We start from the raw sequence: 112,195 nt of genomic DNA on the forward strand, positions 1-112,195 counted from the left end.
ACGCGCGATGCGGTCGAGGTCGTCCTCCATCTTGGCGGTGAAGTCGTAGTCGACGAGCCGGCCGAAATGCTTCTCCAGGAGGTTGACCACGGCGAAGGACAGGAAGGACGGCACCAGGGCCGTGCCCTTCTTGAAGACGTAGCCGCGGTCGAGGATCGTGCCGATGATCGACGCGTACGTCGACGGGCGGCCGATCTCGCGCTCTTCCAGCTCCTTGACCAGCGAGGCCTCGGTGTAGCGGGCCGGGGGCTTGGTGGCGTGCCCGTCGGCCGTGATCTCCTCGGCGCTCAGCGCGTCGCCCTCGGCGACCTGCGGCAGACGGCGCTCGCGGTCGTCGAGCTCGGCGTTCGGGTCGTCGGCGCCCTCGACGTAGGCCTTCAGGAAGCCGTGGAAGGTGATCGTCTTGCCGGACGCGCTGAACTCGACGTCCCGGCCGTCGGCGGCGGCTCCACCGATCTTCACGGTCACGCTGTTACCGGTCGCGTCCTTCATCTGGGAGGCGACCGTCCGCTTCCAGATCAGCTCGTAGAGCTTGAACTGGTCGCCGGTCAGTCCCGTCTCGGCCGGGGTGCGGAAACGATCACCCGAGGGCCGGATCGCCTCGTGCGCCTCCTGGGCGTTCTTGACCTTGCCGGCGTACGTGCGGGGTGTGCTCGGCAGGTACTCGGCGCCGTACAGCTGCGTGACCTGGGCGCGGGCGGCGGCGACCGCCGTGTCGCTCAGGGTCGTGGAGTCCGTACGCATGTACGTGATGTAGCCGTTCTCGTACAGCTTCTGGGCGACCTGCATGGTCGCCTTCGCGCCGAAGCCGAGCTTGCGGCTGGCCTCCTGCTGCAGCGTCGTCGTACGGAACGGCGCGTACGGCGAGCGGCGGTACGGCTTGGACTCGACGGACCGCACGGAGAAGCGGGTGTTCTCCAGGGCGGCGGCCAGGGCGCGGGCGTTCGCCTCGTCCAGCTGGAGGATGTTCGCGCTCTTGAGCTGTCCCAGGGAGTCGAAGTCGCGGCCCTGCGCGATCCGCCTGCCGTCGACGGTCTGCAGACGGGCGACCAGCGTCGACGGGTCCGACGGGTCCCCCGCGCGGCCGGTCGCGAAGGTGCCCGTCAGGTCCCAGTACTCGGCGGAACGGAACGCGATGCGCTCGCGCTCCCGTTCCACGACGAGCCGGGTGGCGACCGACTGGACACGGCCCGCCGAAAGGCGCGGCATGACCTTCTTCCACAGGACCGGCGAGACCTCGTAGCCGTAGAGGCGGTCGAGGATGCGGCGGGTCTCCTGGGCGTCGACCATGCGCTGGTTCAGGTCGCGCGGGTTGGCGACGGCCTGGCGGATCGCGTCCTTGGTGATCTCGTGGAAGACCATCCGCTTGACCGGGACCTTGGGCTTCAGGACCTCCATGAGGTGCCACGCGATGGCCTCGCCCTCGCGGTCCTCATCGGTGGCGAGGAAGAGCTCGTCGGAGTCCTTCAGCAGGTCCTTGAGCTTCTTGACCTGGGCCTTCTTGTCGGCGTTGACGACATAGATCGGCTCGAAGTCGTGGTCGACGTCCACGCCGAGGCGACGGACCTCGCCGGTGTACTTCTCCGGCACCTCCGCGGCGCCGTTGGGGAGGTCGCGGATGTGCCCGACGCTCGCTTCGACTACGTAGCCGGGGCCCAGGTAGCCCTTGATCGTCTTCGCCTTGGCAGGCGACTCGACGATGACGAGTCGGCGGCCGCCCTGTGCGGTCTCGCTGGTCGGGGACAACTTCGCTCTTCTCTCCGGTCGACGCTGGGGCCTCCCCAGGCCTTGGTCCCGGGGCGCGTGCTGTGTGGCTCGCTGGTGGTGACGCTGCGGAGTGTGACGGTACATCCCGCCCCCGTGTCAAACGGGAAAAGCCCACAACGGCCACTCGAACGGTAACCCGACTACCGCCCTTCCTGCCGCCCGGAGTCACCAGTCGCCGGTCCGTTCCTGTCCGGAGCGTGACGCTCCCCTTACGCGGACGACATGGTGCGCGCCGCCTTCAGAGGCGGGTCAGACAGTACGTGGCGAGGGCCAGCGCGATCACCGAGGCGAGGCCCGCGAGGGTCACCGATGCGACCTGGTTCACACCGAGGGCGACCGGCTCGCCGCGCCGGACCCGGGTGGCGGTCCACACCAGCAGTGCGGCTCCGAACAGGGCGAACACCACTCCCGCGAAGATCGCCGGCCCGCTCTCCATGACCCCGTGCGCCCCTTTTCTGCCGTCGGCGAGTGCCCAGCGCGGGGAGAGTGACAGGTCGGTGCGTCGGGCGGGCGAACCCTGGGTGAACACCGGGTCGACCATTCCCCGCGCGCTCTTTCGAGCGCCTCGGGGTGATCGATCGGCGGTCCTTATTTTTCCGGTCTTTTTCCTGTCGTGGCTGCGTCGCGGGGGCGCGCGGACCGGGTCCGCGCGCTTCTTGGCCGGTTTCCGATGGCTGCGTGCCAGGACAGGCGGGCAGCGGGGCCGACCTCCGTCGGACCGCACCGATCGACCGGTCCCGGCCGGCCCGCACCGGCCGACCGGTCGCTCCGAGGGCGCGACCGGTGGCATCCGGACGGCATGGCGGCCGCTCCGGCCTCAGCTCCGGTGCCCGACCCGGGTCCTCAGCCCGCCGGCTCCAGGAACCCCTGTTCCACGAGCAGCCGGATCTGTGCCGGTGTGCGGTCGCGCAGCACCACCGGGTCCTCGCCCATCAGCTGCGCGATCGCGTCGAGGATGCGGCCCGCGCTGAGGGTGCCGTCGCAGACGCCCGCGAAGCCGGCGCCGACCGTGTCCACCTTGGTGGCCCGGCGCATCCCTCGGTGCTGGCGCAGCACCACGTGCTCCGGGTCCTCGGCGCCGGGCAGCCCGACCTGCTCCTGGACCACTTCCGCGGCGAGCTTGAAGTGCGCGGCGAGCAGGGCCGCGTCGTCGTGCTCCCGCAGGTAGTCCAGGCGTGCGAAGTGGGCGCGGATCGTGTCGCCGAGCGGCTGTTCGACCGAGTGCGGCCACTCCTCCACGGTGACCGAGGGCTCGGCGGCCCCGGACCTGCGCAGCGTGATCCAGCCGAAGCCCACCCCCTTGACCTTCCGCGCCTCGAACTCCTCCAGCCAGGCGTCGTACCGCGCCTGGTACTCGGCCGGGTCGGTCCGGTGGTCACCGGCGTCCCTCAGCCACAGCTCGGCGTACTGCGTGACGTCCTGCACCTCACGCTGCACGATCCAGGCATCGCACCCGCGCGGCACCCACGACCTGAGCCTGTCCTGCCAGTCCTCCCCCTCGACGTGCTGCCAGTTGGCGAGGAACTGCGCGAACCCGCCCTCGCTGAGCCGTTCCCCCGCGCCCTGAACGAGCGAGCGGCACAGATCGTCCCCGCCCATCCCGCCGTCCCGGTACGTCAGCCGGGCAGCCGGCGAGATCACGAAGGGCGGGTTGGAGACGATCAGGTCGTACCTCTCCCCCTCCTTGACGGGCTCGAACAGCGAGCCCTGGCGCAGATCGGCGGCCGGGACGCCGGACAGGGCGAGGGTCAGCGCGGTGAAGTGCAGGGCGCGCGGGTTGAGGTCGGTCGCCGTCACGCGCGTGGCGTGCCGGGTGGCGTGCAGCGCCTGGATCCCGGAGCCGGTTCCGAGGTCGAGCGCGGCGGCGACGGGTGTGCGCACGGTGATGCCCGCGAGGGTCGTGGACGCGCCGCCCACGCCCAGGACGACCCCTTCCTCGCGGTTGCCGATGCCGCCCGCGCCGCCGACCGCGCACCCGAGGTCGGACACGATGAACCAGTCCTCGCCGCCCGGTCCGCCGTACGGCCGTACGTCCACGGTCGCGGCGAGGTCGCTTCCGGCGGCGCCGCCCGGGCGCACCAGCCAGCCGCTCGCCAGGCACTCCTCGACGGGCAGGACGTCCGCCACGCGCGCGTGCGGCACGGGCTGCTGGAGCAGGAACAGCCGTACGAGCGTTTCCAGCGGCGTGTCGCCACGGGTCGCGCGGAGCGCGGGCACGGTCTCGCTGCGGGCCAGCGCCGCGTAAGCGGGCGCGCCGAGCAGTTCGAGCAGCCCGTCGGCGGTGAAGGAGGCGCCGAGCAGGGCGTCGCGCAACCGGGCGGCGACGTCGGGGCGGTCGGCGGACGGCAGGGAGGGCAGGGTGGCGTTACTCACGCCCCCCATTGTGACCCGCGGGCCGGGATCAGCCGGCGGTCGTCGACGACGACGTCGATGCGGACACCTTCTTGCAGCTCGCCTGCTTGGCGATGGCGTCCTTGACGTCGCCCTGCTCCAGGTTCTTCAGGGCGGTGGTGCCGCTCTGGCTCTGCTTCTGCAGGTCCGTCATCTGGGTGGCGATGTCGTGCAGTCCGGTGGCGAACTTCGCCTGGTTCTTCGTGTCGAGCGCGTCGACCTTCTTCTTCAGGCCGGCGTAGGCCGCGGAGAGGTCGTTGAGGTTCTTCACCGCGTCCTGCTGCCGCTTGGCGCCGCCGTCGACGCCGGGAGGTGCCCCGGCGTTGCTGATGGCCGCGGCGAGCGACTTGTAACCGTCGGACATGTCCTGGAAGGCCTGGGAGTCGGTCTTCTGGATGGCCGCCGGCGGGTTGGAGGTGTCCGAGGCGGTCTTGGTGATGGCGGCGTTGGCGGACTTGATCTTGGCGTCCTGCGCCGGCACCGCGTCGCAGACCTGCTTGGCCCAGGCGTCCAGCTTGGGGTTGCCCTTGTCGCCGCCGCTACTGCAGCCGACCAGCGCCACTGCCAGTACCGCACCGCCGGACAGCGCGGCCGTGAGCTTCTTGTTCACCGGATTGGTCCCTTCCATGGCTCTCGGCCCCCGGAATCTACACGCCGGACGGCGGACGCCCCAGACATAACATCCGCTAAGACCGTAATGACACTGTTTACACCATGCGAGAGAAGGGTCACGGTGAGGTGGCCCACACAGACGAAGCGGGCGGGCGGCACGTCAACGCGTGCCACCCGCCCGCCGCTTGAGCAGGGCTTCGTCAGGACGCTCTACGAAACCACCGCGGGATCGGCCGGCTTGGACACCCGGTCCGCGTCCTGCTCCTCGTCCCCCACGGCGATGCCGCGCCGCTTGGAGACGTACACCGCGCCGACGATCACGACGAGGGAGAGCACCGCGACCACGATCCGCACCGCGATGTTCTTGTCGTCGCCGTAGGAGAACCGGATGACCGCGGGCGCGATCAGCAGCGACACCAGGTTCATGACCTTCAGCAGGGGGTTGATCGCCGGACCGGCGGTGTCCTTGAAGGGGTCGCCGACCGTGTCGCCGATCACCGTCGCCGCGTGGGCCTCGCTGCCCTTGCCGCCGTGGTGGCCGTCCTCCACGAGCTTCTTGGCGTTGTCCCAGGCACCGCCGGAGTTGGCGAGGAACACCGCCATCAGCGTGCCCGCGCCGATCGCGCCCGCGAGGTACGAGCCGAGCGCGCCGACGCCGAGCGTGAACCCGATGAAGATCGGCGCCATGACCGCGAGCAGACCGGGCGTGGCCAGCTCGCGCAGGGCGTCCTTGGTGCAGATGTCGACGACCTTGCCGTACTCCGGCTTCTCGCTGAAGTCCATGATCCCGGGGTGCTCGCGGAACTGCCGACGCACCTCGAAGACCACCGAACCCGCCGACCGGGACACGGCGTTGATCGCCAGCCCAGAGAAGAGGAAGACGACCGCCGCGCCGGCGATCAGACCGACGAGGTTGTTGGGCTGCGAGATGTCCATGATCAGGCTCATCGGTGCGCCCGGTCCCGACAGCTTCTCGCCCACGTCACGCGCACCGGTGGTGATGGCGTCGCGGTACGACCCGAACAGCGCCGACGCGGCCAGGACCGCGGTGGCGATGGCGATGCCCTTGGTGATGGCCTTGGTGGTGTTGCCGACGGCGTCCAGGTTGGTGAGCACCTGCGCGCCGGCGCCCTCGACGTCGCCGGACATCTCGGCGATGCCCTGCGCGTTGTCGGAGACCGGCCCGAAGGTGTCCATGGCGACGATCACGCCGACGGTGGTGAGCAGTCCGGTGCCGGCCAGGGCCACCGCGAACAGCGCCAGCATGATCGACGTACCGCCGAGCAGGAACGCCCCGTACACGCCGAGGCCGATCAGCAGAGCGGTGTAGACGGCCGATTCGAGGCCGACCGAGATACCGGAGAGGACGACGGTGGCCGGACCCGTGAGGGAGGTCTTGCCGATGTCCCGAACCGGACGGCGGCTGGTCTCGGTGAAGTAGCCGGTGAGCTGCTGGATCACGGCGGCGAGCAGGATGCCGATGGCCACCGCGACCAGGGCGAGGATGCGGGGGTCCCCGCTCTTGCCCCTGATCGCCGCGTCGGTGACGCCGTCGAGGTCCGCGTACTTCGCGGGCAGGTAGACGAAGACAGCCGCCGCCACCAGGGCGAGGGAGATCACCGCGGAGATGAAGAAGCCGCGGTTGATCGCGGACATGCCGCTGCGGTCGGCGCGGCGCGGAGCGACCGCGAAGATGCCGATCATCGCGGTGATCACGCCGATCGCGGGCACCAGCAGCGGGAAGGCGAGACCCGAGTCGCCGAAGGCCGCCTTGCCGAGGATCAGCGCGGCGACCAGGGTCACGGCGTACGACTCGAAGAGGTCGGCCGCCATGCCCGCGCAGTCGCCGACGTTGTCGCCCACGTTGTCGGCGATGGTCGCGGCATTGCGCGGATCGTCCTCCGGAATGCCCTGCTCGACCTTGCCGACCAGGTCGGCGCCGACGTCGGCGGCCTTGGTGAAGATGCCGCCGCCGACACGCATGAACATGGCGATGAGGGCGGCCCCGAGGCCGAAGCCCTCGAGCACCTTCGGCGCGTCGGCCGCGTACACCAGCACCACACAGGAGGCGCCCAGCAGGCCGAGCCCCACCGTGAACATGCCGACGACGCCGCCCGTGCGAAAAGCGATCTTCATGGCTTTGTGCGAGACGGTGGTGAGATCCTTTTCCGGCTCACCTTCCGCCGGGGTCGCTTCCCGGGCCGCCGCGGCCACTCGGACATTGCTGCGCACGGCGAGCCACATGCCGATATAGCCGGTGGCCGCCGAGAACGCGGCACCGATCAGGAAGAACACCGACCGTCCGGCACGCTGATTCCAGTCGTCCGCGGGCAGCAGCATGAGAAGGAAGAACACGAGGACGGCGAATACGCCGAGCGTGCGCAGTTGCCGGCCCAGATAGGCCTTGGCGCCTTCCTGGACCGCCTCCGCGATCCGCTTCATGCTGTCGGTGCCCTCGCCCGCCGCCAGAACCTGGCGTACCAGGACGCCTGCGACCACGAGCGCGGCCACCGCCACGGCCGCGATGACCGCCACGATGATCCGGTTGTCGTCGGTCAGGACCGCGGCTGCGAAGGTTGTGGGGTGGTCCAGCTGATGAGGGGTAGAAAGCCCCGCCATTCGTCCTCCTTGACGCTTGGGCTGAGCTCAAGATGTGGACGGATTCTAGGTACCGGAACCTGATCTAAACAGAGCGCGGTAAACGGAATTGGCCCACCTGTGCTCTACAGCAAATGATCGCCGGGCAGAGACAGAACCCGAAAGCGGTAATGCCCTGAACGCATTGACGCTTGATCCATTATCACGTAATTGATCGTGAACGAATTCACGAAAACCAGTCTATGCCCGGTCACCGGCCCCCCGACATGCAGAAGGGCCCCACTGGGTGGGGCCCTTCTGGTGAAGCGTTCGGGTGAAGCGTTCCGGGTGAAGCGGGTGGTTCAGGCGATCGCGGCGGCCGGCGGCGTGGTCGGCCAGGTCATACGGATCAGCCCGCCGCGCTCGCCCGTGCTGACCTCCACGTCGTCGACGAGGCCGCTGATGACCGCGAGGCCCATCTCGTCCTCCTCGGCCTCCACGTCCGCGTCAGGGGCGGCGCCGTCGGCCGGACCGCCCGCGTGCGCCTGCGGTACCTCGTCGCCGACCTCGATGGAGAACTGTTTCTCCTCTTCGATCAGCGCCACCTTCACCGGCGCCGTGATGCCGACGCTCTGGTGCAGTCCGACGGCACGGGAGCAGGCCTCGCCGACGGCGAGCCGGACCTCGTCGAGTACGGCCTCGTCCACTCCGGCCCTGCGCGCCACCGCTGCCGCCACCAGTCGGGCGGTTCTGACGTGCTCGGGCAGCGCGCTGAAACGGAGTTCGACGGTGGCCATGCATCCCCCTCGGAACTACGGGCTGCGGTCGGGGGCCGGGACGCCGAGAGCCCTGGCCCCCTGATGAACTTCTTCCGCCCGGGCGTTTCGCACCCGGGAGACGGGCCGACCGGACGACCGGATCGCCGGCCGACGACCTGGCGCCCCGACTGCCCGGCCCGGCCGATGGCCGCCTTCGCCCGTCCTCCGGACCGCCTAGCGGGTCCGCAGTGCGTCGACGGCCCCGGGGCCGGCCGATGACCGAAGTCGGTCGGGCGCCCCGAGTCAGTCGGTGGCCGCCACCGCTTCCTCGACCGAGGTGTGAATCGGGAACACCTTGGTGAGACCGGTGATGCGGAAGATCTTCAGAATGCGCTCCTGGTTGCAGACCAGGCGCAGCGAGCCCTCATGGGCACGCACCCGCTTCAGGCCGCCGACCAGCACGCCGAGACCGGTGGAGTCGAGGAAGTCCACGCCCTCCATGTCGACGACGAGGTGGAAATTCCCGTCGTTCACCAGCTCGACCAGCTGCTCGCGCAGCTTGGGCGCGGTATATACGTCGATTTCGCCACCGACCTCGACGACCGTACGATCGCCGACGGTACGGGTCGACAGGGACAGGTCCACGGATCCTCCAGCACCTTGCTATCGAGCGTTCGTCCCTCGGGACACCTTCGGCTTGCGGCCCCCGGGACGTATCGCCAGCCGCGATGGCATTCAATCACTTACCGGCAGGCGTGCACGACGCCTTGGCTCCATTGTCCGTCACGCCGGTGACACACTCGGTGCCGATGGCCAAGAATCACCGAACCGATCGACCTCCGACGGAGCCCGCGCCCCGGTTCTCCCCGGGCACGGTCCTGGACCGGCTCGCCTCGGGGCCGAGCCGGGCCTCGCGCATCACTCATACGGAGCACTTGCCCCCACGTGCGGGTCGCCATGCCGTTTGGCCTGATCGAATTCGCCCGGAAGTGATCGCGGCCGTGCAGGCGTGCGGGATCGAGCACCCCTGGGCCCACCAGGCGCTCGCCGCCGAGCACGCCCTGGACGGCGACTCGGTGGTCGTCGCCACGGGCACGGCGTCCGGCAAGTCCCTGGCGTACCTCGTCCCGGTCCTGTCCACGCTGCTGGAGGGGTCGCTGGCGGCCAACGGGCGCGGCGCCACCGCCCTGTATCTGGCCCCCACCAAGGCTCTCGCGGCCGACCAGTGCCGTGCGGTGAAGGAACTCGCACAACCACTGGGAACAGCGGTTCGACCGGCCGTGTACGACGGCGACACCCCGTTCGAGGAACGCGAGTGGATCCGCCAGTACGCCAACTACGTCCTGACCAACCCGGACATGCTGCACCGCGGCATCCTGCCCTCCCACCCCCGCTGGGCGTCCTTCCTGAAGGCGCTCAGATACGTGGTCATCGACGAGTGCCACACCTATCGGGGCGTGTTCGGCTCCCACGTCGCCCAGGTCCTGCGCCGGCTGCGGCGGCTGTGCGCGCGCTACGGCTCCTCGCCCGTGTTCCTGCTGGCCTCCGCGACCGCCGCCGAGCCCTCCGTGGCCGCCGGCCGGCTGACCGGCCTGCCGGTGGTCGAGGTCGCCGACGACGCCTCCCCGCGCGGGGAACTCGTCTTCGCCCTCTGGGAGCCGCCGCTGACCGAGCTGCACGGCGAGAAGGGCGCCCCCGTCCGCCGTACCGCCACCGCCGAGACCGCCGACCTGCTCACCGACCTCACCGTGCAGGGCGTCCGCTCGGTCGCCTTCGTACGCTCCCGGCGCGGCGCCGAGCTGATCTCGGTGATCGCGCAGGAACGCCTGGCCGAGGTCGACCGCTCGCTCGCCCGGCGTGTCGCCGCCTACCGGGGCGGCTACCTCCCGGAGGAGCGCCGCGCTCTGGAGCGGGCCCTGCACTCCGGTGAGCTCCTCGGCCTGGCCGCCACCACGGCCCTGGAGCTGGGCGTGGACGTCTCCGGCCTGGACGCCGTGGTGATCGCCGGGTATCCGGGCACGCGCGCCTCCCTGTGGCAGCAGGCGGGGCGGGCGGGCCGCTCCGGCCAGGGCGCGCTGGCGGTGCTGGTCGCCCGGGACGACCCGCTGGACACCTTCCTGGTCCACCATCCCGAGGCTCTGTTCGACCAGCCGGTGGAATCCACCGTCCTCGACCCCGACAACCCCTACGTGCTCGCTCCGCACCTGTGCGCGGCCGCCGCGGAGGTCCCGCTGACCGAGGAGGACCTGGAGCTCTTCGGGCACGCCTCGGCGGAGCTGCTGCCGCAGCTGGAGGCCGCGAAGCTGCTGCGCCGCCGTACGAAGGCCTGGCACTGGACCCGCCGGGAGCGGGCCGCCGACCTGACCGACATCCGCGGCGAGGGCGGCCGGCCGGTACAGGTCGTCGAGGAGGCCACCGGACGCCTCCTCGGCACGGTGGACGCCTCGGCCGCGCACTCGACGGTGCACGAGGGCGCCGTCCATCTGCACCAGGGCCGTACGTATCTGGTGCGCTCCTTCGACCTGGAGGACTCGGTCGCCCTGGTCGAACAGGCGGACCCGCCGTACTCGACGGTCGCCCGCGACACGACGGCGATCTCCGTCCTGGAGACGGACATCGAGGTCCCCTGGGGCGCGGGACGGCTGTGCTACGGCTCGGTGGAGGTCACCAACCAAGTGGTCTCCTATCTGCGCCGGCGTGTCATCACCGGGGAAGTGCTGGGCGAGACGAAGCTCGACCTCCCTCCTCGTACGCTGCGCACCCGCGCGGTGTGGTGGACGGTCACCGAGGACCAACTGGACGAGGCCCGGATCAACCCGGAGATCCTCGGCGGCGCCCTGCACGCCGCCGAACACGCGTCGATCGGCATGCTGCCGCTCTTCGCGACCTGCGACCGCTGGGACATCGGCGGCGTGTCGATCCCGCTGCACCCCGACACGCTCCTGCCCACGGTCTTCGTGTACGACGGTCACCCCGGCGGCGCGGGCTTCGCCGAGCGCGCCTTCCACACCGCCCGCGAGTGGCTGACCGCCACCCGCCAGGCCATCGCCTCCTGCGAGTGCGACGCCGGCTGCCCGTCCTGCATCCAGTCCCCCAAGTGCGGCAACGGCAACGATCCGCTGCACAAGCGGGGTGCGGTGCGGCTGCTCACGGTGCTGCTGCGGGGTGCACCTGAGGAGAAACCGGTGACGGAGCGGGCCGGGGAGCGGCCGGCCCCGCAGGGCCCGCCCGTGATCTGACCCGCGCCGTGAACGGACCCCGGCCGGACGCCGCCGTCACGTCCGAGGTCTCGCCCACGATCGCGCACCGCACCAGCCGAGCCCCCTGGGCCCGCGCCACCCGGTCGGCCCGGGCGCACGCGGTCGCCGTGCCGTCGGCCCAGTGGTCCGCCGCCGCGAGCGCCGCGAGGTCGGCACCGCCGGCCGCGCGGTGCCGGGCGACGACGGCCTGCCCGAGGGCGAGGGCGGCGCCGAAGACCACGCACAGCACGGCGACGGCGGCGACGCTCCAGACGGTGGCGGATCCGCGGTCGGAGCCGCGGCCCGAGAAACGGCCCGAGAAACGGTCCGAGAAACGGCTTCTCATGGTCGTGCCCCCGCAGCCGCGGGCGGAGCCGTCGCTCCGGCGCCGACCGTCTCCTCCGCCGCGGCCACGGCCTCCTCCCGCACCTCGAAGGGCAGGCCCGTCAGCACCGGCGGCTTCGCCACGACCGTCACGCGCACCTGGTCTCCCTCACGAGCGACGGTCACCTTCGCACCGTCCGGCGCCGCCTCACGGGTCACCGCCATCACCGCGTCGGGGGCGTCCTGGCGGGCCGCCGCCCGGGCGCCGGTACGCGCGGCGTCCACGCACTGCAACTGCGCGGCGACCATGAACAGGCCCCAGATCAGGGCCATGGTGAACGCCACCAGCACCGGCAGCACCACAGCCGCCTCCGCGGTCACGAACCCACGGTCCGTCAGCCGCCCCCGTCGGCGTCCCCATGCGCGTTCGCCGCCGCGGCCGCGTCGGCGCTCACATCCGCGCACTGAGGGCCCGTTTCACGATGGCCTGCAGTTCCGCCCGGACCTGTCCGCTCGTCACGACCTCGTAGAGCAGCAGGGCGAATCCCACGGCCGCGACGATGCCCATGGCGTACTCCGAGGTGACCATGCCGCCGTCCCGCCGCCACCTCGCCCGCAGCTGTCGCCCTGAGGCCTTCGTCTTCCTGCTCATGCCGAACCCCTGGAGCTTCTTCACATCCACCACTTCTGAACCCTTTCTGATCTGTTTTGTGATCACTTCACCGGTTTGATCCGCTCGCCGTCTCCGTCAACCGCCACCCCCTCGCACCACTCCACTCGCCAACCCGATGACCACGGGCAGCACGCCGATCGCGATGAAGGCGGGCAGGAAGCACAGCCCCACCGGTGCGCTGACCAGAACGGCCGCCCGCCTGGCCCGTGCTGTCGCGGCCCGGCACCGGTCCGCACGCGCGTCCGCCGCGAGCCGCGCGACCGGAGTGGCCGCCGGGAGCCCCGACTCGCCGGCACGCTCCAGCAGCCGAGCCAGGGCCCCGGCGCCCGGCATCGCCGCCAACCGGCGCCAACCGTCCGCCGGTTCGCCGCCCAGCCGCACCTCCGCGGCGCCCTGCGCCAGTGCCTCCCCGACAGGCCCCCCGAGGGCCTCGCCGACGGCGCGGGCGGCGACCACCGGGTCCGCACCGGCCGCGATGCAGGCGGCCAGCAGCTCGGCGGCCAACGGGAGTTGCCGGGCGGCCACCGCGGCAGCGGAATCCGCCGCCCGCCCCGGGCCGTCCTCCTGCCGACGCCGCCACCGCCACAGCGCCACGGCCGTCCCCAGGCCCACCACGGCGCCGGCGACTCCCCCCACCAGTCCCCACCCGGCGGCCACCACCGCGACGACGGGCGACCACCGCCGCACGGCACCCAGCACCTCGACGGACGGTTGGGGAGCCGTGGCGGGGCCGGAGGGCAGCAGTCCGGCCAGCCGGTGCCGCGCCCAGCGCCTGCGGCGGGCCACGCCGATCCGCCGCACAAGCCACCCGAGGGCCAGGGCCAACGCGACGGCCATCCCCAGCCTGTGGACGAATCCGGCGCTCATGCCGCCTCCGCCGCGCGCACGATCCGCGCCGACCACCACAGCCCGGCGGTCTCCAGCAGTCCGCCGACCAGCAGGCAGCCCAGCCCCGCCCCGCTGTGCAGCAGCACGTGCAACGGGTCGGCGCCCATGGCCGTGCCCAGCAGGAGCCCCAGGGCGGGCAGGGCGGCAAGCATCACCGCCGTGGCCCGTGCGCCTGCCAACTGGGCACGCATGTCCGCGTGCTGGTCCCGTTCGGCACGCAGGGCGGCGCCCAGCCGGTCGAGGCCCGTTGCCAGCCCGGCGCCCTGGTCCACGGCCACCCGCCAGCAGGCCGCGAGCCCCAACAGCCCCTCGGCCCCCGGCTGCCGGGCCGCCCCCGCGAGCGCGCCCGGCACGTCTCCGCCGAACCTCGCCGCGGCGAGCACGGTCGCCTGCGCCTCGCCGAGCCCGCCGGAGTCCCGCGCGGCCCACAACAGCGCCTCACCAGGCTGCCGTCCGGCACGCACCTCCCCCGCCAGCGCCCCGCACAAGGCGATCACCGCGTCCCCGCGCCGTTCCCGCGCCCGCCGCGCCTCCCGCGCCAGCCGCAGCCGCCGCAGCACCGGCACCCCGGCCGCCCCCGCGACGACCGGAACGACCGAAGCGCCCAGCAGCGCCAGCACCAGTCCGGCGGCCAACGACCACCACTCGCCCCGCAACCGGCAGCCCAGTCGCCGCAGTTCACCGACGATCCGTCGGCCCGCGGGCGGTCCGGTCCCCGCCGTCCCGCCGCCCGCGAGCAGCAGCCGCGCCCGCCGGGCCCCGCAGCGCGGTCCGCCCGTCAGCCAAGCCGCCGCGGCGACACAGACCAGAGCGGCGCCCATGGCCGGATCGCCCGCCGAGATCTCACCCATCCGACTCGCCTCCCTTGTGGCCCGGTCCGCCGTCGAACTCGTCGCGCAACAGCCCGCGCAGCCGCTCCCACCCGCGGTCCCGCGCGAAGGCTTCCGGGCCCCAGCGCAGCGCCGGGACCGTTCGCACCAGAGCCGAGGAATCCCGCTCCAGCACGTGCACCTCGGAGATGCGGCGCCGCCCTGCCCGGTCGCGCACCAGGTGCAGGACCACCGACAGCGCGGCCGCCAACTGGCTGTGCAGCGCGGCCCGGTCGAGCCCGGCGGCCGTGCCCAGCGCCTCCAGGCGGGCCGGCACGTCCGCCGCGGCGTTGGCGTGCACCGTGCAGGAGCCGCCTTCATGGCCCGTGTTGAGCGCGGCCAGCAGATGCACCACCTCGGGGCCGCGCACCTCGCCGACGACCAGCCGGTCGGGGCGCATCCGCAGCGCCTGCCGCACCAGGTCCTCGAGGGTGACCAGGCCCGCACCCTCCTGGTTGGCGGGTCGGGTCTCCAGCCGTACGACGTGCGGGTGGTCGGGGCGCAGTTCCGCGGAGTCCTCGGCGAGCACGATCCGCTCGTCCGGTCCGGCCAGTCCGAGCAGCGCGCTCAGCAGCGTCGTCTTGCCGCTGCCCGTGCCACCGCTGACGAGGAAGGACAGCCGCGCCCGCACCAGCGCCCGCAGGATCAGGTCACCCCCCGGCGGCACCGTGCCCGCGGCGACCAGTTCGTCGAGCGTGAACGCCCGGGGGCGTACCACCCGCAGGGACAGGCAGGTGCAGCCGACGGCCACCGGGGGCAGCACCGCGTGCAGACGGGTCCCGTCGGGCAGCCGTGCGTCGGCCCAGGGCCGGGCGTCGTCGAGGCGTCGTCCGGCCACCGCGGCCAGGCGCTGCGCGAGTCGTCGTACGGCAGCAGCGTCGGGGAAGGTCACCCCGGTCAGCTCCAGTCCGCCACCCCGGTCCACCCACACCTGGTCCGGGGCCGACACCAGGACGTCGGTGACGCACGGGTCGGCGAGGAGCGGCTCCAGCGGGCCGCTGCCCACCAGCTCGGACCGCAGCCGCTCGGCGGCTCCCAGGACCTCGGCGTCGCCGAGCACCCGTCCCTGTTCGCGCAGCGCCTGTGCCACGCGCGCGGGTGTCGGCTCGGCTCCGCTCTCGGCCAGCCATCGCCGTACGCCGTCGAGCAGCGCCGGGGAGTCCGCGCGCCCGAGTCGGGGAAACGCGCTCATACGCCACCCGCCTCCACCAGGGCCCGCTCCCAGAACTGGGTGCAGAAGCGCGCCAGCGGACCACGGCCGGCCGCTCCGGGTGGTCTGCCGCCGCCGTGGGGGCGCAGCAGTCCCGGTTCGACGGGCACCTCGCCGACCAGGGGCAGGCCGAGCAGCCGGGCCACCTCGCGATCGTCCAAGCCGGGTGCGTACGGCCCGCGTACCGCCACTCTGAGGTCGCGCAGCACCATGCCCACGGCGGATGCCACCCGGCCGGCCGCCGCGACGGCGCGCAGCTCGGCGGGGACGACGAGGAGCGCGAGGTCGAGCTGGGCGAGTGTCTCGGCCACCCCGTCGTCGATGCGGCGCGGCAGGTCGACGACGACGGTGCCCCCGCGGCGCCGGGCGGCGGCGAGCACCGCCCGTACGGCCTGGGGCGGGACGGCGACGCAGTCGCCGCGGTCCCAGCTGAGCACGCGCAGGGAGTGCAGCCGGGGCAGCGACTCCTCCAGGGCGCCGCCGCCGACCCGGCCGCGTGAGGCGGCGAACGCGGGCCAGCGCAGCCCGTCGGCGCTCTCGCCGCCGAGGAGTACGTCGAGTCCGCCGCCGAGCGGATCGGCGTCGACGAGCAGGGTGCGCAGTCCCTCACGCGCGGAGGTGACGGCCAGCGCGCAGGCAAGCGTGGACGCGCCGGCCCCGCCTCGGCCGCCGATGACGCCGACGGTGAGCGCCGGACGGCCCACGCCCTCGGCGACGTCGGCGATGCGGTCGACCAGCCACTGCTCCCCCTCGGGGAGGATCAGGACGTTGTCGGCGCCGATCTGGACGGCCCGTTTCCAGACGCCGGCGTCGTCCTGGTCGCGGCCGACGAGCACCACTCCCTGTCTGCGCGTGGCCCTGCGGACGCGGCGCGCGGCGTCGTCCCCGACCAGGACGAGGGGGGCCGACTCCCAGCCGCCGCCGCATTCCGGTACGCGGGGGTGGACCTCGGGCTTGGCGCCTGCCGCCGCGCACAGTCGCAGCAGGTCGTCGAGGAGTAGGGCGTCCTCCGTGACGATCAGCGGCCGTCCTGCGGTCGCGGGTGGTGGATCGTGGGTGACGGTTTTGGCCATGTCGTGTTCCCCCTTCGCCGCGTCGTGCGCGCAGTCCCCTGCGGCCACGCGAATCCCGAACGTGTGAAGAACCGGCAAGCGGCCTCCATATGAGCGGCCGATAGGAACCGGCCATTGACGCTCCGGCAAACAGAACCGGCCATGAACTCGCCCGGTGGGAGCGCGCTGGAAACACGGTGCAGCGATCCCGGAAATCGTGTGGATCTTGGTGGAAAACTGTGGACAACTCAGTGGTTGTGAATATCGTCATCACCCATACCGGTGACCCCTGAGCCGCTCCCCGTCCGGCTTCCGGAGCGCCGCCCGACGACTACTGCGAGTGACGAACCGCAGGCATGCCGAAACGGCGGCCACCGTCGCCCACTCAAGGGCCCGGCAACCGCCTGCATGAAGGAAAAACCCACCCGGACATGCGACGACCCCCGCCGGGGGGGAGAGCGGGGGTCGTCCCCACGGCCGACTCGGGGGGGGAGGAGTCGGACCGGGTTAGCACGGTCGCGAACGATCCGTGACTTCCATGGTGTACCCGAGAGCCCTCTCAGGCAAACCCACGCGCCCCACCTTACGCCGAATGGTGGGCGCCTATGCTCAGGGGCGTGGAAAACCACTCCTTGCCCCGCACAGCGGCCTTCTTTGACCTGGACAAGACGGTCATTGCGAAGTCGAGCACGCTCACCTTCAGCAAGTCGTTCTACCAAGGCGGGCTGATCAACCGCAGGGCCGCCTTGCGTACCGCATATGCCCAGTTCGTCTTCCTGGTCGGAGGTCTCGACCACGATCAGATGGAGCGCATGCGCGAGTATCTGTCGGCGCTGTGCCGCGGGTGGAACGTGCAGCAGGTGAAGGAGATCGTCGCCGAGACGCTGCACGACCTGATCGACCCGATCATCTACGACGAGGCCGCCTCCCTCATCGAACAGCACCACACGGCCGGCCGTGACGTGGTGATCGTCTCCACGTCGGGCGCCGAGGTGGTCGAGCCGATCGGTGAGCTCCTCGGGGCGGACCGGGTGGTGGCCACCCGCATGATCGTGGGCGACGACGGCTGTTTCACCGGCGAGGTGGAGTACTACGCCTACGGCCCCACGAAGGCCGAGGCGATCAGGGAGCTGGCCGAGTCGGAGGGGTACGACCTCGCCCGCTGCTACGCCTACAGCGACTCGGCGACCGACCTGCCGATGCTCGAGACGGTCGGGTATCCGCACGCCGTGAACCCGGACCGGTCCCTGCGCCGCGAGGCACTGGCCCGCGGCTGGCCGATCCTGGACTTCCACCGCCCGGTGCGCCTCAAGAAGCGGCTGCCCACCCTCTCCGTACCGCCCCGGCCGACCCTGGTCGCGGCGGCGGCGATAGGAGCGGCGGCCGCCACCGCGGGACTCGTCTGGTACGCCAGCCGGCGGCGCAGCTCGGTGGCCTGAACTGTTTGTGACCGTTTTGGGGCTAAAAGTAAAGAACCGTGGGTAGGGGTTCCGCTTGCTCGGGGCCTGCAGTACAAAGGACTTAACGGCCCGCGAGACCGAAGGACATCCGAGAGGATCACCTTTAAAACGCATTTGGCCCCACGGACCGAGCATGAGAACCGGGCACCCACGCGACGTCGACCCGTCGATTACGGGCCAGCCGCACCAGGTGACGGGCAAAGATCCCGACCTGATGGGCGACATATCGAGGACGCTTGGTAACTCGGTGATCATGCCAGCGGCGGTACGAACTCTCGTACCGCCGCAACCCTGTTCAGGCCCAACCCTGTTCAGGCCCACTCCGCAAGGGGCCCGCCTTCGCCCGTCAGGCCGCCCCGCGCTGCAGCGCCTCGCACACCGCCGTCGACTCGCGCACGCCCAGTTCGACCGCCCTACCGCAGTGGGCGATCCAGGCCGCCATACCCTCCGGCGTCCCCGAGACGTAGCCGTCCAGGGCCGCCAGGTACGCGGCACGGCCGAGCTCCGCGTGGCCCACCTCGGCCGGACAGACCGCCTTCGGGTCCAGGCCGCTGCCGATCAGGACGATCCGCTCGGCCGCGCGCGCGACCAGCCCGTTATGGGACACGAAGGGTCGCAGCGCGAGCAGCTCGCCGTGCACCACCGCGGCCGTCACCAGCGCGGGCGCCGAACTGCCCGCGATGACCAGCTGCGCGAGACCCTCCAGCCGGCCGGACACCTCGGCCGCGTCCGGCGGCGTCAGCTCGATCAGCGGCTCGTCGACCGGCTCCCCCGCCTGGCGCGGCCGCCCGACCTCGTCGTCCCTGCCCGCCGCGGCGACCAGGTGCAGCCGGGCCAGGACCCGCAGGGGTGACTGCCGCCAGATGGACAGCAACTGGCCGGCCTCAGCGGTCAGCCGCAGGGCCGCGCCCACCACGCGCGCCTCGTCGTCGCCGCTGAAGTCGGTGCGCCGGCGCACCTCCTCCAGGGCCCAGTCGGCGCCGGACAGCGCCGCGGAGCCCCGGGCGCCGCGCAGCGCCGCTTCAGAGGTGACCTCATTGCTCCGGCGCCGCATGACGCGGTGCCCGTAGACCCGGTCCACGGCCTTGCGCACGGACTCCACGGACTCGGCCACACCGGGCAGCGAGCCCAGGGCCGCGAGCGGATCGGCGGAGGCGCCTGTCGTACTCATGAGTACGACCCTACGCACCCCGGCGTTCCACCCCACGAAGGAGTGGTCTTCTTCACTCTCGCCACCACTCTCGGCCATCGACTGACTACTCTTGGTGAACATGAAAATTGCTTTCGTCGGGAAGGGCGGCAGCGGCAAGACCACGCTGTCCTCCCTCTTCATCCGCCACCTGGTGGCGGCCGGAGCGCCGGTGGTCGCCATCGACGCCGACATCAACCAGCACCTCGGCGCCGCGCTCGGCCTCGACGACACGGAGACGGCGGCGCTGCCCGCGATGGGCGAGCGGCTGTCACTGATCAAGGAGTATCTGCGCGGCAGCAACCCGCGCATCACCTCCGCCGCGACGATGATCAAGACGACCCCGCCCGGCGAGGGCTCGCGGCTGCTGCGGGTACGGGAGCCCAACCCGGTGTACGACGCCTGCGCACGGCCGGTGGAACTCGACGGCGGCGCCGTCCGTCTGATGGTCACGGGCTCCTTCACGGACGCCGACCTGGGGGTCTCCTGCTACCACTCCAAGACGGGAGCGGTGGAGCTGTTCCTGAACCACCTGGTCGACGGGCGGGACGAGTACGTCGTGGTCGACATGACGGCGGGCTCGGACTCCTTCGCCTCCGGCATGTTCACTCGCTTCGACATCACGTTCCTCGTCGCCGAGCCGACCCGGAAGGGGGTCTCCGTCTACCGCCAGTACAAGGAGTACGCCCGCGACTTCGGCGTCAACCTGAAGGTCGTCGGCAACAAGGTGCAGGGCCAGGACGACGTCGACTTCCTGCGCTCGGAGGTCGGGGACGACCTGCTGGTGACCGTCGGGCACTCGGAGTGGGTACGCGCGATGGAGAAGGGCAGGCCGCCCCGGTTCGACCTCCTGGAGGACACCAACGGCCACGCCCTGCGCACCCTTCGGGTCACCGCCGACGCGACGTACGAACTGCGGGACTGGGAGCGCTACACCCGCCAGATGGTGCACTTCCACCTGAGGAACGCGCAGTCGTGGGGCAACGAGCGCACCGGGGCCGACCTGGCGGCGCAGATCGACCCCGCCTTCGTGCTCAGCGAGGCGGTCGCCGCCCCCGCCTGACGGCCACCGCCCCTCGCCTACTGCCGGACCGCGGGCGCCCCCGGCACCCCCTTCGGGGCCGGAGCGGTGCGGCCCGACAGGAAGGACGCCCAGCCCTGCCGGGGGGCCTCACCCACGTTCAGGGTGCGCAGCCTGGCCAGCACCTGCGGGTCCTGGGCGTCCAGCCAGTCGGCGAGCTGCCGGAAGGAGACGCAGCGCACCTCCGGCTTGTTGCACACCTGCTCGACGACGTCGTCGATCGCGCGCATGTAGGTGCCGCCGTTCCAGGACTCGAAGTGGTTGCCGATGACCAGGGGCGCGCGGTTGCCGTCGTAGGCGCGGTAGAAGCCCTTCAGCAGGCCGTCCCGCATCTGGTCACCCCAGTAGTCGTACTTGTCGGGGTCTCCCTGGGTCGAGGTTCCCGATTGGTTGACCATGAAGTTGTAGTCCATGGTCAACTGCTCGTAGGAGTGCCCGGGGAAGGGCACGAGCTGCATCGACAGGTCCCACAGGCCGTCCTTCTTCTTCGGCCAGACCTGGTCGTCGACCCCGCTGGTGTCATAGCGGAAGCCCAGGTCGCGGGCCGCTCGCATGAAGTTCTTCTGGCCTTCCAGGCAGGGGGTGCGGGCGCCGACGAGCTCCTTGTCGTAGTCGAACGGCAGCGGTGGCGCGTCCTTCATGCCGGTGTTGGTCTTCCAGGTCTTCACGAACTCCTTGGCCTGGGCGATCTCGCTCTTCCACTCATCCACCGACCACGTGCCCACCCCGCCGTCGTTGCCGCAGAAGTGGCCGTTGAAGTGGGTGCCGATCTCGTTGCCCTCGAGCCAGGCGAGGCGCAGTTGCCTGACGGTGTCGGCGATGCCCTGCTCGTCGTTGAAGCCGATCTCGGAGCTGCCCGGCGCGTGCTGCGGTGGCTTGTAGAGGTCGCGTTTCTCCTTGGGGAGCAGGTACACACCGCTGAGGAAGTAGGTCATGGTCGCGTTGTTGGCCTTGGCGACCTTGCGGAAGTGGGAGAACAGCTTCTGGCTGTCCTCGCCCGCCCCGTCCCAGGAGAAGACCACGAACTGGGGAGGCTTCTGACCGGGTTCGAGCCGCTCGGGTCCGGGCAGATGCGGCTGCGATCCGGTGTACGCGGTGGAGCCGTCGCCGATCAGCCGGAGCACGCTGCCGGGCGGCGGCGCCCCCTTCTGCGGGCCGGGAGCCCCTTCCTTGGAGCCGCTGGAGCCGCCGGCGCAACCGGCCAGCGACGCGGCGCAGGCCGCGGCGACCATGGCTCCCGCGGCGATCCTCTGGGTGGCGGCCATGTTCCGCCCACCTTCTTCCTTCTCTCAGACAAACGCTGACGAGGGCGTTTTGTGGTTGTCTGCCGTTTTCTGCCGACAGCGCCGCCAAGGTCGCACGGGGGCCGAGAAGGAATTAATACGACAAGCCGATAAACAGCTCGCACCACTCGGGCGAGTGAACTAATGCACCATTTGCGGCAAAAATCCATGCCCGACCTTTACTCTGCATTACGATTCATTTACCGAGCGTTGATCTTTGCGTGGAGGAGACGGGAAACATGTCAGCCTGCGCACCCGCCCAGCCCCAGCCCCCGGCGCCGACCGAGCGCCCCCACCAACCGCACAGCCCGCCCCGCCGCTTCCGCGTCGCCGGCGCCGATCTGTCCGCGTCGATCGCCGTCTTCCTGATCGCTCTGCCCCTGTCCCTCGGCATCGCTCTCGCCACGGGCGCCCCGCTCCAGGCCGGGCTGGTGGCAGCCGCCGTCGGGGGGATCGTCGCCGGCCGGCTGGGCGGTTGTCCGCTGCAGGTCAGCGGTCCGGCAGCCGGACTGACCGTCGTCACCGCCGACTTGATCGACCGCTACGGATGGCGGACGACCTGCGCCATCACCGTCCTCGCCGGCCTGGCCCAACTCGGTCTGGGCTGCCTGCGCGTGGCACGCTCCGCGCTCGCCGTGAGCCCGGCCGTGGTGCACGGCATGCTCGCCGGCATCGGTGTGACCATCGCCGTCGCCCAGCTGCACATCGTGCTCGGCGGCAGCCCGCACAGCTCCGTCCTCGACAACCTCCGCGGCCTGCCGTACCAGTTGGCCCACCTGCATCCCGCGGCCGTGACGACGAGCGCGCTGACGCTGACCCTGCTGCTCGCCTGGCCGCGGCTGCCCGGTCGCCCCGGCCGGCTGCTGCGCAGGATCCCGGCCGCGCTCGTCGCGGTCGCCGGGGCCACCGCGACCGCCTGGCTCACCGGGCTGACGCTGCCCAGGGTCGACCTCCCGTCCTGGCGCAGCCATGCCCTGGCCGGGCTGCCCGAGGGGCCCGTGCCCGGCCTCGTCACCGCCGTGCTGACCACCACGCTGGTGTGCAGCGTGCAGTCGCTGCTCGGGGCGGTCGCCGTGGACAAGCTGGTCGCCGGGCGCCCCGCTCCGCAGGCCCGCGTCGGCCGCTCGGACCTGGACCGGGAACTGCTCGGCCAGGGCGCCGCCAACATCGTGTCCGGGGCGCTGGGCGGACTGCCGGTCGCGGGGGTGGCCGTGCGGAGTTCGGCGAATGTGCGGGGCGGTGCCGTCAGCCGGAACTCCACGATGCTGCACGGCGTTCTCGTAATGGTCGCCGCGCTGCTGATGGTCCCGTTCCTGGAGCTCATCCCGCTCGCATCGCTCGCCGCCCTGGTGATGGCCGTCGGCATCCAGATGGTGTCCCTGCACCACATCCGCACGGTGACCCGCCACCGCGAGGTGCTGGTGTACGCCGCCACCACCCTGGGCGTGGTGTTCCTCGGTGTACTGCAGGGCGTGCTGTCCGGGGTCGCCGTGGCCGTCGCCGTCACCCTGAACCGCCTCGCCCGCACCCGCGTCACACACGAAGAGAACGGAGGAGTCCACTACGTCCGTGTGAGAGGCCAGTTGACGTTCCTCGCGGTGCCGCGGCTCAGCCGCGTCCTGCATCACGTGCCCCAAGGTTCCCACGCGGTCGTGGAGTTGCACGGCTCGTTCATGGACCACGCGGCGTACGAGTCACTGCAGGACTGGCAGCTCGCGCACACCGCGCAGGGCGGATCCGCCGAACTGACCGGCCGCCGGGGGGACGCCCCGGCCACCGGCACCCTTCTTGAGCAGTGAGCCCCGGCTCCCTCTCCGGGTGACCGGCCCCTCACCACCCCCGCCGGCACCGCGCCGGCCGCCCGAGGCGTACCCGGAGCCCGTCCAGCGGACGGACTCCGGCGGGCAGGGTGCGATCTTGTCCTCGACCGTGAGGAGGACCTCGGCCGTCAGGTCGGCCACCGTGTGCACGTCGGCGACACGCCGGGCCGCGAAAGATGTCACCGCGTCCACATGGCGCCGGTAGAAATCTTCGAAGAGCTGAGGGTCGCGGGCCGCAGCAGCCGGCCCGCCCCGGGTCCCTTCCACTCGTCTCCCCCTCCTTGTCGATGGCGCTTCATCTGTGCTTGGGCCGGAGGGTGAAAGGCGTGACAAGAACACCGTCCCATAAGGTCTAAACCAATTTTCGGGCGGCCCTTGTCAGCGGGCCCCCGGGTCTGATGAGCTGTGGTCTGGGACACAACGGACACCCTGCGAGAGGGAGATGTCGTGAGCAACGAAAGCCTGGCCAACCTGCTCAAGGAAGAGCGCAGGTTCGTGCCGCCCGCCGAGCTGGCCGAGAACGCCAACGTCACGGCGGAGGCGTATGAACAGGCCAAGGCTGACAGGCTCGGCTTCTGGGCCGAGCAGGCACGCCGGCTGACGTGGGCCACCGAGCCGACCGAGACACTGGACTGGTCGAACCCGCCGTTCGCCAAGTGGTTCCAGGACGGCAGGCTGAACGTCGCCTACAACTGTGTGGACCGGCACGTCGAGGCAGGGCACGGCGACCGGGTCGCCATCCACTTCGAGGGCGAGCCCGGCGACAGCCGCGCCATCACCTACGCCGAGCTGAAGGACGAGGTGTCCAAGGCGGCGAACGCCCTGCTGGAGCTGGGCGTCCGCAAGGGCGACCGGGTCGCCATCTACATGCCGATGATCCCGGAGACCGCGATCGCGATGCTGGCCTCGGCCCGTATCGGCGCCGCGCACTCGGTCGTCTTCGGCGGCTTCTCTGCCGACGCGCTCGCGACCCGTATCCAGGACGCCGACGCCAAGGTCGTGATCACCTCCGACGGCGGCTGGCGGCGCGGCAAGCCGTCCGCGCTCAAGCCGGCCGTCGACGAGGCGGTCGCCAAGGTCGACAACGTGGACCACGTGCTCGTCGTACGCCGCACCGGCCAGGAGGTCGCCTGGAACGACGAGCGGGACGTGTGGTGGCACGACCTGGTCGAGCGGCAGTCCGCCGAGCACGCACCGGAGGCGTTCGAGGCCGAGCACCCGCTGTTCATTCTCTACACCTCGGGCACGACGGGTAAGCCGAAGGGCATCCTGCACACCTCCGGCGGCTATCTGACGCAGACGGCGTACACGCACTGGGCGGTGTTCGACCTCAAGCCGGAGACCGACGTGTACTGGTGCACGGCCGACGTCGGCTGGGTCACCGGACACTCCTACATCGTCTACGGACCGCTGGCCAACGGCGCGACGCAGGTGATGTACGAGGGCACGCCGGACACCCCGCACCAGGGCCGGTTCTGGGAGGTCGTGCAGAAGTACGGGGTGACGATCCTGTACACGGCGCCGACCGCGATCCGTACGTTCATGAAGTGGGGCGACGACATCCCCGCGAAGTTCGACCTCTCCTCCCTCCGCGTACTCGGCTCCGTCGGCGAGCCGATCAACCCCGAGGCATGGATCTGGTACCGCAAGAACATCGGCGGGGACCGGACGCCGGTCGTCGACACCTGGTGGCAGACCGAGACCGGCGCGATGATGATCTCGCCGCTGCCGGGCGTCACCGCCGCCAAGCCCGGCTCCGCCCAGACCCCGCTGCCCGGCATCTGCGCGACCGTCGTCGACGACGAGGCGAACGAGGTGCCGAACGGAGGCGGTGGCTACCTGGTGCTGACCGAGCCGTGGCCGTCGATGCTGCGCACCATCTGGGGTGACGACCAGCGGTTCATCGACACGTACTGGTCCCGGTTCGAGGGCAGGTACTTCGCCGGTGACGGGGCGAAGAAGGACGACGACGGGGACATCTGGCTCCTCGGGCGCGTCGACGACGTGATGCTGGTGTCCGGGCACAACATCTCCACCACGGAGGTGGAATCGGCGCTGGTCTCGCACCCGTCCGTGGCCGAGGCGGCCGTGGTCGGCGCGGCGGACGAGACGACCGGGCAGGCGATCGTCGCCTTCGTCATCCTGCGGGGTACGGCGTCCGAGGACGACAAGCTCGTCGGCGCGCTGCGCGACCACGTGGGCGCCACGCTCGGCCCGATCGCCAAGCCCAAGCGGATCCTGCCGGTGGCGGAACTGCCGAAGACCCGCTCCGGCAAGATCATGCGACGCCTGCTGCGGGACGTCGCGGAGAACCGCGAGCTCGGTGACGTCACCACCCTGACCGACGCCACGGTCATGAACCTCATCCAGTCGAAGCTTCCTGCGGCGCCCAGCGAGGACTGAGCGCGGCCTGTGCGGGCACCCGGCGACCAGCGCGCCGGGTGCCCTTTTGGCATCTACCGTGGGGATCGCTGGATCCATCACGGCGCACCCGGGCCGCATATTAGGTAAACTAAGCAAAACAAGGTCAATCCGAGGTGCGCCGGGAAGTCTGGTCGGCATGTGCTCCGTCCTGCCCACCGACCGGAGGTCTCCCTCGTGCCCGCGCCCCGCACCACCACCGCCCGCAAGGTCTTCGGGCGGCTCTCGCTGCCCGAGCGGACGTACGTCGCGGACGCCCTGCGCGCCGAGACGGTCGGCGGCGTGCTGCTGCTGGCCGCCGCTGTCGCGGCCCTGGTCTGGGCGAACATCCCCGCACTGCACCACAGCTATGAGACCGTCAGCCAGTACCACCTGGGCCCCGGCGTCCTCGGCCTGAACCTTTCCGTCACGCACTGGGCCGCCGACGGACTGCTCGCGGTCTTCTTCTTCGTCGCCGGAATCGAGCTCAAGCGCGAACTAGTCGCTGGTGAGCTCAGGGACCCGAAGGCCGCCGCGCTGCCCGTGATCGCCGCGCTGTGCGGCATGGCCGTACCGGCGCTCGTCTACACCCTCACCAACGCCGCGGGTGGCGGCTCGCTCGCCGGCTGGGCGGTGCCCACCGCGACCGACATCGCCTTCGCGCTCGCCGTACTCGCGGTCATCGGCACCGCGCTGCCCAGTGCCCTGCGCGCCTTCCTGCTCACGCTCGCCGTCGTCGACGACCTGTTCGCGATCCTGATCATCGCGGTCTTCTTCACCGAGCGCATCCACCTCGCCGCACTCGGCGGCGCGGTCGCGGGCCTCGTCGTCTTCTGGCTGCTGCTGCGTGCGGGCGTACGCGGCTGGTACGTGTACGTGCCGCTCGCGCTGGTCGTCTGGGCGCTGATGTACAACAGCGGCGTCCACGCCACCATCGCGGGCGTCGCCATGGGGATGATGCTGCGCTGCACCACCCGCGAGGGTGAGGAGCACTCGCCCGCCGAGCGCATCGAGCATCTCGTGCGCCCCCTCTCGGCGGGGCTCGCCGTGCCGTTGTTCGCGCTGTTCAGCGCCGGGGTGCCGGTCTCCGGCGGGGCGCTCGCGGACGTGTTCACCAAGCCGCAGACACTGGGTGTGGTGCTGGGACTGGTCGTCGGCAAGACGATCGGCATCTTCGGCGGCACCTGGCTGACCGCCCGCTTCACCCGGGCCTCGCTCAGCGACGACCTCGAGTGGGCGGACGTCTTCGCCGTGGCGACCCTCGCCGGCATCGGGTTCACCGTCTCGCTGCTCATCGGTGAGCTCGCCTTCGCGGGTGAGGCGGCCCTGGCCGGCGAGGTGAAGGCCGCCGTGCTGACCGGGTCGCTGGTCGCGGCGGTGTGCGCGACGGTCCTGCTGAAGGTCCGCAACGCCAAGTACCGCAGGCTGTGCGAGGAGGAGGAACGGGACGAGGATCTCGACGGCATCCCGGACGTCTACGAGCAGGACGACCCGGCCTACCACCTGCGCATGGCCGAGCTCCTCGAACGCAGGGCCGCCGAGCACCGGCGGCTCGCCGCGGATCTCGCGGGCACGGTCTCCGGGCGGCACGCGCGTGCCGAAGTGCCGGGCAGGGCAGGCGAGGAAGGCGACCGTCCGGCATGATCTGACGAGACGGTACAAACGAGACGGCAGAAAAGACGAAGAGGGAGACCGCGATGAGCGCACCCGACGGCAGCCCGGTCGGCGCCGAACGCAGCATCGGCCAGCTGTTCGCCTCGGCGACGACCGAATTGTCGGCGCTGGTGCATGACGAGATCGCGCTGGCCAAGGCCCAGCTGAAGCAGGACGTCAAGCGCGGCGCGACCAGCGGCGGCGCCTTCACGGTGGCTGGTGCGGTGCTGCTGTTCTCCCTGCCGATGCTCAACTTCGCCCTCGCGTACGGCATCCGGACGTGGAGCGGCTGGAACCTGGCGGTCTGCTTCCTGCTGTCCTTCGCGGCGAACGTCCTCGTGGCCGGTGGACTCGCCCTGATCGGGGTCGTCTTCGCGAAGAAAGCGCAGAAGGGCAAGGGCCCGCAGAAGGTCGCCGCGTCCATGAAGGAGACGGCGGGCGTCCTGCAGAAAGCCAAGCCGCACCCCCGTCAGGAGCCGGCCCTGGAGGACCGGTCCCCCGCAGCCATCGAGGCTGTGGCACGCTCGTCGTCATGACGGACCCCGCCGCTTCGGCGCACCCCTTCTCGGTCGCACGGCTGGACGTTCCCGGTGGCCGTGAGGTGACGCACCGGGACGTCGCCGCCAACGGCGCCCGCTTCCACATCGCCGAGGTGGGCGACGGTCCGCTGGTGCTGCTGCTGCACGGCTTCCCGCAGTTCTGGTGGACGTGGCGGCACCAGCTCGGCGCGCTCGCCGACGCGGGCTTCCGGGCCGTGGCGATGGACCTGCGGGGCGTGGGCGGCAGTGACCGCACGCCGCGCGGGTACGACCCGGCGAACCTCGCCCTCGACATCACCGGGGTGGTGCGCTCCCTCGGCGAGCCGGACGCCGCGCTGGTCGGCCATGACCTGGGCGGCTATCTGGCCTGGACCGCGGCGGCGATGCGGCCCAAGCTGGTGCGGCGGCTCGCGGTGGTGTCGATGCCGCATCCGCGGCGCTGGCGCGCGGCGATGCTGCGGGACGCCCGCCAGACGGTCGCCGGCTCCTACATCTGGGGATTCCAGCGGCCGTGGATCCCGGAGCGGCAGCTGACCGCCGACGACGGGGCGCTGGTGGGCGAGCTGATCCGGGACTGGTCCGGGCCGCGGCTGCCGGACGACGACGCGGTGGAGACGTACCGCCGTGCCATGTGCATCCCGTCGACCGCGCACTGCTCGATCGAGCCGTACCGCTGGATGGTGCGGTCACTGGCGCGTCCGGACGGCATCCAGTTCAACCGCCGGATGAAGCGGCCGGTGCGCGTGCCCACGCTGCATCTGCACGGCTCCCTCGATCCCGTCATGCGCACGCGGAGCGCGGCGGGTTCGGGTGAGTACGTCGAAGCGCCGTACCGCTGGCGGTTGTTCGACGGGCTGGGGCACTTCCCGCACGAGGAGGACCCGGTGGCGTTCTCCACGGAACTCATCAACTGGCTCAAGGACCCGGAGCCCGACCGCTGACGCGCGCGTGCGCCCGAGCCCGGCCGTTGACGCCTGCGCAGCGAGCCCGGCCGCTGAACCGTGCGTGCGCCGTGCCCGGCCGCCGACGCGTGCCCGCGGCGCTCCGGGTCCGGGTGGCCGGAACAGCTCGAGCCGGATCGGTGACCGCGCCAATGCGCCCGGTATCCGGACCTGAACACCTGTTCCACGAACGGCCACATGCCCAGCGCATAGGCCAATTCAGGGCCCCCGAGGCGGTTATCGACCTTGGGGCCCGGGCACACGTCCGGGTATGGGCTGGACGCACGACTACAGTGACGCACCCCGGAACCGCCGCTCGGCCGCAGGCCTGAGCTCGCACGGGGAAGGCGCTTCGCAGATGCAGAGCACGGATCTCCGGGTCGGAATCCCGCGCATCCTGCGCCGCCGGGCCCGCTGGGTCTCGGTACGTCTGCGTCACCCCCGCGGCTGAGCCCCGCCAGCTGACCCCCGCTACAGCGCGCAGCTGTCGGTGCCGACCTGCTGGTTCGCGCTACGCCCTTGGTCGATGTCCTGCCGGATCTCGTCCGCGGTGAGCGCGTAGCCGGTTTCGGCGTCGTCGAGGGACTTCGCGAAGACCACGCCGTACACCTTGCCCTCGGGCGTGAGCAGCGGGCCGCCGGAGTTGCCCTGGCGGACGGTGGCGTAGAGCGAGTAGACGTCCCGGCGGACGGTGCCGCGGTGGTAGATGTCCGGGCCGTTGGCCGTGATGCGCCCGCGTACACGCGCCGCGCGGACGTCGTACGAGCCGTTCTGCGGGAAGCCCGCGACGATCGCGCCCTCGCCGCTCGTCGCGTCCTTCGCGGAGAACTGCAGGGCGTGCGCCCTGAGGTCCGGCACGTCGAGCACGGCGATGTCGCGGTGCCAGTCGTAGAGGACGACCTTCGCGTCGTACTTGCGGCCCTCACCGCCTATCTGCACGGTCGGCTCGTCGACGCCTCCGACGACGTGCGCGTTGGTCATCACGCGGCGGTCGGCGAAGACGAAGCCGGTGCCCTCCAGTACCTTGCCGCAGCTCTGGGCGGTGCCCACGACCTTGACGACGGACTGCTTGGCGTGTGTGGCGACCGCGCTGCCGGCGAGGGCCGGGTCGGGGGGGCGGACGTCGGTGATCGGCTCGTTGGCGAAGGGGCTGAAGACCTGCGGGAAGCCGTTCTGGGCGAGGACGGAGGAGAAGTCCGCGAACCAGGTGTCGGCCTGGGTGGGCAGCGCCTGGGAGACGCTGTGGAGGACCTTGGAGCCCCGGACCTCCTTGCCCAGTGTCGGCAGGGTGGTGCCCGCGAGGGCCGAGCCGATCAGCCATGCCACGAGGAGCATCGCGACCACGTTGACCAGCGCCCCGCCGGTGGCGTCCAGGGCGCGGGCCGGGGACCAGGTGATGTAGCGGCGCAGTTTGTTGCCGAGGTGGGTGGTCAGGGCCTGCCCGACGGAGGCGCAGACGATGACGACCACCACGGCGACGACGGCGGCGGTGGTGCTGACCTCCGAGTTGTCGGTCAGGGCGTCCCAGATGACGGGTAGCGCGTAGACGGCGACGAGTCCGCCGGCGAGGAAGCCCGTGACCGACAGGATGCCGACCACGAAGCCCTGGCGGTAGCCGACGATCGCGAACCACACGGCGGCGACCAGCAACAGGATGTCCAGCACGTTCACCGTTTCAGGCCTCGACTCTTCAAACTCCGGCCCCACGAGCACGGCCGGGGGTCCGGGGGTTGTCCCCCGGGTAGACACAGCACGGGGTTCACCCTGTCATGACCGCCAGTCGAGCGGGACCTGCTGCTCCCGGTCCCAGTCGCGCTCCCAGCCCGCGTAGTGCAGCAGACGGTCGATGACCCCGGCGGTGAAGCCCCAGACGAGGGCCGATTCGACCAGGAATGCCGGACCTCGGTGTCCGCTGGGGTGCAAGGCGGTGGCGCGGTTGGCGGGGTCCGTGAGATCCGCCACGGGCACGGTGAAGACGCGGGCGGTCTCGTTCGGGTCGACGACGCCCACCGGGCTGGGCTCGCGCCACCAGCCGAGCACCGGGGTGACGACGAAGCCGCTGACGGGGATGTAGAGCCTGGGCAGTACGCCGAAGAGCTGGACGCCCGACGGGTCGAGTCCGGTCTCCTCCTCGGCCTCGCGCAGGGCGGCGCGCAGCGGCCCGTCGCCTGCCGGGTCGCCGTCCTCGGGGTCGAGGGCGCCGCCGGGGAACGAGGGCTGCCCGGCGTGGGAGCGCAGCGAGCCCGCCCGTTCCATCAGCAGCAGCTCGGGACCGCGGTCGCCTTCCCCGAACAGGATCAGCACGGCGGACTGGCGGCCTCGGCCGTCCTCGGGCGGCAGGAAGCGGCTGAGCTGCAGCGGCTCGACCGTCTCCGCGGCCCGCACCACCGGGTCGAGCCAGTCCGGCAGGCCCTCCTTGCTGAGCGTCACCGAGCCGCCCTGCGTGTCGCCGGCGTGCTTCATACCCACCCCCCATCTGCTGTGTCCAACGCCCGGGCCGCACTCGATCGTGCCGTCATGCGGCCCCCAGCGGTGGCGCAGGCCTGCCTCCCGCGTCGAGGTAGGCCTGCGGGGGCTTCAGGCGCTGGCCGGGGAAGCCGCCCTTCTCGTACTTCAGGAGTTTCTCGGCCTTCTCGGGGTCCGTCTCGCCCTCGCCGTACGCCGGGCAGAGCGCGGCGATGGGGCAGGCGCCGCAGGCGGGCTTGCGGGCGTGGCAGATGCGGCGGCCGTGGAAGATCACGTGGTGCGAGAGCATCGTCCAGTCGCTCTTCGGGAACAACGCGCCGACCTCGGCCTCGATCTTGTCCGGTTCCGTCGCCTCGGTCCACTTCCAGCGCCGCACCAGCCGCTGGAAGTGCGTGTCCACGGTGATACCGGGCCGCCCGAAGGCGTTGCCGAGGACGACGAAGGCCGTCTTGCGGCCGACGCCGGGCAGTTTGACGAGGTCCTCCAGCCTGCCGGGGACCTCGCCGCCGAACCGCTCGGCCAGGGCCTTGGACAGCCCTATGACCGACTTGGTCTTGGCCCGGAAGAACCCGCAGGGGCGGAGGATCTCCTCGACCTCCTCCGGGTTCGCGGCGGCCAGGTCCTCGGGGGTGGGGTACTTGGCGAAGAGGGCGGGCGTGGTCTGGTTGACCCTCAGGTCCGTGGTCTGGGCGGACAGGACCGTCGCGACCAGGAGCTGGAAGGGGTTCTCGAAGTCCAGTTCCGGATGCGCGTACGGGTAGACCTCGGCGAGCTCGCGGTTGAGGCGCCGGGCCCTGCGGACCAGAGCGGTGCGCGACTCGTCCGCCGGGACCTTTTTAGCTGCTTTGACTGTTTTCTTATTGCCACCGGGGTCCTGTTCGCCCACAGCGGAATCCCGACGTACAACCACCCGCGCAGCCCCCTTGGCCTGTGCTCTCACCGGCGATTTGGACACCCGGCCAGCCTAAAGCCCGGCACCGACATCCGCGCCGGACCCGGAAGATCGGCCCCCGATTGGACCCCTGCCGCTTACCCCGGGACATCCGTGCGGCATCCTTGTGACAGATCACACTGTTTGGATCGTCCGGCAAAATGGGGAACACGGTCCCCTGGCACACGGGGGAGCAAGATCCCCTGAGCAGGTCGACAAGGGAGAGAACTCGTGGACGACGTTCTGCGGCGCAACCCGCTCTTCGCGGCGCTCGACGACGAGCAGGCCGCGGAGCTCCGCGCCTCCATGAGTGAGGTGACCCTCGCGCGCGGTGACTCACTGTTCCACGAAGGCGACCCCGGTGACCGGCTGTACGTCGTCACCGAGGGCAAGGTCAAGCTGCACCGGACCTCCCCCGACGGCCGCGAGAACATGCTGGCCGTCGTGGGCCCCGGCGAGCTCATCGGCGAGCTGTCGCTGTTCGACCCGGGCCCGCGCACGGCGACCGCGACCGCGCTGACCGAGGTCAAGCTGCTCGGCCTCGGCCACGGCGACCTCCAGCCCTGGCTGAACGTGCGCCCCGAGGTGGCCGGCGCCCTGCTGCGCGCCGTCGCGCGCCGTCTGCGCAAGACCAACGACGCCATGTCCGACCTGGTCTTCTCCGACGTCCCGGGACGCGTCGCCCGCGCCCTGCTGGACCTCTCGCGCCGCTTCGGCGTGCAGTCGGAGGAGGGCATCCACGTCGTCCACGACCTCACGCAGGAAGAGCTGGCCCAGCTCGTCGGCGCTTCCCGCGAGACCGTGAACAAGGCGCTGGCGGACTTCGCCCAGCGCGGGTGGCTGCGCCTGGAGGCGCGCGCGGTGATCCTGCTGGACGTGGAGCGACTGGCGAAGCGCTCGCGCTGATCACCTGCACACGCGCGTGAGGCCCTGCCGTGCGGCGGGGCCTTTCGCGTACCCTGCGACGGACTCGCGGGGGTGGGGGATGGTCGAGGACAAGGCGCCGGAATCGGTGTGGACGCGGTCCGATTGGTGGCGTTCGGCGCGGCGGCTGTGGAAAACGCCGTACGAGAAGGGTGAGCTGGACAGGCCCGTGGGGCTGTGGGTGACGGATGCCTGTGTCGTCCTCGCCCGGTTCGACCGGCTGGACGCCTACAGCGTGGCCACGGGGGCGTTCCTGTGGACCTGGCGGCCGCCGGGTGAGGACGTCGTCCGGGTGGTGTCGCCGGACGTCGAGGACGGCGTGGGCGTGGTGCTGCATTACGACGACGGCGCGCGCGACGTGCGACACGTCGACCTGACCGCCCTGGACACGGCCTCCGGCACGGTCGCCTGGACCCGCAGGGAGGATGCGGAGCGGCTGGGGGACCTCGGCGAGTACAACTGCGAGGTGGCCCTGGGCGCGGGCCGGCTCGCGACGGTGGTCGACAAGTGGCGCGACGCGCCGAAGCTGCGGGTGGACGACGTGCGCACGGGCCGGACCCGGTGGTCGCACAAGCTGACCGACGGGCGTTCCGAGCCCGAGGCGGTGATCTGCGCCGCGCCCTTCGTGGCCCGACTGGAGGCACGCGGCAGCCGCGGCCGGCCCCGACTGTCCGTCGACGGCGTTCCCCTGCGACTGCCTCCCGACTGCGCGAAGTTCGGCGAGCAGGTCGCGGTGACAGGCGATGTCGTCGCCGTGCAGGTGGTGCCCGTGGACGAGGTGGAGAAGGAGTACTACGTACGGCTCGGCGCCTTCTCGGTGACCTCGGGCGAGCCGCTGTGGGAGTGGCGGACGAGGTCCGACGCCTCCACGATCGTCCCGCTCGCCCACCGCGGCTGGCTGCTGGCCCTGCACGGGTACGGCAACCGGCTGAGCGTTCTCGACCCGTCGGACGGGCGGATCGTGGCCTGGCGCAGGGCGCGCGGCCACGCTTACGACCCTCTCGTGGCCGCGCACGGGGACGTCATCGCCGTGGCCTGCCGTTCCCGGGGCGACTCCCGCCGTCTGCGGGTCTTCCGCTGGCGGTGACGAGCGCCGGACCCGGCTGTAAAACACCTGCTCCATCACCCCCGGCGCGGCAGAGTGACCACATGGCAGAAACGCTCCCTCCGAAGGGCATCGACGCCCGGGGCCACCTCGAACGCGAGGGCTCTCTCACACGGATCCCGCACGCCTTCCGCCCCGTCGTAGCCGCCGCCCGGGACCGTCTCGCGGACGCCTTCGGGGCCCGGATGCACAGCGCGTACCTCTACGGGTCGATCCCGCGTGGCACCGCGCGCGTGGGGCGCAGCGATCTCGATCTGCTGGTCGCCCTGCGGGAGGAGCCGGCGGACACGGACCGGGAGGCGGCCCGTGTCCTCGGTGAGGGGCTCGACGCGGAGTTCCCGCAGATCGACGGGGTCGGGACGCTGCTGTTCGGCCGGGAGCGGCTGCTCAGCGACCTGGAGCGGTACGACCTGGGGTGGTTCGTGGCCTGCCTGTGCGTCCCGTTGCTGGGGGAGGACCTCGCCGCGTTCCTGCCCCGCTACCGGCCCGACTCGCTCCTGGCCCGCGAGACCAACGGCGACCTCGCGCTCTTCCTGCCCCGCTGGCGACGGCGCATCGCGGACGCCGAGGACCGTGAAGAGGCCCGGCGGCCGCTCGTGCGGTTCATGTCACGGCATCTCGTGCGCACCGGGTTCACCCTCGTGATGCCCCGCTGGCAGGGCTGGACCAGCGATCTGCGGGAGATGGCCGAGGTGTTCGGCGCGTACTACCCGGAGCGCTCCCCGCAGATGCGGACGGCCGCGGAGTACGGCTACGAGCCCGTCGGCGACCCGGAGGTCCTGCGGTCCTACGTCGACGACCTGGGGCCCTGGCTCGCGGCGGAGTACGCGCGCGTGCACGGGGTCAAAGCCCCGAGGCCGGACTAGGGGTTCGTTCAGATCAGCCCGTGCTCGCTCAGGTAGTCCATCTGGGCCCGGACCGACAGTTCCGCGGCGGGCCACAGGGAGGGGTCCACGTCGGCGTAGACGTGGGCCACCACCTGGCCGGGGGTGCGGTAGCCGTCCTCGACGGCCGTCTCCACCTGGGCGAGGCGGTGGGCACGGTGGGCGAGGTAGAACTCCACGACGCCCTGGGCGTCCTCCAGGACCGGGCCGTGGCCAGGGAGCACCGTGTGGACACCGTCGTCGACCGTCAGGGACCTCAGGCGCCGCAGCGAGTCGAGATAGTCCCCCAGGCGGCCGTCGGGGTGCGCCACGACCGTCGTACCGCGTCCGAGGATGGTGTCGCCGGTCAGGACCGCCTGGTCCGCCGGGAGGTGGAAGCACAGGGAGTCCGCGGTGTGGCCGGGGGTCGGCACCACTCTCATCTCCAGACCACCGACCGTGATCACGTCGCCGGCGGCCAGTCCCTCGTCGCCGAGCCGCAGCGCGGGGTCGAGCGCGCGCACCTTGGTGCCGGTCAGCTCGGCGAACCGGGCCGCGCCTTCGGCGTGGTCGGGATGGCCGTGGGTGAGCAGGGTGAGGGCGACACGCTTGCCGGCCTCCTCGGCGGCGTCGCGGACCGCGCTCAGGTGGCCGTCGTCCAGGGGGCCCGGGTCGACGACCACGGCCAGGTCGGAGCCCGGCTCGGAGACGATCCAGGTGTTCGTGCCGTCCAGGGTCATCGCGGACGCGTTGGGCGCCAGCACGTTGACGGCCCGCTCGGTGGCCGGCCCCGACAGGACGCCGCCCCGGGGCTGCCCGGGCAGGGCTGCTGCGTCGGTCATGCGGGGCCTCCTCCGGGCATCGGGGGTGTCGGTGGTGTCGGGACGTGCTTGGTGAACTCGTCGTGGCCGGGCCAGGACAGGACGATCTCGCCGTCGGCCAGGCGGGCCCGGGCCAGGACCGGGGTCAGGTCGCGCGCGGGCGCGGCGGCGAGCGCCTCGGCGGAGGTGCCGTACGGGGACAGCTCGCGCAGGGTGGCGATGGTGGGCGGCATCATCAGCAGCTCGCCCTTGTCGTACCGGGCGGCCGCGTCCCGTGGCCGGATCCACACCGTGCGGTCGGCCTCCGTGGAGGCGTTCCGGGTGCGCTGGCCCTCGGGGAGGGCGGCCACGAAGAACCACGTGTCGTAGCGGCGGGCCTCGAACTCGGGGGTGATCCAGCGGGCCCAGGCGCCCAGCAGGTCGGAGCGCAGCACCAGGCCGCGGCGGTCGAGGAACTCCGCGAAGGACAGCTCCCGGGCGACCAGGGCGGCGCGGCCCGTCTCCCAGTCGTCGCCGGTGGTGTCACCGACGACCGTGTCGGGGGTGGGACCGGCGAGCAGGACGCCCGCCTCCTCGAAGGTCTCCCGGACGGCCGCGCAGACGATCGCCTGGGCACCGGCCTCCTCGACGCCGAGCCGGTCGGCCCACCACGCGCGCGTGGGGCCCGCCCAGCGGATGTCGCGGTCGTCGTCCCGCGGGTCGACACCGCCGCCCGGATACGCGTACGCGCCTCCGGCGAAGGCCATGGAGGCGCGTCTGCGCAGCATGTGGACGATCGGGCCGGTGCCGGCGTTCTTCAGGAGCATCACCGTGGCCGCGCGCCGGGGAGGCACCGGCGTGAGGGTGCCGGCCGCGAACGCGCGGATGCGTTCCGGCCACTCCGGTGGATACCACTGCCCATTCGCCATGGCCGGAGGCTATCCCGTGGTGCGCGAATGTTCGAGAGGCGCCCGGGACCAGGGCACATCCCGGAGAGTTACGGGACGAGCTCCACCTGGACCTCGACCTCCACCGGCGCGTCCAGCGGCAGCACCGCGACGCCCACCGCGCTGCGCGCGTGCACGCCCTTGTCCCCGAGCACCTCGCCGAGCAGCTCGCTGGCGCCGTTGACGACACCCGGCTGGCCGGTGAAGTCGGCGGCCGAGGCGACGAAGCCCACGACCTTCACCACGCGCGCGATGCGGTCAAGGTCGCCGGCGACGGACTTCACGGCGGCCAGGGCGTTCAGCGCGCAGGTGCGGGCCAGCTCCTTGGCCTCCTCCGCGGTGACCTCCAGGCCCACCTTGCCGGTGACCGGCAGCTTGCCCTCCACCATCGGCAGCTGGCCGGAGGTGTAGACGTAGGGGCCGGACTGCACTGCGGGCTGGTAGGCGGCCAGCGGCGGCACGACCTCCGGCAGGGTCAGCCCGAGTTCGGCGAGCCGCTCCTCGACGGCCCCCATTACTGCTTCTCCCGCTTCAGGTAGGCCACGAGCTGTTCGGGGTTGTTCGGCCCGGGCACGACCTGGACGAGCTCCCAGCCGTCCTCGCCCCAGGTGTCCAGAATCTGCTTCGTGGCATGGACGAGCAGCGGCACGGTTGCGTATTCCCACTTGGTCATGTGGCCGACTGTAGCCCCTGTTATCCACAGCCTCCCGCGTAGCCCGCGGGCTGACTGGTTAGGCTCGAAGACGTGAGCAGGCTCCAGGTCGTCAGCGGCAAGGGCGGGACCGGAAAGACGACGGTCGCCGCCGCACTCGCGCTGGCCTTGGCCACGGAGGGGAAGCGGACGCTTCTCGTCGAGGTCGAGGGCCGGCAGGGCATCGCACAGCTCTTCGAAACGGAGGCGCTGCCCTACGAGGAACGGAAGATCGCGGTGGCTCCCGGGGGCGGGGAGGTGTACGCGCTCGCCATAGACCCCGAACTGGCCCTTCTGGACTATCTCCAGATGTTCTACAAGCTGGGTGGCGCGGGCAGGGCCCTGAAGAAGCTCGGCGCCATCGACTTCGCCACCACCATCGCGCCGGGCGTGCGGGACGTCCTGCTCACCGGCAAGGCGTGCGAGGCGGTGCGGCGCAAGGACCGCAGCGGTCGGTTCGCGTACGACTACGTGGTCATGGACGCGCCGCCGACCGGTCGCATCACCCGCTTCCTCAACGTCAACGACGAGGTCGCCGGCCTCGCCAAGATCGGCCCGATACACAATCAGGCACAGGCCGTGATGCGGGTGCTCAAGTCGCCCGAGACGGCCGTTCACCTGGTGACGCTGCTCGAGGAGATGCCGGTCCAGGAGACCGCGGACGGGATCGCCGAGCTGCGTGCGGCGCGGCTGCCGGTGGGCCGGGTCGTGGTGAACATGGTCCGGCCCGAGGTGTTGGACGAGGCCGATCTGGAACTCGTGCGGACCGTGGAGCACACCGCCGTGGCCAGGTCGCTGTCCGCCGCCGGGCTGGGCGGGGCGCGGCGCGGCGGAAGTGCCGAACGGCTGGTGGATCCACTGCTGGAGCAGGCCGCGGAGTACGCCGAACGGTATGCGCTGGAGCAGGAGCAGCGTGCGGTCCTCGGCGAGCTGGGCCTGCCGCTGCACGAGCTGCCGCTGCTCGCCGAGGGCATGGACCTGGCGGGCCTGTACGAACTCGCCCACGAACTGCGGAATCAGGGGATGTCATGAGTCCGGACCCGACCCAGGCGCAGGACACCGCACGCCACCGCCTCTCCCCCGCGCGCGTGCTCGACGTCGATCCGCTGCTCGACGACCCGAAGACCCGGATCGTGGTGTGCTGCGGCTCGGGCGGGGTCGGTAAGACCACCACCGCGGCGGCGCTCGGGCTCAGGGCCGCCGAGCGGGGCCGCAAGGTGGTCGTCCTCACCATCGACCCGGCGCGCAGGCTGGCCCAGTCCATGGGGATCGACTCGCTGGACAACGTGCCGCGCCGGGTGAAGGGCACGGAGGGCGGCGGCGAACTGCACGCCATGATGCTCGACATGAAGCGCACCTTCGACGAGGTCGTCGAGGCGCACGCCGATCCGCAGCGGGCGGCCGCGATCCTGTCCAACCCGTTCTACCAGTCGCTCTCGGCGGGCTTCGCGGGCACGCAGGAGTACATGGCGATGGAGAAGCTGGGGCAGCTGCGGGCGAAGGACGAGTGGGACCTCATCGTCGTCGACACGCCGCCGTCGCGCTCCGCGCTGGACTTCCTGGACGCGCCGAAACGGCTCGGATCCTTCCTGGACGGCCGGCTGATCCGGCTGCTGACCGCTCCCGCGAAGCTGGGCGGGCGCGCGGGAATGGCCTTCCTCAACGTCGGCATGTCGATGATGACCGGCACACTGGGCAAGCTGCTGGGTGGTCAGCTGCTGAAGGACGTCCAGACGTTCGTGGCCGCCATGGACACCACCTTCGGCGGCTTCCGTACGCGCGCGGACGCCACGTACAAGCTGCTGCAGGCACCCGGCACGGCGTTCCTGGTGGTGGCGGCCCCGGAGCGGGACGCGCTGCGCGAGGCCGCGTATTTCGTCGAGCGGCTGGCCGCGGAGGACATGCCGCTGGTCGGGCTGGTGCTCAACCGGGTCCACGGCAGCGGGGCCGACGGTCTGTCGGCCGAGCGTGCGCTGGCCGCCGCGGAAAATCTTGAAGAGCCCCGCATTGTGGATCAGGGGGGCGGGAAAGCTGGACTTCGTAACTCTCCCGACACGCACGGCAGTTCAGAACCCTCTGCCGCGCCGGACGCTGCGGAACCGCAGCAGCAGCGCGCGGCGGAATCCCCCACGGCGGACCCGTCCGTCGACCGGCTCGCCGAGGGCCTGTTGAGGCTGCACGCCGAGCGCATGCAACTGCTCTCCCGCGAGCAGCGCACGCGTGACCGCTTCACCGCGCTCCACCCCGAGGTGGCGGTGGTGGAAGTGCCCGCGCTGCCCGGCGACGTGCACGACCTGGCGGGACTGCGGGGCATCGGCGACCGGCTGGCGGCCGGCCGGCCGGAGCTTTCCCAGGACAGGTCCTAGACCCCGGGCGGTCAGCTCACGGCCGCGTAGTTCTCGTACACCTCGTCGTCGTCGAGGGGCACGATTCCGGTCCCCCGCTCGTACTCCGAGCGCGCGGTCTCCAGGAGCCTGCGCCAGGAGGTCACGGTGGGCCGCCTGCGCAGCAGTGCACGGCGCTCACGCTCCGTCATGCCTCCCCACACGCCGAACTCGACGCGGTTGTCCAGCGCGTCGGCCAGACATTCGGTGCGTACCGGGCATCCGGTGCACACCGCCTTGGCCCTGTTCTGCGCTGCTCCTTGAACGAACAGTTCATCCGGATCGGTAGTGCGGCAGGCAGCCTGCGCACTCCAGTCGATTACCCAGCCCATACCGGCGCCGTCCTCTCCCGAATCGAGGCTCCCCCACGGCGGCAGCGGCATATTCACCGCCGCCAGTTGAGGACGTTACGGAAGGTGGGCACAGCGCAACACCCCCTTCGGGCCCAATCTTGAATGGCCCGAACGGACTATGGGTAAGCGGCAGATCACCCGCGGGAGTGAGCTGGTGACATGCGTGATCATTCCGGCAAACCGGTACAGCTATGGTGCGTCACAACGGGCGCCGGGTGACACAAGAGGCGGATTCGGACACGCCGCCCGCAAAAAAATTGGGCTACATCCGGAACGATTCGGGGTCGCGGGACGTATTGATACGTGGCCGTACTGCTGTGACAGTTGAGAGCAGCTTAGGCCAAGGCTGTCGCGCGTGTCCGGCGAATGAGAAGGTAGGCACCTCTCTTCGCGGTGTCGCCGTCTTGTCGCGGTGCCGTCGGCTCTTTGCCGTGCCGCCCTTCTCTTCACGGTGCCACCCGCCCGCCGAGGTCACGATCCGGCACTGGAACATCCCGAGAAGCAGCCGCTCCGTCGGAACTCACGACTACGGATTAGGCTGCCCTCATGCCAAAGAAGCGCTCGGGCGGTGGCCTGACGGCCACGCAGCAGGCCGCCAAGTTCCTCGGTGTCAGTGTGCTCGCGGGAGCGGTGATGGCCGGCATCGCGCTGCCCGCGGCCGGCGCGCTCGGACTCGCGGCCAAGGGCACGGTCCAGGGCTTCGACGAGATCCCGGCCAACCTCAAGAGCCCGCAGCTCAGCCAGCGCACCGCCATCCTGGACAGCACGGGCCACAAGATCGCCTCGGTGTACTCCCGGGACCGTACGGTGGTGGACCTCAAGGACATGTCGCCGTACATGCAGAAGGCGATCGTCGCCATCGAGGACTCCCGCTTCTACCAGCACGGCGCGGTCGACCTGAAGGGCATCCTGCGCGCCCTGAACAAGAACGCGCAGGAAGGCGGGGTCGCCCAGGGCGCCTCCACGCTCACTCAGCAACTCGTGAAGAACTACTTCATCGAGGAGGCCGGCGACGACCCGACGAAGGTCGCGCAGGCCACCCAGCAGACGCTGGGCCGCAAGATCCGCGAGCTGAAGTTCGCCATCCAGCTCGAGGACAAGCTCGGCAAGAAGAAGATCCTCGAGAACTACCTGAACATCACCTTCTTCGGCGAGCAGGCCTACGGCGTCGAGGCGGCCGCGCAGCGCTACTTCTCCAAGCACGCCAAGGACCTGAACCTGCAGGAGTCGGCCCTGCTGGCCGGCATCGTGCAGTCCCCGAGCCGGTACGACCCCGTCAACGACGAGGCCGAGGCCACCAAGCGGCGCAACGTCGTGCTCACCCGCATGGCCCAGGTCGGCGACATCTCGACGGCGGAGGCCGACAAGGCCAAGAAGGCCCCGCTCGGCCTGCACGTCAGCCAACCGAAGAACGGCTGCATCACCTCCACCAAGGGGGCCGCCTTCTTCTGCAAGTACGTCGAGAACGTCTTCCTCACCGACCCGACCTTCGGCAAGACCCGCGAGGCGCGCGCCAAGCTCTGGAACAAGGGCGGCCTGACCATCCGCACGACGCTCGACCCGCAGTCCCAGAAGTCGGTGCAGGCCTCCCTCAAGGACCACGTCTACAAGTCCGACCGGGTCGCCGCGGCCGCCACCCTGGTGGAGCCCGGCACCGGCAAGATCCTGGCGATGGGCCAGTCGAAGCCGTACGGCTACGGCAAGGACGAGACCGAGTACAACTACTCCGTCAACCGCGACATGGGCGGCTCGAACTTCGGCTTCCCGACCGGTTCGACCTTCAAGCCGTTCGTGGCCGCGGCCGCCATCGAGGGCGGCAAGCCCGCGACGCAGGAGTACTCGTCGCCCTACAAGATGCCGTACCCGAGCCCCGTGCAGACCTGCAGCAGCAAGCCGTGGGTCAACGACCACTCGTACACGGTGGAGAACGAGAGCCAGTCCGAGGTAGGCCCGTTCCGTATGAAGGAGGCGATGGCGAAGTCCGTCAACACCTACTTCGTGCAGCTCATCTCCGACATCGGCCTGTGCCCGGTGGAGAAGATGACCGACGCGCTGCACGTGGTGCAGGGCAACGGCGACAAGCTCCCCGAGAACCCCTCCATCGCCCTCGGCGCGATCGGCCTCTCCCCGCTGACGATGGCCAGCGCGTACGCCACCTTCGCCGACCGGGGCATGTACTGCACCCCGATCGCCATCGAGTCGATCAGCCAGAAGGTCGGTGACGAGCAGAAGTCGCTCGCGGTGCCGAAGTCGACGTGCTCGCGCGCGATGAGCGAGAAGACCGCCGACACGGTCAACACCCTGCTGCGCGGCGTGGTCGACTCCGGCACGGGCCAGCAGGCCGGCCTCAGCGACCGTGAGAGCGCCGGCAAGACGGGTACGACGGACGAGCGGAAGAACGCCTGGTTCGTCGGCTACACGCCCAACCTGGCCGGTGCGGTGTGGGTCGGCAGCGCCAAGCAGAACGTGAAGATGACCAACATCACCATCGGCGGGGTCTACCACAGCCTCGTCTACGGTGGTCAGGTCCCCGGCCCCATCTGGAAGGACGCCATGGACGGCGCCTTGGCCGGCAAGGACGCCCCGGACTTCAACCTCGTCAACATCCCGGACCCGGACAAGGGAAGGGACGACGGGAAGGGGAAGGGCAAGGGCAAGGGCAACGGCGGAAACGGCGGCGGCAACGGCAACGGAGGTGGCCTCATCGGCGGGCTCATCGGCGGAGCGAACGACGGCGGAACCACCGGCGACAACACCGGCTTCCCGAACCCCACCTTCTCCTTCCCCGAGAACTTCATCCAGGGGCAGGGCAACGGAGGGAACAACGGGAACGGCCACGGAGGCCCGAGGGGCTGACCGCACCGCGCCCGACGGCGGGGGCCGCACCCGGGGGTTGCCCGGGGTGCGGCCCCTTCGTCGTATTCGGTTTCGTCGTACTCGTTGTCGACGCGCCGCGGCCGGCCGGGGACGGGCCCCGGCGGGATCAGCCCGCCAGCAACTTCTTGACCGCGGCGGCGACCCGGCCGCCCTCGGCCTGGCCGGCCACCTTCGGGTTCACGATCTTCATCACGGCGCCCATGGCCCGCGGCCCCTCGGCACCGGCCGCCCTGGCCTCCTCGACGGCCTGGGCCACGATCGCGTCCAGCTCCTCGTCGGACAGCTGCTTGGGCAGGTACGCGGCCAGCACCTCGCCCTCCGCCTTCTCCCGCTCGGCCTGCTCGGCACGACCACCCTGCGCGAAGGCCTCGGCGGCCTCGCGCCGCTTCTTCGCCTCACGGGTGATCACCTTCTGCACCTCGTCGTCGGAGAGCTCGCGCTTCTCCTTGCCCGCGACCTCCTCCTTGGTGATCGCGGCGAGCGTCAGCCGGAGCGTCGAGGAGCGGAGCTCGTCGCGCCCCTTGATCGCGGCGTTGAGGTCGTCCTGCAGCTTCGACTTGAGCGTGGTGGTCATGGCTCGATTGTCGCAGGTCCGGTGACGCGAACGCCCGCCGATTTACGGGGCGGCCGTTCTCGATGCCTCGTCACGGTCTGACACGATGGAGGCATGCGCGCGCGATACGGAGTACCCCTGGGAGTTCTGGCGGCCGGCGCCGCCGGTCTGGTCTATGCGGCGGGTGTCGAGGTCCGCTCCTTCCGCCTCCGCCGGGTGACGGTGCCCGTCCTGCCCCCGGGGATGCGCCCGCTGCGCGTGCTCCAGGTCTCCGACATCCACATGGTCGGCGGCCAGCGCAAGAAGCAGCGCTGGCTGCGCTCCCTGGCGGGCCTGCGCCCCGACTTCGTGATCAACACGGGCGACAACCTCTCCGACCCCGAGGGCGTGCCGGAGGTACTGGACGCCCTGGGCCCCCTGATGGAGTTCCCCGGCGCGTACGTCTTCGGCTCCAACGACTACTACGGCCCGAGGCTCCGCAACCCCGCCCGCTACCTCCTGGAGAGGACCAGCGGCCGGCACGGCCTGAACGGCAACCCGCCCGTCGTGGGCGCGATCCACAACCCCTGGGAAGACCTCCGCGACGGCTTCGACGCTGCAGGCTGGCTGAACCTCACCAACACCCGGGGCGAGCTCAAGATCGAGGGCGTCTCCGTGGAGCTCACCGGCCTGGACGACCCGCACATCAAACGCGACCGCTACGCCCGCGTCGCCGGCGGCCCGTCCGCGTCGGCCGACTTCTCGATGGGCGTGGTGCACGCTCCGTACCTGCGCGTACTCGACGCGTACGCGGCCGACGGCTACCCCCTGATCCTGGCCGGCCACACCCACGGCGGCCAGCTGTGCATCCCCTTCTACGGCGCCCTCGTCACCAACTGCGACCTCGACACGGACCGCGTGAAGGGCCTCTCCACCCACACGGCGGACGGCCACACCTCCTACCTGCACGTGTCGGCGGGATGCGGCACCAGCCGCTACACCCCGGTACGGTTCGCCTGCCCACCGGAGGCCACGCTGCTGACGCTGGTGGCGCGGGACTAGAGGCCACACACTCGGCCCTCGCCCACCGCCACGAAACCCGATTTCGTCTCCGGCTCCCAGTGGGCTAGAGTAAACGTCGTCGCCGCGACAAGCAGCGACATCGGGGTGTAGCGCAGCTTGGCAGCGCGCTTCGTTCGGGACGAAGAGGCCGTGGGTTCAAATCCCGCCACCCCGACAGCCGTAACACCAGGTGGGCGCACCTAGGAACGTTCCTAGGTGCGCCCACCTGTTTTCGTGTGCGTGTCTATCTGCGTGGCCTCGTGACGATACGGGTTCGCCCAGGGGTGGCGGTTGGGCAGGATGGGCTGCTTCTTGCCGGCTGGAGCGGCGCAGTGCCGATCAATCCTTGAGGCGACGCTTCCACCACGGATCCCAACTCGCCGCGTGGGGATCAGGGAGTGTTCGTGAGACATAACGATCATCCAAGGAAGCAACCACCGTCAGAAACTCACGCCGGCTCCTGCGCCGCATCGAAGTCGCCACATCCTGCAACAGCGTTCGCGCGTGCATGTCCCTCCAGCCCGTTGTCCCGTAGCCGTGGTTCGCTCCCTGGTCCGGCCACTCGTGCAGAGCCAGAGCCCAGGACCGGAAGGCACAGGCAACATGCCCTGTCGGCAGCTGATGACGGGTCTCGAACCGAGCGATCTCGTGATGCGTCGCGGCGCACAGCCCGTCAATAGCCACGCGCCTGCCGGCCGGCACGCGTCGAGGCTGTTCGGCCCTGATCTCGCCCGGGGAACGGCGAGCCATGAGAACTTCCCGTATGACAAAGGACGGAGCATCTGACGGTACCGCGCAATGGCCATCGCTCGTCACCGCTGTGGCGGCACCGAGCAGACGGCTCGGGTGGGTGAACCACGCCTCGAAGCCCCATGGGCGATGCGGAATCTCGCCGACGGGACTTTCATCGATCCCATCCGCGTCGTAGATCTTCAGTACCTCGTCGGCGTGCTCAGAGCCCATGTCCACGATGCGAACGGCGGTCGCGGCACTCAGGATCGGCTCGCCGGGGCGATCTCGTCGAGCAGTCCGCGGATGCGCTTTTCGATCTCGTCGCGGATGGGTCGTACGGCGTCGACGCCCTGCCCGGCCGGGTCGGGGAGTTCCCAGTCGAGGTAGCGCTTCCCGGGAAAGACGGGGCAGGTGTCGCCGCAGCCCATCGTGATGACCACGTCGGAGGCCTGGACGGCCTCCACGGTGAGCACCTTGGGCACCTCGGCGGAGATGTCGATGCCCGCTTCCGCCATCGCTTCGACGACGGCCGCATTGACCGTGTCGGCGGGCGCGGACCCGGCCGAGCGGACCTGTACGCGGCCGCCCGCCAGGTGTGTGAGGAACGCGGCGGCCATCTGGGAGCGCCCGGCGTTGTGGACGCAGACGAAGAGCACGGACGGACGTTCGGCAGGGTTGTTCATGGCGGATGCGTCTTTCTGGGCGGAAGCCGGTCAGGGGAGTGTGGGGGCCGCGAGCTCGGAGTCGCCCTGAACGAAGGCGGGGGCGGTCCGTGCGGGCGCCGGGCGTCCGAACACAGCGACCACCAGCCCGAGCCCCAGCGCGGCGCCGACCAGTTGGGCCGCGATGAACGGGCCGAGCGAGCCGGGGGCGATGCCGGCGAAGGTGTCGGTGAAGGCCCGGCCGATGGTGACCGCCGGGTTGGCGAACGAGGTGGAGGACGTGAACCAGTACGCCGCGCCGATGTAGGAGGCCACGGCCACGGGCCCGAAGTGGGCGCGGTCTGTGCGGGCCAGTCCGAAGATCAGCAGGATGAGTCCGGCGGTCGCGACCACCTCGCCCAGCCACAGGTGACCGGCTGAGCGCTCATGGGTGGACCACTGCACGAGCGGCTTGCCGAACATGGCGTCGGCCACGAGGGCACCGGCGATGGCTCCGGCGATCTGGGCCGGGATGTACGCGGCGACATCCCGCGCGGTCAGTCCGTCCACATCGCGGCGCCCGGTGAACCAGGCCGCAAGCGTGACGACGGGATTGAAGTGCGCGCCGGAGACCGGCCCCAGGAGCGCGATGAGCACGGCCAGACCGAAGACCGTGGCCAGCGAGTTGGCCAGCAGCTGCACGCCGACATCCCTGGTCAGTTCGGTGGCCTGGACACCGGAGCCGACAACCACCGCGACCAGAGCCGCCGACCCCACAGCCTCGGCGACGGCCCGGCGGCCCAGCGGAGCGCTCATGCGGTTGCCTCGGCAGTCCGCGACGTCTTCAGGAAGGCGGCGAGCCGGTCGAGAGTGGCGGGCAGTGCCCAGTAGTAGACCCACGTGCCGCGCCGCTCGCAGTCGATCAGACCGGCCTGCCGGAGCAGCTTGAGGTGATGCGAGATCGTCGGTTGAGACAGGTCGAAGGCCGGGGTGAGGTCACAGACGCAGACCTCACCGCCCGCCCGCGAGGCGATCAGCGACAGCAGGCGCAGGCGTACCGGGTCGCCCATCGCCTTGAAGAGCTTCGCCAGCTCAGCCGCCTGGTCCTCGCCCAGCGGTGCGGTCACCAGCCCCGGGCAGCACGCGCCGTTCTCGTTGCTCTGTCCGAGCACCACAAGCTCTTGTTTCGACATGCGTCTATGTTGACGTCCCTCGATCCAAGGCGCAAGCTTGCATCGACAAACATCAATCCAAGCCGATGGGAGCCCTGCCATGTCCCGTGCTCAGCTCGCCCTGCGTGTCAGCGACCTCGAAGCCTCGATCACCTTCTACTCGAAGCTGTTCGGAACCGAACCGGCCAAGCGGCGCGAGGGCTACGCCAACTTCGCCATCACCGAGCCACCGCTCAAGCTCGTCCTGATCGAGGGCGAGCCCGGCCAGGAAACCGGCCTTGACCACCTCGGCGTAGAGGTCGAGTCCACCGAACAGGTCAACGCGGCCACCACCCGGCTCAAGGACGCCGGCCTGGCCACCTTCGAGGAGAACGACACCTCCTGCTGCTACGCCCTCCAGGACAAGGTGTGGGTCCACGGCCCCGGCAAGGAGCCCTGGGAGGTGTACGTCGTGAAGGCCGACGCCGACACCCTCGGCAAGAGCGCCGAACCCGACGCCACCGGCGACGGCTGCTGCACCAGCCAGGCCACCGAGGAGACCCCGGCAGCCGCCGGATGTGCATGCGGCCAGTGACTGCGGCCCAGAAGCCAGGCAGTGCATTCACTGCCTGGCTTCTGACGTTGCCGGGACGGCCGGCCCGCGGCGGGCCGTCGGTCAGGGTTCGCTCGTGATCGTCGCCACACGAGGGGACACCAGCGTGCGGTAGCACTCCGTGTGCAAGGCCACCGACTCGTCGAGGCGGCCCGTGTTGAAGAAGATCTCCTCGTGGGTGAGCAGGGCCGGGTCGGCGACCACGTCGAGGTCCGGGTCGAAGCTCAGCGGCATGATGGAACCGCTGACGCAGCCCGTCAGTTGCTCGGCGACCTCCCGGGCCGCGAAGGACGCCTCCCTGCCCTCGTACAGCGCGTTGAGCGCGGACAGGTCGACCCTGCGGTCCCCGGGCACCACCGCGATCACGTACCGGCGCCGCTTGCTGCTCAGCGCGACCCTGATGACCAGGCTCTTCGCGGCCTGGTCCAGGCGGTGGCCGCGCAGTGCGCTGGCCAGGTCGGTACGTCCCTGCGGCTCGTGGTTCAGGAGGCGGTACCGGGCGCCGCCCCTGGCGAGCAGGTCGAGCAGGCGGGTACGGCTGTCCGCAGTCGCGAGCGCGGAGGACATGGCGATCCTTTCCTTGAGGAGGACTCGGTGGCTCAGCGGTCGCGCAGCTCCAACGTGCAGCACTTGACGCTGCCGCCCGCCTTGAGCAGTTCGGTGAGCTCGACCCCGATCGGCTCGAAGCCACGGGCACGCAACTGGGTCTGCAGGCCCTTCGCGGCGGTCGGCAACAGCACATGGCGTCCGTCGGAGAAGGCGTTGAGCCCGAAGACGGCGGCGTCCTCGGCCGTGGCGATCACCGCGTGCGGGAACAGGGCCCTCAGCACGGCCTGGCTGCCCGGTGTGAACGCGTCGGGGTAGTACATGATCTCGTCGTCGGACAGGACCGCGAGCGCGGTGTCCAGGTGGTAGTGCCTCGGATTGACCAGCGTCAGCGAGGTGACCGGCAGCCCGAAGAACTCCTGCGCCTCGGTGTGCGCGCGGATGTCGGTACGGAAGCCGGTCCCGGCCAGGATCCGCCGGCCGACGGTGAGGAGGTCGCCCTCGCCCTCGTTGATGTGCTCCGGCCACAGCACGTCCCGGTAGCCGCGCTCCTCGAACCAGCGCAGATAGGCGGGCCCCTCGGCAGTGCGCTCGGCGTGCCGGAAGCGGGCGCCGAAGACCCTGCCGTCGACGACGGTGGCGCCGTTGGCCGCGAACACCATGTCGGGCAGCCCCTCGACCGGCTGGATCTCCTCGACACTGTGGCCGAGTTCGAGGTAGAGGTCGCGCAACTGCTCCCACTGGCGCACCGCGAGCGTGGTGTCGGTGTCCCGGGTGGGGTTCATCCAGGGGTTGATCGAGTACGTCACGTCGTAGTGCCGGGGCCGGCACATCAGCAGCCTGCGGCGGGTGGCGGTCCGGGCGGGCTGGTCGGCCGGGTACATGGAGACGCTGGGCGCGATGGTGTCGGTGACCGGCACGGTTGCTCCTTGAATTCGCTCATGGGTGATGAGGTACGGACGGGTCTCAGGGGTGGTGAGGAGGAGGCAGGGCTCAGGGGTGGTGAGGCGCCCGGCCCGCTCGCTCGGGTGTGGTGGACGGGCCGGGAGGGCCGGAGGGCTCGGTGGGTTCAGCGTCCGCTGGGGACGGGGGCCTCGCCCGGGACTTCCTCGGCTTCGGCGGTCTCCTCAGCCGCGTCCCGCGGTTCGTCCGAGGGGCGCAGTCCGGCGAAGGCCAGGGCCGCCGCCAGCGTGCCGAGGACCGCGCACGTGGCCCAGACAGCATCGCCGTAGCGGGTCCACATCAGCATGCCGAGCGCCGGACCGACCGCCGAGCCGAGGCCGAACACGGTCTGGGACGCGGCGATGTAGCGGCCGCGGACCTTCTCGTCGGCCTTCGCCGGGTGCGCCCACAGGGTCGGCCCGCTGATCATGAGGCCGCCCACGCTGACGGCGGTGGTGAGCAGGACCAGCGCGGGCACGCTGCCGGGCAGGCCGTACCCGGCGATGCCGAGGCAGTAGACGAACGTACCCACGGTCGCGGCCGTGCTGGCACGCCAGCGGCTGACGCGTGCCGTCACCGCCAGTTCAAAGCTGATCAGTACGGCCGAGGACAGGGTCAGCACACCGCTGTAGAGGGAGGTGGGGTGGCCCGCCTTCTCGAGGTCGACCGGCAGCACCGCGAAGAACTGGGCGTACACCAGGGCGCTGAACAGCATCGAGGTCAGGTAGAGCAGGAAGCGGTGGTCGCGCGCCATGGTCGCGTACGCCGAGCGCTGGGCCTCCTGCTTCGCCGTGCCCTGGTCCTGCTCGGCGGTGGTCGACGCCGGCCGGGGCAGCAGGGTCGCGGCGAGCAGGCCGTACAACAGGGCCGTCGAGCCGTCCACCCAGAACAGCAGGTTCCAGTCGATCTGGATGAGGCCCGCGGCGAGCAGCGGACCGGCGGCGGCGCCGATGTTCATGGCGATGCGCAGCATCGAGAAGCCCATGACGCGGAACTCGTCCGGCATCAGCTCGCTCAGCAGCGCGGAGGCGGCCGGACGGTACGACTGGGTCATCATGCCGAGGACGACGACCACGCCGAGCAGGAACGGGTAGTCGCCGGGGTCGGCCAGCCAGGGGATGAGGAAGACCAGTACGGCCGAGCAGCTCATCGCCATGGTGATGGTGTTGCGGGTGCCGAGCCGCGAGGTCAGCTCGCCGCCGAGGAGCGTGCCCGCGACCGCGCCCGCTCCGTAGGCGCCGAGCAGGAAGCCCGCCTTGTCGACGCCGTACCCGCGGTGTGCCAGGTACAGCACCAGGAAGGTCTGGACGAAGGCGCCGAGCTGGTTGAGCAGCACACCGCCGAGGAGGTAGCGGACCGAGCGGGGCGTGGCCCGCAGGGCGTCGAGGACGCCGGGCGCGGCGCCCTCCTTGGGCTTGGACACACTCATGGCTTTCACCTTCGTAGGGGGGAGGAACCTTCCCGGGCCGTCGGCGGACCGGAAGCGGCGGGCCGGAGCGGCGGGCCGGAGCAGCGGGCCGGGTCTCAGGAACCGACGGCCTGGTCGAAGGAGAAGACCCCCTCGGGGTCGTACTTCTGCTTCACCTGGACCAGGCGCCGGTAGTTGGCGCCGTAGTAGGCCTCGCGCCAGTCCGTCAGTTCGGGGTCGACGAAGTTCTGGTAGGCGGACCCGGTGACGTGCGGGGCCATGGCGGAGTGCAGGCCGTCCAGCCAGTCGAGGTTGGCGGCGACCCGGTCGGGGCCGTCGTCGTCCGTCCAGGAGGTGTCCATGGAGACCAGGAACAGGGTGTCCCGGTGGACGAACGCGGTGGCGTCCGGGGCCACTCGGTTGATGGCGCCGCCCCAGGAGAACAGGCCCACCCCGCCGCCGTCGGCGTTGTGGCTGCCGGGCCAGCGCTCGACCCAGGACAGCATGGTCTCGACGCCGTCGGCGGACAGCGGCTCGCGGATGTAGTTGGAGCGGAGCGCGAACTGGTCCCCGGAGGTGGCGTGGACCATGTACTTGTTGGCCTCCCAGAACGTGCGCTCGACGACGTCCCGGGACACCGGGGCGGCCGCCGTGAGGACCGGGTCCAGAATCTCCAGGCACTCGCTCGCCGGGCCGAAGTACTGCCCCTGGAGGGTGACTTCGGCGTTATCCCGGATCGCGCCGAGTCCGGTGCCGTGCGTCCACGCCCCGAGCCGCGCCGCGAAGTCGTCCGGTGCCCGCTGCACCATGCGCTGCCCGGCCTCCAGGACGGCGGCCGCGTCGGACCACTTCCAGGTGAGGTAGAAGGTGGTGACGTCCGGGACCGGACGGGCCTGGAAGGTCAGGGACACGTTGATGCCGAAGTTGCCTCCGCCGCCGCCCTTGCAGGCCCAGAACAGGTCGGGGTTCTCCCGCTCGTTGGCGACCGCGAGGGAGCCGTCGGCGAGGACCAGGGTGGTCTCCACCAGGGCGTCGGCGGTCAGGCCGTAACGGCGTGCGGCGAACGCGGCGCCGCCGCCGAGCGCCAGGCCCGCGACGCCGACGGTCGGGCTGGTGCCGGTGGAGAAGACCATCTCGTACGGCTGCATCGCGTCGTAGACATGGCTGATCTTGGCGCCGCCGCCCGCGACGACCAGGCCGGTGGAGCCGTCGGCACGGGTCTGGGTGAGCCGGCTGAGGTCGATGACCAGGCCGTCGCCCACGGAGTAACCGGCGAAGCTGTGGCCGCCGTTGCGGGCGACGACCGGGACGCCCTGCTCGCGCGCCCAGACGAGGGCCCGCTGGACGTCTCCGGTGTGGGCCGCGGTGAGCACGGCGGCCGGGGCGCGGTTCCTGTAGCGCGTGTTGAACAGTTTCGAGCCGACGCGGAAGCCGGCGCTGCCCGGCAGGAAGACGCGCCCCTCCACCTCGCCGGCCAGCCCGGAGTAGTCGACGCCGACCACGGTCAGCGCACCTCCTCGATGGACGAGATGCCGCTCGCGGCGTGGGCACCGTAGCGCTCCCAGCGTTCGTGCAGCCGTATCCGGCCGTCGGCCAGGACCTCGGGGGTGTTGACGCTGTGGCCGGAGACCACCCGGCCGTCGTCGAGGACCATGCTGTACGAGAAGCTGATCACGCCGTGGGCGTCGCGCGTCCCGGCGAGGGAACCGCGCCGTACGTCGCCGCCGGTGAACTCGGCCCAGACCAGATCGCCCTGCTGCCGGTAGAGCGCGATGGGCGCGTCGTCGGCCGGGTCGGCCAGGACCTTCCGGAATCGCTTGCCGTCGTAATTGATCACGTCAGCCATGGAACAGGCGGGCGGAATTGCCCGGAAGGGCCGTGCCCGACGGCCAATCAACCGGACGTGGGCCCGGGCCGCGTCCGGGTTGATTGTCCATTCCGGACACGGCTTCCGGGCAACCCGCTCGCCCCGTGGAATCGCACTGTCACTCGGATTCAGGAGGCGAACAGCGCGTGGACGACAAGAGCGCCGACAACAGCGCCGACGAGGGCGCGGAGGGCGTGATCCTGCTCATCGGGTGCGGACTGCGCAAGTACCGCGAGTACCTGCTGACCGGAGCGGCGGCGACGCACCCGGTCTGGCTGTTCACGGGCGACGAGCCCGACTGGCAGACCCCCTGCCTCAGCGGGCACACGGTCGTGGACCTCACCGACCGGGACGCCGTGCTCGCGGCGGCCCGGGAGCTGGCGGACCGCGTCACCGTGCGCGGCGTGCTGAGCTGGGACGAGACCCTGATCGTGACGACCGCGCACGTGGCCGAGGCGCTGGGCCTGCCCGGCGCGGGCGTGGACGGCGTGGAGGGCTGCCGGGACAAGTACCGCAGCCGCCGGCTGCTCACCGAGGCGGGCGTCGACCAGCCCCGGTACGCCTGGGTGGACACCGCCGAGGAGGCGCTCGCGGCGGCGGAGGAGATCGGCTACCCGGTCGTCGTCAAGCCGCGCGGCATGGGCGCCAGCATCGGCGTCGTGCTCGCCGCGGACGCCGGCGAGGTCGCCGAGGCGTTCCGCACCGCCGACGAGTCCAGCCGGATCGGAGCGGTCTCCTACCGCGGCGGAGCGCTGGTCGAGGAGTACCTCGAAGGGCCCGAGATCAGTATCGACGCGGCCGTCGTGGACGGCGAGTACCACCCGATGTTCGTGGCCCGCAAACAGGTCGGCCTCTTCCCCTACTTCGAGGAGATCGGCCACCACGTCGCCGCCGGCGACCCGCTGCGCGGCGACCCGGGACTGCTGGCGATGCTGCGGGCCGCGCACCGCGCCATCGGCTACGGCTTCGGCATCACCCACACCGAGGTCAAGCTGACCGCCCGCGGTCCGGTCATCGTCGAGATCAACGGGCGGCTCGGCGGCGACCTCATCCCGCGCCTGGGACAGCTCGCCACCGGCATCGACCCGGCCCGCGCCGCCGTGCGCGCCGCGCTGGGACAGCGCCCCGACTTCACGGACACCGAGCACCGCACGGTCGGCATCCGCTTCGGCTACCCGCCCGAGGACTGCGTGGTCCGCTCCGTCACCCCGCCCACCGAGGCCGAGGGCCTGCTCGCCGCGGAGGCGATCGCCGACCCCGGCAGCGAGCTGCGGCTGCCCCCGAACGGCTACATCGCCCGCCACTCCTACGTGATCGTCGCCGGCGCGGACCCGGAGCAGACCGCCACCCGCCTGGACGCCGCGGCGGCCCTGGTCGCCCTTGACTGGGAGCCGCTGAACGTGCCCGTCCCGGCGTGAACCGGGCCCACCGGCCCAGGACCGCCCGGCGTCGACCGGGCCCACCCGCCCCCGGAACCAGACCGCCGACCCCTTCTCAGGAGAACCACATGGCACACCGCACAGTCGAACTGCTCGCCGTCGGCGCGGGCCCGGCGAACCTCGCCCTCGCGGTCGCGCTCGAGGAGCTGGCCCCCGAGCTCGCGGACCGCGCCCTCGTCGTCGAGCGCGAGGAGAACGTCGTATGGCAGCGGGGCATGCTGCTCCCCGACGCCCTGAGCCAGGTCTCCTTCCTCAAGGACCTGGTCACGATGCGCAACCCGCGCAGTGAGTTCTCGTTCCTCAGCTTCCTGCACGCCCGCGGCCGACTCGACGCGTTCGTCAACCTGGGCAGCTTCGTGCCGTACCGCAGCGAGATATCCGAGTACCTCCAGTGGGTGGCGGACTCGCTGGAGCGGGTGCGGGTGGAGTACGGCCGTACCGTCGCCTCGGTCACCCCCGTCCACGGCACCGGCGGCGAACTCACCGGCTGGACGGTCGAGCTGTCGGACGGCGACACCGTCGACTGCCGCTACCTGGTGATCGGCGCCGGACGCGACGCACATGTGCCGGCCGTGTTCGAGGGGCTTCCGGCCGAGCGGGTCATCCACTCCACCGAGTACACCCACCGGATCGCCGACGTGCCGGCGGACCGGCCGCTGCGGGTCGCCGTGGTCGGCGGGGCGCAGAGCGCGGCCGAGCTGTTCGGCGCGGCCCTGCGAGACCTGCCCGGCTGCAGTCCGACGATGATCATGCGGTCGATCGGGCTGAACGGCTACGAGAGCAGCAAGTTCACCAACGAGCTGTTCTACTCGTCGTTCGTCGACGAGTTCTACGCGGCCGAGCCCGAGGCCCGCCGCCAGCTGCTGGCCGAGATGCACCGCTCCAACTACGGCGGTCTGGCCCCGGCCACCCTCGACTCGCTCTACCGGCAGTTCTACCAGGACCGGCGCACCGGCACGGACCGCCTGGGCATGGTCACCATGACCGACATCACCGGCGCCACCACCGACGGCGACGACATCGTCCTCACGCTCACCGACCGCCGCACCTCCGCCACCCGCGAGCTGCGCTGCGACCTGCTGCTCCTCGGCACCGGCTTCGTCCGCGAAATGCCCCGCATGGTGCGCTCGCTCGGTGACGCGCTCGGCCTCGACGAGATCGACGTCACGCGCAACTACCGCCTCGAGACGGGCCGTCAGGGTCCCGCCGCCTGCTACCTCCAGGGCGTCAACGAGGCCACCCACGGCATCGCCGATTCCCTGCTCAGCGTCCTCGCCGCGCGCTCCGCGGAGATCACCGAGGACATCCTCGCGCACCGCGCCGGCCGTCCGGCCGGTGACCGTGAGCCCGCCCTCGCCGCAGCCTGACCGCCGCCGTTCCCCACCCAGCAGAGAGACGACATGCTCATCAAGCACCTCGACCGCGCCGGCCTCAACCACGAGAACGGTCTCGACGCCCAGCGTCTGCTCCCCTGGCCCCAGCTCAACGCCCCCTTCGAGGGCTCCTGGTGCGTCATCCGCCCCGGCACCGCGTCCACCGCGCACTCCCACCACGAGTACGAGATCTTCATCGCCCTGCGGGGCGAGGCGTTCCTGGAGGCCGGCGGCGAGCGGGTGCCGTTCACCGCCGGCGACATCGTCCACTTCCCGCCGCACCACGAGCACCGTGTCGTCAACGACTCCGACGCCGACTTCGAGATGTACAGCGTCTGGTGGGACGCGGAGATGGCCGACCGCTTCACCGTCCGCCACGCCCAGGAGGCATGAGCCATGGACCAGCAGTCAGGACAGCGGCGCACGGTCATCATCGGCCCGCCCCCCACTCCCAACGGCGACCTGCACGTCGGGCACATCGCGGGCCCGTACATGGCGGCCGACGTGCACGCCCGGTACCTGCGGGCCACCGGGCAGCCGGTGCTGTACACCACGGGCACGGACGACAGCCAGACGTACGTCGTCTCCAGCGCCGCCAAGCTGGGTACCACCCCCGACGCCCTGGCCGCGAAGAGCTGGCGGGACATCAGGGAGACACTCGGCCTGATGGGCATCTCCGTCGACGGGTTCGCCCCCTTCGACGACGGCTACCGCGCGATGACGCTGGACTTCCTCACCCGGCTACACGACGCCGGCAAGTTCAGGCTGCGCACGGTGAAGCTGCCGTACGTCGAGGCGACCGGCGAGTTCCTGATGGAGGGTCTGGTCAGCGGCGGCTGCCCGGTGTGCCTGGCGGTCAGCCGGGGCGGTCTGTGCGAGAGCTGCGGGCACCCCAACAACTTCGCCGAGCTGACCGACCCGCGCTCCACCGTCGACCCCGCGGCGGAGGTGACGTACCGCGAGACGGAGATCCTGGTCCTGCCGCTGGAGGAGTACCGGGAGGAGCTGACCGCCTACCACCGGGCCAAGGAGTCGACCTGGCGCCCGCACATCGTGGCGCTGATGCGCGAGCTGCTGGCCCGCCCGCTGCCCGACTTCCCGATCACCTACCCCACGGGCTGGGGGATCCCGGCGCCGTTCCCCGAGACACCGGGCCAGGTCCTCAACGCCTGGGCCGAGGGCATGCCGGCCTCGATGTACTGCACGGCCGTCGCCCAGCGTGCCCACGGTGAACAGCCCGCGACCGACGATGAGTTGTGGCTCGCCGAGAACGGCATCCGGCTGGTCTACTTCCTCGGCTTCGACAACGCCTACTTCTGGGGTCTGACCCACCTCTCGCTGCTGCTCGCCCACGAGGGCCGCTACGTGGTCCCGGACGCCATCGTCAGCAACGAGTTCTACGAGCTGGAGAACGAGAAGTTCTCCACCAGCAAGGGCCATGTGGTGTGGACGCGTGACCTGGTGCGCGAGGTCCCCCGCGACCTCGTCCGCTTCCACCTCGCGCTCACCGCCCCCGAGCACGCCCGCACCAACTTCTCCCGGACCGCGCTTGAGAAGATCACCGGCGAGCGGCTGGTCGACCCGTGGAACAAGCTGGGCGCCCTGCTCGGCAAGGCGGTCGCCGAACTGGGCCTGGAGGGGCAGGAGCTGCCGGTGTCGCCGGAGGCCAACGCGCGCCGGGCGGCGATGGCCGAGCGGTTCGAGGCCGGCTACCTGCTCACCGGTTACAGCCTCAGCCGCACCGCCGACCTGATCCCGCTGCACACCGAACGGCTCCTGGGCCGGGCCGAGGCCCTGCTCGACGGGCAGGTCCCGGCCGACCGCACCGCGTCCGCCGCCGAACTGGGCGACCTCTTCGCGGAGTTGCGCACCCTGATCGCCGCGGCCTCGCCGATCCTCATCGACCTCGCCGAACGCGCGCGTGCGGAGGGCGGATTCGACGGCACGTTCACCGTCGCGCCCGAGGAGCGGACGACCACGCCGTTCACCGTCCCGGCGCTCGGCCGCACCGTCTCCGAGAGCTGAGCGACCGCCGGACGACCGAGAGAAAAGGAAGGGAGGTGCCCGATGCGTGTCACCGTGGTGGGCGGCGGCGTGATCGCCCTGCTGACCGCCGTGGAATGCACCCTCGACGGACACCGGGTCACGGTCGTCGACCAGGGGTCCATTCCGTACAGCCGGGCCACCTCTTTCGACCAGCACCGGATCATCCGGGCCCTGCACCCGGGGGATCCGCTCACCACCGCGGCCGCGCTGCGCGCCCACCGTCGCTGGCTCGAACTGGAGGAGCTGTTCGCCACCCCCTTCTACGAGCGGGTCGGCGCGCTCACCGTGCTCCCGCCCGCGGCGGCGGACGCGGGCGTGGTGCTGCTGGCGGGTGCCGGCGGACGCGCGCGGTCGCTCACGGCGGCAGCGCTCGCCGACCGCTACCCGCATCTCTCCCTCGACGGTGTCGCCGGCGCGGTCCTGGAGGACGACGCCGGCGTGCTGCTCGCCGAGCGGGTGCTCTCCGCCTGCGTCGGCTGGCTGAAGTGGCAGCCCGGCGTCAGTCTGCTCGAACACCAGCCGGCGGTCGCGGTGGACGGCGAGCGCGGACAGGTCCGTCTCGCCGACGGGCGGGTGCTGGACGGTGAGGGTGTGGTGGTCGCCGTGGGGCCGTGGGCGCGCCGGCTGCTGCCCGAGCGGGTGGCCAAGTCACTCGTCCTGTACCGGCAGTCGTTGCTGTACTGCCGGGTGCCGGGGGCAGCGGCCGAGGCGTGGGCCGCCACCCCGGCCGTCCCCGCCCTGGGCACCCGGCGCGGTGCCTGGCTGATCCCACCGGTGGCCGGTACGGCGCTCAAGCTCAGCTCGGCCGCCGTCTGCCGCCAGGCCGACGACCTCACCGACAACGCCACACCGGAGCGGTGGCAGCGTGAGCTGGCGGCCGAGTTCGGCGACCTGCTGCCCGGCTTCGGACCGGCCTGGGTGCTCGGCAGCAAGGACTGCTACTACCTGTCGCACGCCGAGACGGGCGGCCCCCTCATGGTCTCCCTCGGCGGCTCGGCCCACGCGTTCGCGGCGTGCGGCGGTTCGTCCTTCAAGTTCGCGCCGCTCATCGCCCGCACCCTCGCCGACCGGGTCCTCGGCCGCACCCCCGACCGCACGGGCCTGGCGGCTGTGGACGCCGCGCCCCTCGACGCCACGCCCTGACCCCTTCCACCCGAGAGGAACCGCCATGAAACTCCTGGCGCTCGAAGCCCGGCAGAACGCCACCTACTACATCTCCCGCTACGAGCAGGTCGTCGGCCTCGGCGCGGACCTTTACGTGCTCAACGGCGAGGGCACCGAGGACTTCTGGCCCGCCGACCGCTACCGCGTCGCCGGCTCACGGTCCGTCGAGGCGCTGATCGCCGCGGCCAAGGAGTGGCACGCCGAGGAGCGCTTCGAGGGTGTGTTCACCTTCTCCGAGTCGGGCGTGCTCGCGGTCGCGGCCGTCGCCGAGGCCCTCGGGCTGCCCGGCATCGGCGTCGAGGCCGCGCGTGCCAGCCGCAACAAGCTGCTGATGCGCCAGGCCCATGAGCGGGAGGGCGCCGCACACCCGGGCTTCCGCTTCGTCACCGACGAGGCCGAGGCGCTCGCCGCCGCCGGGGAGTTCGGTTACCCGGTGATCGTCAAGCCGACCCTGGGAGCCGCCTCCAACTACGTCTTCCGTGCCGACGACGCCACCGAACTGCGGGAGCGCTACGCCCAGGCCGCCCAGGGCCTGACCGAGCTGTCCTGGTACGCGATGGAGGCCGACGGCCTGGACCTGGGTCCGCACGGGCTGCTGGTGGAGTCCTTCCTCGACGGCGACGAGTTCCTCATCGAGGCCCTCGCCTGGGACGAGGAGGTGTACCTCGGCTCCATCGTCGACCGGGTCACCGCCGAGGGCGACACCTTCGACGACGACGTCCACCACGCCCCGACCGCACTCACCCCGGCCCAGGTCGAGGCCGTGCACGAGGTCGTCGCGGCGGGCGCCCGCGCCCAGGGGCTGCGGCGCAGCGTGATGCACGCCGAGGTCCGCTTCCACGAGGGCCGCCCGCACCTGGTGGAGATCGCCGTACGCCCGGGCGGCGGCGGCCTGGACCACATGGCCCGCATCTCCGCCGGCTACGACCCGATAGCCGCCGTCGCCGACGTGGCCCGCGGTGTCCGCCCGAAGGTGGGCCACTACCGGCCGACCGGCGTCCACACGGCGGCCATGTGCCTGCTGCCGCCGGGCTCCGGCCGGGTGGAGCACGTGCACGTCCCCGAGCAGCTGGCCGACCGGGAGGACCTGTTCTTCCTCAAGGTCACCGCCAAGCCCGGCGACCTGGTCCGCCGGCCGCCCGCGGGCAACAGCATCCTCGGCTTCCTCGGTGTGACGGGCACGTCGTTCGAGGACGCCATGTCCACCGCCGAGGAGCTCGCCGCCCAGGTCCGCGCCGACCTGACCGACCCGGACGCCTGATCCATCCACCAAGGAGTACGGACATGACCGAACGCCCCGTCGTCATGGTGGGCTTCGTGCCCGTGGCGGTGACCTCGCTCGCCCAGTTCCAGCCCGAGGGTTCCGTGATCGTCGTCGACGAACCCGATGTGATCCGCAAGCGGGAGCTCGCGCCGAAGGCCGAAGAGGCACCCGTCGTCCGGGAGCTGATCGCCTGGGAGTACCAGCTCGAAGGCGCGGCCGACGCCTTCTACAACGCGCACCCCGACCTCGACCCGGTCGCCGTCGCCCCGCTCCAGGAGTACGCCACCCCCTTCGCGGCCCGCCTCGCCGAGCGGTACGGCCTGCCCACCGGCGGCTACGGAGCGCTGCGGATCCTCCGGGACAAGGCCGTGCTGCGCAAGGTCAGCAAGGCCGCCGGCATCCTCAACCCGGAGTCCGTCGAGGTCACCGACCCGGACGGGGTCCGCGCGTTCATGGCGGAGCACCCCGGGCCGGCCGTCCTGAAGCCGGCCAACCGTCAGGCCGCCCTCGGCACCCGCATCCTCGCCTCCTCCGACGAGATCGACGAGGCCTGGGCGGAGACCACCGCCATGGACGAGGGGGTGATGGTCCCCGACCGCGGTTTCGAGCTCCGCATGCTCGTCGAACGGTGCGTCCAGGGCCGTGAGTACAGCGTGGAGCTGCTCGTGGAGCGGGGCCGTGCGGTGTTCGCCAACGTCACCGGCAAGGAGCTCTACCCCGGCGGCCGGCCGGTGGAGCTGGGCCATCTGGTGCCCGCCGACATCCCCGGCGAACTGGACGCGCTGCTGCGCGCGGAGACCGAGCGCCTGTTGCGGGCCGTCGGGTTCGGCACGGGGATCGCGCACTGCGAGTGGATCGTCGAGGACGGCCGCCCCTACCTGGTGGAGTGCGCCGGACGCTTCCCCGGGGACGGCATCGTCGATCTGATGGACCGTGCGTACCGCGTCGACCTCGTGCGCGCCTTCTGGACCCTGATGAAGGGCGAACCGCTGGCCGCCGAGCTGCCCGGGAAGGCCCCCGGGGCCGCCGCGGTCCGCTTCCTGCACACCGGGGCCGGCGTCGTGGAGGACATCTCGGGTGTCGACGAGGCGCGCGCGCTGCCCGGCGTCGAGGTCTGCTCGGTGACCGTGGAGCCGGGTGCCGAGGTGCGGGAGCTGCGCAGCTCCTGGGACCGGATCGGCTCGGTCGTCACCGAGGCGGCCACCGGCGCCGAGGCGTTCGCCGCGGCCGTACGGGCCGTGGACACCATCCAGGTGAAGGTCCGCCCGACGCAGGGCCGACCGGCGTAGGTTGCCACTACTGAGAGAGGGGAGTCATGGCCACCGTCGAGGAGGTGCGGCGTCTGGCGGTCGCGTTGCCGCGCACCGAGGAGCACCTGATCCGGGACCGGGTGAAGTTCCGCGTCGGCCGGATCGTCTACCTCGCGCTGTCCCGCGACGAGACCACCTTGGGCTTCGCGTTCCCCAAGGAGGAGCGGGCGGCCCTGGTGGCCTCGGAACCGGAGAAGTTCTCGCTGCCCCGGGCCTCCGACCTGCGCTACAACTGGGCCCAGGCGACGCTCGCCGCGCTGAGCGCGCCCGAACTGGCGGAGCTGGTCACCGAGGCGTGGCGGATGTGCGTCCCCGCGAAGGTGGCCCGCGCGCACCTGGGGCCCGACCCCGCGCCACCGCCGCCCCCGGCCCCGCCGGCCGCCCGGCTGCGGCTGTCGGCGGAGGTGTTCGCCGCCTACCAGGGAGTCGACCGCAGCTGGCTGGAACTGCGCCGGCTGACCGCTCCCGCCCTCGACCTCACCGATCCCGCCCACCGCACGGCCCTGCACCGCTGGCTCAACTCCTGGGGATGCAGGCTCCCTTACCCACAGGAGGGCGGGCCGTACCCGTTCGGGGAGGGGCTGGCCGCCTGGACGGGCCGGCACCCCCTCCCCCGCACACCGCTCGCGGACCTGACCGACCCCGAGATCGACGCCGTGGCCGTCGCCTACGAGGAACTCTCCCAGCTCCCGGTCAGGCCCCGGCCCCGCCCTCGTACCCTCGGCCCGACGGCCGCCGCGAAGGCGCTGTACGCGCTGCGCCCGCACACCGTCATGCCGTGGGACGCGGCCATCGCCACCGAGCTGTACGGCGCCCGGGACGGTGCCGCCTTCGCCCGCCATCTGCGCACCGGCAGGGCCTGGGCACGGGCCGTCCTCACCGAGAGCGGACTGACCGCCGAAGCGCTCGTCGCCGACCTCGGCCGGCCCGCCGTCACGCTTCCCAAGGTCCTCGACGAGCACCTGTACGTGACGATCACCCGCCGCCAGGCCCTCTGACCGCACGTCCGGGTCGTCCGGATCTCACCCCTGTCCCGAACCCCCGTGCAACGATCCGTCGCGATCGTCACGCGAATCGCAGCAAAGAGCTGTGCCGACCACGAAAGGCACCGGAAAATCATGACAGTTGACCAGAGCACCAAGGACAAGGCCCAGCGGCTGCGCGCGCTCGGCTCGGAGTCGGTCCTCGTGCTGCCCAACGCCTGGGACGCGGGCAGCGCCGCCGTGATGGCCGCCGCGGGCGCCCCGGCGATCGGCACGACCAGTGGTGGTGTCGCCTGGTCCCTCGGCAGGGGCGACGGTGAGCGGGCCGGCCGCGACGAGATGCTCGCGGCCGCCGCGCGGATCGCCGCCGCGGTCGACGTCCCGGTGACCGTGGACATCGAGTCCGGTTACGGCGCGGCCCCTCAGGAGGTGGCGAAGACGGTCACCGCGGTGGTCGCCGCGGGGGCGGTGGGCATCAACCTGGAGGACTCCAAGGCCCCCGGCGGCCCGCTGTTCACCCCACAGGAGCAGGCGGAGCGGATCACCGCCGCACGCGCCGCGGCGGACGCGGCCGGGCTGCCCGAGCTGGTGATCAACGTCCGTACGGATGTGTACCTGTTCGGTATCGGCGAGGAGTCCGGCCGTCTCGCGGACGTGCTGGACCGTGCCGCCGCGTACGCGCAGGCGGGCGCGGACGGCATCTTCGTGCCCGGTCTGCTCGACCTGGCCGTCCTCGGCGAGCTGGCCTCCCGCTCCCCGCTGCCGGTGAACGCCATGGCCGGCCCCGGCGGGCCCAGTGTGGCCGAGCTGGCCAAGGCCGGGGTGCGCCGCGTCAGCGTCGGCACCGCGATCGCCCAGGCCGCGTACACGGCGGCCCGCCGCTCCACGCTGGAACTCCTCGGCTCCGGCACGTTCGAGGAACTGGCCGGTTCGCTGGACTTCTCCGAGGTGGACGGCCTCTTCAGCGCCTGAGCACGGCGGGAGGGACCGGTGGCAGCCCCACCGGTCCCTCCCCCGCGCGGTCGCTCAGACCGCCGCCGTCCAGCGCGCGACGACCTGGTCCAGCACGTCGAGCGGCAGCGCGCCGTTGCCGAGTACCAGGTCGTGGAAGGCACGGATGTCGAAGGCCGGCCCGATCTGCCGGGCCGCGCGGGTGCGCAACCGCTGGATCTCCAGCCGGCCGGTCATGTACGACAGCGCCTGACCCGGCCACTCGATGTAGCGGTCGGTCTCGTTGTGGATCTCCACCTCGGACAGCACGGTGTGCTCGCGCAGGTACGCCACCGCCTGGTCACGCGTCCAGCCGAAGTGGTGCAGCCCGGTGTCGACGACCAGGCGGGCGGCCCTCAGCGAGTCCATGGCCAGCATGCCCAACCGGGCCGCCGGGCCCGAGTACAGCCCCAGCTCGTCGGCGAGCCGCTCCGCGTACAGCCCCCAGCCCTCGATGTACGCGTTGATCCAGGCGATCCGGCGCAGCCGTGGCAGCCCGGTCAGCTCCTGGGCGAGGGAGAGCTGGACGTGGTGGCCGGGCACGGCCTCGTGGAAGGCGGTGGCCTCGGCGAGCACCCGTGAACGCTCCGTCACCCGGTCGGTGTTGGCGTGGTACGTGCCCGGCCGCGAACCGGCCGGCGCGGCCGGCATGTACCAGGCCATGGGCGCGCCCGGTGCCTCGACGCCGTCCAGCGCGCAGGGCCGGGCGGGCAGCCGCCCGAAGCGCCGGGGAGCGGCCAGTTCGGCCCGGGAGATCGCCGTACGGGCGGCCGCGAGCATCTCCTGCGCGCTGCTCCACCGCAACCGGGGGTCCGTGCGCAGCCGCTCCCGCACCTCGCGCGCCGTCGGCGCCCCGCCGAAGGCCTGTGCTCCCACGGGCACGTACTCCTGCTCGAGGTGCGCGAGCAGTTCCACCCCGGTGTCGTGCAGTTCCTTGGGCGAGCGGTCGGTGGTGGTGTGGACGCGGGCCAGGGTGGCGTAGTGCTCCTCCCCGTCGGGCAGGTGGCACAGTCCCGGGCGCTCCGCCGGCCGTCCCTGGGGGGCGAGTTCCGTGCGCAGTGCTTCGCGATAGGCGGCGAACGCCGGGCGCACCCGCTCGTCGACCAGCCGGTCCCGCTCGGCGTGGTGCCGTTCACCGACGGGCACCGCGCGCAGCGGGTCCCCGGCGGGGTCGGCGAGGTAGGCGTCGAGCCGGGACACCGCCGTGCGGACCCGCTCGGCGACGGGCAGCCGTCCCGCCCGCAGGCCCTCGCGGTGCCGCTCGGCCGCCTTCGCCAGGTAATCGGGCACCGCCGCCAGCCGTTCCAGATGGCCGCGTTCCTGTTCCTCGTCCGCCGGGCGCACCGCGGGCAGGGAGCCGAGCAGCCGGCCGAGGGGGGAGTTCTGGTAGTCGGCGACGGTGTGCTCGACCAGGTGCGTGCCCAGCCGGTCGGCGACGGCCCGCGCCTGCTGAGCCACCACGGCCCGGGTCACTTCCTCGGCGGCGTCCGCGACCGGCGCGCAGGCGGCCCTCTCGGCAAGCCGCGCCGCCCGCCGGGCCAGGTCCGACTGCGCCTGCCGCGAGGGGTCGGCGAGCCGCCCGAGCGTCTCCGGGCATCCTTCGAGCGCGTCGTCCAGCGGGTCCTCGGCGGCGATCAGGACGACGGCCTCCTCGGCGAGGCCGGCGACGGGGGTGGGAGTGGTCATGCTGCGGTCTCCTCTTTCGTGGTGGGGACGGTCATGCCGCGGGTATCGCGGGGCGACCGCGCTGGGCACGGTGCTGTTCGGGGTCCGGTCCGGCTGCCGTGGGAGCCGGCTGGGCCAGCGCGAACTGCCGTACCAGCGGCGGCAGTCCGTACTGCCCGGGTACGTCGGTGCGCTCCAGCAGTCCGCTGTCGACCACGGTTTCGAGGAGGTCCTCCACCGGTTCCTCAACGGGTTCCTCCACGGATTCCGCCGACGGCTCCGGCAAGGGCGCGAGTGCGGCGGCCGAGGTGCGGGTCACCCCGTCCACGGAAGGTCTCGCCCGCGTCCGCGCGAACCGGCGCAGCACGAGCCGGGCCCCGGGGGTGAGGCGGCGGTAGGCGTCTTCGTAGTGCTCGGCGAGGCTCTCGTCGCCCACCCGCAGCCGGCCGAACAGCCCGCTCCCGGAGACGAGCTGGGCGACCGCCTCGGTGAGGAGGGCCTCCGGGCGCGCGGCCAGCCGCCGGGCGGCGAGGGTGAGGGCGAGCGGCAGGTCGCCGCATGCCTGAGCGAGCATCAGACCGGCCCGCGGGGCGCCGGCGAGCCGCTCCGCGCCCAGGATGCCCGCGAGCAGTTCCATCGACTCGTCCCGGTCGAGGACGGGCAGCGCCAGCCGCCGCACCCCGTCCAGGCCGAGCAGCCGGGACCGCGCGGTGACGACGATCCTGCTGTGCGGCGTGGCCACGAGCAGGTCGCGCACCTGACGTTCGTGGAGCGTGCCGTCGAGCACGACCAGCAGACGCCGCTCGTGCAGCACCGAGCGGTACAACCCGATGCGCTGCGCGTGGTCGTCGGGGATGCGCTCGGGTGGGATGCCGAGGGAGCGCAGCAGCCCGCCCGCGATGCCCGCCGCGTCCTTGCGCCCGTCGGCGGCCGCGCCGAGGCTGACGTACAACTGCCCGTCCGGCAGGTCCGCGGCCAGCTCGTGGGCCAGCCGCAGGGCGAGCGCCGACTTGCCCACTCCGGTCTGTCCGTGGATCACCAGCGGCGCGGCGGGCCCGCCGCCCGGCGCCGTCAGCGCGTGCGCCTCGGCCAGTTCCCGGGCCCGGCCGGCCGGCCGGCGCGGTTCCATCGGGAGCTGGGCCGGTACGGGCAGCAGTTCCCGTACCGCGGCGGCCCGCAGCCGCGGTTCCTGTCCCTGTGGCGCCGCCTTGGTGGAGGGCCCCGGCTCGTCGCCCGCGCGGCCCGCCGCCGCGCGCCAGCGCCGCTCCCAGTCCGCCCGGTCCCCGCCGCAGGCCTCGGCGAAGGCGAGGGCCACCTGCAGGGTGGGCAGCCGGTAGCCGGCCGCCGCGTCCGACAGCACCGAGGCCGAGAACAGCGCTCGTCTCGCCAGCTCCCGGTAGCTGGGGGAGCCCGCCGCCGCCCGGAGCCGGCGCAGCTCCAGGGCGAAGGCGGTGGCCGGTCCGGCGTCCTGCGCCAGCGGTTTCTCCGGTCTGCCCACGCTCATGCTCCTTGCGATGGTCGGGGGCGGCGTGCCACGGGTTCGCCGGGCGCCGTCGCCCTCTCCTGTCTGCCTTCGCAGGGTCCGGTCAGCCGTTCCCGATCTCTTCCCCACGCGGTACCTGACGTTCCGAAAATCGTGCGGACGGGCAGGCGCCCCGGCGCCCGTGGCAGCGCTTTCCCCAGCTCGGGAGGTGCCCGGGCGGCGGTCGCCCCGGTTGGGAACTCGCGCCGGAACACGGGGAATTTGCCGAGGCAAGCGTTATGATCCGGTGAGGTTGTGTCACGCCGGGTGACCGGGGGCATGGGGGGCGGGGAGCCGATGGCGGCCATGGACACGCGAGACGGCGGGACGAACGCCGTGGGCGGTGCGGCGGCCGAGCCCTACCGGTTCGCGGCCCCCTCCGGGGCGCGGGGCGCGGACGGTGTCCGTGAGCATCCGGCCCGCCCGTGTCCCGGCGGTGCCCTCCAGCTCCGCGTTCCGGCCCCGTTGCCGGAGCCTGCGCGGCTGGTTCCGGTGCCCCGGCCGGTCGAGGCGGCCCGGGAGGACGACATCAGGGGGAAGAAGCTTGCTGGGACAACACGCCGAGAACCGGCTCCGCTTCAACGTGCTCGGGCCGCTCGAGGTCTGGGCCGGAGGAACCAGACTGAAACTCGGCGGAATGGTCCAGGAGCGGGTGCTCGCCACCCTGCTGCTTGAGTCGGGCAAGCTCGTCCCCGTCTCCCGGCTCGTCGAGGCGGCGTGGGAGGAGGAGCCTCCGGCCACCGCCTCCCACCAGGTCCGTAAGGCGGTGGCCGACCTGCGCCGCCGAATACCCGACGGAAGCCGGATCGTCATCACCGACGGCCCCGGCTACCGCGTCGCCGTCCCCGAGGACCAGCTCGACCTCACCGAGTTCACCGCACTGGTCCGCCGGGCCAGGGCCGCGGCCGAACAGGGCGAGACGGCCCGCGCGGCCGAGGCGCTGCGCACGGCCCTGGAGCTGTGGCGCGGACCCGTCCTCCCCGATGCCGCCGGCCCGGTGATCGCCGCGGCCGCCGCCGCGCTGGACGAGCGCCGTCTCGCCGCCGCGGAGCAGCTCTTCGAGCTGTGCCTGAGCCTCGGTCAGGCCGCCGAACTGGTCGCCGACCTGCGCGACCTGACGGTGAAGTACCCGATGCGGGAGAACCTGCGACGCCAGCTCATGCTCGCTCTGTACCGCTCCGGCCGGCAGGCCGACGCACTGGAGGAGTACGCCCGGGTCCGGGACCTGCTGGTGGAGGAGCTGGGCATCGATCCGGGCCAGCAACTCACCCAGCTCTACGAAGGCATCCTCCGGGAGAGCCCCGACCTGGCCGCCCCGGCGCCACCCGCCTCCCCGGCACCGGCCGCCCCGGCGCCGGCCCAGACCCCGTGCACCCTTCCCTACGACCTGGCCGACTTCTCCGGCCGCGAGCGTGAGCAGCGCGAACTTCTCGAGCGCGCGCAGCGGTCTGCCGGCGGCCGCGCTCCCGGGATCGTCGCCATCGACGGCATGGGCGGCTGCGGCAAGACGGCTCTGGCCGTCCGCGTCGCGCACCGGCTGGCCGACGCCTATCCCGACGGCCAGCTCTACATCAATCTGCGCGGCTACACACCGGGCGAGCAGCCGGTCACCTCCGCGACCGCGCTCGCCACCCTGCTGCGCGCGCTCGGGGTCTCCGGCGACCAGATCCCCGACGACCTGGAAGGCCGGACCGCCGCCTGGCGGGCCGCACTGACGGGCCGGCGACTGCTCCTGCTGCTCGACAACGCGGCCGACGCGACCGTGGTGCGTCTCCTCATGCCCCCGTCCCCGGGCTGCCTGGTCCTGGTGACGAGCCGCAGCCGGCTGCTGGACCTCGACGGGGCGGACTGGACCTCACTCGGCGTCATGTCCGACGAGGACAGCGTGGCGCTGGTCTCGACAACGCTCGGCGCCGAGCGGGTCTCGGCGGAAACCGAGGCGTCGGCCGAGCTGGCCCGGCTCTGCGGCCACCTGCCGCTGGCCCTCAGACTCGCCACCGCCCGGCTGCGCAACCGGCCACGCTGGACGGTCGGTTACCTGGTGGACCGGCTGCGCGACGAGACGCGCCGGCTCGACGAACTGAGCCTGGGCGAACGAAGCGTGGCGGCCACCCTGCGCCTGTCGTACCAGACGATGGCGGCGGAGTCCCGCGCCGCGTTCCGGCTGCTGGCGCTGCACCCCGGCTCCGACATCGACGTCCACTCGGCCGCGGCCCTCCTGGGCACGGACACGCGCGACGCCGAGGACATCCTGGAGCACATGCTGGACGTGCACCTGGTCCAGCAGCCGGACGTGGGCCTGTACGCCTTCCACGACCTCGTCCGCAGCTTCGCGCTCAGCCTGCGCGGACAGGCCACGGAACAGGAGGACCAGGACGCGGTCGGGCGACTGCTGGACTACTACCTGACGGCCGCCGAGCAGGCCTGCGACGTCCTCTTCCCCGGGCGGCGACGCCGTGCGACCGGTCTGCCGGCCACCCGGGCGCAGTTGCCGGACCTGGGTGACGCCCACCGGGCCCTCGCCTGGTTCACGCGGGAGCACGCCGCGCTGAGCGGTGCCGTGGCACTGGCCGGGACGCTGGGCTACGACCGTCATGCCGTGTGGTTGACCCGGAACGTGGTCTTCCATCTCAACGCACGCGGCCACATCAGCGAGTTCCGCGACCTGAGCCGCAGCGCGGTGGGCGCCGCCCGCCGGCTCGGCGACCTGGTGCTGCTCGCCGTGAGCCTGTCGAACCTGGGTGTCGCCTGCTGGAAGCTGGGCCGCTTCGAGGAGGGCGTCGAAGTGGCCCGCGAGGCCCTGGAAGTGGCGACCGAACTGGGTGACCGGGACACCGAAGCCCACTCGGAATCCACCCTCGGCCTGCTCAACAGTGTGCTCGGCCGCTTCGACCAGGCCCTGCCGCACCTGGTCCGGGCCGTCGATCTCGGCCGGGAGCTGGGCAACGCGCGTTCCGAGTCCGAGAGCCTCACCACGCTCAGCACCCTGTACGAGCAGTGGGGCCGGTATCCGGAGGCGGTGGAGGCGGCACGGCGGGCCGTCGAACTCGACCGGCGACTCGGCAGTCATGAGAACGAGATCGTGTCCGTGACCGACCTCGCCCTCGCACTGCTGGGCCTGGAGAAGTACACCGAGGCCCAGCAATGTGTGGAACGAGCCCGGCGCATCATCGACCAGACCCACGACCCCGGCAACGTCGGCGTCCTGCTCGCCCTGTCGGCCGACGTCCAGCACCGCTTGGGCAGCACGGCCGACGCCGCACGCCTCGCGGACCGCGCCCTGGAACTCGTCCGGTCGAGCGTGGTGCCGATCCGGCAGGTGAAGACGGAGAACATACTCGGCCGGCTGCGCACCCGGCTGGGTGATCCCGCCAAGGCGCTGGAGCTGCACTCCAGTGCTCTGAAGACCGCCTCGAGCATCGGTTACCGCATCGAGGAGGCCCACGCCCTGGCCGGTCTGGCCCGGGCCTGCGAGGGCCTCGGCGACCGGGCGGCGGCCGAACAGCACGCCGGTGCCGCGGCCGGGCTCTTCGACACGATGGGCGTACCCGAGATCGGCCGGAACCGCTGAGGCGGTGGTCAGCCGGCGACCGTCGCGCCGATGACGGTCGGGCCCTGGTTCTCGGCGACCACCTGGTGCCCGGCGGGCCGGTCGGCCACCGCGTTCTGCTGTGCCGCCGCACCCAGTCCGACAACCAGCGCCACCGCGACCATCCCGAACAGACCGGCCAGCTTGCTACGCATCGTCTTGCTCCCCCTTTGTGGTGTCCCGCTCTCGACATCACCGATGCTGCTCGCGGCCGTTCCTGGACCGTTCCCCCGGCGATACCGGGACCGGAGCTCCCGAGGGAACGGCTCACCCGCCCGGCTGCGGTTCGACGGCCAAGAGCCCGGCGCACGCCACGACCCGCGGTCCCTCGGCGAGCATGACCACCGAGGTGCGGACCGGCCCCGAGGTGTGTCCGGCCATGTCCAGCAGGGCCCGGACCACCGAGCGGAGTTCCACCTCTTCGTCCGGGGTGGCCTCCGACGGCTCCGAACCACCGGGCCGGCGGGCCTGCACCGCGACGACATGGTGCATGCCGCTCTCGCTGTTCGTCGTGATCAGGAACTCGCCGCCCTCCGGTGGTGCCTGCGTTCCTCCGGGCCCCGAGCGGCCGACGCAGGAGAGTTCCTGATTGATGCGGTGCAGGACCGCCTCGTCGGCCGGGCTGTCCTCCGGGTGCTCCACTGCTTCCTCCTTCTGCGGACGTGTGTGTCGCGGTCAGCATCCCGGTACCCGGCCCCGCTGCGTTCCCGGCCCGGTCCCGCTGGGCCGCTGCGGGCGTGATCCGCCGGACAGGCCCTAATCTTCGGGTGTGACTACCGAGTTGGCGCTGCTGTCCCGTGTCGCCTGCCGTGGGAAGGAGATCACCGCGCCCCGGCTGCGCGGGCTGCTGGCGTTGCTCGCGGCGGATCTGCGCACCGGGTGCAGTACCGGCCGGCTGGTGGAGGGGCTGTGGGCGGACGAGCTGCCCGAGCGGCCCGGCAAGGCGGTGCAGATCCTGGTGTCGCGGCTCAGGGCGCAGGTGGGTGCCGAGCTGGTGGTGAGCACGTCGACGGGGTACCGGCTGGCGCTGGACGAGACACAGGTCGACAGTTCCGCGCTGCTGCTGCACGAGGCGGCGAGTGCCGAACGCGCGAGGGCGGGGGATCACGAAGGCGCCTTGGAGCGGGCCGAGTCGGGCCTGGCTCTGTGGGACGGGAGTGTGGGCGCGGGGGCGGGTGAGGACCTGCGCGATCCGGTGGTGTCCCTCCGTGCCGACCGGGCGCGTACCCACCGTGCACTGGTGCGGTGCCGGGCGCTCGCCCTGGCCCGGCTGGGCCGGCGGGAGGAGGCGGCCGGGCCGCTGGCCGAGCTGGTCCGGGAGCTGCCGCGGGACGAGGAGGTGCTGGCGGAGCTGCTGCGCTGCGAGGCCGCCACGGCGGGCCGGGCCGCCGCGCTGACCCGGTACGACGCCTACCGCCGCGGGCTGCGTGACGCGCTCGGCACCGATCCGGGGCCCGAACTGAGGTCGCTGTACCAGGAGTTGCTGAACGCGGACGCGCCCCGGGTCCGTCAGGGCGTGCCGCACGAGCCGAACCCCCTGCTGGGTCGGGACGCGGACGTCGCCGCCGTGGCCGGGCTGCTGCGTGAGGCCCGGGTGGTCACGGTCATGGGGCCCGGCGGACTGGGCAAGACCCGTCTCTGCCACGCGGTGAGCCGGGCCGCCGAGCAGCCCGTGGTGCACTTCGTGCCCCTGGCCGGTGTCACCGCCGACGACGACGTGGCCGGTGAGGTGGCCTCGGCGGTCGGCACGGGGGACGGCCGGCAGTTTCCCGGCGGCGGGGACCCGGTGAGCGGGATCGTCGCCGCGCTGGGCACCGGTCCCGCGCTGCTGGTGCTGGACAACTGCGAGCAGGTCGTCGCCGGTGCGGCACGTCTCGTACAGGCACTGGTGTCCCGGTCGAAGGGGCTGCGGGTGCTGGCCACCAGCCGGGCTCCGCTCGGGCTGACCTCGGAGTCCGTGTACGCCCTGCCGGAACTGTCCCTGGCGACCTCCGTCGAGCTGTTCGAGCAGCGGGCGCGGGCGGCCCGGCCCGGTGTGGAACTCCCCGCCGGCACGGTGGCGGAGATCTGCCGTCACCTGGACGGGCTGCCGCTCGCCGTGGAGCTGGCCGCGGCCCGGGTGCGGGTGCTGTCCGTCGCCGACATCTCGCGCCGGCTCCGGGACCGTTTCGCGCTGCTGCGCGGCGGCGCCCGCGACGCGCCCGAGCGGCACCGCACGCTGCGGGCCGTGGTCGAGTGGAGCTGGAACCTGCTGGAGCCCGACGGCCGGGCGGCGCTGCGTGCGCTGTCGGTGTTCCCCGGAGGTTTCACGGAGGAGGCGGCGGAATACGTCCTCGGCGGGGTCGAGTCCCCTGGGGACGCGCTGCCCCTGCTGGAGCAGCTGGCCGACCAGTCCCTGGTCAAGGTGGGCGACAGTCCGTCCGGGGTGCGTTTCCACATGCTGGAGACACTGCGGGAGTTCGGTGCCGCCCAGCGTGCCGAGGCCGGCGAGGAGGAGATGGTCACCGACCGGTTCCTCGCGTGGGCGCGGGACTTCGGCCGCGCCCATCACGACGTGCTGTTCGGCGAGGGCGCGGCGGCCTCCTTCGCCCGTATCCGTACCGAGCAGGACAACCTCGTTCTGGCGCTGCGGCACGCCCTGGCCCGCGCCGACGGACCGACCACCGCCGCCCTCACCGCCGCGCTGGCCTCCTTGTGGTCCGCCGGCACCAACTACATCCGGCTCGCCGCCCTCGCCGCCGAGACCGGCGGGCCGCTGTCCCACTTCCACCCCGGGCCGGAGGACGTCGAGGCGGCGCGGAGCGCGGCGGTGGTGTGCACGGCCGGTCTGTTCATGGGCCACGGCCCGCGCGCCGTGCGCCAGCTCGTCACACTGCGCCGTCTGCCGCCCGCCCCGCCGGACACCGTGCTGCGGGCGCTGGCCGTCGTGCTGGGTGCCGTCCCGGACATGCACCCGCCGCGGTACGCACGGCTGCAGGAACTCTGCGACGCCGAGGAGCCCATGCTGGCGGGCATCGCGGCGGGCGTCGCCAGTTACGTGTGGGAGTCCGAGCACGACGCGGAACGCGCGCTCGAGTGCGCCCGACGGATGCTCGCCGCGCTGGCGCCGCTCGGCAATCCGCCCGTGCTGCTGCTCAGCCATGGGCGGATCAGCGAGTTGTGCCTCCAGACCGAGCGCGGCGCGGAGGCGTACGAGCATCTGCGGGCGGCGGAAGCGCTCGGCGAGTTCGGCGACTGGTCGGACGCGATCGGTGTCCGTGGCGGGCTGGCGGTCGCCTGTCTCCAGCGCGGGGAGGTCGACGAGGCCGAGTACTGGCTGGGCCTCGCGGCCCTGGAGCAGCAGCCGGAGTCCGCCGAGATCTACGCACAGGCCCTGCCGGCCCGGGCGGAGATCGCGCTGGCCCGGGGGCTGACCGAGATCGGGCTCGGCCTGTGGCGCCAGGCGGTGGAGCGGATACGGGAGGGCAGCCTGCTGCAGGTCGGCGATCCGTTCCTGGAACTGTGGCTGCTGCAGATGCGGGCGGCCGCGCTGGCGGCGCACGCGCAGCACGGCCGGCTGGAACCGGTGGCCCACCTGCCCGGGCAACTGCGGGAACGACTCCTCGACATGCTGTCCGGTCCCGTCGACGACAGGTCGCCGGTGGAACTGCAGGTGTACGGCACGGTCCTGCTGGCGCTCGGCTTCGCCGGGCTGGACCGCGGCGAGACGGCGGCCGTACGGCTGCTGGCGCTGGCGGAGCGGATGCCGGCCATGCGGGACTTCCCCACCCTGTCCTCGGCCCGGTCCCGGCAGGCGGCCGAGAACGCCGACAGGGCGGCGTACGCCGACGCGAGGTCGAGGTACGCCGCCCTGGGGCGGGAGGAGTTGCGGGCCGCGGCGCTGCACGAACTCAGCTCCGCGGCTCTCGGTTGAACCGCGCCTTGGACCAGAGGTAGCCCAGCACGGTCAGGCCCACGCACCAGCCGACCGCGAGCAGCGCGTTCTTCGTGCCGATCGCGTCGCCCAGCAGCAGTCCGCGCAGGGTCTCGATGGCGGGCGAGAAGGGCTGGTACTCGGCGAACCAGCGGAACCAGCTCGGCATGGCGTCCACCGGCACGAAGGCGCTGGACAGGAACGGCAGCATGACCAGCGGCGTCCCGATGTTGCTGGCCCCTTCGGCGTTGGGGCTGATCAGGCCGATACCGACCGCGAGCCAGGTCAGCGCGAGGCTGACCAGGGCCATCAGCCCGGCCGCCGCGATCCACTCCACCGGCGTCGCGTCGGGCCGGAAGCCGATGGCCACTCCGATGCCCAGGACCAGCGCCAGTGCCATCATCGTCTGGATCACACTGCCGATCACATGGCCGATCAGCACGGAGGCCCGGGAGATCGCCATGGTGCGGAACCGGGCCATGATGCCCTCGGTCATGTCGGTGGCCACGGACACCGCGGTGCCGAGCGAGGTCATGGCCACGGTCAGGAGAAGGATGCCGGGGACGAGGTAGGCGACGTACTCGGCCCGGTCCGCGTGACCGCCGGTGATGCCGGCGCTCATCACGTCGCCGAACACGTAGACGAAGAGCAGCAGCAGGATGACCGGGGTGAGCAGGAGGTTCAGGGTGAGGGAGGGGTAGCGGCGGGCGTGCAGGAGGTTGCGCCGCAGCATGGTGAGGTTGTCGCGGAGGGCGTGGGTGGCGGCGCTCATCGGACGGTCTCCTTGTCGGCGGACGCGGCGGGGGCGGAGTTGGCGGGGTCGGGGTTGCCGGTCAGGGCGAAGAACACGTCGTCCAGGTCCGGGGTGTGCACGGACAACTCGTCGGCCTCGATGCCGGCGGCGTCCAGCCAGTCGAGGATGGCGCGCAGCTCGCGCTGGCTGCCGCCGCTGGGGATCTGCAGGGCGAGCGCTTCGTCGTCCCGCGTGGCCTCGCGCAGTGCGGTGGCCGCCCGCTCGTACGCCGCCGGGTCGGAGAACCGCAGCCTCACGTGGCCGCCGGGCACGAGCCGCTTGAGCTCCTCGGCACTGCCCTCGGCGACGAGCCTGCCTCCGTTGAGCACGGCGATGCGGTCGGCGAGCTCGTCGGCCTCCTCCAGGTACTGGGTGGTGAGGAAGACGGTCGTACCGCCGGAGACCAGTTCGCGGATGATCTGCCACATGGTGTGGCGGGAGCGCGGGTCGAGGCCGGTGGTCGGCTCGTCGAGGAAGATGATCCGCGGACTGCCGACCAGGGTCATGGCGATGTCGAGACGGCGCTTCATGCCGCCCGAGTAGGTGGAGGCGGGCTTCTTCGCGGCCTCGACCAGGTCGAAACGCTCCAGCAGTTCGGCGGTGACCCGCCGTCCCTCCTGCTTGGAGAGGTGGTTCAGGTCCGCCATGAGGAGCATGTTCTCCTCGCCGGTGATCAGCCCGTCCACGGCGGAGAACTGCCCGGTCACCCCGATGGCGGCGCGTACCGCCTGGGCCTGGCCGGCGAGGTCGTGCCCGGCGATCCGCGCCTGTCCGCCGTCGGCGGAGATCAGGGTGGACAGGATGTTGACCATCGTGGTCTTGCCCGCGCCGTTCGGCCCGAGCAGCGAGAAGATCGTGCCCGCCGGCACCTGGACGTCGATGCCGTCGAGGACGGTCTTGTCTCCGTAGGACTTGCGCAACCCCGTGGCTGCGATCGCGAGTTCGTGGTCCGTCGTCGTCATGCCGTAGAGCTTGCGGCCGAGGCGGTTCAGGGCGGCTTCACCGCGGTTTCAGCCGCCCCGATCGAGCTTCAGCGCCCTGAAACCACTGCCCGGCTCCGGCCGTCCCCGCATCAGTCGGTGGAGCCCTTTCGGCAGAGCGGGGACGCAGTCGGGCGCGGTGTCGGCGAACTTGCCGGCCCGGATGACGTACGCGCCGTGGCCGGGGTCGGTGCGGGCCAGGGGGCAGGCGACCAGGAGGTGCCGGCCGGCGTGGATCCTGTCGGGCCGGAAGAGGGAGCACGCCCGCGTCCGGGCCTGGCTCAGGACGCGTTCGGCACGGGGGTGGGGCCGGTGCCTGTGAGGTGCGTGATGGTGCCGCCGAGGCTGGTGCGGAACCGCTTCAGCATCTTGGGCTGTGCGCTCACCACCCAGCGGGAGCCGACCAGGTAGGTGCCCTGGTACATGCCGATCGAGTCGAGCCAGGTCTTCTGGTACCGCTGCTCGGGGAACGTGGTGATGAGGTAGTCGCCGTCCTTGGTGTGGCAGACGCCTTCGCGGAGTTCCTCCGCGTCGACACGGATCCTGGCCTTGCAGCCCGTCAGCCCGGCGATGACCTCGACCTTGGCGGGGGCCACCACCTCGGCCTGCTGGGCGGATATCGCCGGGGTCTTCGACTTCCTGTCCCCGGGGGCCGCGTCGTCCTCACCTCCGCCGCAGGCCGCGGTCAGCGGGAGGAGGGCCAGACTGCCGGCCACGGCGGCACCGCGCGCCATACGGGCGGCGGAGTAGGCGTGGCCGGGGCGTGTACGCCGTTGCTGTGCGGGCACGTTGCGGCTCCGTATCCAGGCGGTTGCGGTACGACAGGGGGTACGGGTGAGCGACGGCGGGCGTTCACCCTGTCGGCACCGCCGCCCAGACCGTCCGGAGGCGTCGGCGACCTCATGCGGAGCAGCCCGGCGGCCGGGTTCGGCGGACGAACCCGATCTCCACCGCGCCACGGCCCCGAACGGGCCGTCCACGCCGCCTTGGTTACGCTTGGCGTAAACGCCCATTCAGGGTGCTATCAGACATTTCGCTGGGGAATCCAAGATGGGTCTCAGTGCCGGCCTTCAGGCCGTGAAGCGCAGGTCCCCCGGTCGTGCGGCCATGGCGATCGCGGTCGCCGCCGGCCTGGTCCTGGCCGGGGCCTGCGGCGGGAGCGGGGGCGGTGGGGACGGTCTCAGCGTCGGTGTCCTGATGCCGGGCGGCGGGGCCTCCCGGTTCGGGCGGTTCGACCGGCCGCTGATCGAGGAGAAGCTGAGGCAGATGTGCCCGCACTGCTCGGTGACCGTCGCCGCCACACCCGACCCGGCGGTCCAGCGGCAGCAGCTGGAGTCCATGATCACCAGGCGGGTGGACGTACTGATCGTCGCGGCCGTCGACCCGGAGCTGCTGCTTCCGTCGGTCGAGGACGCGCACCGGGCCGGCATTCCGGTCGTCGCCTACGACCGGCTCGCACAGGGCCCGATCGACGGGTACGTCAGCTTCGACGGCGCGCAGGTCGGCAGGCTGCAGGGCGAGGGGCTCCTGAAGGCCATGGGCAGGAAGGCCGACGGCGGCCAGATCGTCATGATGAACGGCGCCACGACCGACCCCAACGCCGGCTGGTTCGAGCGGGGGGCGCTCTCCGTCCTCAAGGGCAAGGTGAAGATCGGCAAGTCGTACGACACCGTCGGCTGGCGGCCGGAGAACGCCTACGTCAACATGACCGGCGCCATCGCCGCCCTGGGCGGGGCCCACATCAACGGCGTCCTGGCCGCCAACGACAGCCTCGCCGGCGCCGTGATCTCCGCTTTCAACGCCACCGACGTCACACCGCTGCCCCCGGTCACCGGCCAGGACGCCGACCTCGCGGGTGTGCAGCGCGTCGTCAAGGGCGACCAGACCATGACCGTCTACAAGCCCTTCAAGGCCGCCGCCGACGCCGCCGTCGAGATGGCCGTCGCCCTGGGACGCGGCAGGACTGCCGGGTCCGTCGCCACCGGCACCGTCGACAGCCCCACCACCAAGGACATCCCCTCGGTCCTCCTCCCGGCGGTCCCGGTGACCGTCCGCAACGTCAAGGACACCCTGATAAAGGACGGTATATACACGGTTGCACAGATATGCACCCCGGAGTTCCGGTCCGCCTGCGCCAAGGCGGGACTCGTCCGGTGAGCTCTTCCCGAAGGCGGAAGGAGGTGGCCTCGTGCCGGTTCAGCCCCTGCTGGCGCTGCGCGGCGTGTCCAAGCGGTTCGCCGCCGTCCACGCGCTGGTGGACGTCGAGCTGGAGATCAGGGCCGGTGAGGTGGTCGCTCTCGTGGGCGACAACGCCGCCGGCAAGTCCACGCTGGTCAAGGTGATCTCGGGGGTCGGCCCCGCCGACAAGGGCGTCATCGAGTGGCAGGGCGCCGCCATCCAGATCAAGCGCCCCCAGGACGCCCAGGTCCTCGGGATCGCGACCGTCTACCAGGACCTCGCGATGTGCGACAACCTCGACGTCGTCGGCAACCTCTTCCTCGGCCGGGAGATCCACCGGCGCGGCATCCTCGACGAGGTGGAGATGGAGCGCCACACCCGCGAGCTGCTGCACACCCTGTCCATCCGCATCCCCGACGTCCGCGCGCCGCTCGCCTCGCTGTCCGGCGGCCAGCGGCAGGCCGTCGCGATCACCCGCTCCCTCCTCGGCGAACCCAGACTGCTCCTGCTCGACGAGCCCACCGCCTCCCTGGGCATCGAGCAGAGCACCCAGCTCCTCGACCTCATCGAGGAACTGCGCGACCGGGGCCTCGGCATCCTCCTCATCAGCCACAACATGGGAGACATCAAGGCCGTCGCCGACCGGGTCGCCGTGCTGCGTCTCGGCCGCAACAACGGTGTCTTCGACGTGAACACCACATCCCAGGAACAGATCATCTCCTCCATCACCGGCGCGGCGGACAACGCCGTCGCCCACCGCCGGACCCTCCCGGAGGAGACGTGGCCGTGAGAGGGAGAGGGACCCGGGCCGGTGCCCCCGACGCCGAGTCCGACGCCGACCGGGGCCACGACGGGCGCGGGCGGTACGCCGGACGCCTGAGGGTGTACGGCGGCGCGGTACGCCGAAGAGTGCGCGAAAGGGTGCACGAACGCGACCTCGGCGCCGCCCCGGTCCTGCTGGCCCTCGCCGTGATCTGGACGGTCTTCGAGGCCCTCAACGACAACTTCCTCTCGCCGCGCAACCTGTCCGTCATCAGCGTGGACATCGTCGGGACCGGGATGATCGCCGTCGGCATCGTGTTCGTGCTCCTGATCGGCGAGATCGACCTGTCGGGGGGCTCGCTCGCGGGCCTCGCGGGCGCCGTGTTCGCCGCGCTGGACGTGAACCTCGGCATGCCTGAATGGCTCGCCGTGATCATCGCGGTGGCCTGCGGTGCGGCCGCCGGGTCCGCCCAGGGGTTCCTCTTCGCCAGGATCGGGGTGCCCGCGTTCGTCGTCACCCTCGCGGGCCTGCTGGGCTGGAACGGCCTGATGCTCTACCTGCTCGGGCCGGACACCACCATCAACTTCAGCGACGACGGGCTGGTCGCCCACCTGACCAGCCGCTACTTCGACACCGTCGTCGCCACCTACGGCCTGGCGGCCGCGGGCACCGCCGCCTACCTCCTCGTCACCTACCGCGACCACAAGCGCCGCAGCGCCGCCGGGATGCCGTACCGGCCGGTGGCCGAGATCTGGGTGCGCACGGCCCTCCTCGGGCTGGTCGCGTTCGCCACCGTCCATGTGCTGGACCGGTTCGAGGGCCTGCCGCTGGCTCTGCTGATCTTCCTCGCGGTCGTCGTCGCCTCCGACCTCTTCCTGCGCCGCACGCCCTACGGCCGGCAGGTCCTCGCGCTGGGCGGCGGTGTGGAGGCGGCCCGGCGGGCCGGCGTCGACGTGGCGCGCGTGCGGATCGCGGTGTTCGTGGTGTCGGGTGCCCTGGCGGCGGTCGGCGGCCTGTTCGTCGCGTCGCGGCTCACCTCGGCGAGCCAGGTCCCGGGCTCCGGCATGCTGCTGATCAACGCCATCGCCGCCGCCGTCATCGGCGGCACCAGCCTGTTCGGCGGACGCGGTTCGACCTGGTCCGCACTGCTCGGGGTGCTGATCATCCAGTCGATCGGCTCGGGCATGGCGCTGCTGGACGTCGAGCCCCCGGTCCAGTTCATGGTCACTGCCGGGGTGCTGCTGACCGCGGTGGTCTTCGACTCGCTGGCGCGGCGCGCCGCGGAGTCGCGCGGGCGGGTCTGAGGGAAGTCGGACCGGTGTCGCTCCGCGCGGCTCCGTACCGCTTCGGCGTTACTCCTTCCGCCTGCCGCGCAGCAGCCAGGTGGCTCCACCGATGGCCAGGGCGACCGGCCACTCGAGAGCGCCTGCCACGGTCAGCGCTCCCAGGCCTCCGTAGAAGACCAGGTCCCGGTTCTGCATGCTCGCGGGCAGGTTCTTCACGTTGGCGGGCAGGTTCTTCATGTCGGGCATCGAAACCGGAGGACGGAACCTGCGGGCCTGGGTGCCCGTGCCGTCGGTGTGCGATGTCCCGGTCCGCTCCTGCCGAGGCTGGGGGCCCTCACGCACGGGGCTCATGCGCGTGCGCTCCGTTCTCGGCAGCCCCTTCTGGGCCCGCACGCGTTCGGCGGGCTCGAGGGTGGTCAGAGCGGCAGCGGACTGCTTCGCTGAATCGGCCATCCCGTCTCCTCCTCTCGTGTCGAGTCGGTGCGGATGTGCTCCTTCCATCCTCGCGCGATTCGGCGCCGCCCTCACGGCGTCGGCTCGTGCAGATCGCGGACGCCCGTCGGCGGGGCCGGGTCAGCCCGTGGTGAGCACCATCCGGAAGCGGGGGGCGCCCGACAGCATCCGCTGGTATGCCGCGTCCGTCTCACCCAGGGGCATGATCTCGGTCATCGGACGGATGCCGTGCAGGGCGCTGAAGGCCATGGTGTCCTCGACGTCCTGGGCGGTCCCGGACGGATGGCCGCGGACGATCTTCCCGGTCATGAGGAGCTGGTTGGGGCTGATCCCGAGGGGTTCGACGTCCGCGCCGATGACCACCAGCTCACCCCGGGCGCGCAGGCCGTCCACGGTCGCCGTGATGGCGGCGGAGTTGGCGGCGGTGGCGAGGACCGCGCCGGCGCCGCCGAGGGACCGCAGGGTGTCCGCGACGGGGGTGTCCCCCGTGCTGTCGATGTAGTGGTGGGCGCCGAGCTGCTTGGCGAAGTCGGCCTTGTCGGCCCCGCGGGCGATGGCCACGGTTTCGAAGCCCATGGCGGCGGCGTACCGCACCCCGAGGTGGCCCAGGCCGCCGATGCCCAGCACGGCCACCAGATCGCCGGGACGCGCCGAGCTGCGCCGCAGCCCGTTGAACACCGTCACGCCCGCGCAGGCCAGGGGCGCCGCGTCGGTCGGTGCCAGCGCGTCGGGGACACGGGCCAGGGCGTCGGCCGGTGCGATCACCTTCTCCGCGTAGCCCCCGTCGTACGCCCAGCCGGGGACCTTCAGGGTCTCGCAGGTGACGAAGTCGCCCTTCCGGCACGAGGTGCAGTGGCCGCAGCTGCCGCCGAACCAGCCCACCGCGACCCGGTCGCCCACCCGCCAGACGTCGTCCGTCCCCGGGCCCACCACCTCGATGCGCCCGACGATCTCGTGCCCGGGGACCACCGGGAACCGGACCCCCGGCACCATGGCGTTCACGAACAGGACGTCGCTGTGGCAGATCCCGCAGGCCTCCACGGCGATCCGTACCTGGCGCGGTCCCGGCTCCGGCACCTCACGCTCGACGATCTCGAACCGGCCACCTGCTTCGGCCACCTGCGCCACTCGATGCGTACTCATGGGGGTCTCCCCGGGTGAGGATGCGATTCGGATGCGGATCCGACAGGACACCCCCGCACACCATCAGACCAGCTCCGGCCCGTTCACGCGCGTCAGGCCCCCGCCGACGCACAGGTTCACGGGTGTCACGGACCGAGGCCCCGTTGCCGGAGCCGGCGATCTGCCGGGCTCCGGCATCGGGACCATCCGCAGTGCTCCCCTCTGGCCATGGTGCACGCCCCACGCACGCCCGCGCATTGCCGGTTTCCGGCAGTGTTCATTAGGGTCTGCGTGCCGGGGGGCCGTAAGGAAGGCCATGAGGACAGCGTCACCGGCACTGCAGAACCGGGGGAAAGACGTGACGGGGCATGAGATACCCGACCAGTATCTGCGCGGGTACGCCCAACTCCTGGCGGACGTCTCCGCCACCGGCCGGCGCCTGACCCGGGACGAGATCGAGGACCGGCGTGTCCTGGGCGAACAGGCCGCCGAGGCCGGCCACGGGCTGCGCGCCCTGGTCCGCGCCCACCTGGCCGCCACCCGCGCCGACTGGCCCGGCGGCCCCGGCTCCGCCGACAGCACCCTGGCCGCCGTGCAACAGGCCGTCGACGCCTTCGCCGAGGGCTACGAACGCGCCCAGCGGCACGCCGTGCGCCAGGAGGAGGCCGCCCGCCGGGAGTTCATCGACGACCTGCTCCACGGCCGCAGCGACCTCGGCCGCCTCGCGGAACGCGCCGAACGCTTCGGCCTGCGCCTGTCCCGGACCCACGCGGTCGCCGTGGCCGAGGGCCCGACCGCGTACGACGAGAGCGGTCCGGTCCCCCGGCAGGTGGAACGTTCCCTCATCGCCCGGTTCGGCGACCGCAGCATCCTGCTCACCACCAAGGGCGGCCGGATGCTGTGCGTCGCGCCGGGCGACCAGGACGAGATCCTCACCCACTTCGCCCAGCAGGCGCACGCGGCCACGGAGGGCGGCCGGGTCGCCATCGGCCGCTCCCAGCCCGGCGCCGGCGGGGTCGTCCAGTCGTACGAGGAGGCCCTCAACACCCTTGAGCTGGCCGAACGGCTGCAGATGGCGGAGCCGGTGCTGCGCGCCGCCGACTTACTCGTCTATCCCGTCCTCACCCGCGACCGCCAGGCCCTGGCCGACCTCGTGCGCGGCGCCCTGGGTCCGCTCACCGCCGCCCGGGGCGGCGCCCAGCCGCTCCTGGACACCCTTACGGCCTATTTCGACTGCGGCTGTGTGGCCGCCGAGGCCGCCCGCCGGCTCTCGCTGAGCGTGCGCGCCCTGACCTACCGGCTGGACCGCATCCACCGCCTGACCGGCGCCAACCCGGTCGACCCCGCCCACCGGTACATGCTGCAGACCGCCGTGATCGGGGCCCGGCTGCTGGACTGGCCCGCCAGACAGCTGTGACGTGCTGCGCTTTGGGCGGGCCTGGCGCATGGTGGTGGCATGAGTACGGGTCCTCCTGTGGTGGTGCTGCCGCCGGCCGCGGACGGTGGGCGGCAGGTGACGGTGCGCGGTGAGCGCGTGGGGACGGCGTACGACCTGTTCGACGTGCTGGATCTCGTGCACCGTGCCGGGCTGCCCGCCGTGGACCAGGCCGTCGACGATCCCGACCTGATCGAGTGGCGCGGCGGCGGGCCGTACGACTGGAACGGGGGTGCCGCCGAGGCCGGCGCCGACCGGGGCGGTACGGGCGGCCCGTGAGCCGGGCCGCCGCCGGGGTCAGGTGTTCCAGCTCTCGTCGTACGGATCGTGCGGCGTCGGCACCGGACGGGCGGCGGTCACCTTCACGAACGGGATCGGTCCGTTGTTGACCGGGTCCCTGACCTGCTTCGGCGTGTACGCGCCCGTCACTTCCAGCCAGCTGTCCGGCTGCAGCACCGGCGGGATCTTCCCCGTCAGGCCGATCTTCACCGGCTGGGCGTCGGCGGCACAGCAGTTGAGGGCCATCCGGACCAGGTAGGGGGTGCCGGAGCGGTCGAGGGCGACGAACCCGGTGATGCGGACCTGACGGCCGCCGAGGGAGCGTCCGTGGTCGTAGACCGCGCGGCCCGCGTAGTCGACCAGGCTGATCGGTACGGGGTTCCCGGCGGGCAGGGTCGTGTAGCCGTACGGGTGCTGCAGGGCCGTGCCGGTGCGCATGGCGCTGTAGGAGCCCAGGGCGGGCGGGGCGACCAGGATCAGGGCGAGGAGGGGCAGCACGAGGAGCCAGGAGATACGGGGCTCGCGGTGCGTGTGGGCGTGACCGTGGTCGTCGGACTCCGGGCCGTGGTCGTCGGGCTCCGGGTCGGTGGAGGGCTTGCCGCGGCCGCGTTTCCACTCGTACCAGGCCGTCGCCAGCGCCGTCACCACCAGCACCGCCCCGGCCGTCAGCAGCAGCGGCTGCAGCCCCGCCTTCACATAGCGCAGGTACAGGTCGGTGAGGCCCGCGTGGAGCAGAGCCGCGCCGGTCAGGAACAGGACCGCCGCCTGGGCCTGCCGGTTCACAGCAGCACCGCCGAGGTGAGCACCGCGCCCGCGATGGCGAGGGCGAAGGTGGCGGGGGCGAAGCGCACGGCGAAGCCCCGGCCGAAGGTGCCCGCCTGCATCGCGAACAGTTTCAGGTCGATCATCGGGCCGACCAGCAGGAACGCCAGCTTGGCCGTGAGCGAGAACTGGGTGAGCGAAGCCGCCACGAACGCGTCCGCCTCCGAGCAGATCGACAGCAGTACGGCGAGGACCGCCAGGGCCAGGATCGCCACCGCCGGGTTGCCGGCGGCGGTGCGCAGCCAGCTCGCCGGGGCCACCGCCTTCAGCGTCGCCGCGGCCATCGCGCCGAGCACCAGGAAGCCCCCGGCGTGCACCATGTCGTGCCGGACCGACCCCCAGAACGCCTCCCCCTTGCTCTGCCCCTCGTGCGGGGCGTGCGCGGGCTGGCGGATCCAGTCGGTGCGGCCGACACGCTGCCAGAGCCAGCCCATCACGCAGGCCACCAGCAGGCTCCCGGCGAAACGGGCCAGCACCATCTCGGGATCGCGCGGGAAGGCGACGGCCGTGGCGGTCAGCACGATCGGGTTGATCGCCGGGGCGGACAGCAGGAACGCGATCGCCGCGGCGGGCGTGACCCCGCGCCGGACCAGCGCCCCGGCCACCGGGACGGACGCGCACTCGCAGCCCGGCAGCACCGCGCCCGCCATCCCGGCGACCGGCACGGCGAGAGCGGGCCGGCTGGGCAGGGCCCGGGCGAAGAACGCCGGCGGCACGAACACCGCGATCGCCGCCGACAGCAGGACACCGAGGGCGAGGAAGGGCAGAGCCTGGACGACCACCGCCACGAACACCGTCATCCAGCTCTGCATGACCGGGGTGGACAGCGCGCCGCGGACCCGGCCCTGGAAGAGGACCACCAGGAGCAGCAGCAGGGTCAGGGCGAGTGGCGAGTTGAGGTGCCAGCCGTCCCGGCCCTGCCGTCCGCCGGCTTCGGGCCGCGCGTCGGACCGTGCTTCGGACTGCGCGTCCGACTGCGCGTCCGACCGTGCTTCGGGCGGCGCGTCGTGCGGGACTCGCCCGGGCGGGGCTTCTTCGGTGACGGCCACGGGTGGGTACCTCCGCGTGCGGGCGCCGGCCCGCGATCTCGGTGCGTGTTCTCCCTCCCCATCAGTACGGCACGCGGGCCCCGGGCGTTCAGGTGATCGCTGGAACCACCCGTCCCCTTGGGGCAGTCTTCTCCCTTGTGGCGAGCGTTCCGTATCAGGGTGGGCACGGTGGTGCGCCCGCGCACATGGTGGTGTGCGGGGACGACGGGCTCGCGCACCGGCTGGCGGCCGAGTTGCGCGGGGTGTACGGGGAGCAGGTGACGCTCGTCGTACCGCCGAACGAGCGCACGGTGCGACCACCGGTCGTCGGACGGGCGCGGGCCGCCTCGGCGGCGCTGCTGGACCGCGTGGTGAACGCCACGGTGGGGCGCGGCCCCGGGGCTCCGGGCGGCAACGGCAGCGGTGGCGGAAACGGCGAACCACCACGCGGCGAACGGCTGTTGGAGACGGTCGAACCCAGCGAGGCCGTGCTCGCCGAGGCGGGTGTCGAACAGGCCGTCGCCCTGGCCCTCGTGTACGAGGACGACGAGACCAACATCCGTGCCGCGCTCACCGCCCGGCGCCTCAACCCACGGCTGCGGCTCGTCCTCAGGCTGTACAACCGCCGGTTGGGACAGCACATCGAGGAACTCCTCGACCAGGCCGCCACGTTGGCCGGGAACGACGCGGCCGCGGGCGACGCGTCCACGGTCGTGCTGTCCGACGCCGACACCGCCGCGCCCGCGCTGGCCGCCACCGCGGTCGCCGGCACGAGCAAGGTCGTGCAGACCGACGAGCTGCTGCTGCGCGCGGTGGAGCGGCCCCCGCCGGCGCCGGGGCAGGTCGCCGACCCGGGGCTGTGCACACTGGCCCTGCTGTCGGCGACCAGCAGTGACCCGGCCGGGGCGGACGGATCGGAGGGCAGCGGGGAACAGGGGCCGCGGCTGCTGCCCGACCCGGCGGAGGTGGCTGCCGCCACCGGGCGCGGGACGGTGGTGCTGGAGCAGGTGTCGTACTCCGCCGGGGCACCGCTGGCCACGGGGCGTGGGGTCGCGGGTGTACCGCCGTTCGCGTCGCTGTTCTCGCGACGGCTCAGGTGGTCGCTGGCCGGGATGATCGGCTGCGTGGTGGCGCTGGCCGTCGCCCTGTCCGTGGTGACCGGGATCCATCCGCTGAGCGCCTTCTACCTGACGCTGCTGGACATGTTCGCGATCGACGACCCGGCCATCGGAAAGTCCCTCGGACGGCAGATCCTGCAACTGCTGTCCGGGCTGGTGGGGCTGCTGATGCTGCCGGTGCTGCTGGCCGCGGTCCTGGAGGCGCTGGGCACCTTCCGGACCGCGTCCGCGCTGCGCAAGCCGCCCCGAGGACTCGGGGGACACGTGGTGCTGCTGGGCCTCGGCAAGATCGGCACGCGGGTGCTGACGCGGCTGCGGGAGCTGCACATCCCGGTGGTGTGCGTGGAGTCCGACCCCGAGGCGCGCGGGCTGGCCGTGGCGCGGCGGCTGCGGGTCCCGGTGGTGCTGGGGGACGTGACCCAGGAAGGGGTGCTGGAGGCCGCCAAGATCCACCGGGCGCACGCCCTGATGGCGGTGACCAGCGCGGACACCACCAATCTGGAGGCGGTGCTGTACGCGCGGTCCGTGCGGCCCGATCTGCGGGTGGTGCTGCGGCTGTACGACGACGACTTCGCGACCGCCGTGTACCGCACCCTGCGGGCCGCGCACCCGCACGCGCAGACCCGGAGCCGGAGTGTGACGCATCTGGCCGCGCCGGCCTTCGCGGGGGCGATGCTCGGCCGCCAGATCCTTGGGGCGATTCCGGTGGAGCGGCGGGTGCTGCTGTTCGCCGTGGTGGACGTCGGCGGGCATCCGCAGCTGGAGGGGCGGACCGTTCAGGACGCGTTCCGGGCCGGGGCCTGGCGGGTGCTCGCGCTGGAGGGGCGGCCCGACGTGGACGAGCGCCATGTGCTGCGGGCGGAGGACCGGGTGCTGCTGGCCGCCACCCGGCGGGGGCTCGCGGAGCTGCTGGGCCGGCGCGGGGCGCCCGGCCGGCCCGGTGGGCCGACCGGAGAGGGGCTGTGAGACGACGGGCCCGCACCGGGCGCCCCAGGGGGCGTCTTGTGGATCATGCCGGGGTCGGCCGGAAGGCCCCGTGACCCACAGCCGGCCTGATCCACAAGACACCCCCTCGGCGTCAGAGCGTTTCCCCGCCGTCGGTCGCGGCCCCGGCCGCGTAACGCTCCTGCGGGGTCTTCGACCGGTGCCGCGGGGTGGTCCGCCGGGGCGGTCGCGTCAGGGTGATCTGCCGGACCAGCTGCTGGAAACAGGCCAGCGCCGCGACCCCTGGTAAGGCGGCCGTGGCCGTGGCCGCGATGGTCCGCGGCGCCTGCACCACGCAGAGCAGCACCGCGACGGAGGAGAAGAGGAGAACGACGAACCACGAGTGGACGGCGCGACGCTGGTGCAGGGCCGCGCGCAGGATGGACAGCGACCCGGCCATCCAGGGGCCGTAGACCAGCAGGGGCCACCAGGCGTCGGCACCGTCCCGGCCGTGCGAGGTGATGACGAGCAACGGCTCGTAGGTGGCGACGCCACTGAAGACGCTCACCATCGACACGATGACCGCGCCCAGCGCGGCGAGGACACAGCTGGCGATGCGCAGACCACCCGGTCGTCTGCGGGGCGCGGGTCTGCGATGACCCCGGCGGGACGAACGCACCGGCGGCAGCTCGGCGGTGAGGTCCTGCAGCTGCCTCATCGGGCTGCCGGCCGCGGGAGCGGTGACCGGCACCTCGTCCCGGGGCGGCGGCACCGTCTTCGCGTATTCCTCCTGGCCGGCCTTCTGCAGCAGATAGGCGAGTTCCTCGGCCGGGTCCCAGCTCGGGTCCGGCGCCGCCTCGTCGAAATCGTCCAGGTAATCGGTGGTGCCGTGCCACATACGGCCGTAGCGTTCGTCACTCATGAGAACGACAGCGCGCAGGCCCATCGACCGGCGAGATCGGATTCCGCTTGACGGACATCGGTGAGGAAATTCTGCAACAGTGGATCGGTGACCTGCAGTACGACAGGCACACCGTTCTTACTGAGGATGCCCGGGGTGTAGACGTACGGCCCTACCGTCACCCCGTAGAGGCCGGGCGCCTTGCCAGGATCGCTTGCATTCGCCATGCCCCGACTAACGGCGGCCCTTTTCACTTGGATGCGCGGCGATCGGGTGAATGGCCGCGCGGTAAAGCGCTTTGAATTACCGCGCGGATTCATACAAGATTCGCCCGGATATTCAGACTGGATACGAAGTCGCATTGCACACGGTCCACCGTGTGCGGGGCCGTGCCGCGGGGCCGTGCCGTGCGGACGCGCACGGCCCCAAGGCCCGCTCACACCGCCGTCGTGCGCGCCTGCTCCAGGTGCCTCGCCGCGAAGTCCAGCTCCAGCCGCACCTGCTTGATCCGCTCGTCCACCACCAGGGATCCGTGCCCCGCGTCGTAGCGGTACACCTCGTGCACGGCGCCGCGGGACTCCAGACGCTTGACGTAGTTGTCGATCTGACGGATGGGGCAGCGGGGGTCGTTCACGCCGGCGGAGATGTAGACGGGTGCCTTGACCCGGTCGACGTAGGTGAGCGGGGAGGAGGCCTCGAAGCGGTCCGGGACCTCCTCGGGGGTGCCGCCCAGGAGGGTGCGGTCCATGGCCTTCAGGGCTTCCATCTCGTCGTGGTACGCGGTGACGTAGTCGGCGACCGGGACGACGGCGATGCCCAGGGTCCAGTCGTCCGGCTGGGTGCCGATGCCGAGCAGGGTGAGGTAGCCGCCCCAGGAGGCGCCGGTGAGGATGAGCCGGGAGGGGTCGGCGAGGCCGGAGGAGACGGCCCACTCGCGGACCGCGGCCACGTCCTCCAGCTCGATCAGGCCGACCCGGTGCTTCAGCGCGTCGGTCCAGGCCCGGCCGTAGCCCGTGGAACCCCGGTAGTTGACCCTGACCACCGCGTACCCGTGGTCCACCCAGGCGGCCGGGCCCGCGGCGAAGGAGTCGCTGTCGTGCCAGGTCGGCCCGCCGTGCAGATCGAACACCGTGGGCAGGGGCCCCGTCGCACCGGCCGGCTTCTGGACCAGGGCGTGGATCCGTCCGCCGGGTCCCTCCACCCACACGTCCTCCACGGGGACCGAGCCCGGGCTCTTCAGACCGGGCGGGTCCAGGACCACCCGGCCCGTCGTCGAGCGCACCGACGACGGCTCGGCGGCCGACGACCACAGGTACTCCACGCTGCCGTCGGGGCGGGCCGTCGCGCCGGACACCGTGCCCGGCGGGGTGGGGATCCTCGTCAGCTCCCGGCTGCCCAGGTCGTACCGGAACAGCTCGCTTCGGGCCTCGAAGCTGTGCGCGATCAGCAGCGCCGAGCCGTCCGGGTACCAGTCCGCGCTCACGTCGCCCGGCAGGTCCAGCGCCAGGTCCGTCTCCTCGCCCGTGACGACGTCCCAGACCAGGGGCTCCCACCGGCCGCGCCGCTGGTGCCCGATGAGCAGCCGCGGATCGGCCTCGCGCGGGGCGAAGCCCAGCACCTCCAGACCCAGCTCCTCGGCGCCGCCCTTGGTGTCGTCCAGTTCGGCGACCGCCGTGCCGTCCGGGCGCAGCACGCGCAGCGCCGAGTGCATCGCGTCACCGTGCTCCGTGTGCTCGATCGCGATGAGGGAGCCGTCGTGGGAGAGGTCCCCGACGCCCGCCGACTCGCGGTGCCGGTACAGCTCGAAGGGGGCCTCGCCCTCGCGTGCCACGTGGATCGTCGAGCCCTCGTCGTCCGTGGAGCGGCCCACGACCGCCGTGCGGCCGTCCCGGGACAGGGCCAGGCCCGCCGGATAGGAGGGCTCCAGGCCGGGAGTGGCCGGTTCGTCCGCACCGCCCGTGAACGGCTGGCGGCGCCACACCCCGAACTCGTCGCCGTCCTTGTCGTCGAACCACCAGATCCAGGCGCCGTCCGGGGAGAGCACGCCGTCCGTCGTGCCGTTCGGCCGGGACGTCACCTGACGCTGCTCTCCCGTCACCCGGTCCCAGGCGTACAGCTCGTACGTGCCCGTCGCGTTCGACACGAACAGGGACCGGTCGGGCGCGTCCTCGGCCCAGTCGGGCAGTGACACCCGCGGCGCCCGAAAGCGCTTTACCCAGTCCGGCATGTTGCTCTCACTCTGTGCCCCAGTCATGCGCCCATACTGCCCGTCGCCGCCGACGAATAGCTGGCGAGTGTGCGTAGCCTGTGGACAACTTTTGCGATCATGCAGGCGCCGAGGGCCCCTGGGGACGGGGGTGCGGGGGCGTCGCCGTACCGTTGAGGGCGTGTACCGGTTTCTGCTGACACCCCGCTGGTGGGGCATCAACGTGTTCGTGCTGCTCGCCATCCCGTTCTGCGTGTTCATGGGGTCCTGGCAGCTGAGCCGGTTCGAGGCGCGGGTGCAGGACCACCACGACGCCGCCGAGCGGGCCGTGTCCGACCGGAAGGAGGCGGCCCGGCCGCTGGCCGAGCTGCTGCCCGTGGACCAGAACACCTCGGGCAAGCAGGCCACCGCGACCGGCCGGTACGGCAAGCAGCTCCTCGTCCCCGACCGGGAGCTGGACGGAAAGAGCGGCTACTACGTGCTGACCCTGCTGCGCACCGGCTCCGGCAGGGCGCTGCCGGTGGTGCGCGGATGGCTGCCCGGCACGGCGGACCCGGCCAAGGCACCCGCCCCGCCGTCCGGCGAGGTCACCGTCACCGGGGCGTTGCAGGCCTCCGAGACGCCCGGGGACAACGGCGTCAGCGCGGCGGGCGGGCTCCCGGCCGGTCAGACGGCGGCGATCAGCTCCGCCTCGCTGGTCAACCTGGTGCCGTACCGGGTGTACGACGCCTGGGTCACCCTGGACAAGGGCGACTCGGGGATGAAGGCGGTACCGGCGACCGCGCCCGCGGGGTCGGGGCTCGACCTGAAGGCGTTCCAGAACCTCGGCTACACCGGTGAGTGGTTCGTCTTCGCGGGGTTCGTCGTCTTCATGTGGTTCCGCCTGCTGCGCCGGGAGGTCGAGTTCGCGCGGGACGCTGCGCTGGGCTTGGTGCCGGAGGGGGAGACCGCCGCGGTGTGACGCGGCGCCCGGGGTCCAGCTCGGGCGGGGGCGTCGCGCAACCCGGCGCTACGGGGTGCCTCCCCCGCACTCGGCTTCGCTCGCGCGGGGCCCCCAGGCCCTCGTGGCACTGGGGGAGGCACGACTGCCCGCAGCCGGGGCGGCTACGAACCCGACAGCAGCCCCGTCCAGTACACCGTGCCGGCGCAGGCATTGGGCACCGTCACCGATGTCGTCGGGGATCCGCCCTCCGCGGTGTGGGACACCACGATGCTCCCGTCCGCCGTGCCGTCCGCGGTGAAGAGCTGGGTGGTGGTGCCGGAGGACGTCGCGCCTGCGGTGTCCGTCGAGCCGGTCGCGCCGGGGTCCTGCGTGGGGGTCGGGTCGGGGCTGGGCCCGCCGGTTTCCGTACCGCCGGTGTCCGTGCCGCCGCCGGTCGTGGGGCAGGTCTCGGAGGGGACGAAGGCGAACTTCTCCTCGTAGGCCGCGCCGGGGGCCAGGACCAGCCCGGAGACCTCCGTCGACGGGGCGGGCAGGCCCCCCGCCGGGTCGCCGGCGACGTGCCGGACCGCGCTGATCTTGGCCGGGTCCGCGGCGCCCTGCGCGAGCGGGCTGACGCTTCCCGGGCCGCCGACGGTACAGCTGGTGGAGGAGACGTTGACGACGCGGAAGGTGCCGTAGACGACACCGGTCGTGTCGGGCGCGTTGACGGTCCCCGTGGCCGAGCCGAGCTGGGCCGCCGTGCACACCGAGGGTCCGGCGGCGGCGCTGGCGGAGGGGTTGGCACCGCCGGTCGAGCCGGTGCCGCCGCCGGGCGCCTTGCTCCTGCCGGTCTCCTTGGTCCCCTCTTTGGGCTTGTCCTTGCTCTTGCCGCTGGAGCCGCCCGCGCTGCTGGCGCCGCCGTCCGGGTTCTTGCCCGAGCCGCCGCCCTGCGCCTGTGAGGCCTGGCCGGCCATGGAGGTGTTGGGGTCGGAGCCGGTGGCGTTGGAGACGTGGAGCAGGGCCGGGATGGCGGTGCCGACGAACAGGACGGCCGCCGCCATGCCGACCACGGCCTGCCGCTTGCGCGCCCGCCGGGCGGGCACCGCGCGGCGCAGATGGTCCAGCGTGCCGTCGCGCGGCTCGATGTCGTCGACGGCCGAGTGGAGCAGTCGGCGCAGGTCCAGCTCGTCCGAGCCGAGCCCCTCCGGGCCCTGGTCGTCGGGGCCGTGGTTCACAGTTCCGTTCCCAGCGTGCGTTGGCTTGTGCTCTTGCTCGTGCTGCTTCGTCGGTTCGTGCCAGGCGTAGGGCTCGTGGCGATCGTGGGAACCGCCTCCCTCGGCGCGGTCGCTCATGATGCCGACGCCTCCATGGACACCCGGAGGGCCGCTATGCCGCGCGAGCCGTACGCCTTCACCGACCCCAGGGATATCCCGAGCGTCTCGGCGACCTGGGCCTCGGTCATGTCGGCGAAGTAGCGCAGCACGAGGACCTCGCGCTGGCGGCGCTGCAGGCCCTTCATCGCCTTGATGAGGTCACGGCGCTCCAGCGAGTCGTACGCGCCCTCCTCCGCGCTCGCCATGTCCGGCATCGGCTTGGACAGCAGTTTCAGGCCGAGGATGCGGCGGCGCAGCGCGGAGCGGGAGAGGTTCACCACCGTCTGGCGCAGGTAGGCGAGGGTCTTCTCCGGGTCCCGGACGCGCTTGCGGGCGGAGTGGACGCGGATGAAGGCCTCCTGGACGACGTCCTCGCAGGAGGCGGTGTCGTCCAGGAGCAGCGCCGCCAGTCCCAGCAGCGAGCGGTAGTGCGCCCGGTAGGTCTCGGTGAGGTGGTCGACGGTGGTGCCGGCCGCCACGGTGTCCTCGGCGCCGTCGCGCTGAGCGGGAACGCCGTCACGCTGAGCGGGAACGCCGTCGCGCTGGTTCGGTATGCGGGTGGGCCGCGCTGCGGGCATGGGCGCGATCACCGGCATGCCACCGGGCGTGCCGGGCATGCGGGGTCGAAGCGTCGCGCGGGGCCGGAGAGCCGTGCCGCGAGGCGCAACCGTGAAGTCGAGTACCTCTGCCACGCCTGTTGGACACGCGCGGCCCCCTGGGGGTTGTACGTGCCCCGCATCACTTTTGTGCCTGGTGACGCGGGCATGATGCCGTGCGTTCCCGCAGCCGACGGCGTCCCCGCGACCGGCAGCACATCCGACGGTGCCTCAAGTGCCGTCATGCGTCCCGCTCTTCCCTTATATCCCATATGAACGGGCGTCCCCACGCCCTGATCACGGCGTCCCCACGCCAGGACCATGCGCCCCCACGCCCCCGTAAGGGTGACCGCAAAGACGCTCCCCGCCCTCCGCGCGGTTGCGGAGGGCGGGGAGAAGAATCTTCGAACGCCGGAGGGGCCCGGTTCAAGTGGTCCGGACCACAGTCCGGAGCCATACTCGTCACATTGATCCTACAAATGGATCCGCTCCCACCCTGCGCTTCCTCGGTGAGACGTGGACCTCAGACAAGTTCCGCAGCCACCAGCTCGGCGATCTGCGCGGTGTTGAGCGCGGCACCTTTGCGTAGATTGTCCCCGCATACGAAGAGTTCGAGCGCGGTGGGGTCGTCCAGCGCCCGCCGCACCCGCCCGACCCAGGTCGGGTCGGTGCCCACCACGTCGGCGGGGGTGGGGTACTCACCGGCGGCCGGATCGTCGCACAGCACCACACCCGGCGCCGTGGCGAGGATCTCGCGGGCTCCGTCGACGGTGACCTCGCCCTGGAAGCGGGCGTGCACGGTGAGCGAGTGCGTGGTGACCACGGGGACGCGCACACAGGTCACGGCGACCGGCAGCTTCGGCAGTCCGAGGATCTTGCGGGACTCGTCCCGCACCTTCATCTCCTCCGACGACCAGCCGTCCTCGCGCAGCGACCCGGCCCACGGCACGACGTTCAGCGCCACCGGCTCCGGGAACGGCCCGGTGTTGTCGCCCACGGCCCGCCGCACATCACCGGGGCTGGTGCCGAGCTCCGTACCGGCGACCAGGGACAACTGCGTCCGCAGCGCCTCCACGCCGGCCCGTCCGGCCCCGCTCACCGCCTGGTACGAGGACACCACCAGCTCGCGCAGCCCGAACTCGGCGTGCAACGCGCCCAGGGCGACGATCATCGACAGGGTCGTGCAGTTGGGGTTGGCGAGGATGCCGCGCGGGCGGACCCGGGCCGTGTGCGGGTTCACCTCGGGGACGACCAGGGGCACGTCCGGGTCCATCCGGAACGCGCCCGAGTTGTCCACCACCACCGCGCCCTTGGCGGCGGCGATCGGCGCCCACCGTGCGGAGACCTCGTCGGGGACGTCGAACATGGCGACGTCGACCCCGTCGAAGGCCTCCTCCGTCAGGGCGATCACCTCGACCACCTCGCCGCGCACGGCCAGCTTGCGGCCGGCCGAGCGCGGCGAGGCGACGAGACGGATCTCGCCCCAGACGTCGGCGCGCTGGGAGAGGATCTGGAGCATGACCGTGCCGACGGCTCCGGTCGCTCCCACGACCGCGAGCGTCGGTCCGGCGGTCATCGCCCGGTGCCTCCGTAGACGACGGCCTCGTCGCTGTCGGAGTCGAGCCCGAAGGCGGTGTGCACGGCGCGCACGGCCTCCGGCACGTCGTCGGCACGGGTGACGACCGAGATGCGGATCTCGGAGGTCGAGATCAGCTCGATGTTCACGCCCGCGTCGGACAGCGCCTCGAAGAAGGTGGCGGTGACGCCCGGGTTGGTCTTCATGCCCGCGCCGACCAGGGAGATCTTGCCGATCTGGTCGTCGTAGCGCAGCGAGTCGAAGCCGATGCCGCCCTTGTTCTTCTCCAGCGCGTCGATGGCCTTTCGGCCCTCGGTCTTCGGCAGCGTGAAGGAGATGTCCGTCAGGCCCGTGGAGGCCGCGGACACGTTCTGCACGACCATGTCGATGTTGACCTCGGCGTCGGCGATCGCGCGGAAGATCGAGGCGGCCTCGCCCGGCTTGTCCGGCACGCCGACGACCGTGACCTTGGCCTCGGAGGTGTCGTGCGCGACACCGGAGATGATGGCCTGCTCCACCTTCTTGTCCCCTTGCTCGATCGGCTCGCTGCTGACCCACGTGCCCTGCAGCCCGCTGAAGGAGGAGCGGACGTGGATCGGGATGTTGTAACGGCGGGCGTACTCCACACAGCGGTGGAGCAGCACCTTGGAGCCGGAGGCCGCGAGCTCCAGCATGTCCTCGAAGGAGATCCAGTCGATCTTCTTCGCCTTCTTCACCACACGCGGGTCCGCGGTGAACACGCCGTCGACGTCGGTGTAGATCTCACAGACCTCGGCGTCGAGGGCGGCCGCGAGGGCCACCGCGGTGGTGTCGGAGCCGCCACGACCCAGGGTCGTGATGTCCTTCTTGTCCTGGCTGACGCCCTGGAACCCGGCGACGATGGCGATGTTGCCCTCGTCCAGCGCGGTGCGGATCCGGCCCGGCGTGACGTCGATGATCCGGGCTTTGTTGTGGACCGAGTCGGTGATGACACCTGCCTGGCTGCCGGTGAACGACTGGGCCTCGTGGCCCAGCTTCTTGATCGCCATGGCCAGCAGGGCCATGGAGATCCGCTCTCCGGCGGTCAGCAGCATGTCGAACTCGCGCCCGGCAGGCATCGGGGACACCTGCTCGGCGAGATCGATCAGCTCGTCCGTCGTGTCGCCCATCGCGGAGACCACGACAACCACCTGGTTGCCGTTCTTCTTGGCTTCCACGATCCGCTTGGCGACGCGCTTGATGCCCTCGGCATCGGCTACGGAGGAGCCTCCGTACTTCTGCACGACAAGGCCCACGTGCGCTCCTCGCTCCGGTATGTACTCGGTCGGCTCAGTTTAACGAGCGCCCTCATTTCGCCTCTGCGGTATCGCATCGTGAGATGTCGGCGCCCGTCCGGAACAGCACATGCCCAGCCCGGGCCGCCCCACTCGGAAAGTGCCAGGGCTCACAGTCGCACGAGGGCGGCGCCCGCGCCGAGGGGCACCGCGCCGGGTCACGTCCCGGGGTGCAGTCCGAGCTGTCCGCCGATCTCCTCCGCCATCACCCGGCCGGCCTCGATCTCCAGGTCGTCGCCGAGGTCCTGGTCGGTGTCGAGGCCGTCGAGTTCCTCCAGGGGCTGGTTCAGGCGGACGTGGGCGACCAGGGACTGCAGGGCCCGGAGCGTCGCCGAGGCGGTGCCGCCCCAGTTGGAGAAGTAGGAGAACTGCCACCACCACAGGGCCTCCGTGGTGCGGCCGGCCCGGTAGTGGGCCATGCCGTGGCGCAGGTCGGTGATGACGTCGGCCAGGTCGTCGGAGATCCGGGCCGGGACCCGCGCCTTGCGGGGCTCGTACGGGTCGAAGACCTCGGAGTAGACGTCGATCGGCTCCAGGAGGCGGGCCAGGTTCTCCCGGAGCTCGTCCACGTCGGGCTCCGGGCCCAGGTCCGGCTCGTAGCGCTCATCGGGGACGATGTCCTCGTGGGCGCCCAGCCGGCCGCCGGCCAGCATGAGCTGGGAGACCTCCAGGAGGAGGAAGGGGACGGCCGAGTCCGGTTCGTCGCCCTTGGCCACCTCCGTGACGGCCACCAGGAAACTCTCCACCTGGTCCGCGATCTGGACGGCGAAGTCGTCCGGGTTCCGCGTCGAGTCGTGCAGCGTGGCGTCAGACATCTAGGAGTCGTCTCCCCTCGAAGGCACGGCCGAGGGTGACCTCGTCCGCGTATTCCAGGTCCCCACCCACCGGCAGGCCGCTGGCCAGCCGGGTGACCTTCAGACCCATGGGCTTGATCATGCGGGCAAGGTACGTCGCTGTCGCCTCGCCTTCGAGATTGGGGTCGGTGGCGAGGATCAGCTCGGTGACCGTGCCGTCCGCCAGGCGGGCCAGCAGTTCTCTGATCCGCAGGTCGTCGGGGCCGACGCCCTCGATCGGACTGATCGCGCCGCCGAGCACGTGGTAGCGGCCGCGGAACTCACGGGTCCGCTCGATCGCGACGACGTCCTTCGGCTCCTCCACGACACAGATCACGGCCGGGTCCCGGCGCGCGTCACGGCAGATGCCGCACAGCTCCTCCTGCGCGACGTTGCCGCAGGTCGCGCAGAAGCGGACCTTCGCCTTCACCTCGAGGAGCGCCTGCGCCAGCCGCCGTACGTCCGTCGGCTCCGCCTGCAGGATGTGGAAGGCGATCCGCTGCGCGCTCTTGGGACCGACGCCGGGCAGGCGACCCAACTCGTCGATGAGGTCCTGGACCACGCCTTCGTACAACGGACTGCCCTTCCTGGAGTCTTACGGTACGTACGGTAGTTGGCGGTGCCCGGTCTTAGAAAGGCAGACCCGGAATGCCGCTGCCACCGCCCAGACCCTGGGCCAGCGGGCCCAGCTTCTGCTGCTGCAGCGTCTGCGCGTTCTCGTTGGCCGCGTGCACGGCCGCGACGATCAGGTCGGCGAGGGTCTCGGTGTCCTCGGGGTCGACCGCCTTGGGGTCGATCTTCAGCGCGCGCAGCTCGCCGGCGCCGGTCACCGTGGCCCTCACCAGCCCGCCGCCCGCCTGCCCGTCGACCTCCGTGGCCGCGAGTTCCTCCTGCGCCTTCGCCAGATCCTGCTGCATCTTCTGGGCCTGCTGGAGCAGCTGCTGCATGTTGGGCTGGCCACCACCGGGTATCACGATCAGCTCCTGGTCTTGTCGTTTCCTCCGTGTGCACGAGCCTACGTGGTCAACTCGGCCGTCGCCCCAGCACTCTTTCGAGTGACATCTGCGGCGGCCCTATACCTGATCAAGGCCCCCTTACGGGCGGAAAAGCGACGGAAGCCGCACCGCCGCCACCCGTTGGGCGGTAGGAAAGGTTCCGCATCGGCAACCAGTATCACGCAGCGTGACGAACGTGGTCGGTGGGTCGGAATCGGTGGGTCGGGGTCGGCCGTCGGGATCAGTCGGTCGGAATCAGTAGGGAGTGCCGGGTGGGTCAGCCGGAGATGCAGCCCGAGGGTCCGCCTCAGGACGGGCGGGGTGAGGGGGCGGCCGGGCTGCGGCCGGGCGATCTGACCGGGCGGCCGTTCCCGCTCGGGGACTGGGGGGAGCCGGCGGAGCGGCTCGACGAGCTGTACCGGTGGGTGGAACGCGGGGCGCTGGACACGGCTGCCTGGTACCTCGAGGACCGGGTGTGGAAACGCCGGAGCGCGCGGATGCTGCGCGGCGGAGCGGCGGCCGGGACGGTGTGCGGGGCCGCGCTGCCCCTGCTGGACGTCAGCGGGGCGGTCGGCGGGGTCGCTCCCTGGGGATATCTCGCGTTCCTGCTCGCGGTGGCGTGCGTCGCCGTGGACCGGTGCTTCGGGGTCACGTCCGGGTGGATAAGGGACGTGGCCACCGCGCAGGCCGTGCAGCGGCGGCTGCAGGTGCTCCAGTTCGACTGGGCGTCGGAGAGCGTCCGGGAGGTGCTCGGGCCGGCCGAGGGCACGGCCGCGGAGGCCACGGAGCGGTGCCTCGGCGTACTGCGGAAGTTCTCCGAGGACGTGACGGAGCTGGTGCGGGCGGAGACCGCCGGCTGGATGGTGGAGTTCCGGACCGGCCCGACCCCGCTGGGGATCCAGACGGCCGCGGCCGCCTCGGCTCCGCGGCCCGACACCGTGTCCCCCACGGGCCGCTTCCCCGTCCCGCCCGGCGCTGCCCGCCCGAACATGCCGCGCCAGCGGCCCCCGGAGCCGCGCTGATCTCACGCGCAGAGTCGCATCCCCTCCGGCGTCCAGCAGGGGATGTGGCCGTGGGTGCGGATCACGTCCTGCCCGTTGCCCCGGGCGAGGTACGTCAGGAAGCTCGAGGCCAGGGAGTCTGCGGGAGGCCGGCCGTAGGTGTACGAGTACTCGATCTCCCGGTAGGGGTACGCGCTGCGGCCGTGCTCGATGGCGTCCACCGACGGGGCGTCGCCGTCGAGGTCCAGCACGCGCAGCCCCTTCGCGGAGGCCGCGAGGTTCAGCTCGCTGTAGCCGATCGCGCCGGGAAGCCCGGCGACCTGGGCCAGCACCTGGTCGGTGGAGTCCAGTTCGCAGCGGATCACGGGGGCCGTCACGTCGTCCTTGTGGACGCAGTCGACGGAGGAGTTGGCGATCTCGCCCCGGCCGAGCACCCGCCGCTGGAAGACCTGCCGGGTCCCGGAGTTGGCGTCGCGGCTGACCAGGTGCACGGGAAGGTCCGGGCCGCCCAGTTGCCGCCAGTTGGTGACCTGTCCGCGGTACAGACGCCGTACGTCGGCCGTGGAGAGGTTCTTCAGGCCCACGTCGTCGTTCAGCACGAGCGCGAACACGGACACCGCCACCCGGTTCTCACGCAGCTCGGGCATGTCGCTCGGCTTCGGCCCGTCGGAGAGGGCGACGACCGCCGGGGAGCCCTTCCGCTTCGCCCTGCCGAGCGCGTCCAGCTCCCGTACGCCCGCCGTCGACCCGTGCGGGTCCACCGTGATCGCCGACCCGCCGCAGTCCCCCTCATACTTGCGCGCCGCCTCCCGCAGCACGGGCGCGAACGCCGTCGAGCCGATCACCCGCAGCGTGCCCTTCTCGCAGCCGATCGGCGGCGGGGTGTCGTCCCGGACCACCACGAGTGCGGCCAGCGTGACGACGCACACGGTCAGCATGATGGTGATCAGCCGGGAGGCCCGGCTGAACAGCGGCGGCTTGTCGTCGGGTGTGGCACTGCGGTTGGGGTGGACCTCGCCCTCGCGGATCCCGCCGATGAGCCGTATCTCGCTGCCCACGTCCCCGCCGGACAGCAGCACGAGGAGCTTGAAGTGCTCACCCCGGTTCAGCGGGACGCGCGGGATGCGCAGCGTGTTGCCCTCGTAGCCGAATCCCCGCGCCGCCGTGAAGTGGTCCATCAGATGGTCGCTGTCGGTCGGCTGGGTGACCGAGACACCCCGGATGGTGCGGTCGGCGAACACCGCGGTCAGGCCGTGGGGTTCGGGGCTGGTGTAGTCGTCGCGGTCGATGCCGATCGAGCCGTCGTTCTCGACGCGCAGCAGGACCAGCGTCGCGTCGGCCATGACCGGGGCCTCGTCGAACAGCCCGAGGCGCCGGTTGGCGCGGCCGGAGCGGACGTCGTCGCCGATCGGGTTGTCCATCTGCACGCGGTAGCCGATGCGTTTGCGCCGCGGCACCCGGCGCTCGTACCAGACCATGCCCGCCGACGCCACGATGCCCAGCACCGCGGTGCCGACGGCCACGACGTTCTCCGCGCTCAGCCACTCCATGTGGGTGCCCCCGCCACTCCCCGGAGTCGGATGGTGGGGTCACGGTACGCATCCCGGTGGGGACAATCCGGTCACGCCCGCTGAAATTCGCCGAACGTTCAACGGCCTCATTCCCTGGTGTAGGTCAGGGTGCCCCCGCTGCCGTCCCGGCGCAGCCGGCCGTCCGGCAGCAGCGTGACCTCACTGGCGTCGCCGGGCTCGCACGTCGGACTCGGCCCCCCGACCGTGACGCTGGACGGGCCGATCTCCAACGGTCCGCCGTCACCCGGCTGTTCGGCGAGGTCCGCCTCGAAGACGCAGTGGTACGTGCCGCCGTCCTTGGTGGGGCCGTCGGCGACCAGCGTGAGGACCGTGTCCCCCACCCCGCCCTGCTTGAGCGTGAGTTCCCGGGTGTGGTGGCCGAGGTCGTTGTCGATCGACGAGGACCACGTGCCCAGGAAGGAGGACGGGATCGCGCCGTCCGCCGCCGACGGGGTCGGGGACTCCGGCTCCGTGGTCGCCGGAGTGGACCCCTGGGTGGACTCCGGGGTGGTGGGCGCGCTCGTGGCGGTCGGGGACGGGCTGACCGTGCCCCCGCCGGCGTCCCCGCCGCCGTCCCTCATCAGGGCGTACACCGAGCCGCCCGCGGCGAGCGCCACGACCAGCGCCACGACCACGAGCACCGCGGTGGACCGCCGGTTCTCCCGTGGCGGCTGGGGCCCGACGCCGACGGGCGGCGGGCCGTACGGCGGGGTCGAGCCGTAGCCGGCGTACGGGTGGTACGGCGCCTGGGCGCCGGGCTGTTGCGGATAGCCGTAGGCGACCGGCTGCGGATGCTGCTGCGGATAGCCGTACGCGGAGTGCGCCGGCGGTGTGCCGGGCGGGGGCGTCTGCCCGGCGACCATCGTGGGGAGGTGGTTCAGCGGCACGCCGCCGCCCTGCTGTCCCTGCGGGCGCGGGTCCCCGGGCGGGGGCGGCACCGAGGCGTCGTCGGAGGCGGAGGCGTGTTCCGGGGAGGCGTCCGGTGCGGCGGGCGCGGCAGCGGGCGCCGGCGGCTGCGCCCGGCCCGCCCCGAGGCCGGTCCCGGCCGCCCCCTCCGGGTCCTCCGTGTCCAGCAGCCGCACCGCGTGCCGCCCGAGCTGGGCGACGAGCGCCCCCGGCAGCCATGGGTCCCGGGAACGGCCCCCGGAGACCGTGTCCTCCGCGCCGGTGCGTTCCAGGATCGCGTCCAGCGTCGGGCGTGCGGCCGGATCCTTGCGCAGGCAGTCGCGGACGAGGTCGGCGATGCCCTCGGGGACGCCCTCGAGGCCGGGTTCCTCCTGGGCGATGCGGAACATCACGGCGTGCGCTCCGGTGCCCGCCGTTCCGAAGGGCAGCGCTCCGGTCGCGGCGTAGGCCAGCACCGAGCCGAGGCAGAACACGTCGCAGGCGGGCGTGATCCGGTCGCCGCGCACCTGCTCGGGCGCCATGAACCCGGGCGAGCCGACCAGCGAGCCGGTGCGGGTGAGTCCGTCCCCGGCCAGGGTCTCCAGCGCCCGCGCGATGCCGAAGTCGATGACCCGCGGACCGTCGATGGTGACCAGCACGTTGGACGGCTTGAGATCGCGGTGGACGATCCCGGCGGCGTGGATGTCCTTCAGCGCGTGGGCGAGCCCGGCCGCGAGGATCCGCACCGACCGCTCGGGCAGCGCCCCGTGGTCGTGGCCGACGACCTGCTGCAGGCTGGGCCCGGCCACGTACCCGGTGGCCACCCAGGGCACGGCGGCCTCGGTGTCCGCGTCCAGTACCGGCGCCGTCCAGTGACCGCCGACCCGCCGCGCCGCCTGCACCTCCTGCCGGAAGCGGGCCCGGAACTCCTCCTGCTCGGCGAGCTCCTCACGCACCAGCTTCACGGCGACCGTACGGCCCCGGTCCGACCGGGCGAGATACACCTGCCCCATGCCGCCCGCGCCCAGCCGCGCCAGCAGCCGATACGCCCCGATCTTCTGCGGATCCCCCGGCCCCAGCTTCTCCATGGCCGCGCCGCCTCCCCCGATAGGCCCGAAATCTGCGCATGTGCAACAGAGCGAGAATAGTGCGGCCCTGATCGGCACCGCACCGGAAGGCGTCTACGGTTCCGTAACAGGTGACCCCGGGAGCGCGGTCCGAGCCGGTCCGCGTGCGACAACCTGTCGCGGAAACCCCCCGCCGACGGAACAGGAAGCCGATTCCGGTCCCCCGCCCGGGACATCTACGCTCGCCCGCATGACCCCACAGCCCAACCCTCAGGCCGGCGCGGCCGTCAAGGCCGCGGACCGTGCGCACGTCTTCCACTCCTGGTCCGCTCAGGAGCTCATCGACCCGCTCGCCGTCGCCGGCGCCGAAGGGTCGTACTTCTGGGACTACGACGGCAAGCGGTACCTGGACTTCGCCAGCGGGCTCGTCTTCACCAACATCGGCTACCAGCACCCGAAGGTCGTCGCCGCGATCCAGGAGCAGGCCGCGACGATGACCACCTTCGCGCCGGCGTTCGCCGTCGAGGCGCGCTCGGAGGCGGCGCGGCTGATCGCCGAGCGGACGCCCGGCGACCTGGACAAGATCTTCTTCACCAACGGCGGCGCCGACGCGGTGGAGCACGCGGTGCGCATGGCCCGGCTGCACACCGGCCGCCCGAAGGTGCTGTCCGCGTACCGGTCGTACCACGGCGGCACCCAGCAGGCGGTGAACATCACCGGCGACCCGCGCCGCTGGGCCTCCGACAGCGCCTCCGCCGGGGTCGTCCACTTCTGGGCGCCCTACCTCTACCGCTCCCGCTTCTACGCCGAGACCGAGGAGCAGGAGTGCGCGCGGGCGCTGGAGCACCTGGAGACGACCATCGCCTTCGAGGGCCCGGGGACGATCGCGGCGATCATCCTGGAGACGATCCCGGGCACGGCCGGGATCATGGTCCCGCCGCCCGGTTACCTCGCCGGGGTGCGTGAGCTGTGCGACAGGTACGGGATCGTCTTCGTCCTGGACGAGGTCATGGCCGGGTTCGGCCGGACCGGCGAGTGGTTCGCGGCCGACCTGTTCGGTGTCGTGCCCGATCTGATGACCTTCGCCAAGGGCGTGAACTCCGGATATGTGCCGCTCGGCGGCGTCGCGATCTCCGGGAAGATCGCGGAGACCTTCGCCAGGCGGCCCTACCCCGGCGGTCTGACCTACTCCGGGCATCCGCTGGCCTGTGCGGCGGCCGTCGCCACGATCAACGTGATGGCCGAGGAGGGCATCGTCGAACACGCGGCCACGCTGGGCGCCTCGGTGCTGGAGCCGGGGCTGCGGGCGCTGGCCGAGCGGCACCCGAGCGTCGGCGAGGTGCGGGGCGTCGGCATGTTCTGGGCGCTCGAACTGGTCCGCGACCGGGAGACCCGGGAGCCGCTGGTGCCGTACAACGCGGCCGGGCAGGACAACGCGGCCATGGCGGCGTTCGCCGCGGCGGCGAAGCAGCACGGGATATGGCCCTTCGTGAACATGAACCGGACGCACGTGGTGCCGCCGTGCAACGTGAGCGAGGCGGAGCTGAAGGAGGGGCTGGCGGCGCTGGACGCCGCGCTGAGCGTGGCCGACGAGTACACCGGGTGACGAAGTCGCCGTCATCACAGCTCGATATGGAAACGCTTCGAACGCGTAAGGTGGCGTGCTCGTAGACATGAGCGAACACACACCCGCACGCGTGAGGAGAGCCGCCCGATCATGCCCGGCAACGGTGCCGTGACCCGCAGTACCCTGCGACAGCAGATCGCGGACGCGCTTCGTGACGAGGTGCTGGCCGGGCGGCTCCAACCGGGGCGGGCGTTCACCGTGAAGGAGATCGCGGAGCAGTACGGCGTCTCCGCGACCCCGGTCCGCGAGGCGCTGGTCGACCTGTCCGCGCAGGGGGTGCTGGAGGCCGACCAGCACCGCGGCTTCCGGGTCCCGGAGTACACGCCGGCCGACCACCGGAACATCATCGAGGCCCGCAGCCTGGTCACCGACGGCATGTTCCAGGCCCTCGCCGCCGGCCAGGAGGGCTTCCCGGACGCGGACGACCCGCGCAGGGTGTCCGCCCTCGCCGGGGTGCGCCGCCGCGGCGAGGAGGCGGGGCGTGCCGCCGCGGCCGGTGACCTCACCGTCCTGATCGGCTACGACCTGCGTTACTGGCGCGAGCTGAGCGCCCTGTTCGGCAACCCCTACCTTTCGGACTTCCTGCACCGGCTGCGGGTGCAGTCCTGGGTGTGCACTGTGCAGCACCTGCGCCGCCTGTCCGACCTGCGCGGCCGGCTGTGGTCCGGCCACACCGAACTGGTCGACGCCCTCGCGCGCCGGGACTCCACCACGGCCCGCGGGATCGTCGCCGCGTACAACGCGCACTCTCTGAGCCTCATCGACCGGCCCGCCGGCGAATGAGTGGGTATGGGACGTGCACGGGGGGAGCTGACCGGGTACGGCACCGACTACGCTTCCCTGTCCACCGCCATGCTGTACGCGTGCTGATGCGAGGAGCCCTCTTTGGCCTGTGACCTGTGGCTGGTCCCGCTCGTCGATGTGTTGTGCCACACCCCGGACAACCCGTTCGCCGAGGAGCTCGCGCAATACAACAAGGTGCTCGCCGAGGCCGGGCTCCCACCGGTGCCGGTGTACCAGTACATGCCGGGCCTGTCCGGTGAGGTCGCGCCGGTGGCGGGCTTCGACTACGACGCGCTGCACTTCCTGCGCCGCGCCTACCTCCTCCAGGTGTGCGGGCTGCCGGTGACCCCGGTGGACGAACTGGGCGGGGACTACGAGCAGTTGCTGGAGATGTTCGAGTCGACGGCCCAGCAGTCCCATCTGGTCTGGCACTACGACCACGCGGGCGCGTACGTCCCGGTGGACTTCCCGAGCCCGCTCTCCAACGACGAGCTGCTGGCCGGCGGCGGCCCGCTGGGCTCCGCCCAGACGCTGCTCAGGGAACTGGAGCTGGTGGCGCAGTCGATCGGCATCGACCCGGCCAACCCCCCGGCCGCCCCGGAACCCCCGCGGGCACCGACGGGGCTGGAGGAGCCCGCCCTGGCCGCCCCGTACGACCCCAGCCCGTTCGCGCGGGAGCGGCACGTCTGGCTGGGGCTGCACGCGGCGGCGACACGGAGCCTGGCGCAGGGCTCGATGATCGTCTTCAGCTGAACCAGTCTCCGCCTACTCGCCGGTGGTTGACGGACTCGTGGCGCGATCGTGACGCGAGTCCGTCGATCGCCCGATTTCCCGCGTTCCGCGCCTGACCTGCGGCTACCGGCATCCGGTGACGAAAGTGAGTGACAACCTGCACAGGACGTGCACGTCTTGTTGTCCTTACGTGTTGACGTCGCCTGGTCTGCCTGAGTTTCCTTCCTTGCACATCATCGGTTCACGCATGATGCTCCCCCCACGGAAGGCACCGATGTGTGCAGCACCCGTAGGCCCCCCGTACGCGGCATCGCCATGACCCTGACCGCCTCCGCCTCGGCCCTCACGCTCGCCGCGTGCGGCACCGTCGACAGCATCGACGGGGGCGGCAGCGCCGCGACGCCCAAGAAGGGTGACGACATGACGGTGGGGCTGCTCCTGCCCGACAAGGACACGGCCCGTTTCGAGGCCTTCGACTACCCCATCTTCAAGAAGGAGGTCGCGTCCCTCACCCACGGCAAGGGCAAGGTCGACTACGCCAACGCCGAGGCGAGCCAGGACAGACAGAGTCGGCAGTTCCGGGAGATGGTGTCCAAGAAGGTCGACATCATCGTGGTGGACGCGCTGGACTCCAAGGCCGTCGCGCCGGACATCAAGAAGGCGAAGGACGCCGGCATCCCCGTCATCGCCTACGACCGGCTCGCCCAGGGCCCGATCGACGCGTACGTCTCGCACGACAACGAACTCGTCGGCGAGGTCCAGGGCCGCGCCATCCTCGAAGCCCTCGGCACCAAGGCGGCGACCAGCGAGATCGTCATGATGAACGGCGACCCAGCGGACCCGAACACCGGGAAGTTCAAGGAAGGCGCCCTCGGCGAGCTCAAGGACAAGGTCCGGATCGCCAAGGCGTACGACACGGACAAGTGGTCGCCGGACGTCGCCAAGGCGAACATGAAGAAGGCGATCCAGGCCCTCGGCCTCAGCAACATCGCCGCCGTCTACTCGGCCAACGACGGTATGGCGGGCGCTGTGATCGACGCGCTCAAGGAGGCGGGCGCCACCAGGATCCCGCCGGTGACCGGGCAGGACGCGAACCTGGACGCGGTGCAGCGGGTCATTTCCGGAGAGCAGTACATGACGGTGTACAAGTCGTTCCTGGAGGAGGCCACCAACGCGGCGGAGATGGCGGTCTACAAGGTCCAGGGCCGCGACATCCAGTTCGACGCGCTGACCCAGGACACGGTGGACAGCCCGACCACCAGGAAGATCCCGGCCGCGCTGGTGCCGGTGGTCTCCCTCACCAGGAAGAACATCAAGGACACGGTGATCGCGGACGGCGTCTACACCGTCAAGCAGCTCTGCACCCCGAAGTACGCGTCGGACTGCGCCGCGATCGGTCTGAAGTAGCCGCCGTCCCCACCGTCCGGTCGTCTAGAACACCGGCGTGCCGTCCTGGGTGAGCTTCCAGTTGGCGGCCGCGAAGTCCTTCGGGTCGAGGGTCTTCTTCGCCGTCACGTAGTCGATCATGAGCTGGCGGATCTCGTTCGTGGAGCTGTAGGCGATCTCCGCGGACGCGATGTGCGGGTAACCCGAACCGCCGTTGGCCCGGTAGTTGTTGACGGCGACGACGAAGACCTGGTCGTCGGCGACGGGGTTGCCCTGGTACGTGAGGTTCTTGATCCGCGAACCCTCCGCCTGCGCGATGTCGATCTCGTAGTCGACGCCCGCGGCGGTGTCGTACATGTAGTCCCAGAAGTTGTTGGCGTTCGTGAGGGTGGCGGTGTCGACCTTCGTGCCCGACGGGACCTGGTGGTAGTACTTCGCCGCGTACTCCAGGTAGTCCTTGAGCTGGGCGCCCGTCAGTTTCTTGCCGTAGAGGGTGTTGTCGTAGATGTAGAGGCCGGCGATGTCCTTGATGGTGACACTGCCCTGCGGGATGTCCGCCGTGCGGCTGAACGGCGCCGCCACCGAGATCAGCGGGAGCGCCGCGTCCGCGGTGGACAGGCCCGCCTTCACCGTGTCGGCCTGCACCTTGTGGATGAAGTCCATGATGGGCACGTCCTTCCAGCAGGACTCCGCCGCCGACAGGTCCTCGGTACAGGTGCCGACCGCCGTGTTGACGTACTTCACGACCAGCTCGTGGTCGGCCTCCAGGAGCTTCTTGATCTCCGGGTCCTCGTCCACGGTGTTCGGGTTGAGGGTCTGGGCGGTCTTGCGGGTGACCTTCCACCGGCCGTGGTGCAGCTCCAGTTCGAAGTCGAAGACGCTGAGGCGGTAGCCCCAGCAGTACGGCTCGGAGAGCAGGACGTCCTCGCCGGTCTCCGCGTTCTTCACGGTGTAGGACGGGACCTCGACGTGGGTGTGGCCGACGAGGATCGCGTCGATGCCGGGCACCTGCTCGGCGACGAGGTTCGAGGCGTTCTCCACGTACGGGAGTTCGTCGCCGTACGACGACGAGCCGTCGAGCCCGGAGTGGTCGGTGAGGAAGACGACGTCACAGCCGAGGGCACGCAGCCGGGGCACGTACTTCTTCGCCTGCTCCACCAGCCCCGGGAACACCATCTTCCCGCTGACGTTGTCCTTGTCCCACAGCGCGATGCCGGGGTTGGTCAGACCGAGGATGCCGACCTTGATGTCGGGGGCGCCGGGCACGCGGATCTTCTTCACGGTGTACGGGGGGAACGCCGGGCGCAGGGTCTTCGCGTCCAGCGCGTTCGCGCCGAGCAGCGGGAAGCGGCACTGGCTCTCGAACTTCCGCAGCACGTCGATGCCGTAGTTGAACTCGTGGTTGCCGAGCGCGGCGGCGTCGTAGCGCATGTGGTTCATGGCGACGGCCATGGGGTGCTTCACGCCGTCGGTGATGGGCTCCACGCGCGCGAAGTAGTAGGCGAGGGAGGTGCCCTGGATGATGTCGCCGGCGTCGACGAGGAGGACGCGGTGTTCGCCCTTGGCCGCGCGCTGCTGCTTGATGAGGGTGGCCACGCGGGCCACGCCCACGGAGTTGCCGGCCTTGTCGCTGTAGGCCGCGTCCTTGTAGTAGTCCCAGTCGAAGACGTGGCTGTGCAGATCGGTGGTGCCCAGGATGGAGAAGGACCAGGTACGGGGCTTGCGGTCGGGCCCCCGCCCCGCGGCCTCGGCGGTACCGGCGCCGACCGCACCCGCGACGGCGACCGCCGCACCGGTGACGGCCGACTTCTGCACGAACTCACGGCGGTTCATGGGACTGACGGGCATTCGGGACTCCTGGAACTGGAGAGGAAGCAGATGAGAGAGAAACGGCAACTACCCGCGTAGATGCTTGCCTCGGCCACTTCCGCACGGAACCACGAACAACCCAAGGGCCGGTCAAGGATGCTCATGTCCATGACCGGCCCAAGGGATCCGTGTCCTACAGGAAGGAGTTGATCTCGATCGTCTCGTCGCGGCCCGGGCCGACGCCGATCGCGGAGATCGGGGCGCCGGACATCTCCTCCAGCGCCTTGACGTAGTTCTGGGCGTTCTTCGGCAGGTCGGAGAAGGACTTCGCCTTGGTGATGTCCTCGGACCAGCCCGGCAGGGTCTCGTAGACCGGCTTGGCGTGGTGGAAGTCCGTCTGCGAGTACGGCAGCTCCTCCACCCGCCTGCCGTCGATCTCGTACGCCACGCAGACCGGGATCTGCTCCCAGCCGGTCAGGACGTCCAGCTTGGTGAGGAAGAAGTCGGTCAGGCCGTTCACCCGGGTCGCGTAGCGGGCGATCACGGCGTCGAACCAGCCGCAGCGCCGGTCACGGCCCGTGGTGACACCGCGCTCACCGCCGATGCGGCGCAGCGCCTCGCCGTCCTCGTCGAACAGCTCCGTCGGGAAGGGGCCGGCGCCGACGCGGGTGGTGTACGCCTTCAGGATGCCGATGACCCGGCTGATCTTCGTCGGGCCGACACCGGCGCCGGTGCAGGCGCCGCCGGCGGTCGGGTTGCTGGAGGTGACGAAGGGGTACGTGCCGTGGTCGATGTCGAGGAGCGTGCCCTGGCCGCCCTCGAAGAGCACGACCTTGTTCTCCTCCAGGGCCTGGTTCAGGACCAGCACCGTGTCGGCGACGTACGGCGCGAGCTTCTCGGCATAGCCCAGCAGCTCCTCGACCACCTGGTCCACGGCGATCGCGCGCCGGTTGTAGAGCTTGGTGAGGACCTGGTTCTTGACGTCGAGGGCCGCCTCGACCTTCTGGGTCAGGATCGACTCGTCGTACAGGTCCTGCACCCGGATGCCGACACGGTTGATCTTGTCCGCGTACGTCGGTCCGATTCCGCGCCCGGTCGTGCCGATCTTGCGCTTTCCGAGGAAGCGCTCCGTCACCTTGTCCACGGTGACGTTGTACGGCGTGATGATGTGCGCGTTTCCGCTGATGAGGAGCTTCGACGTGTCGACGCCGCGCTCGTTCAGACCGCTCAGCTCGGAGAGCAGGACCGACGGGTCGACGACGACGCCGTTACCGATGACCGGCGTACAACCGGGCGAGAGGATTCCGGAAGGGAGCAGGTGGAGTGCGTACTTCTGGTCGCCGACGACCACCGTGTGGCCGGCGTTGTTGCCGCCCTGGTAGCGAACGACATAGTCCACCGAGCCACCGAGCAGGTCGGTCGCCTTTCCCTTGCCTTCGTCACCCCACTGAGCACCGAGCAGCACAAGTGCGGGCACGCGCGTACACCCCTTCCGGGCGGGGCATGTCCAAGGTCAGGGGCGTACGCGTAGGCTCACCGCCGCGTACCACCGCGACCGCCGTTGGCCGCACAACCGTCGGACCGGATGCCCCGGAATAGACGAAGCCCCTGGCGCAATAGCGCAAGGGGCTCTTGCACAAAGATGCTACCCGAGGAAGCGAGGCAGGACCGAGGTGGCGACTTCCGCGAGGTCCGATCAGCTGCTGGTGATCATCGATCCCCTCGCCCGGCGGACGGACGGGGAGGCCGTGCGGATCGCGAAGGACGTGCTCAGCGCGGGTGCGGCCACGAAGGTGTGCCTGCCGGACGATCCCGAGGAATTCGCCCGGGCGCTGACCCGGCGGGGCTCGCGGCGGCCGGTGGTCGTGGGCGACGACCGGGCGCTGGTCCGGGCGGTGACCCTGCTGCACCGGCAGCGGGAGCTGGCCGGATGTGTGCTGTCCATGGTCCCGGTGGGCGGCTCCCTGGCCCTGGCCGAGACGCTGGGCCTGCCGACGGGTGCCGTCGCCGGGGCGCGGGCGGTGCTGGACGGGGTGGAGCGGCGCATGGACCTGCTGGTCGACGAGAGCGACGGGGTGGTGCTGGGCGCGCTGCGGATTCCACCGGTCCCCTTGCGGGAGGCCGAGGCGGTGGAGCCGGCGGCGTCCGCTCCCGGGCGCCCGGGGCTGCGCACGCGGTGCCGGTCGCTGGTACGCGCCCTCGCACCCCGCCCCGCCCCCGCCGCTCCGGCCCCCGGGCCGTCCCGGCTGCGGGTGGAGGTCGACGGGGAGACGGTCGTCGGCCTCGACCAGCCCGTGGAGGCGGTCTCGGTCACGCCGGGCGCCTCCGGCGTGGCCGACGTGGAGGTGCGCCCGCTGTCCGTGGGGGCGGAGGCGTCACCGCTGCTGGCCTCGGGGAGGACGGTGACGGTCACCGGGGCCGACTTCCGCTACCGCGCCGACGCGGGGGTGTCGGGGCCGGTACGGAGACGGACGTGGCGGGTGGTGGAGGGGGCTTGGGGGCTTACGGTGCCTTCAGCTTGAGCGGGGGGCTTCAAAGCCGGTTGTGTCGAGCGTGCAGTCGAAGGGCTCGGGGATGTGGAGCTTCTCGCCGAACGGCTTGGTGCAGTGCGAGACATACCCCTTGGCCGAGGGCGTCCAGAAGACGGTCGCCTGCTCCTCCTGCATATCGAGGAGCAGGTAGACAGGGACTCCAGCCCTTCCATAGACCGTGACCTTGTCCGTCAGGTCGTCGTTCCGGGTGGAAGGGGAGGTCAGTTCAGCGACGAAGGACAGGCCTTCGCCGTCCAAACGGTTGCTATCCGTCTCGAATACCCGCTTGTGCGCCACATGGATGTCTGGCGCATAGGCGCACTCGTCGCCTGGAAAGACGAAGAGGAACGGGCCGGTGGTGAGGCTGTGATCCGAGGGGAGGTGGGGCCTGAGCTGCTCGCAGACCTGCTCCATCACCCGGTGGTAGTACCCCTTCGACCACGGCGACACGAGGATGTTCCCCCTGTAGATCTCGGCCTTGAAGCCGTCGCGCAGGTTCAGCTCATCGAGGATGTCCAGCAGTTCCTCGAAGCTGTCGGGTCCGCCGCCGCTTATCGTCGGATGCTCTGTCATCAACGTCATGATGCGCCCTCCCACGGATACGAGCCAGCCAGCACACAGCGTAGCCGATTGATTACCCGATCTTCACGCTCAGCCCTTCCAGCCCCCGGATCACGAAGTTCGGCTTCCGCTTCGGCTCGGCCGCCAGGGTCAGGGTCGGGGCCTTCTCCAGCAGGGCCGTCATCGAGGCGGCGAGTTCGATGCGGGCCAGGGGTGCGCCGATGCAGTAGTGGATGCCCGCGCTGAAGGAGATGTGGGGGTTGTCCTTCCGCGTCAGGTCCAGCCGCTGCGGGGCGGCGAAGACCGCCGGGTCGTGGTTGGCGGAACCGAAGAGCATGGCGATCTCGGCGCCCCTCGGGATCACCGTGCCGTCGATCTCCACCTCGTCCAGGACCCAGCGTTCGAAGAGCTGGAGCGGGGTGTCGTAGCGCATCAGCTCCTCGATGGCGGACGGGATCAGGGAGTGGTCCGCTCGCAGGGCGGCGAGCTGGTCCGGGTTGCGGAACAGGGCCCACCAGCCGTTCACG

Annotated in this window: 101 protein-coding genes, 1 tRNA gene and 2 pseudogenes (2 of these 104 running past the window's edge); 42 read left to right on the forward strand and 62 right to left on the reverse strand. The window is 71.6% G+C overall.

All coding sequences use genetic code 11. The features are described 5' to 3' along the window. The 7 genes from topA to bldG all read right to left on the reverse strand — a co-directional run. Window positions 1-1,746: the 5' portion of a type I DNA topoisomerase gene (gene topA, locus ACFYZQ_RS08935; RefSeq protein WP_389143517.1), read on the reverse strand. It extends 1,098 nt beyond the left edge of the window; 1,746 of the gene's 2,844 nt are visible here — the first part of the coding sequence; the start codon lies at window positions 1,744-1,746; the stop codon falls past the left edge of the window. A 259-nt stretch (window positions 1,747-2,005) separates the two neighbouring features. Beyond that, the gene (locus ACFYZQ_RS08940) at window positions 2,006-2,203 is read right to left on the reverse strand and encodes a hypothetical protein (RefSeq protein ID WP_389144706.1); all 198 of its coding nucleotides are present in this window, start codon (window positions 2,201-2,203) and stop codon (window positions 2,006-2,008) included. A gap of 407 nt (window positions 2,204-2,610) precedes the next feature. Continuing rightward, the gene (locus ACFYZQ_RS08945) at window positions 2,611-4,149 is read right to left on the reverse strand and encodes a methyltransferase (RefSeq protein WP_389143519.1); all 1,539 of its coding nucleotides are present in this window, start codon (window positions 4,147-4,149) and stop codon (window positions 2,611-2,613) included. A 19-nt stretch (window positions 4,150-4,168) separates the two neighbouring features. After that, window positions 4,169-4,786 (reverse strand): small secreted protein, encoded by a 618-nt coding sequence (locus ACFYZQ_RS08950; protein ID WP_389143522.1) that lies wholly within the window; start codon window positions 4,784-4,786, stop codon window positions 4,169-4,171. A 194-nt stretch (window positions 4,787-4,980) separates the two neighbouring features. Then, the gene (locus ACFYZQ_RS08955) at window positions 4,981-7,389 is read right to left on the reverse strand and encodes a sodium-translocating pyrophosphatase (protein WP_389143525.1); all 2,409 of its coding nucleotides are present in this window, start codon (window positions 7,387-7,389) and stop codon (window positions 4,981-4,983) included. Between the two features lie 320 nt (window positions 7,390-7,709). Further along, the gene (locus tag ACFYZQ_RS08960) at window positions 7,710-8,144 is read right to left on the reverse strand and encodes an ATP-binding protein (protein WP_389143527.1); all 435 of its coding nucleotides are present in this window, start codon (window positions 8,142-8,144) and stop codon (window positions 7,710-7,712) included. Window positions 8,145-8,408: 264 nt separating this feature from the next. Continuing rightward, the gene (gene bldG, locus ACFYZQ_RS08965) at window positions 8,409-8,750 is read right to left on the reverse strand and encodes an anti-sigma factor antagonist BldG (protein WP_010986038.1); all 342 of its coding nucleotides are present in this window, start codon (window positions 8,748-8,750) and stop codon (window positions 8,409-8,411) included. A gap of 83 nt (window positions 8,751-8,833) precedes the next feature. On the opposite strand from bldG, the gene ACFYZQ_RS08970 reads away from it, so the two are divergent. Continuing rightward, window positions 8,834-11,344, forward strand: a complete 2,511-nt coding sequence (locus ACFYZQ_RS08970) for a DEAD/DEAH box helicase (protein WP_389143530.1) — start codon at window positions 8,834-8,836, stop codon at window positions 11,342-11,344. Here the strand turns inward: ACFYZQ_RS08970 and ACFYZQ_RS08975 are convergent. From ACFYZQ_RS08975 to ssd, 7 genes are all read right to left on the reverse strand, one after another. Continuing rightward, complete coding sequence (locus ACFYZQ_RS08975; RefSeq protein ID WP_389143533.1) at window positions 11,253-11,690, reverse strand: Rv3654c family TadE-like protein; 438 nt, start codon at window positions 11,688-11,690, stop codon at window positions 11,253-11,255. The two genes, ACFYZQ_RS08970 and ACFYZQ_RS08975, sit on opposite strands and share 92 nt — an antisense overlap. After that, on the reverse strand, window positions 11,687-12,133 hold the full coding sequence (locus tag ACFYZQ_RS08980; RefSeq protein ID WP_389143535.1) for a TadE family type IV pilus minor pilin: 447 nt from the start codon (window positions 12,131-12,133) through the stop codon (window positions 11,687-11,689). The genes ACFYZQ_RS08975 and ACFYZQ_RS08980 overlap by 4 nt, the downstream gene beginning before the upstream one ends. Beyond that, window positions 12,120-12,320 (reverse strand): DUF4244 domain-containing protein, encoded by a 201-nt coding sequence (locus ACFYZQ_RS08985; RefSeq protein WP_389143538.1) that lies wholly within the window; start codon window positions 12,318-12,320, stop codon window positions 12,120-12,122. Before ACFYZQ_RS08985 ends, ACFYZQ_RS08980 begins: the two co-directional genes overlap by 14 nt. A 96-nt stretch (window positions 12,321-12,416) precedes the next feature. Then, on the reverse strand, window positions 12,417-13,208 hold the full coding sequence (locus ACFYZQ_RS08990) for a type II secretion system F family protein (protein WP_389143541.1): 792 nt from the start codon (window positions 13,206-13,208) through the stop codon (window positions 12,417-12,419). Next, window positions 13,205-14,080 (reverse strand): type II secretion system F family protein, encoded by an 876-nt coding sequence (locus tag ACFYZQ_RS08995; protein ID WP_389143544.1) that lies wholly within the window; start codon window positions 14,078-14,080, stop codon window positions 13,205-13,207. The genes ACFYZQ_RS08990 and ACFYZQ_RS08995 overlap by 4 nt, the downstream gene beginning before the upstream one ends. Beyond that, window positions 14,073-15,290 (reverse strand): TadA family conjugal transfer-associated ATPase, encoded by a 1,218-nt coding sequence (locus ACFYZQ_RS09000; protein WP_389143547.1) that lies wholly within the window; start codon window positions 15,288-15,290, stop codon window positions 14,073-14,075. Before ACFYZQ_RS09000 ends, ACFYZQ_RS08995 begins: the two co-directional genes overlap by 8 nt. Continuing rightward, complete coding sequence (ssd, locus tag ACFYZQ_RS09005; protein ID WP_389143550.1) at window positions 15,287-16,381, reverse strand: septum site-determining protein Ssd; 1,095 nt, start codon at window positions 16,379-16,381, stop codon at window positions 15,287-15,289. The genes ACFYZQ_RS09000 and ssd overlap by 4 nt, the downstream gene beginning before the upstream one ends. A gap of 584 nt (window positions 16,382-16,965) precedes the next feature. Between ssd and ACFYZQ_RS09010 the strand changes: the two genes are divergently transcribed. After that, the gene (locus ACFYZQ_RS09010; RefSeq protein ID WP_389143553.1) at window positions 16,966-17,799 is read left to right on the forward strand and encodes an HAD family hydrolase; all 834 of its coding nucleotides are present in this window, start codon (window positions 16,966-16,968) and stop codon (window positions 17,797-17,799) included. A 367-nt stretch (window positions 17,800-18,166) separates the two neighbouring features. On the opposite strand, the gene ACFYZQ_RS09015 is transcribed toward ACFYZQ_RS09010, so the two are convergent. Then, entirely contained in the window at window positions 18,167-18,991 is an 825-nt protein-coding gene (locus tag ACFYZQ_RS09015) for an oxidoreductase (protein WP_389143555.1), read from the reverse strand. 100 nt (window positions 18,992-19,091) lie between these two features. Between ACFYZQ_RS09015 and ACFYZQ_RS09020 the strand changes: the two genes are divergently transcribed. Further along, window positions 19,092-20,072: an ATP-binding protein gene (locus tag ACFYZQ_RS09020; RefSeq protein ID WP_389143557.1), complete on the forward strand. Its 981-nt coding sequence runs from the start codon at window positions 19,092-19,094 to the stop codon at window positions 20,070-20,072. 17 nt (window positions 20,073-20,089) lie between these two features. Here ACFYZQ_RS09020 and ACFYZQ_RS09025 read toward each other — a convergent pair whose 3' ends face one another. Next, a complete protein-coding gene (locus tag ACFYZQ_RS09025; RefSeq protein WP_389143559.1) occupies window positions 20,090-21,355 on the reverse strand; it encodes a hypothetical protein in 1,266 nt (421 codons plus the stop codon). Window positions 21,356-21,612: 257 nt separating this feature from the next. On the opposite strand from ACFYZQ_RS09025, the pseudogene ACFYZQ_RS09030 reads away from it, so the two are divergent. Beyond that, window positions 21,613-23,133, forward strand: a pseudogene (locus tag ACFYZQ_RS09030) (SulP family inorganic anion transporter); the annotation flags it as partial. Window positions 23,134-23,292: 159 nt separating this feature from the next. Here ACFYZQ_RS09030 and ACFYZQ_RS09035 read toward each other — a convergent pair. Next, window positions 23,293-23,460: pseudogene (locus ACFYZQ_RS09035) on the reverse strand (RNA polymerase subunit sigma); the annotation flags it as partial. Between the two features lie 180 nt (window positions 23,461-23,640). On the opposite strand from ACFYZQ_RS09035, the gene acs reads away from it, so the two are divergent. The 5 genes from acs (at window position 23,641) to ACFYZQ_RS09060 (ending at window position 29,177) form a co-directional block, all read left to right on the forward strand. Beyond that, on the forward strand, window positions 23,641-25,596 hold the full coding sequence (gene acs / locus ACFYZQ_RS09040; protein ID WP_389143562.1) for an acetate--CoA ligase: 1,956 nt from the start codon (window positions 23,641-23,643) through the stop codon (window positions 25,594-25,596). A 195-nt stretch (window positions 25,597-25,791) separates the two neighbouring features. Continuing rightward, window positions 25,792-27,237 (forward strand): Na+/H+ antiporter NhaA, encoded by a 1,446-nt coding sequence (nhaA, locus tag ACFYZQ_RS09045; protein WP_389143565.1) that lies wholly within the window; start codon window positions 25,792-25,794, stop codon window positions 27,235-27,237. A 53-nt stretch (window positions 27,238-27,290) separates the two neighbouring features. Continuing rightward, on the forward strand, window positions 27,291-27,782 hold the full coding sequence (locus ACFYZQ_RS09050; RefSeq protein ID WP_388793085.1) for a phage holin family protein: 492 nt from the start codon (window positions 27,291-27,293) through the stop codon (window positions 27,780-27,782). Next, window positions 27,779-28,726: an alpha/beta fold hydrolase gene (locus tag ACFYZQ_RS09055; protein WP_389143568.1), complete on the forward strand. Its 948-nt coding sequence runs from the start codon at window positions 27,779-27,781 to the stop codon at window positions 28,724-28,726. The genes ACFYZQ_RS09050 and ACFYZQ_RS09055 overlap by 4 nt, the downstream gene beginning before the upstream one ends. Window positions 28,727-28,997: 271 nt before the next feature. Further along, entirely contained in the window at window positions 28,998-29,177 is a 180-nt protein-coding gene (locus ACFYZQ_RS09060; RefSeq protein WP_389143570.1) for a hypothetical protein, read from the forward strand. A 20-nt stretch (window positions 29,178-29,197) separates the two neighbouring features. On the opposite strand, the gene ACFYZQ_RS09065 is transcribed toward ACFYZQ_RS09060, so the two are convergent. From ACFYZQ_RS09065 to nth, 3 genes are all read right to left on the reverse strand, one after another. After that, window positions 29,198-30,397, reverse strand: coding sequence for a MarP family serine protease (locus tag ACFYZQ_RS09065; RefSeq protein ID WP_389143573.1), 1,200 nt, complete (start codon window positions 30,395-30,397; stop codon window positions 29,198-29,200). Between the two features lie 96 nt (window positions 30,398-30,493). Beyond that, window positions 30,494-31,189 carry an NUDIX hydrolase gene (locus tag ACFYZQ_RS09070; RefSeq protein ID WP_389143576.1) on the reverse strand — a complete coding sequence of 232 codons (696 nt, stop codon included), beginning with the start codon at window positions 31,187-31,189 and terminating at the stop codon, window positions 30,494-30,496. Between the two features lie 52 nt (window positions 31,190-31,241). Continuing rightward, on the reverse strand, window positions 31,242-32,078 hold the full coding sequence (gene nth, locus ACFYZQ_RS09075) for an endonuclease III (RefSeq protein ID WP_389143578.1): 837 nt from the start codon (window positions 32,076-32,078) through the stop codon (window positions 31,242-31,244). Between the two features lie 276 nt (window positions 32,079-32,354). On the opposite strand from nth, the gene ACFYZQ_RS09080 reads away from it, so the two are divergent. The 3 genes from ACFYZQ_RS09080 (at window position 32,355) to ACFYZQ_RS09090 (ending at window position 35,018) form a co-directional block, all read left to right on the forward strand. After that, window positions 32,355-33,029, forward strand: a complete 675-nt coding sequence (locus ACFYZQ_RS09080; RefSeq protein WP_030734182.1) for a Crp/Fnr family transcriptional regulator — start codon at window positions 32,355-32,357, stop codon at window positions 33,027-33,029. Window positions 33,030-33,108: 79 nt separating this feature from the next. Continuing rightward, a complete protein-coding gene (locus ACFYZQ_RS09085) occupies window positions 33,109-34,134 on the forward strand; it encodes a PQQ-binding-like beta-propeller repeat protein (RefSeq protein WP_389143581.1) in 1,026 nt (341 codons plus the stop codon). 62 nt (window positions 34,135-34,196) lie between these two features. Then, window positions 34,197-35,018, forward strand: coding sequence for a nucleotidyltransferase domain-containing protein (locus ACFYZQ_RS09090; RefSeq protein ID WP_389143583.1), 822 nt, complete (start codon window positions 34,197-34,199; stop codon window positions 35,016-35,018). A gap of 8 nt (window positions 35,019-35,026) precedes the next feature. On the opposite strand, the gene ACFYZQ_RS09095 is transcribed toward ACFYZQ_RS09090, so the two are convergent. From ACFYZQ_RS09095 to ACFYZQ_RS09110, 4 genes are all read right to left on the reverse strand, one after another. Then, entirely contained in the window at window positions 35,027-35,857 is an 831-nt protein-coding gene (locus tag ACFYZQ_RS09095; RefSeq protein ID WP_389143585.1) for an MBL fold metallo-hydrolase, read from the reverse strand. Next, window positions 35,854-36,744: an NUDIX hydrolase gene (locus ACFYZQ_RS09100; protein ID WP_389143588.1), complete on the reverse strand. Its 891-nt coding sequence runs from the start codon at window positions 36,742-36,744 to the stop codon at window positions 35,854-35,856. The genes ACFYZQ_RS09095 and ACFYZQ_RS09100 overlap by 4 nt, the downstream gene beginning before the upstream one ends. Window positions 36,745-36,812: 68 nt before the next feature. After that, window positions 36,813-37,277 carry a RidA family protein gene (locus ACFYZQ_RS09105; RefSeq protein WP_388793065.1) on the reverse strand — a complete coding sequence of 155 codons (465 nt, stop codon included), beginning with the start codon at window positions 37,275-37,277 and terminating at the stop codon, window positions 36,813-36,815. Further along, window positions 37,277-37,435, reverse strand: a complete 159-nt coding sequence (locus tag ACFYZQ_RS09110; protein WP_003991873.1) for a DUF4177 domain-containing protein — start codon at window positions 37,433-37,435, stop codon at window positions 37,277-37,279. The genes ACFYZQ_RS09105 and ACFYZQ_RS09110 overlap by 1 nt, the downstream gene beginning before the upstream one ends. Window positions 37,436-37,507: 72 nt before the next feature. Here ACFYZQ_RS09110 and ACFYZQ_RS09115 point away from each other — a divergent pair, with 72 nt between their 5' ends. Beyond that, the gene (locus ACFYZQ_RS09115; RefSeq protein ID WP_389143591.1) at window positions 37,508-38,485 is read left to right on the forward strand and encodes an ArsA family ATPase; all 978 of its coding nucleotides are present in this window, start codon (window positions 37,508-37,510) and stop codon (window positions 38,483-38,485) included. Continuing rightward, entirely contained in the window at window positions 38,482-39,819 is a 1,338-nt protein-coding gene (locus tag ACFYZQ_RS09120) for an ArsA family ATPase (protein ID WP_389143594.1), read from the forward strand. Before ACFYZQ_RS09115 ends, ACFYZQ_RS09120 begins: the two co-directional genes overlap by 4 nt. A gap of 11 nt (window positions 39,820-39,830) precedes the next feature. On the opposite strand, the gene wblA is transcribed toward ACFYZQ_RS09120, so the two are convergent. After that, window positions 39,831-40,169, reverse strand: coding sequence for a transcriptional regulator WblA (gene wblA / locus ACFYZQ_RS09125; protein ID WP_389143597.1), 339 nt, complete (start codon window positions 40,167-40,169; stop codon window positions 39,831-39,833). 567 nt (window positions 40,170-40,736) lie between these two features. Here wblA and ACFYZQ_RS09130 point away from each other — a divergent pair. Beyond that, on the forward strand, window positions 40,737-43,046 hold the full coding sequence (locus ACFYZQ_RS09130) for a transglycosylase domain-containing protein (protein WP_389143599.1): 2,310 nt from the start codon (window positions 40,737-40,739) through the stop codon (window positions 43,044-43,046). A 127-nt stretch (window positions 43,047-43,173) separates the two neighbouring features. On the opposite strand, the gene ACFYZQ_RS09135 is transcribed toward ACFYZQ_RS09130, so the two are convergent. Next, a complete protein-coding gene (locus ACFYZQ_RS09135) occupies window positions 43,174-43,641 on the reverse strand; it encodes a GatB/YqeY domain-containing protein (protein ID WP_389143602.1) in 468 nt (155 codons plus the stop codon). A gap of 93 nt (window positions 43,642-43,734) precedes the next feature. On the opposite strand from ACFYZQ_RS09135, the gene ACFYZQ_RS09140 reads away from it, so the two are divergent. Then, on the forward strand, window positions 43,735-44,661 hold the full coding sequence (locus ACFYZQ_RS09140) for a metallophosphoesterase (protein WP_389143605.1): 927 nt from the start codon (window positions 43,735-43,737) through the stop codon (window positions 44,659-44,661). A 101-nt stretch (window positions 44,662-44,762) separates the two neighbouring features. After that, window positions 44,763-44,836, forward strand: a tRNA-Pro gene (locus ACFYZQ_RS09145). Window positions 44,837-45,000: 164 nt separating this feature from the next. Here the strand turns inward: ACFYZQ_RS09145 and ACFYZQ_RS09150 are convergent. The 4 genes from ACFYZQ_RS09150 to ACFYZQ_RS09165 are packed head-to-tail and all read right to left on the reverse strand — an operon-like array spanning window position 45,001 to window position 47,227. Further along, window positions 45,001-45,624: a hypothetical protein gene (locus ACFYZQ_RS09150; RefSeq protein WP_389143607.1), complete on the reverse strand. Its 624-nt coding sequence runs from the start codon at window positions 45,622-45,624 to the stop codon at window positions 45,001-45,003. 29 nt (window positions 45,625-45,653) lie between these two features. After that, a complete protein-coding gene (locus tag ACFYZQ_RS09155) occupies window positions 45,654-46,076 on the reverse strand; it encodes an arsenate reductase ArsC (RefSeq protein WP_389143610.1) in 423 nt (140 codons plus the stop codon). Between the two features lie 30 nt (window positions 46,077-46,106). Continuing rightward, window positions 46,107-46,850 (reverse strand): aquaporin, encoded by a 744-nt coding sequence (locus ACFYZQ_RS09160; RefSeq protein WP_389143612.1) that lies wholly within the window; start codon window positions 46,848-46,850, stop codon window positions 46,107-46,109. Next, complete coding sequence (locus ACFYZQ_RS09165; protein ID WP_389143614.1) at window positions 46,847-47,227, reverse strand: ArsR/SmtB family transcription factor; 381 nt, start codon at window positions 47,225-47,227, stop codon at window positions 46,847-46,849. The genes ACFYZQ_RS09160 and ACFYZQ_RS09165 overlap by 4 nt, the downstream gene beginning before the upstream one ends. A 79-nt stretch (window positions 47,228-47,306) precedes the next feature. On the opposite strand from ACFYZQ_RS09165, the gene ACFYZQ_RS09170 reads away from it, so the two are divergent. Next, window positions 47,307-47,780, forward strand: a complete 474-nt coding sequence (locus tag ACFYZQ_RS09170) for an ArsI/CadI family heavy metal resistance metalloenzyme (RefSeq protein ID WP_389143615.1) — start codon at window positions 47,307-47,309, stop codon at window positions 47,778-47,780. Between the two features lie 81 nt (window positions 47,781-47,861). On the opposite strand, the gene ACFYZQ_RS09175 is transcribed toward ACFYZQ_RS09170, so the two are convergent. From ACFYZQ_RS09175 to ACFYZQ_RS09195, 5 genes are all read right to left on the reverse strand, one after another. Next, on the reverse strand, window positions 47,862-48,365 hold the full coding sequence (locus ACFYZQ_RS09175; RefSeq protein ID WP_389143617.1) for a YbaK/EbsC family protein: 504 nt from the start codon (window positions 48,363-48,365) through the stop codon (window positions 47,862-47,864). Window positions 48,366-48,397: 32 nt separating this feature from the next. Further along, entirely contained in the window at window positions 48,398-49,228 is an 831-nt protein-coding gene (ddaH, locus tag ACFYZQ_RS09180) for a dimethylargininase (RefSeq protein WP_389144709.1), read from the reverse strand. 185 nt (window positions 49,229-49,413) lie between these two features. After that, on the reverse strand, window positions 49,414-50,715 hold the full coding sequence (locus ACFYZQ_RS09185; protein WP_389143619.1) for an MFS transporter: 1,302 nt from the start codon (window positions 50,713-50,715) through the stop codon (window positions 49,414-49,416). 95 nt (window positions 50,716-50,810) lie between these two features. Then, window positions 50,811-52,196: an FAD-binding oxidoreductase gene (locus ACFYZQ_RS09190; RefSeq protein WP_389143621.1), complete on the reverse strand. Its 1,386-nt coding sequence runs from the start codon at window positions 52,194-52,196 to the stop codon at window positions 50,811-50,813. 2 nt (window positions 52,197-52,198) lie between these two features. Then, entirely contained in the window at window positions 52,199-52,531 is a 333-nt protein-coding gene (locus ACFYZQ_RS09195; RefSeq protein WP_389143623.1) for a hypothetical protein, read from the reverse strand. 176 nt (window positions 52,532-52,707) lie between these two features. Between ACFYZQ_RS09195 and ACFYZQ_RS09200 the strand changes: the two genes are divergently transcribed. The 9 genes from ACFYZQ_RS09200 to ACFYZQ_RS09240 all read left to right on the forward strand — a co-directional run bounded on the left by ACFYZQ_RS09200 (window position 52,708) and on the right by ACFYZQ_RS09240 (window position 63,112). Then, window positions 52,708-53,979, forward strand: coding sequence for an ATP-grasp domain-containing protein (locus ACFYZQ_RS09200; protein ID WP_389143626.1), 1,272 nt, complete (start codon window positions 52,708-52,710; stop codon window positions 53,977-53,979). Between the two features lie 89 nt (window positions 53,980-54,068). Further along, window positions 54,069-55,367, forward strand: a complete 1,299-nt coding sequence (locus tag ACFYZQ_RS09205; protein ID WP_389143629.1) for a lysine N(6)-hydroxylase/L-ornithine N(5)-oxygenase family protein — start codon at window positions 54,069-54,071, stop codon at window positions 55,365-55,367. Between the two features lie 33 nt (window positions 55,368-55,400). Continuing rightward, window positions 55,401-55,766, forward strand: a complete 366-nt coding sequence (locus tag ACFYZQ_RS09210; protein WP_389143632.1) for a cupin domain-containing protein — start codon at window positions 55,401-55,403, stop codon at window positions 55,764-55,766. Between the two features lie 3 nt (window positions 55,767-55,769). Next, the gene (locus ACFYZQ_RS09215; protein ID WP_389143634.1) at window positions 55,770-57,398 is read left to right on the forward strand and encodes a class I tRNA ligase family protein; all 1,629 of its coding nucleotides are present in this window, start codon (window positions 55,770-55,772) and stop codon (window positions 57,396-57,398) included. 42 nt (window positions 57,399-57,440) lie between these two features. Further along, window positions 57,441-58,562: an NAD(P)/FAD-dependent oxidoreductase gene (locus ACFYZQ_RS09220; RefSeq protein ID WP_389143637.1), complete on the forward strand. Its 1,122-nt coding sequence runs from the start codon at window positions 57,441-57,443 to the stop codon at window positions 58,560-58,562. A 25-nt stretch (window positions 58,563-58,587) separates the two neighbouring features. Further along, entirely contained in the window at window positions 58,588-59,844 is a 1,257-nt protein-coding gene (locus ACFYZQ_RS09225; RefSeq protein ID WP_389143640.1) for an ATP-grasp domain-containing protein, read from the forward strand. A gap of 23 nt (window positions 59,845-59,867) precedes the next feature. After that, entirely contained in the window at window positions 59,868-61,136 is a 1,269-nt protein-coding gene (locus tag ACFYZQ_RS09230; protein WP_389143643.1) for an ATP-grasp domain-containing protein, read from the forward strand. A gap of 26 nt (window positions 61,137-61,162) precedes the next feature. Beyond that, a complete protein-coding gene (locus ACFYZQ_RS09235; protein WP_389143646.1) occupies window positions 61,163-62,155 on the forward strand; it encodes an MmcQ/YjbR family DNA-binding protein in 993 nt (330 codons plus the stop codon). Between the two features lie 120 nt (window positions 62,156-62,275). After that, the gene (locus ACFYZQ_RS09240) at window positions 62,276-63,112 is read left to right on the forward strand and encodes an isocitrate lyase/phosphoenolpyruvate mutase family protein (protein ID WP_389143649.1); all 837 of its coding nucleotides are present in this window, start codon (window positions 62,276-62,278) and stop codon (window positions 63,110-63,112) included. A 54-nt stretch (window positions 63,113-63,166) separates the two neighbouring features. Here the strand turns inward: ACFYZQ_RS09240 and ACFYZQ_RS09245 are convergent, their stop codons facing one another. Beyond that, complete coding sequence (locus tag ACFYZQ_RS09245; protein WP_389143652.1) at window positions 63,167-64,816, reverse strand: DUF885 domain-containing protein; 1,650 nt, start codon at window positions 64,814-64,816, stop codon at window positions 63,167-63,169. Between the two features lie 31 nt (window positions 64,817-64,847). Further along, a complete protein-coding gene (locus tag ACFYZQ_RS09250; RefSeq protein ID WP_389143655.1) occupies window positions 64,848-66,299 on the reverse strand; it encodes an NB-ARC domain-containing protein in 1,452 nt (483 codons plus the stop codon). A 562-nt stretch (window positions 66,300-66,861) separates the two neighbouring features. On the opposite strand from ACFYZQ_RS09250, the gene ACFYZQ_RS09255 reads away from it, so the two are divergent. Next, window positions 66,862-69,888: a BTAD domain-containing putative transcriptional regulator gene (locus ACFYZQ_RS09255; RefSeq protein WP_389143657.1), complete on the forward strand. Its 3,027-nt coding sequence runs from the start codon at window positions 66,862-66,864 to the stop codon at window positions 69,886-69,888. A gap of 8 nt (window positions 69,889-69,896) precedes the next feature. On the opposite strand, the gene ACFYZQ_RS09260 is transcribed toward ACFYZQ_RS09255, so the two are convergent. Together ACFYZQ_RS09260 and ACFYZQ_RS09265 are read right to left on the reverse strand one after the other, a co-directional pair. Beyond that, window positions 69,897-70,061: a hypothetical protein gene (locus tag ACFYZQ_RS09260; RefSeq protein ID WP_389143660.1), complete on the reverse strand. Its 165-nt coding sequence runs from the start codon at window positions 70,059-70,061 to the stop codon at window positions 69,897-69,899. Between the two features lie 112 nt (window positions 70,062-70,173). Then, window positions 70,174-70,548, reverse strand: coding sequence for a hypothetical protein (locus ACFYZQ_RS09265; protein ID WP_389143662.1), 375 nt, complete (start codon window positions 70,546-70,548; stop codon window positions 70,174-70,176). A 127-nt stretch (window positions 70,549-70,675) separates the two neighbouring features. Between ACFYZQ_RS09265 and ACFYZQ_RS09270 the strand changes: the two genes are divergently transcribed. Continuing rightward, complete coding sequence (locus tag ACFYZQ_RS09270; protein WP_389143665.1) at window positions 70,676-73,819, forward strand: ATP-binding protein; 3,144 nt, start codon at window positions 70,676-70,678, stop codon at window positions 73,817-73,819. Here the strand turns inward: ACFYZQ_RS09270 and ACFYZQ_RS09275 are convergent. From ACFYZQ_RS09275 to ACFYZQ_RS09285, 3 genes are all read right to left on the reverse strand, one after another. Continuing rightward, window positions 73,797-74,591 (reverse strand): ABC transporter permease, encoded by a 795-nt coding sequence (locus ACFYZQ_RS09275; protein ID WP_389143668.1) that lies wholly within the window; start codon window positions 74,589-74,591, stop codon window positions 73,797-73,799. The two genes, ACFYZQ_RS09270 and ACFYZQ_RS09275, sit on opposite strands and share 23 nt — an antisense overlap. Beyond that, window positions 74,588-75,574, reverse strand: coding sequence for an ATP-binding cassette domain-containing protein (locus tag ACFYZQ_RS09280; protein ID WP_389143671.1), 987 nt, complete (start codon window positions 75,572-75,574; stop codon window positions 74,588-74,590). The genes ACFYZQ_RS09275 and ACFYZQ_RS09280 overlap by 4 nt, the downstream gene beginning before the upstream one ends. A gap of 299 nt (window positions 75,575-75,873) precedes the next feature. Then, window positions 75,874-76,380: a hypothetical protein gene (locus ACFYZQ_RS09285; protein ID WP_389143674.1), complete on the reverse strand. Its 507-nt coding sequence runs from the start codon at window positions 76,378-76,380 to the stop codon at window positions 75,874-75,876. A gap of 262 nt (window positions 76,381-76,642) precedes the next feature. Between ACFYZQ_RS09285 and ACFYZQ_RS09290 the strand changes: the two genes are divergently transcribed. Genes ACFYZQ_RS09290 through ACFYZQ_RS09300 form a run of 3 tightly spaced genes read left to right on the forward strand, consistent with a single transcriptional unit; the run spans window position 76,643 to window position 79,837 of the window. Beyond that, a complete protein-coding gene (locus tag ACFYZQ_RS09290; protein ID WP_389143676.1) occupies window positions 76,643-77,749 on the forward strand; it encodes a sugar ABC transporter substrate-binding protein in 1,107 nt (368 codons plus the stop codon). A 31-nt stretch (window positions 77,750-77,780) separates the two neighbouring features. Continuing rightward, on the forward strand, window positions 77,781-78,560 hold the full coding sequence (locus ACFYZQ_RS09295; RefSeq protein ID WP_389143679.1) for an ATP-binding cassette domain-containing protein: 780 nt from the start codon (window positions 77,781-77,783) through the stop codon (window positions 78,558-78,560). After that, on the forward strand, window positions 78,551-79,837 hold the full coding sequence (locus tag ACFYZQ_RS09300; protein WP_389143682.1) for a sugar ABC transporter permease: 1,287 nt from the start codon (window positions 78,551-78,553) through the stop codon (window positions 79,835-79,837). The genes ACFYZQ_RS09295 and ACFYZQ_RS09300 overlap by 10 nt, the downstream gene beginning before the upstream one ends. 48 nt (window positions 79,838-79,885) lie before the next feature. Here the strand turns inward: ACFYZQ_RS09300 and ACFYZQ_RS09305 are convergent, their stop codons facing one another. Beyond that, a complete protein-coding gene (locus ACFYZQ_RS09305; protein WP_389143685.1) occupies window positions 79,886-80,272 on the reverse strand; it encodes a hypothetical protein in 387 nt (128 codons plus the stop codon). Window positions 80,273-80,392: 120 nt separating this feature from the next. Next, window positions 80,393-81,415 carry an alcohol dehydrogenase gene (locus tag ACFYZQ_RS09310; RefSeq protein WP_389143687.1) on the reverse strand — a complete coding sequence of 341 codons (1,023 nt, stop codon included), beginning with the start codon at window positions 81,413-81,415 and terminating at the stop codon, window positions 80,393-80,395. Between the two features lie 337 nt (window positions 81,416-81,752). Here ACFYZQ_RS09310 and ACFYZQ_RS09315 point away from each other — a divergent pair, with 337 nt between their 5' ends. Continuing rightward, window positions 81,753-82,811: a PucR family transcriptional regulator gene (locus tag ACFYZQ_RS09315; protein WP_389144712.1), complete on the forward strand. Its 1,059-nt coding sequence runs from the start codon at window positions 81,753-81,755 to the stop codon at window positions 82,809-82,811. A 39-nt stretch (window positions 82,812-82,850) separates the two neighbouring features. After that, window positions 82,851-83,108, forward strand: a complete 258-nt coding sequence (locus ACFYZQ_RS09320; protein ID WP_389143690.1) for a hypothetical protein — start codon at window positions 82,851-82,853, stop codon at window positions 83,106-83,108. Between the two features lie 18 nt (window positions 83,109-83,126). On the opposite strand, the gene ACFYZQ_RS09325 is transcribed toward ACFYZQ_RS09320, so the two are convergent. Then, window positions 83,127-83,891, reverse strand: a complete 765-nt coding sequence (locus ACFYZQ_RS09325) for a TIGR03943 family putative permease subunit (protein ID WP_389143693.1) — start codon at window positions 83,889-83,891, stop codon at window positions 83,127-83,129. After that, a complete protein-coding gene (locus ACFYZQ_RS09330) occupies window positions 83,888-84,979 on the reverse strand; it encodes a permease (protein ID WP_389143695.1) in 1,092 nt (363 codons plus the stop codon). Before ACFYZQ_RS09330 ends, ACFYZQ_RS09325 begins: the two co-directional genes overlap by 4 nt. A gap of 185 nt (window positions 84,980-85,164) precedes the next feature. Here ACFYZQ_RS09330 and ACFYZQ_RS09335 point away from each other — a divergent pair, with 185 nt between their 5' ends. Further along, window positions 85,165-87,042, forward strand: coding sequence for an NAD-binding protein (locus ACFYZQ_RS09335; protein WP_389143698.1), 1,878 nt, complete (start codon window positions 85,165-85,167; stop codon window positions 87,040-87,042). 112 nt (window positions 87,043-87,154) lie between these two features. Here ACFYZQ_RS09335 and ACFYZQ_RS09340 read toward each other — a convergent pair whose 3' ends face one another. The 3 genes from ACFYZQ_RS09340 to ACFYZQ_RS09350 all read right to left on the reverse strand — a co-directional run bounded on the left by ACFYZQ_RS09340 (window position 87,155) and on the right by ACFYZQ_RS09350 (window position 90,128). Beyond that, the gene (locus ACFYZQ_RS09340; protein ID WP_389143700.1) at window positions 87,155-87,922 is read right to left on the reverse strand and encodes a hypothetical protein; all 768 of its coding nucleotides are present in this window, start codon (window positions 87,920-87,922) and stop codon (window positions 87,155-87,157) included. Continuing rightward, entirely contained in the window at window positions 87,919-88,263 is a 345-nt protein-coding gene (locus ACFYZQ_RS09345; protein ID WP_389143703.1) for a hypothetical protein, read from the reverse strand. Before ACFYZQ_RS09345 ends, ACFYZQ_RS09340 begins: the two co-directional genes overlap by 4 nt. 74 nt (window positions 88,264-88,337) lie before the next feature. Next, a complete protein-coding gene (locus ACFYZQ_RS09350) occupies window positions 88,338-90,128 on the reverse strand; it encodes a prolyl oligopeptidase family serine peptidase (protein ID WP_389143706.1) in 1,791 nt (596 codons plus the stop codon). Between the two features lie 160 nt (window positions 90,129-90,288). On the opposite strand from ACFYZQ_RS09350, the gene ACFYZQ_RS09355 reads away from it, so the two are divergent. Next, on the forward strand, window positions 90,289-91,068 hold the full coding sequence (locus tag ACFYZQ_RS09355) for an SURF1 family protein (protein WP_389143709.1): 780 nt from the start codon (window positions 90,289-90,291) through the stop codon (window positions 91,066-91,068). Between the two features lie 143 nt (window positions 91,069-91,211). On the opposite strand, the gene ACFYZQ_RS09360 is transcribed toward ACFYZQ_RS09355, so the two are convergent. From ACFYZQ_RS09360 to ACFYZQ_RS09390, 7 genes are all read right to left on the reverse strand, one after another. Then, complete coding sequence (locus tag ACFYZQ_RS09360) at window positions 91,212-92,264, reverse strand: hypothetical protein (RefSeq protein ID WP_389143712.1); 1,053 nt, start codon at window positions 92,262-92,264, stop codon at window positions 91,212-91,214. Between the two features lie 113 nt (window positions 92,265-92,377). Continuing rightward, window positions 92,378-93,019: a SigE family RNA polymerase sigma factor gene (locus ACFYZQ_RS09365; protein ID WP_389143715.1), complete on the reverse strand. Its 642-nt coding sequence runs from the start codon at window positions 93,017-93,019 to the stop codon at window positions 92,378-92,380. A gap of 502 nt (window positions 93,020-93,521) precedes the next feature. Then, window positions 93,522-94,574, reverse strand: coding sequence for an aspartate-semialdehyde dehydrogenase (locus tag ACFYZQ_RS09370; protein ID WP_389143717.1), 1,053 nt, complete (start codon window positions 94,572-94,574; stop codon window positions 93,522-93,524). Then, window positions 94,571-95,848: an aspartate kinase gene (locus ACFYZQ_RS09375; RefSeq protein ID WP_389143720.1), complete on the reverse strand. Its 1,278-nt coding sequence runs from the start codon at window positions 95,846-95,848 to the stop codon at window positions 94,571-94,573. The genes ACFYZQ_RS09370 and ACFYZQ_RS09375 overlap by 4 nt, the downstream gene beginning before the upstream one ends. Window positions 95,849-96,045: 197 nt before the next feature. After that, a complete protein-coding gene (locus tag ACFYZQ_RS09380; protein WP_389143722.1) occupies window positions 96,046-96,702 on the reverse strand; it encodes a DUF5063 domain-containing protein in 657 nt (218 codons plus the stop codon). Further along, entirely contained in the window at window positions 96,695-97,294 is a 600-nt protein-coding gene (gene recR, locus ACFYZQ_RS09385; protein WP_132856910.1) for a recombination mediator RecR, read from the reverse strand. The genes ACFYZQ_RS09380 and recR overlap by 8 nt, the downstream gene beginning before the upstream one ends. A gap of 55 nt (window positions 97,295-97,349) precedes the next feature. After that, complete coding sequence (locus ACFYZQ_RS09390; RefSeq protein WP_389143725.1) at window positions 97,350-97,694, reverse strand: YbaB/EbfC family nucleoid-associated protein; 345 nt, start codon at window positions 97,692-97,694, stop codon at window positions 97,350-97,352. 293 nt (window positions 97,695-97,987) lie between these two features. Here ACFYZQ_RS09390 and ACFYZQ_RS09395 point away from each other — a divergent pair, with 293 nt between their 5' ends. Beyond that, window positions 97,988-98,737, forward strand: coding sequence for an SLATT domain-containing protein (locus ACFYZQ_RS09395; protein WP_389143728.1), 750 nt, complete (start codon window positions 97,988-97,990; stop codon window positions 98,735-98,737). 2 nt (window positions 98,738-98,739) lie between these two features. Here the strand turns inward: ACFYZQ_RS09395 and ACFYZQ_RS09400 are convergent, their stop codons facing one another. Both ACFYZQ_RS09400 and ACFYZQ_RS09405 read right to left on the reverse strand, forming a co-directional pair. Beyond that, window positions 98,740-100,266 (reverse strand): substrate-binding domain-containing protein, encoded by a 1,527-nt coding sequence (locus ACFYZQ_RS09400; protein ID WP_389143731.1) that lies wholly within the window; start codon window positions 100,264-100,266, stop codon window positions 98,740-98,742. A 107-nt stretch (window positions 100,267-100,373) separates the two neighbouring features. Next, entirely contained in the window at window positions 100,374-102,260 is a 1,887-nt protein-coding gene (locus ACFYZQ_RS09405) for a serine/threonine-protein kinase (RefSeq protein WP_389143734.1), read from the reverse strand. 229 nt (window positions 102,261-102,489) lie between these two features. Here ACFYZQ_RS09405 and ACFYZQ_RS09410 point away from each other — a divergent pair, with 229 nt between their 5' ends. The 4 genes from ACFYZQ_RS09410 to ACFYZQ_RS09425 all read left to right on the forward strand — a co-directional run bounded on the left by ACFYZQ_RS09410 (window position 102,490) and on the right by ACFYZQ_RS09425 (window position 106,788). After that, entirely contained in the window at window positions 102,490-103,845 is a 1,356-nt protein-coding gene (locus tag ACFYZQ_RS09410; protein WP_389143737.1) for an aspartate aminotransferase family protein, read from the forward strand. Between the two features lie 111 nt (window positions 103,846-103,956). Then, on the forward strand, window positions 103,957-104,649 hold the full coding sequence (locus tag ACFYZQ_RS09415) for a GntR family transcriptional regulator (RefSeq protein WP_389143740.1): 693 nt from the start codon (window positions 103,957-103,959) through the stop codon (window positions 104,647-104,649). Window positions 104,650-104,751: 102 nt separating this feature from the next. Then, a complete protein-coding gene (locus ACFYZQ_RS09420; protein WP_389143743.1) occupies window positions 104,752-105,402 on the forward strand; it encodes a hypothetical protein in 651 nt (216 codons plus the stop codon). Window positions 105,403-105,696: 294 nt separating this feature from the next. Further along, a complete protein-coding gene (locus ACFYZQ_RS09425) occupies window positions 105,697-106,788 on the forward strand; it encodes a sugar ABC transporter substrate-binding protein (RefSeq protein WP_389143746.1) in 1,092 nt (363 codons plus the stop codon). Between the two features lie 24 nt (window positions 106,789-106,812). Here ACFYZQ_RS09425 and ACFYZQ_RS09430 read toward each other — a convergent pair whose 3' ends face one another. Together ACFYZQ_RS09430 and ACFYZQ_RS09435 are read right to left on the reverse strand one after the other, a co-directional pair. Continuing rightward, entirely contained in the window at window positions 106,813-108,615 is a 1,803-nt protein-coding gene (locus tag ACFYZQ_RS09430; protein WP_389143749.1) for a bifunctional metallophosphatase/5'-nucleotidase, read from the reverse strand. Window positions 108,616-108,769: 154 nt separating this feature from the next. Continuing rightward, the gene (locus tag ACFYZQ_RS09435) at window positions 108,770-110,053 is read right to left on the reverse strand and encodes an adenylosuccinate synthase (RefSeq protein WP_389143751.1); all 1,284 of its coding nucleotides are present in this window, start codon (window positions 110,051-110,053) and stop codon (window positions 108,770-108,772) included. Window positions 110,054-110,249: 196 nt separating this feature from the next. Between ACFYZQ_RS09435 and ACFYZQ_RS09440 the strand changes: the two genes are divergently transcribed. Beyond that, entirely contained in the window at window positions 110,250-111,098 is an 849-nt protein-coding gene (locus ACFYZQ_RS09440) for a diacylglycerol kinase (protein ID WP_389143754.1), read from the forward strand. Here the strand turns inward: ACFYZQ_RS09440 and ACFYZQ_RS09445 are convergent. Continuing rightward, on the reverse strand, window positions 111,090-111,689 hold the full coding sequence (locus ACFYZQ_RS09445; RefSeq protein WP_389143757.1) for a Uma2 family endonuclease: 600 nt from the start codon (window positions 111,687-111,689) through the stop codon (window positions 111,090-111,092). The genes ACFYZQ_RS09440 and ACFYZQ_RS09445 overlap by 9 nt on opposite strands. 52 nt (window positions 111,690-111,741) lie before the next feature. Continuing rightward, a protein-coding gene (locus ACFYZQ_RS09450; protein WP_389143760.1) for a cytochrome P450 crosses the window boundary here: on the reverse strand, window positions 111,742-112,195 show its 3' portion. Its footprint extends 767 nt past the window's final position; only the last 454 of its 1,221 coding nucleotides appear in the window; its start codon lies off the right edge, out of view; it ends in the stop codon at window positions 111,742-111,744.

The organism is Streptomyces sp. NPDC001843 (assembly GCF_042891955.1).
Taxonomy (GTDB): Bacteria; Actinomycetota; Actinomycetes; order Streptomycetales; family Streptomycetaceae; genus Streptomyces.

Excerpts from the sequence above, each read along its gene's own strand:
- ACFYZQ_RS09410 (WP_389143737.1), top strand. The coding sequence starts at position 102,490 with ATGACCCCACAGCCCAACCCTCAGGCCGGCGCGGCCGTCAAGGCCGCG.
- ACFYZQ_RS09245 (WP_389143652.1), bottom strand. The coding sequence starts at position 64,816 with ATGACCACTCCCACCCCCGTCGCCGGCCTCGCCGAGGAGGCCGTCGTC.
- ACFYZQ_RS09365 (WP_389143715.1), bottom strand. The coding sequence starts at position 93,019 with ATGCCCGGCACGCCCGGTGGCATGCCGGTGATCGCGCCCATGCCCGCA.
- ACFYZQ_RS09310 (WP_389143687.1), bottom strand. The coding sequence starts at position 81,415 with ATGAGTACGCATCGAGTGGCGCAGGTGGCCGAAGCAGGTGGCCGGTTC.
- ACFYZQ_RS09105 (WP_388793065.1), bottom strand. The coding sequence starts at position 37,277 with ATGGGGGCCGTCGAGGAGCGGCTCGCCGAACTCGGGCTGACCCTGCCG.
- ACFYZQ_RS09220 (WP_389143637.1), top strand. The coding sequence starts at position 57,441 with ATGCGTGTCACCGTGGTGGGCGGCGGCGTGATCGCCCTGCTGACCGCC.
- ACFYZQ_RS09405 (WP_389143734.1), bottom strand. The coding sequence starts at position 102,260 with ATGGAGAAGCTGGGGCCGGGGGATCCGCAGAAGATCGGGGCGTATCGG.
- ACFYZQ_RS09020 (WP_389143557.1), top strand. The coding sequence starts at position 19,092 with ATGAAAATTGCTTTCGTCGGGAAGGGCGGCAGCGGCAAGACCACGCTG.
- ACFYZQ_RS08950 (WP_389143522.1), bottom strand. The coding sequence starts at position 4,786 with ATGGAAGGGACCAATCCGGTGAACAAGAAGCTCACGGCCGCGCTGTCC.
- ACFYZQ_RS09130 (WP_389143599.1), top strand. The coding sequence starts at position 40,737 with ATGCCAAAGAAGCGCTCGGGCGGTGGCCTGACGGCCACGCAGCAGGCC.
- ACFYZQ_RS09210 (WP_389143632.1), top strand. The coding sequence starts at position 55,401 with ATGCTCATCAAGCACCTCGACCGCGCCGGCCTCAACCACGAGAACGGT.
- ACFYZQ_RS09150 (WP_389143607.1), bottom strand. The coding sequence starts at position 45,624 with ATGGGCTCTGAGCACGCCGACGAGGTACTGAAGATCTACGACGCGGAT.
- ACFYZQ_RS08970 (WP_389143530.1), top strand. The coding sequence starts at position 8,834 with ATGGCATTCAATCACTTACCGGCAGGCGTGCACGACGCCTTGGCTCCA.
- wblA (WP_389143597.1), bottom strand. The coding sequence starts at position 40,169 with ATGGGCTGGGTAATCGACTGGAGTGCGCAGGCTGCCTGCCGCACTACC.
- ACFYZQ_RS09025 (WP_389143559.1), bottom strand. The coding sequence starts at position 21,355 with ATGGCCGCCACCCAGAGGATCGCCGCGGGAGCCATGGTCGCCGCGGCC.
- ACFYZQ_RS09430 (WP_389143749.1), bottom strand. The coding sequence starts at position 108,615 with ATGCCCGTCAGTCCCATGAACCGCCGTGAGTTCGTGCAGAAGTCGGCC.
- ACFYZQ_RS09415 (WP_389143740.1), top strand. The coding sequence starts at position 103,957 with ATGCCCGGCAACGGTGCCGTGACCCGCAGTACCCTGCGACAGCAGATC.
- ACFYZQ_RS09085 (WP_389143581.1), top strand. The coding sequence starts at position 33,109 with ATGGTCGAGGACAAGGCGCCGGAATCGGTGTGGACGCGGTCCGATTGG.
- ACFYZQ_RS09135 (WP_389143602.1), bottom strand. The coding sequence starts at position 43,641 with ATGACCACCACGCTCAAGTCGAAGCTGCAGGACGACCTCAACGCCGCG.
- ACFYZQ_RS09250 (WP_389143655.1), bottom strand. The coding sequence starts at position 66,299 with ATGAGCGTGGGCAGACCGGAGAAACCGCTGGCGCAGGACGCCGGACCG.
- ACFYZQ_RS09340 (WP_389143700.1), bottom strand. The coding sequence starts at position 87,922 with ATGAGTGACGAACGCTACGGCCGTATGTGGCACGGCACCACCGATTAC.
- ACFYZQ_RS09290 (WP_389143676.1), top strand. The coding sequence starts at position 76,643 with ATGGGTCTCAGTGCCGGCCTTCAGGCCGTGAAGCGCAGGTCCCCCGGT.
- ACFYZQ_RS09445 (WP_389143757.1), bottom strand. The coding sequence starts at position 111,689 with ATGACGTTGATGACAGAGCATCCGACGATAAGCGGCGGCGGACCCGAC.
- ACFYZQ_RS09275 (WP_389143668.1), bottom strand. The coding sequence starts at position 74,591 with ATGAGCGCCGCCACCCACGCCCTCCGCGACAACCTCACCATGCTGCGG.
- ACFYZQ_RS08960 (WP_389143527.1), bottom strand. The coding sequence starts at position 8,144 with ATGGCCACCGTCGAACTCCGTTTCAGCGCGCTGCCCGAGCACGTCAGA.
- ACFYZQ_RS08955 (WP_389143525.1), bottom strand. The coding sequence starts at position 7,389 with ATGGCGGGGCTTTCTACCCCTCATCAGCTGGACCACCCCACAACCTTC.
- ACFYZQ_RS09140 (WP_389143605.1), top strand. The coding sequence starts at position 43,735 with ATGCGCGCGCGATACGGAGTACCCCTGGGAGTTCTGGCGGCCGGCGCC.
- ACFYZQ_RS09120 (WP_389143594.1), top strand. The coding sequence starts at position 38,482 with ATGAGTCCGGACCCGACCCAGGCGCAGGACACCGCACGCCACCGCCTC.
- ACFYZQ_RS09165 (WP_389143614.1), bottom strand. The coding sequence starts at position 47,227 with ATGTCGAAACAAGAGCTTGTGGTGCTCGGACAGAGCAACGAGAACGGC.
- ACFYZQ_RS09090 (WP_389143583.1), top strand. The coding sequence starts at position 34,197 with ATGGCAGAAACGCTCCCTCCGAAGGGCATCGACGCCCGGGGCCACCTC.
- ACFYZQ_RS09225 (WP_389143640.1), top strand. The coding sequence starts at position 58,588 with ATGAAACTCCTGGCGCTCGAAGCCCGGCAGAACGCCACCTACTACATC.
- ACFYZQ_RS09050 (WP_388793085.1), top strand. The coding sequence starts at position 27,291 with ATGAGCGCACCCGACGGCAGCCCGGTCGGCGCCGAACGCAGCATCGGC.
- ACFYZQ_RS09155 (WP_389143610.1), bottom strand. The coding sequence starts at position 46,076 with ATGAACAACCCTGCCGAACGTCCGTCCGTGCTCTTCGTCTGCGTCCAC.
- ACFYZQ_RS08995 (WP_389143544.1), bottom strand. The coding sequence starts at position 14,080 with ATGGGTGAGATCTCGGCGGGCGATCCGGCCATGGGCGCCGCTCTGGTC.
- ACFYZQ_RS09260 (WP_389143660.1), bottom strand. The coding sequence starts at position 70,061 with ATGCGTAGCAAGCTGGCCGGTCTGTTCGGGATGGTCGCGGTGGCGCTG.
- ACFYZQ_RS09100 (WP_389143588.1), bottom strand. The coding sequence starts at position 36,744 with ATGGCGAATGGGCAGTGGTATCCACCGGAGTGGCCGGAACGCATCCGC.
- ACFYZQ_RS09345 (WP_389143703.1), bottom strand. The coding sequence starts at position 88,263 with ATGCGACTTCGTATCCAGTCTGAATATCCGGGCGAATCTTGTATGAAT.
- ACFYZQ_RS09350 (WP_389143706.1), bottom strand. The coding sequence starts at position 90,128 with ATGCCGGACTGGGTAAAGCGCTTTCGGGCGCCGCGGGTGTCACTGCCC.
- ACFYZQ_RS09055 (WP_389143568.1), top strand. The coding sequence starts at position 27,779 with ATGACGGACCCCGCCGCTTCGGCGCACCCCTTCTCGGTCGCACGGCTG.
- ACFYZQ_RS09000 (WP_389143547.1), bottom strand. The coding sequence starts at position 15,290 with ATGAGCGCGTTTCCCCGACTCGGGCGCGCGGACTCCCCGGCGCTGCTC.
- ACFYZQ_RS09320 (WP_389143690.1), top strand. The coding sequence starts at position 82,851 with ATGAGTACGGGTCCTCCTGTGGTGGTGCTGCCGCCGGCCGCGGACGGT.
- ACFYZQ_RS09305 (WP_389143685.1), bottom strand. The coding sequence starts at position 80,272 with ATGGCCGATTCAGCGAAGCAGTCCGCTGCCGCTCTGACCACCCTCGAG.
- ACFYZQ_RS09170 (WP_389143615.1), top strand. The coding sequence starts at position 47,307 with ATGTCCCGTGCTCAGCTCGCCCTGCGTGTCAGCGACCTCGAAGCCTCG.
- ACFYZQ_RS09110 (WP_003991873.1), bottom strand. The coding sequence starts at position 37,435 with ATGACCAAGTGGGAATACGCAACCGTGCCGCTGCTCGTCCATGCCACG.
- ACFYZQ_RS09060 (WP_389143570.1), top strand. The coding sequence starts at position 28,998 with ATGGGCTGGACGCACGACTACAGTGACGCACCCCGGAACCGCCGCTCG.
- ACFYZQ_RS09380 (WP_389143722.1), bottom strand. The coding sequence starts at position 96,702 with ATGTCTGACGCCACGCTGCACGACTCGACGCGGAACCCGGACGACTTC.
- ACFYZQ_RS09070 (WP_389143576.1), bottom strand. The coding sequence starts at position 31,189 with ATGAAGCACGCCGGCGACACGCAGGGCGGCTCGGTGACGCTCAGCAAG.
- ACFYZQ_RS09400 (WP_389143731.1), bottom strand. The coding sequence starts at position 100,266 with ATGGAGTGGCTGAGCGCGGAGAACGTCGTGGCCGTCGGCACCGCGGTG.
- ssd (WP_389143550.1), bottom strand. The coding sequence starts at position 16,381 with ATGGCCAAAACCGTCACCCACGATCCACCACCCGCGACCGCAGGACGG.
- ACFYZQ_RS09160 (WP_389143612.1), bottom strand. The coding sequence starts at position 46,850 with ATGAGCGCTCCGCTGGGCCGCCGGGCCGTCGCCGAGGCTGTGGGGTCG.
- ACFYZQ_RS09425 (WP_389143746.1), top strand. The coding sequence starts at position 105,697 with ATGACCCTGACCGCCTCCGCCTCGGCCCTCACGCTCGCCGCGTGCGGC.
- ddaH (WP_389144709.1), bottom strand. The coding sequence starts at position 49,228 with ATGTACCCGGCCGACCAGCCCGCCCGGACCGCCACCCGCCGCAGGCTG.
- ACFYZQ_RS09015 (WP_389143555.1), bottom strand. The coding sequence starts at position 18,991 with ATGAGTACGACAGGCGCCTCCGCCGATCCGCTCGCGGCCCTGGGCTCG.
- ACFYZQ_RS08985 (WP_389143538.1), bottom strand. The coding sequence starts at position 12,320 with ATGAGCAGGAAGACGAAGGCCTCAGGGCGACAGCTGCGGGCGAGGTGG.
- ACFYZQ_RS09235 (WP_389143646.1), top strand. The coding sequence starts at position 61,163 with ATGGCCACCGTCGAGGAGGTGCGGCGTCTGGCGGTCGCGTTGCCGCGC.
- ACFYZQ_RS09010 (WP_389143553.1), top strand. The coding sequence starts at position 16,966 with ATGCTCAGGGGCGTGGAAAACCACTCCTTGCCCCGCACAGCGGCCTTC.
- ACFYZQ_RS09335 (WP_389143698.1), top strand. The coding sequence starts at position 85,165 with ATGGTGGTGTGCGGGGACGACGGGCTCGCGCACCGGCTGGCGGCCGAG.
- ACFYZQ_RS08975 (WP_389143533.1), bottom strand. The coding sequence starts at position 11,690 with ATGAGAAGCCGTTTCTCGGACCGTTTCTCGGGCCGTTTCTCGGGCCGC.
- ACFYZQ_RS09095 (WP_389143585.1), bottom strand. The coding sequence starts at position 35,857 with ATGACCGACGCAGCAGCCCTGCCCGGGCAGCCCCGGGGCGGCGTCCTG.
- ACFYZQ_RS09280 (WP_389143671.1), bottom strand. The coding sequence starts at position 75,574 with ATGACGACGACGGACCACGAACTCGCGATCGCAGCCACGGGGTTGCGC.
- ACFYZQ_RS09185 (WP_389143619.1), bottom strand. The coding sequence starts at position 50,715 with ATGAGTGTGTCCAAGCCCAAGGAGGGCGCCGCGCCCGGCGTCCTCGAC.
- ACFYZQ_RS09240 (WP_389143649.1), top strand. The coding sequence starts at position 62,276 with ATGACAGTTGACCAGAGCACCAAGGACAAGGCCCAGCGGCTGCGCGCG.
- ACFYZQ_RS09215 (WP_389143634.1), top strand. The coding sequence starts at position 55,770 with ATGGACCAGCAGTCAGGACAGCGGCGCACGGTCATCATCGGCCCGCCC.
- ACFYZQ_RS09205 (WP_389143629.1), top strand. The coding sequence starts at position 54,069 with ATGGCACACCGCACAGTCGAACTGCTCGCCGTCGGCGCGGGCCCGGCG.
- ACFYZQ_RS08940 (WP_389144706.1), bottom strand. The coding sequence starts at position 2,203 with ATGGAGAGCGGGCCGGCGATCTTCGCGGGAGTGGTGTTCGCCCTGTTC.
- ACFYZQ_RS08990 (WP_389143541.1), bottom strand. The coding sequence starts at position 13,208 with ATGAGCGCCGGATTCGTCCACAGGCTGGGGATGGCCGTCGCGTTGGCC.
- ACFYZQ_RS09175 (WP_389143617.1), bottom strand. The coding sequence starts at position 48,365 with ATGTCCTCCGCGCTCGCGACTGCGGACAGCCGTACCCGCCTGCTCGAC.
- ACFYZQ_RS09370 (WP_389143717.1), bottom strand. The coding sequence starts at position 94,574 with ATGACCGCCGGACCGACGCTCGCGGTCGTGGGAGCGACCGGAGCCGTC.
- ACFYZQ_RS08945 (WP_389143519.1), bottom strand. The coding sequence starts at position 4,149 with ATGGGGGGCGTGAGTAACGCCACCCTGCCCTCCCTGCCGTCCGCCGAC.
- ACFYZQ_RS09230 (WP_389143643.1), top strand. The coding sequence starts at position 59,868 with ATGACCGAACGCCCCGTCGTCATGGTGGGCTTCGTGCCCGTGGCGGTG.